Origin of the sequence: Mycobacterium sp. DL592 (assembly GCF_011694515.1) — a bacterium.
GTDB lineage: Bacteria > Actinomycetota > Actinomycetes > Mycobacteriales > Mycobacteriaceae > Mycobacterium.
In genome coordinates this window covers 2,031,029-2,142,936 of the sequence record NZ_CP050192.1, presented here as the reverse complement: position 1 = coordinate 2,142,936, position 111,908 = coordinate 2,031,029, and the positions used below count along the sequence as shown (strand labels likewise).

113 protein-coding genes and 1 pseudogene (2 of these 114 running past the window's edge) are annotated in these 111,908 nt (G+C 68.3%); 56 read left to right on the top strand and 58 right to left on the bottom strand.

Going from position 1 to position 111,908, the window contains the following annotated elements:
• The 3 genes from HBE64_RS10395 to HBE64_RS10385 all read left to right on the top strand — a co-directional run.
• On the top strand, positions 1-474 hold the end of the coding sequence (locus tag HBE64_RS10395) for a CoA transferase (protein WP_167101248.1). The gene continues 1,893 nt to the left of window position 1, outside the view; only the last 474 of its 2,367 coding nucleotides appear in the window; the start codon falls outside the window, past its left edge; the stop codon is at positions 472-474.
• Positions 471-1,907: an aldehyde dehydrogenase gene (locus tag HBE64_RS10390; protein WP_167101245.1), complete on the top strand. Its 1,437-nt coding sequence runs from the start codon at positions 471-473 to the stop codon at positions 1,905-1,907. Before HBE64_RS10395 ends, HBE64_RS10390 begins: the two co-directional genes overlap by 4 nt.
• An 88-nt stretch (positions 1,908-1,995) precedes the next feature.
• On the top strand, positions 1,996-2,850 hold the full coding sequence (locus tag HBE64_RS10385) for a hypothetical protein (protein ID WP_167101242.1): 855 nt from the start codon (positions 1,996-1,998) through the stop codon (positions 2,848-2,850).
• A gap of 19 nt (positions 2,851-2,869) precedes the next feature.
• Here HBE64_RS10385 and HBE64_RS10380 read toward each other — a convergent pair whose 3' ends face one another.
• From HBE64_RS10380 to HBE64_RS10365, 4 genes are all read right to left on the bottom strand, one after another.
• The gene (locus HBE64_RS10380) at positions 2,870-3,310 is read right to left on the bottom strand and encodes a hypothetical protein (protein ID WP_167101239.1); all 441 of its coding nucleotides are present in this window, start codon (positions 3,308-3,310) and stop codon (positions 2,870-2,872) included.
• A 74-nt stretch (positions 3,311-3,384) separates the two neighbouring features.
• The gene (locus HBE64_RS10375; RefSeq protein WP_167101236.1) at positions 3,385-4,665 is read right to left on the bottom strand and encodes a DUF222 domain-containing protein; all 1,281 of its coding nucleotides are present in this window, start codon (positions 4,663-4,665) and stop codon (positions 3,385-3,387) included.
• A 31-nt stretch (positions 4,666-4,696) separates the two neighbouring features.
• Positions 4,697-7,066 carry an arylsulfatase gene (locus tag HBE64_RS10370; RefSeq protein WP_371744137.1) on the bottom strand — a complete coding sequence of 790 codons (2,370 nt, stop codon included), beginning with the start codon at positions 7,064-7,066 and terminating at the stop codon, positions 4,697-4,699.
• A 106-nt stretch (positions 7,067-7,172) separates the two neighbouring features.
• A complete protein-coding gene (locus tag HBE64_RS10365) occupies positions 7,173-7,919 on the bottom strand; it encodes an alpha/beta fold hydrolase (RefSeq protein WP_167101231.1) in 747 nt (248 codons plus the stop codon).
• Between the two features lie 119 nt (positions 7,920-8,038).
• On the opposite strand from HBE64_RS10365, the gene HBE64_RS10360 reads away from it, so the two are divergent.
• The 3 genes from HBE64_RS10360 to HBE64_RS10350 all read left to right on the top strand — a co-directional run bounded on the left by HBE64_RS10360 (position 8,039) and on the right by HBE64_RS10350 (position 12,595).
• The gene (locus tag HBE64_RS10360; RefSeq protein WP_167101228.1) at positions 8,039-9,508 is read left to right on the top strand and encodes an acetyl-CoA acetyltransferase; all 1,470 of its coding nucleotides are present in this window, start codon (positions 8,039-8,041) and stop codon (positions 9,506-9,508) included.
• Positions 9,509-9,581: 73 nt separating this feature from the next.
• On the top strand, positions 9,582-11,861 hold the full coding sequence (locus HBE64_RS10355) for a hypothetical protein (protein WP_167101225.1): 2,280 nt from the start codon (positions 9,582-9,584) through the stop codon (positions 11,859-11,861).
• Positions 11,858-12,595 carry an SHOCT domain-containing protein gene (locus tag HBE64_RS10350; protein ID WP_167101222.1) on the top strand — a complete coding sequence of 246 codons (738 nt, stop codon included), beginning with the start codon at positions 11,858-11,860 and terminating at the stop codon, positions 12,593-12,595. The genes HBE64_RS10355 and HBE64_RS10350 overlap by 4 nt, the downstream gene beginning before the upstream one ends.
• Positions 12,596-12,731: 136 nt before the next feature.
• On the opposite strand, the gene lon is transcribed toward HBE64_RS10350, so the two are convergent.
• Positions 12,732-15,053: an endopeptidase La gene (gene lon, locus HBE64_RS10345; protein WP_167101219.1), complete on the bottom strand. Its 2,322-nt coding sequence runs from the start codon at positions 15,051-15,053 to the stop codon at positions 12,732-12,734.
• A 154-nt stretch (positions 15,054-15,207) separates the two neighbouring features.
• A complete protein-coding gene (locus HBE64_RS10340) occupies positions 15,208-16,218 on the bottom strand; it encodes an esterase family protein (RefSeq protein ID WP_371744183.1) in 1,011 nt (336 codons plus the stop codon).
• Between the two features lie 291 nt (positions 16,219-16,509).
• On the opposite strand from HBE64_RS10340, the gene HBE64_RS10335 reads away from it, so the two are divergent.
• Positions 16,510-16,929 carry a DUF1810 domain-containing protein gene (locus HBE64_RS10335; protein ID WP_167101213.1) on the top strand — a complete coding sequence of 140 codons (420 nt, stop codon included), beginning with the start codon at positions 16,510-16,512 and terminating at the stop codon, positions 16,927-16,929.
• Between the two features lies 1 nt (position 16,930).
• On the opposite strand, the gene HBE64_RS10330 is transcribed toward HBE64_RS10335, so the two are convergent.
• The 4 genes from HBE64_RS10330 to HBE64_RS10315 are packed head-to-tail and all read right to left on the bottom strand — an operon-like array spanning position 16,931 to position 21,070.
• On the bottom strand, positions 16,931-18,241 hold the full coding sequence (locus HBE64_RS10330) for an alpha-amylase family glycosyl hydrolase (protein WP_167101210.1): 1,311 nt from the start codon (positions 18,239-18,241) through the stop codon (positions 16,931-16,933).
• Positions 18,238-18,717 (bottom strand): nucleoside deaminase, encoded by a 480-nt coding sequence (locus HBE64_RS10325; protein WP_167101207.1) that lies wholly within the window; start codon positions 18,715-18,717, stop codon positions 18,238-18,240. The genes HBE64_RS10330 and HBE64_RS10325 overlap by 4 nt, the downstream gene beginning before the upstream one ends.
• 11 nt (positions 18,718-18,728) lie before the next feature.
• Positions 18,729-19,361, bottom strand: a complete 633-nt coding sequence (locus HBE64_RS10320) for a rhomboid-like protein (RefSeq protein ID WP_243841572.1) — start codon at positions 19,359-19,361, stop codon at positions 18,729-18,731.
• 20 nt (positions 19,362-19,381) lie between these two features.
• Positions 19,382-21,070, bottom strand: a complete 1,689-nt coding sequence (locus tag HBE64_RS10315) for a tetratricopeptide repeat protein (RefSeq protein WP_167101204.1) — start codon at positions 21,068-21,070, stop codon at positions 19,382-19,384.
• 70 nt (positions 21,071-21,140) lie between these two features.
• On the opposite strand from HBE64_RS10315, the gene HBE64_RS10310 reads away from it, so the two are divergent.
• Entirely contained in the window at positions 21,141-21,524 is a 384-nt protein-coding gene (locus HBE64_RS10310) for a cupin domain-containing protein (RefSeq protein ID WP_167101201.1), read from the top strand.
• A gap of 6 nt (positions 21,525-21,530) precedes the next feature.
• On the opposite strand, the gene HBE64_RS10305 is transcribed toward HBE64_RS10310, so the two are convergent.
• Positions 21,531-23,117, bottom strand: coding sequence for a regulator (locus HBE64_RS10305; protein ID WP_167101198.1), 1,587 nt, complete (start codon positions 23,115-23,117; stop codon positions 21,531-21,533).
• Between the two features lie 146 nt (positions 23,118-23,263).
• Between HBE64_RS10305 and HBE64_RS10300 the strand changes: the two genes are divergently transcribed.
• Positions 23,264-23,887, top strand: a complete 624-nt coding sequence (locus HBE64_RS10300; RefSeq protein ID WP_167101195.1) for a PaaI family thioesterase — start codon at positions 23,264-23,266, stop codon at positions 23,885-23,887.
• 1 nt (position 23,888) lies between these two features.
• Here HBE64_RS10300 and HBE64_RS10295 read toward each other — a convergent pair whose 3' ends face one another.
• Positions 23,889-26,243 (bottom strand): arylsulfatase, encoded by a 2,355-nt coding sequence (locus HBE64_RS10295; protein WP_167101192.1) that lies wholly within the window; start codon positions 26,241-26,243, stop codon positions 23,889-23,891.
• A gap of 81 nt (positions 26,244-26,324) precedes the next feature.
• Positions 26,325-28,235, bottom strand: coding sequence for an FUSC family protein (locus tag HBE64_RS10290; RefSeq protein WP_167101189.1), 1,911 nt, complete (start codon positions 28,233-28,235; stop codon positions 26,325-26,327).
• Positions 28,236-28,438: 203 nt separating this feature from the next.
• Here HBE64_RS10290 and HBE64_RS10285 point away from each other — a divergent pair, with 203 nt between their 5' ends.
• From HBE64_RS10285 to HBE64_RS10275, 3 genes are read left to right on the top strand one after another with little or no spacing between them, the layout of a single operon-like run.
• Positions 28,439-29,140 (top strand): EthD domain-containing protein, encoded by a 702-nt coding sequence (locus HBE64_RS10285; RefSeq protein WP_167101186.1) that lies wholly within the window; start codon positions 28,439-28,441, stop codon positions 29,138-29,140.
• 5 nt (positions 29,141-29,145) lie between these two features.
• The gene (locus HBE64_RS10280; protein ID WP_167101183.1) at positions 29,146-29,589 is read left to right on the top strand and encodes a TIGR03618 family F420-dependent PPOX class oxidoreductase; all 444 of its coding nucleotides are present in this window, start codon (positions 29,146-29,148) and stop codon (positions 29,587-29,589) included.
• A gap of 10 nt (positions 29,590-29,599) precedes the next feature.
• Positions 29,600-30,358: an enoyl-CoA hydratase/isomerase family protein gene (locus HBE64_RS10275; RefSeq protein ID WP_167101180.1), complete on the top strand. Its 759-nt coding sequence runs from the start codon at positions 29,600-29,602 to the stop codon at positions 30,356-30,358.
• Between the two features lies 1 nt (position 30,359).
• Here HBE64_RS10275 and HBE64_RS10270 read toward each other — a convergent pair whose 3' ends face one another.
• Positions 30,360-30,581 carry a bacterioferritin-associated ferredoxin gene (locus HBE64_RS10270; RefSeq protein WP_167101177.1) on the bottom strand — a complete coding sequence of 74 codons (222 nt, stop codon included), beginning with the start codon at positions 30,579-30,581 and terminating at the stop codon, positions 30,360-30,362.
• A 185-nt stretch (positions 30,582-30,766) separates the two neighbouring features.
• Here HBE64_RS10270 and bfr point away from each other — a divergent pair, with 185 nt between their 5' ends.
• The 5 genes from bfr (at position 30,767) to HBE64_RS10245 (ending at position 36,457) form a co-directional block, all read left to right on the top strand.
• Positions 30,767-31,246, top strand: a complete 480-nt coding sequence (bfr, locus tag HBE64_RS10265) for a bacterioferritin (RefSeq protein WP_167101174.1) — start codon at positions 30,767-30,769, stop codon at positions 31,244-31,246.
• A 93-nt stretch (positions 31,247-31,339) separates the two neighbouring features.
• Complete coding sequence (locus HBE64_RS10260; protein ID WP_167101171.1) at positions 31,340-33,403, top strand: MDR family MFS transporter; 2,064 nt, start codon at positions 31,340-31,342, stop codon at positions 33,401-33,403.
• 41 nt (positions 33,404-33,444) lie between these two features.
• A complete protein-coding gene (locus tag HBE64_RS10255) occupies positions 33,445-33,942 on the top strand; it encodes a carboxymuconolactone decarboxylase family protein (RefSeq protein ID WP_167101168.1) in 498 nt (165 codons plus the stop codon).
• Between the two features lie 49 nt (positions 33,943-33,991).
• Positions 33,992-35,341: a glutamine synthetase family protein gene (locus HBE64_RS10250; RefSeq protein ID WP_167101165.1), complete on the top strand. Its 1,350-nt coding sequence runs from the start codon at positions 33,992-33,994 to the stop codon at positions 35,339-35,341.
• 6 nt (positions 35,342-35,347) lie between these two features.
• The gene (locus HBE64_RS10245) at positions 35,348-36,457 is read left to right on the top strand and encodes an amidohydrolase family protein (protein WP_167101162.1); all 1,110 of its coding nucleotides are present in this window, start codon (positions 35,348-35,350) and stop codon (positions 36,455-36,457) included.
• A gap of 4 nt (positions 36,458-36,461) precedes the next feature.
• Here the strand turns inward: HBE64_RS10245 and HBE64_RS10240 are convergent, their stop codons facing one another.
• Positions 36,462-36,980 carry a hypothetical protein gene (locus HBE64_RS10240; protein ID WP_243841571.1) on the bottom strand — a complete coding sequence of 173 codons (519 nt, stop codon included), beginning with the start codon at positions 36,978-36,980 and terminating at the stop codon, positions 36,462-36,464.
• Positions 36,981-37,084: 104 nt separating this feature from the next.
• On the opposite strand from HBE64_RS10240, the gene HBE64_RS10235 reads away from it, so the two are divergent.
• Both HBE64_RS10235 and HBE64_RS10230 read left to right on the top strand, forming a co-directional pair.
• On the top strand, positions 37,085-38,302 hold the full coding sequence (locus HBE64_RS10235; RefSeq protein WP_167109033.1) for a bifunctional glycosyltransferase family 2/GtrA family protein: 1,218 nt from the start codon (positions 37,085-37,087) through the stop codon (positions 38,300-38,302).
• A gap of 31 nt (positions 38,303-38,333) precedes the next feature.
• On the top strand, positions 38,334-40,313 hold the full coding sequence (locus HBE64_RS10230) for a glycosyltransferase family 39 protein (RefSeq protein ID WP_167101156.1): 1,980 nt from the start codon (positions 38,334-38,336) through the stop codon (positions 40,311-40,313).
• A gap of 16 nt (positions 40,314-40,329) precedes the next feature.
• On the opposite strand, the gene HBE64_RS10225 is transcribed toward HBE64_RS10230, so the two are convergent.
• Positions 40,330-40,794, bottom strand: coding sequence for a nuclear transport factor 2 family protein (locus HBE64_RS10225; RefSeq protein ID WP_167101153.1), 465 nt, complete (start codon positions 40,792-40,794; stop codon positions 40,330-40,332).
• The gene (locus HBE64_RS10220; protein WP_167101150.1) at positions 40,784-42,574 is read right to left on the bottom strand and encodes an amidohydrolase family protein; all 1,791 of its coding nucleotides are present in this window, start codon (positions 42,572-42,574) and stop codon (positions 40,784-40,786) included. Before HBE64_RS10220 ends, HBE64_RS10225 begins: the two co-directional genes overlap by 11 nt.
• 123 nt (positions 42,575-42,697) lie before the next feature.
• Here HBE64_RS10220 and HBE64_RS10215 point away from each other — a divergent pair, with 123 nt between their 5' ends.
• The 3 genes from HBE64_RS10215 to HBE64_RS10205 all read left to right on the top strand — a co-directional run bounded on the left by HBE64_RS10215 (position 42,698) and on the right by HBE64_RS10205 (position 45,244).
• Positions 42,698-43,600, top strand: a complete 903-nt coding sequence (locus HBE64_RS10215) for a dienelactone hydrolase family protein (RefSeq protein WP_167101147.1) — start codon at positions 42,698-42,700, stop codon at positions 43,598-43,600.
• Between the two features lie 79 nt (positions 43,601-43,679).
• The gene (locus HBE64_RS10210) at positions 43,680-44,816 is read left to right on the top strand and encodes a glycosyltransferase (protein ID WP_167109031.1); all 1,137 of its coding nucleotides are present in this window, start codon (positions 43,680-43,682) and stop codon (positions 44,814-44,816) included.
• A gap of 41 nt (positions 44,817-44,857) precedes the next feature.
• A complete protein-coding gene (locus tag HBE64_RS10205) occupies positions 44,858-45,244 on the top strand; it encodes a hypothetical protein (RefSeq protein WP_167101145.1) in 387 nt (128 codons plus the stop codon).
• A 12-nt stretch (positions 45,245-45,256) separates the two neighbouring features.
• Here HBE64_RS10205 and HBE64_RS10200 read toward each other — a convergent pair whose 3' ends face one another.
• Together HBE64_RS10200 and HBE64_RS10195 are read right to left on the bottom strand one after the other, a co-directional pair.
• Positions 45,257-46,564 (bottom strand): cytochrome P450, encoded by a 1,308-nt coding sequence (locus HBE64_RS10200; protein ID WP_167101143.1) that lies wholly within the window; start codon positions 46,562-46,564, stop codon positions 45,257-45,259.
• Positions 46,561-47,844: a cytochrome P450 gene (locus HBE64_RS10195; RefSeq protein WP_167101141.1), complete on the bottom strand. Its 1,284-nt coding sequence runs from the start codon at positions 47,842-47,844 to the stop codon at positions 46,561-46,563. The genes HBE64_RS10200 and HBE64_RS10195 overlap by 4 nt, the downstream gene beginning before the upstream one ends.
• Before the next feature lie 96 nt (positions 47,845-47,940).
• Between HBE64_RS10195 and HBE64_RS10190 the strand changes: the two genes are divergently transcribed.
• Complete coding sequence (locus HBE64_RS10190; protein WP_167101139.1) at positions 47,941-48,636, top strand: YoaK family protein; 696 nt, start codon at positions 47,941-47,943, stop codon at positions 48,634-48,636.
• Here HBE64_RS10190 and HBE64_RS10185 read toward each other — a convergent pair.
• Both HBE64_RS10185 and HBE64_RS10180 read right to left on the bottom strand, forming a co-directional pair.
• Entirely contained in the window at positions 48,605-49,162 is a 558-nt protein-coding gene (locus HBE64_RS10185; RefSeq protein ID WP_243841570.1) for a winged helix-turn-helix domain-containing protein, read from the bottom strand. The genes HBE64_RS10190 and HBE64_RS10185 overlap by 32 nt on opposite strands.
• 82 nt (positions 49,163-49,244) lie before the next feature.
• Entirely contained in the window at positions 49,245-49,946 is a 702-nt protein-coding gene (locus HBE64_RS10180; RefSeq protein ID WP_243841569.1) for a MetQ/NlpA family ABC transporter substrate-binding protein, read from the bottom strand.
• 204 nt (positions 49,947-50,150) lie between these two features.
• On the opposite strand from HBE64_RS10180, the gene HBE64_RS10175 reads away from it, so the two are divergent.
• The 3 genes from HBE64_RS10175 to HBE64_RS10165 are packed head-to-tail and all read left to right on the top strand — an operon-like array spanning position 50,151 to position 53,790.
• A complete protein-coding gene (locus tag HBE64_RS10175) occupies positions 50,151-51,515 on the top strand; it encodes a glutamine synthetase family protein (RefSeq protein ID WP_167101133.1) in 1,365 nt (454 codons plus the stop codon).
• Positions 51,512-52,528: an LLM class flavin-dependent oxidoreductase gene (locus HBE64_RS10170; RefSeq protein ID WP_167101130.1), complete on the top strand. Its 1,017-nt coding sequence runs from the start codon at positions 51,512-51,514 to the stop codon at positions 52,526-52,528. The genes HBE64_RS10175 and HBE64_RS10170 overlap by 4 nt, the downstream gene beginning before the upstream one ends.
• A gap of 17 nt (positions 52,529-52,545) precedes the next feature.
• Positions 52,546-53,790 (top strand): acyl-CoA dehydrogenase family protein, encoded by a 1,245-nt coding sequence (locus tag HBE64_RS10165; protein ID WP_208300615.1) that lies wholly within the window; start codon positions 52,546-52,548, stop codon positions 53,788-53,790.
• Positions 53,791-53,797: 7 nt separating this feature from the next.
• On the opposite strand, the gene HBE64_RS10160 is transcribed toward HBE64_RS10165, so the two are convergent.
• Both HBE64_RS10160 and HBE64_RS10155 read right to left on the bottom strand, forming a co-directional pair.
• Complete coding sequence (locus HBE64_RS10160) at positions 53,798-54,298, bottom strand: nuclear transport factor 2 family protein (RefSeq protein ID WP_167101126.1); 501 nt, start codon at positions 54,296-54,298, stop codon at positions 53,798-53,800.
• Positions 54,299-54,332: 34 nt separating this feature from the next.
• Positions 54,333-54,788 carry an SRPBCC family protein gene (locus tag HBE64_RS10155; RefSeq protein ID WP_167101123.1) on the bottom strand — a complete coding sequence of 152 codons (456 nt, stop codon included), beginning with the start codon at positions 54,786-54,788 and terminating at the stop codon, positions 54,333-54,335.
• Between the two features lie 47 nt (positions 54,789-54,835).
• On the opposite strand from HBE64_RS10155, the gene HBE64_RS10150 reads away from it, so the two are divergent.
• A complete protein-coding gene (locus HBE64_RS10150; protein ID WP_243841568.1) occupies positions 54,836-55,240 on the top strand; it encodes an SRPBCC family protein in 405 nt (134 codons plus the stop codon).
• Here the strand turns inward: HBE64_RS10150 and HBE64_RS10145 are convergent.
• Positions 55,227-56,054: a polysaccharide deacetylase family protein gene (locus tag HBE64_RS10145; RefSeq protein ID WP_371744134.1), complete on the bottom strand. Its 828-nt coding sequence runs from the start codon at positions 56,052-56,054 to the stop codon at positions 55,227-55,229. The genes HBE64_RS10150 and HBE64_RS10145 overlap by 14 nt on opposite strands.
• 107 nt (positions 56,055-56,161) lie before the next feature.
• Between HBE64_RS10145 and HBE64_RS10140 the strand changes: the two genes are divergently transcribed.
• Together HBE64_RS10140 and HBE64_RS10135 are read left to right on the top strand one after the other, a co-directional pair.
• Entirely contained in the window at positions 56,162-57,043 is an 882-nt protein-coding gene (locus tag HBE64_RS10140; protein ID WP_167101119.1) for a TIGR03854 family LLM class F420-dependent oxidoreductase, read from the top strand.
• Between the two features lie 54 nt (positions 57,044-57,097).
• The gene (locus HBE64_RS10135) at positions 57,098-58,108 is read left to right on the top strand and encodes a DUF4331 family protein (protein WP_167101116.1); all 1,011 of its coding nucleotides are present in this window, start codon (positions 57,098-57,100) and stop codon (positions 58,106-58,108) included.
• Here HBE64_RS10135 and HBE64_RS10130 read toward each other — a convergent pair.
• Positions 58,105-58,665: a chorismate mutase gene (locus HBE64_RS10130; RefSeq protein ID WP_167101113.1), complete on the bottom strand. Its 561-nt coding sequence runs from the start codon at positions 58,663-58,665 to the stop codon at positions 58,105-58,107. The genes HBE64_RS10135 and HBE64_RS10130 overlap by 4 nt on opposite strands.
• Before the next feature lie 56 nt (positions 58,666-58,721).
• On the opposite strand from HBE64_RS10130, the gene HBE64_RS10125 reads away from it, so the two are divergent.
• Positions 58,722-59,492, top strand: a complete 771-nt coding sequence (locus HBE64_RS10125) for a trans-aconitate 2-methyltransferase (protein ID WP_167101110.1) — start codon at positions 58,722-58,724, stop codon at positions 59,490-59,492.
• Between the two features lie 6 nt (positions 59,493-59,498).
• Here the strand turns inward: HBE64_RS10125 and HBE64_RS10120 are convergent, their stop codons facing one another.
• Positions 59,499-60,572, bottom strand: a complete 1,074-nt coding sequence (locus HBE64_RS10120; RefSeq protein WP_167101107.1) for a S1C family serine protease — start codon at positions 60,570-60,572, stop codon at positions 59,499-59,501.
• A gap of 152 nt (positions 60,573-60,724) precedes the next feature.
• On the opposite strand from HBE64_RS10120, the gene HBE64_RS10115 reads away from it, so the two are divergent.
• From HBE64_RS10115 to fdxA, 5 genes are all read left to right on the top strand, one after another.
• The gene (locus HBE64_RS10115; RefSeq protein ID WP_167096568.1) at positions 60,725-60,982 is read left to right on the top strand and encodes a hypothetical protein; all 258 of its coding nucleotides are present in this window, start codon (positions 60,725-60,727) and stop codon (positions 60,980-60,982) included.
• A gap of 166 nt (positions 60,983-61,148) precedes the next feature.
• Positions 61,149-62,003: a cyclopropane mycolic acid synthase family methyltransferase gene (locus HBE64_RS10110; protein WP_167101104.1), complete on the top strand. Its 855-nt coding sequence runs from the start codon at positions 61,149-61,151 to the stop codon at positions 62,001-62,003.
• Between the two features lie 210 nt (positions 62,004-62,213).
• Positions 62,214-62,729 (top strand): hypothetical protein, encoded by a 516-nt coding sequence (locus HBE64_RS10105; protein WP_243841567.1) that lies wholly within the window; start codon positions 62,214-62,216, stop codon positions 62,727-62,729.
• On the top strand, positions 62,729-63,307 hold the full coding sequence (locus tag HBE64_RS10100; protein WP_167101101.1) for a hypothetical protein: 579 nt from the start codon (positions 62,729-62,731) through the stop codon (positions 63,305-63,307). Before HBE64_RS10105 ends, HBE64_RS10100 begins: the two co-directional genes overlap by 1 nt.
• A gap of 105 nt (positions 63,308-63,412) precedes the next feature.
• Entirely contained in the window at positions 63,413-63,772 is a 360-nt protein-coding gene (gene fdxA / locus HBE64_RS10095) for a ferredoxin (protein ID WP_167101098.1), read from the top strand.
• 6 nt (positions 63,773-63,778) lie between these two features.
• Here the strand turns inward: fdxA and HBE64_RS24475 are convergent, their stop codons facing one another.
• Positions 63,779-63,991: a carboxymuconolactone decarboxylase family protein gene (locus HBE64_RS24475; protein ID WP_208300671.1), complete on the bottom strand. Its 213-nt coding sequence runs from the start codon at positions 63,989-63,991 to the stop codon at positions 63,779-63,781.
• Positions 63,992-64,259: 268 nt separating this feature from the next.
• Between HBE64_RS24475 and HBE64_RS10085 the strand changes: the two genes are divergently transcribed.
• Both HBE64_RS10085 and HBE64_RS10080 read left to right on the top strand, forming a co-directional pair.
• A complete protein-coding gene (locus HBE64_RS10085; protein ID WP_167101092.1) occupies positions 64,260-65,450 on the top strand; it encodes a hypothetical protein in 1,191 nt (396 codons plus the stop codon).
• A gap of 149 nt (positions 65,451-65,599) precedes the next feature.
• Positions 65,600-66,355, top strand: a complete 756-nt coding sequence (locus HBE64_RS10080) for a L,D-transpeptidase (RefSeq protein ID WP_167101089.1) — start codon at positions 65,600-65,602, stop codon at positions 66,353-66,355.
• On the opposite strand, the gene HBE64_RS10075 is transcribed toward HBE64_RS10080, so the two are convergent.
• The 4 genes and pseudogenes from HBE64_RS10075 to HBE64_RS10060 all read right to left on the bottom strand — a co-directional run bounded on the left by HBE64_RS10075 (position 66,352) and on the right by HBE64_RS10060 (position 69,756).
• Positions 66,352-66,999, bottom strand: coding sequence for a sterol desaturase family protein (locus HBE64_RS10075; protein WP_167101086.1), 648 nt, complete (start codon positions 66,997-66,999; stop codon positions 66,352-66,354). The two genes, HBE64_RS10080 and HBE64_RS10075, sit on opposite strands and share 4 nt — an antisense overlap.
• A 50-nt stretch (positions 67,000-67,049) precedes the next feature.
• Complete coding sequence (locus HBE64_RS10070) at positions 67,050-67,592, bottom strand: YceI family protein (protein ID WP_167101082.1); 543 nt, start codon at positions 67,590-67,592, stop codon at positions 67,050-67,052.
• Positions 67,589-68,863 carry a cytochrome P450 gene (locus HBE64_RS10065; protein WP_167101080.1) on the bottom strand — a complete coding sequence of 425 codons (1,275 nt, stop codon included), beginning with the start codon at positions 68,861-68,863 and terminating at the stop codon, positions 67,589-67,591. Before HBE64_RS10065 ends, HBE64_RS10070 begins: the two co-directional genes overlap by 4 nt.
• Positions 68,864-68,984: 121 nt before the next feature.
• Positions 68,985-69,756: pseudogene (locus HBE64_RS10060) on the bottom strand (helix-turn-helix domain-containing protein).
• Positions 69,757-69,841: 85 nt separating this feature from the next.
• On the opposite strand from HBE64_RS10060, the gene HBE64_RS10055 reads away from it, so the two are divergent.
• Positions 69,842-70,135: a hypothetical protein gene (locus HBE64_RS10055; protein ID WP_167101077.1), complete on the top strand. Its 294-nt coding sequence runs from the start codon at positions 69,842-69,844 to the stop codon at positions 70,133-70,135.
• Here the strand turns inward: HBE64_RS10055 and HBE64_RS10050 are convergent.
• Entirely contained in the window at positions 70,132-70,320 is a 189-nt protein-coding gene (locus HBE64_RS10050; protein WP_167101074.1) for a ferredoxin, read from the bottom strand. The two genes, HBE64_RS10055 and HBE64_RS10050, sit on opposite strands and share 4 nt — an antisense overlap.
• Complete coding sequence (locus tag HBE64_RS10045) at positions 70,317-71,600, bottom strand: cytochrome P450 (protein ID WP_371744131.1); 1,284 nt, start codon at positions 71,598-71,600, stop codon at positions 70,317-70,319. The genes HBE64_RS10050 and HBE64_RS10045 overlap by 4 nt, the downstream gene beginning before the upstream one ends.
• Positions 71,601-71,730: 130 nt before the next feature.
• Between HBE64_RS10045 and HBE64_RS10040 the strand changes: the two genes are divergently transcribed.
• Positions 71,731-72,312: a TetR/AcrR family transcriptional regulator gene (locus HBE64_RS10040; RefSeq protein ID WP_208300614.1), complete on the top strand. Its 582-nt coding sequence runs from the start codon at positions 71,731-71,733 to the stop codon at positions 72,310-72,312.
• Between the two features lie 54 nt (positions 72,313-72,366).
• A complete protein-coding gene (locus HBE64_RS10035; protein WP_167101068.1) occupies positions 72,367-73,071 on the top strand; it encodes an SDR family NAD(P)-dependent oxidoreductase in 705 nt (234 codons plus the stop codon).
• 3 nt (positions 73,072-73,074) lie between these two features.
• On the opposite strand, the gene HBE64_RS10030 is transcribed toward HBE64_RS10035, so the two are convergent.
• Positions 73,075-73,746, bottom strand: coding sequence for a hypothetical protein (locus HBE64_RS10030; protein WP_167101065.1), 672 nt, complete (start codon positions 73,744-73,746; stop codon positions 73,075-73,077).
• A 136-nt stretch (positions 73,747-73,882) separates the two neighbouring features.
• Between HBE64_RS10030 and HBE64_RS10025 the strand changes: the two genes are divergently transcribed.
• Positions 73,883-74,506, top strand: a complete 624-nt coding sequence (locus tag HBE64_RS10025) for a hypothetical protein (RefSeq protein ID WP_167101062.1) — start codon at positions 73,883-73,885, stop codon at positions 74,504-74,506.
• On the opposite strand, the gene HBE64_RS10020 is transcribed toward HBE64_RS10025, so the two are convergent.
• Positions 74,492-75,304, bottom strand: coding sequence for an ANTAR domain-containing protein (locus HBE64_RS10020; protein WP_167101059.1), 813 nt, complete (start codon positions 75,302-75,304; stop codon positions 74,492-74,494). The two genes, HBE64_RS10025 and HBE64_RS10020, sit on opposite strands and share 15 nt — an antisense overlap.
• Positions 75,305-75,313: 9 nt before the next feature.
• Positions 75,314-75,625 carry an STAS domain-containing protein gene (locus HBE64_RS10015; RefSeq protein ID WP_167101056.1) on the bottom strand — a complete coding sequence of 104 codons (312 nt, stop codon included), beginning with the start codon at positions 75,623-75,625 and terminating at the stop codon, positions 75,314-75,316.
• 334 nt (positions 75,626-75,959) lie between these two features.
• On the opposite strand from HBE64_RS10015, the gene HBE64_RS10010 reads away from it, so the two are divergent.
• Positions 75,960-76,403 carry a hypothetical protein gene (locus tag HBE64_RS10010; RefSeq protein WP_167109017.1) on the top strand — a complete coding sequence of 148 codons (444 nt, stop codon included), beginning with the start codon at positions 75,960-75,962 and terminating at the stop codon, positions 76,401-76,403.
• Positions 76,404-76,413: 10 nt separating this feature from the next.
• Here HBE64_RS10010 and HBE64_RS10005 read toward each other — a convergent pair whose 3' ends face one another.
• Entirely contained in the window at positions 76,414-77,547 is a 1,134-nt protein-coding gene (locus tag HBE64_RS10005; protein WP_167101053.1) for a nitronate monooxygenase, read from the bottom strand.
• 207 nt (positions 77,548-77,754) lie between these two features.
• Here HBE64_RS10005 and HBE64_RS10000 point away from each other — a divergent pair, with 207 nt between their 5' ends.
• Positions 77,755-78,075, top strand: a complete 321-nt coding sequence (locus HBE64_RS10000) for a hypothetical protein (protein ID WP_167101050.1) — start codon at positions 77,755-77,757, stop codon at positions 78,073-78,075.
• On the opposite strand, the gene HBE64_RS09995 is transcribed toward HBE64_RS10000, so the two are convergent.
• Both HBE64_RS09995 and HBE64_RS09990 read right to left on the bottom strand, forming a co-directional pair.
• Positions 78,072-78,416, bottom strand: a complete 345-nt coding sequence (locus HBE64_RS09995; protein ID WP_167101047.1) for an aminopeptidase — start codon at positions 78,414-78,416, stop codon at positions 78,072-78,074. The two genes, HBE64_RS10000 and HBE64_RS09995, sit on opposite strands and share 4 nt — an antisense overlap.
• A 98-nt stretch (positions 78,417-78,514) precedes the next feature.
• Positions 78,515-79,591 carry a diacylglycerol kinase gene (locus HBE64_RS09990; protein WP_167101044.1) on the bottom strand — a complete coding sequence of 359 codons (1,077 nt, stop codon included), beginning with the start codon at positions 79,589-79,591 and terminating at the stop codon, positions 78,515-78,517.
• A gap of 107 nt (positions 79,592-79,698) precedes the next feature.
• Here HBE64_RS09990 and HBE64_RS09985 point away from each other — a divergent pair, with 107 nt between their 5' ends.
• Positions 79,699-80,442 (top strand): glucose 1-dehydrogenase, encoded by a 744-nt coding sequence (locus tag HBE64_RS09985; RefSeq protein WP_167101041.1) that lies wholly within the window; start codon positions 79,699-79,701, stop codon positions 80,440-80,442.
• A gap of 1 nt (position 80,443) precedes the next feature.
• Here HBE64_RS09985 and HBE64_RS09980 read toward each other — a convergent pair whose 3' ends face one another.
• Genes HBE64_RS09980 through HBE64_RS09965 form a run of 4 tightly spaced genes read right to left on the bottom strand, consistent with a single transcriptional unit; the run spans position 80,444 to position 85,312 of the window.
• Positions 80,444-81,268, bottom strand: a complete 825-nt coding sequence (locus HBE64_RS09980) for an HAD family phosphatase (RefSeq protein WP_167101038.1) — start codon at positions 81,266-81,268, stop codon at positions 80,444-80,446.
• Between the two features lie 23 nt (positions 81,269-81,291).
• Complete coding sequence (locus tag HBE64_RS09975; protein WP_167101035.1) at positions 81,292-82,521, bottom strand: NAD(P)/FAD-dependent oxidoreductase; 1,230 nt, start codon at positions 82,519-82,521, stop codon at positions 81,292-81,294.
• Complete coding sequence (locus HBE64_RS09970) at positions 82,518-83,891, bottom strand: NAD(P)/FAD-dependent oxidoreductase (RefSeq protein ID WP_167101032.1); 1,374 nt, start codon at positions 83,889-83,891, stop codon at positions 82,518-82,520. The genes HBE64_RS09975 and HBE64_RS09970 overlap by 4 nt, the downstream gene beginning before the upstream one ends.
• The gene (locus HBE64_RS09965; protein WP_167101029.1) at positions 83,888-85,312 is read right to left on the bottom strand and encodes an FGGY family carbohydrate kinase; all 1,425 of its coding nucleotides are present in this window, start codon (positions 85,310-85,312) and stop codon (positions 83,888-83,890) included. Before HBE64_RS09965 ends, HBE64_RS09970 begins: the two co-directional genes overlap by 4 nt.
• Before the next feature lie 60 nt (positions 85,313-85,372).
• On the opposite strand from HBE64_RS09965, the gene HBE64_RS09960 reads away from it, so the two are divergent.
• Positions 85,373-85,795, top strand: a complete 423-nt coding sequence (locus HBE64_RS09960) for a PPOX class F420-dependent oxidoreductase (protein WP_167101026.1) — start codon at positions 85,373-85,375, stop codon at positions 85,793-85,795.
• On the opposite strand, the gene HBE64_RS09955 is transcribed toward HBE64_RS09960, so the two are convergent.
• Entirely contained in the window at positions 85,792-86,676 is an 885-nt protein-coding gene (locus HBE64_RS09955) for a DMT family transporter (RefSeq protein WP_208300612.1), read from the bottom strand. The genes HBE64_RS09960 and HBE64_RS09955 overlap by 4 nt on opposite strands.
• A gap of 70 nt (positions 86,677-86,746) precedes the next feature.
• Positions 86,747-89,500 (bottom strand): sugar-binding domain-containing protein, encoded by a 2,754-nt coding sequence (locus tag HBE64_RS09950; RefSeq protein ID WP_208300611.1) that lies wholly within the window; start codon positions 89,498-89,500, stop codon positions 86,747-86,749.
• 241 nt (positions 89,501-89,741) lie between these two features.
• Between HBE64_RS09950 and HBE64_RS09945 the strand changes: the two genes are divergently transcribed.
• The 3 genes from HBE64_RS09945 to HBE64_RS09935 all read left to right on the top strand — a co-directional run bounded on the left by HBE64_RS09945 (position 89,742) and on the right by HBE64_RS09935 (position 92,264).
• Positions 89,742-90,407: a GNAT family N-acetyltransferase gene (locus HBE64_RS09945; RefSeq protein ID WP_167101023.1), complete on the top strand. Its 666-nt coding sequence runs from the start codon at positions 89,742-89,744 to the stop codon at positions 90,405-90,407.
• 15 nt (positions 90,408-90,422) lie between these two features.
• Positions 90,423-90,884: a hypothetical protein gene (locus HBE64_RS09940; protein ID WP_167101020.1), complete on the top strand. Its 462-nt coding sequence runs from the start codon at positions 90,423-90,425 to the stop codon at positions 90,882-90,884.
• Positions 90,885-90,980: 96 nt separating this feature from the next.
• Positions 90,981-92,264: a competence/damage-inducible protein A gene (locus HBE64_RS09935; RefSeq protein ID WP_167101017.1), complete on the top strand. Its 1,284-nt coding sequence runs from the start codon at positions 90,981-90,983 to the stop codon at positions 92,262-92,264.
• Here the strand turns inward: HBE64_RS09935 and HBE64_RS09930 are convergent.
• The 6 genes from HBE64_RS09930 to HBE64_RS09905 form a co-directional block, all read right to left on the bottom strand.
• Entirely contained in the window at positions 92,257-92,529 is a 273-nt protein-coding gene (locus HBE64_RS09930; protein ID WP_167101014.1) for a hypothetical protein, read from the bottom strand. The two genes, HBE64_RS09935 and HBE64_RS09930, sit on opposite strands and share 8 nt — an antisense overlap.
• A 169-nt stretch (positions 92,530-92,698) precedes the next feature.
• A complete protein-coding gene (locus HBE64_RS09925; RefSeq protein ID WP_208300610.1) occupies positions 92,699-93,505 on the bottom strand; it encodes a M15 family metallopeptidase in 807 nt (268 codons plus the stop codon).
• Complete coding sequence (locus HBE64_RS09920) at positions 93,489-94,403, bottom strand: alpha/beta fold hydrolase (RefSeq protein ID WP_167101011.1); 915 nt, start codon at positions 94,401-94,403, stop codon at positions 93,489-93,491. Before HBE64_RS09920 ends, HBE64_RS09925 begins: the two co-directional genes overlap by 17 nt.
• Before the next feature lie 58 nt (positions 94,404-94,461).
• Positions 94,462-95,925: an amidase gene (locus HBE64_RS09915; protein WP_167101008.1), complete on the bottom strand. Its 1,464-nt coding sequence runs from the start codon at positions 95,923-95,925 to the stop codon at positions 94,462-94,464.
• Between the two features lie 46 nt (positions 95,926-95,971).
• Positions 95,972-96,352: a hypothetical protein gene (locus tag HBE64_RS09910; protein ID WP_371744130.1), complete on the bottom strand. Its 381-nt coding sequence runs from the start codon at positions 96,350-96,352 to the stop codon at positions 95,972-95,974.
• A gap of 420 nt (positions 96,353-96,772) precedes the next feature.
• Positions 96,773-97,645 (bottom strand): helix-turn-helix transcriptional regulator, encoded by an 873-nt coding sequence (locus tag HBE64_RS09905; RefSeq protein ID WP_208300609.1) that lies wholly within the window; start codon positions 97,643-97,645, stop codon positions 96,773-96,775.
• Positions 97,646-97,670: 25 nt separating this feature from the next.
• On the opposite strand from HBE64_RS09905, the gene HBE64_RS09900 reads away from it, so the two are divergent.
• From HBE64_RS09900 to HBE64_RS09885, 4 genes are all read left to right on the top strand, one after another.
• A complete protein-coding gene (locus HBE64_RS09900; protein WP_167100999.1) occupies positions 97,671-98,933 on the top strand; it encodes an amidohydrolase family protein in 1,263 nt (420 codons plus the stop codon).
• A 165-nt stretch (positions 98,934-99,098) separates the two neighbouring features.
• The gene (locus tag HBE64_RS09895) at positions 99,099-99,596 is read left to right on the top strand and encodes a lipoprotein LpqH (RefSeq protein ID WP_243841565.1); all 498 of its coding nucleotides are present in this window, start codon (positions 99,099-99,101) and stop codon (positions 99,594-99,596) included.
• Between the two features lie 97 nt (positions 99,597-99,693).
• Positions 99,694-101,382 (top strand): hypothetical protein, encoded by a 1,689-nt coding sequence (locus tag HBE64_RS09890; protein ID WP_167100996.1) that lies wholly within the window; start codon positions 99,694-99,696, stop codon positions 101,380-101,382.
• Complete coding sequence (locus tag HBE64_RS09885) at positions 101,373-102,722, top strand: CHAT domain-containing protein (RefSeq protein WP_167100994.1); 1,350 nt, start codon at positions 101,373-101,375, stop codon at positions 102,720-102,722. Before HBE64_RS09890 ends, HBE64_RS09885 begins: the two co-directional genes overlap by 10 nt.
• A 5-nt stretch (positions 102,723-102,727) precedes the next feature.
• Here the strand turns inward: HBE64_RS09885 and HBE64_RS09880 are convergent, their stop codons facing one another.
• Positions 102,728-103,384, bottom strand: coding sequence for a hypothetical protein (locus HBE64_RS09880; protein WP_167100991.1), 657 nt, complete (start codon positions 103,382-103,384; stop codon positions 102,728-102,730).
• Between the two features lie 90 nt (positions 103,385-103,474).
• Between HBE64_RS09880 and HBE64_RS09875 the strand changes: the two genes are divergently transcribed.
• Positions 103,475-104,770, top strand: a complete 1,296-nt coding sequence (locus HBE64_RS09875) for a hypothetical protein (protein ID WP_167109007.1) — start codon at positions 103,475-103,477, stop codon at positions 104,768-104,770.
• The gene (locus HBE64_RS09870; protein WP_167100988.1) at positions 104,767-105,894 is read left to right on the top strand and encodes a hypothetical protein; all 1,128 of its coding nucleotides are present in this window, start codon (positions 104,767-104,769) and stop codon (positions 105,892-105,894) included. The genes HBE64_RS09875 and HBE64_RS09870 overlap by 4 nt, the downstream gene beginning before the upstream one ends.
• Here HBE64_RS09870 and speB read toward each other — a convergent pair.
• On the bottom strand, positions 105,891-106,889 hold the full coding sequence (gene speB, locus HBE64_RS09865) for an agmatinase (protein ID WP_167109005.1): 999 nt from the start codon (positions 106,887-106,889) through the stop codon (positions 105,891-105,893). The two genes, HBE64_RS09870 and speB, sit on opposite strands and share 4 nt — an antisense overlap.
• A gap of 230 nt (positions 106,890-107,119) precedes the next feature.
• Between speB and HBE64_RS09860 the strand changes: the two genes are divergently transcribed.
• Both HBE64_RS09860 and HBE64_RS09855 read left to right on the top strand, forming a co-directional pair.
• Positions 107,120-107,404 carry a hypothetical protein gene (locus tag HBE64_RS09860; RefSeq protein WP_243841563.1) on the top strand — a complete coding sequence of 95 codons (285 nt, stop codon included), beginning with the start codon at positions 107,120-107,122 and terminating at the stop codon, positions 107,402-107,404.
• 65 nt (positions 107,405-107,469) lie between these two features.
• Complete coding sequence (locus HBE64_RS09855; RefSeq protein WP_167100985.1) at positions 107,470-107,862, top strand: nuclear transport factor 2 family protein; 393 nt, start codon at positions 107,470-107,472, stop codon at positions 107,860-107,862.
• A 7-nt stretch (positions 107,863-107,869) separates the two neighbouring features.
• Here the strand turns inward: HBE64_RS09855 and HBE64_RS09850 are convergent, their stop codons facing one another.
• The 5 genes from HBE64_RS09850 to modA all read right to left on the bottom strand — a co-directional run.
• Entirely contained in the window at positions 107,870-108,991 is a 1,122-nt protein-coding gene (locus tag HBE64_RS09850) for a GGDEF domain-containing protein (RefSeq protein WP_167100982.1), read from the bottom strand.
• A gap of 152 nt (positions 108,992-109,143) precedes the next feature.
• A complete protein-coding gene (locus HBE64_RS09845; RefSeq protein WP_167100980.1) occupies positions 109,144-109,746 on the bottom strand; it encodes a class I SAM-dependent methyltransferase in 603 nt (200 codons plus the stop codon).
• Between the two features lie 26 nt (positions 109,747-109,772).
• The gene (yaaA, locus tag HBE64_RS09840; RefSeq protein WP_167100977.1) at positions 109,773-110,519 is read right to left on the bottom strand and encodes a peroxide stress protein YaaA; all 747 of its coding nucleotides are present in this window, start codon (positions 110,517-110,519) and stop codon (positions 109,773-109,775) included.
• Between the two features lie 32 nt (positions 110,520-110,551).
• Positions 110,552-111,688, bottom strand: coding sequence for an alkaline phosphatase family protein (locus HBE64_RS09835; RefSeq protein WP_167100974.1), 1,137 nt, complete (start codon positions 111,686-111,688; stop codon positions 110,552-110,554).
• Between the two features lie 40 nt (positions 111,689-111,728).
• Positions 111,729-111,908, bottom strand: the final stretch of a protein-coding gene (gene modA, locus HBE64_RS09830) for a molybdate ABC transporter substrate-binding protein (protein WP_167100971.1). The gene runs 585 nt beyond the window's last position; 180 of the gene's 765 nt are visible here — the last part of the coding sequence; its start codon lies off the right edge, out of view; the stop codon is at positions 111,729-111,731.

Here is a 111,908-nt window from a genome sequence, read left to right as displayed (position 1 = left end):
GACTCGGCGCAGCACCGGGTGCTTGCCTGTGCGGGAGACGACGAGTGGTGTGTGGTGTCGCTACGCTCCGATGACGACCGTCGATCGGTGGCGTCGGTGACCGGCTGCGACCTCGCGGCCTGGGCCGCGCAGCGCTCACCGGCCGAGGCCGCTGCGGCGCTGCAGGCCGCCGGGGTGCCTGCGGGGCCGATGAACCGGGCTTCCGATATCGCTGACGATCCGCAGTTGCAGCTGCGAAAGGTGTTCAGCGACATGGTGCATCCGCTGTTCGAGCATCCGTTGCCCACCGAGGCCGGACCCGCGCCGTACCGGTACATTCCGCCTGCCCTGCAGAACCCGGCGCCGCTGCCGGGGGCCGACACCCGGCGGGTGTGTCGCGACGTGCTCGGAATGGGGGAGGACCAGATCGACGCGTTGATCGCCGACGGTGTGCTGTTCACCGCATCGGATGACAGGACAGGAGCCCGGACATGACTGGCACCGCGCAGTTGTTCATCGACGGCCGGTTACGCCGCGCCGATCACACCGAGCCGGTGCTCGAGGCCGCCACCGGCGAACCGCTGGGCGACGGCGCCAGCGCCACCGAAGCCGATGTCGACGCCGCCGTCGCGGCCGCTCGGGCAGCCCTGCCTGCCTGGCGCTCGGCCTCGCCGGATCATCGCGCCGAGCTCCTCGGGGCCTTCGCCGCCGCGCTGGACAGCCGGGCCCGGACCACCGATGAACTGGTCACCCGGGAGAACGGCATGCCAATGTCGTTGTCCCGTGGCGCAAATGGCCGCTTCCCGGCCGCATTGCTGCGCTACTACGCCCAGTTGATCACCGAGACACCGATCGAGGAGATCCGGCCGAGCATGATCGGGCACACCATTGTGCGCCGGGAGGCGGTCGGCGTGGTGGCCGCGATCGTGCCGTGGAACTATCCGCAGGCGCTGGCCGCGTTCAAGCTGGCGCCCGCGCTCGCTGCGGGCTGCACGGTGGTGCTGAAGGCCGCTCCGGAAACGGCACTGGACGCGCTGGTCTTCGCCGAGGCCGCCCAGGAGGCGGGCCTGCCGCCGGGTGTGCTGAACATCGTGCCCGGCGGTGTGACCGCGGGTTCCCACCTGGTCTCACACCCGGGCGTCGACAAGGTGACGTTCACCGGGTCCACCGCCGCGGGCCGCATCATCGGCGAAGTCTGCGGCCGGCTGCTGCGGCCGGTCACCCTCGAACTCGGCGGCAAGTCCGCGGCGATCATCCTCGACGACGCCGACCTGGATGCCACGATCAAGGGCCTGCGGGTGGCCTCGCTGGTCAACAACGGGCAGACCTGTCATCTCAGTTCACGAATCCTGGCCCCGCGCTCACGCTACGACGAGATCGTCGATGCGCTGGCCGCGATGGTCCACGGACTGACCGTGGGCGATCCGCTGGACACCGCCACCGACATCGGGCCCGTGGTCAGCGCCAGGCAGCGCGACCGCGTGCTGGACTATATCGAGTCCGGCAAGAGCAGCGGCGCGAAACTGATTGCCGGCGGCGGGATTCCGGGCGATCAGCCCCGGGGTTGGTTCGTGTCTCCGACGGTGTTCGCCGATGTCGACAACTCTGACCGCATCGCCCAGGAAGAAATCTTCGGGCCGGTGCTGGCGGTCATTGCCTACGACAGCGACGAGGAGGCCATCGCGCTGGCCAACGACAGCGAGTTCGGTTTGGCCGGCACGGTGTGGTCCACCGACGAGGAGCGGGCCACCGAGGTGGCGCGGGCCGTACACACCGGCACCATCGGCGTCAACGACTACCAGTTGGACTTCCGCGCGCCCTTCGGCGGCGTGAAGGCCAGCGGAATCGGCCGCGAACTCGGACCCGAGGGGCTCGATGCGTTCTTCGCGCTGAAGTCGATCTACCGGGTGGGTCCGGCAGACCGCTGAGGGTCTGCAAAACGTCATACTTTCCCCGCGACGACGGCGCTGAGCCGGGCATACCATGCGTCGGGGGATCGTGCTGGAGGTGAATCGAATGCCCGCAGTTCCCCGTCGGCTGTCGGCTGCGGCCGTCGCCGCGGCGGCGGTCGTGACGCTGAGCCCCGTTCAACCGGCCGGCACCCTCGCCGTTTCTCCGCCGCGGTCGGTGTCGGTAGCCGTGCAGCTCGCGGCAGACCCGATCACCGCGCTGGTTCAGGTGGCCACCGAGACCGCTGACAACATCGCGATCCTGGCCACGCGGTTTGCTGCCAACCCCACGCCCGTGTTGAGCGAGGTCATCGCGAACCAGATTGCTTATACGAGTTACCTTTCCGCTAACCCCACGCCCTCGGCGCTGCTCGCGGTAGCGACCTCGCAGGTCACGAATCTGGTCAATGCACTCGGCGCAATCGTGAGCTTGGAGGTGTTGTCGCGAGTCATCGCCGTGCCGACGGCGCCGTTGCTGAGCCTCGTCGGCGGGGCGGTGGTGGCGTTCCAGGATCCGCTCAATGTCGTAGCGATCCTGGCAGGCGCATTTCTCAACGGGGTGAAGGTGCCGAACGGCCCGAGCAGCAGCGTGCAATTATTCGGGGTCTTCACCCCCGGGGGCGCGACGGTGTCCGACACCGGCGGCTCGGTTCAGGATGTGCTCGACATCCCCATCATCGTGGCGAACGCGATCAAGCCTTTCGTCCCGCCGGTGCCTGGTGCCACCGCGTCTGCGAAGGCTGCCGAAAACTCCGAGCCCGTCGTTACCGCGGGAGTGCCCACGCGGACGACGGGAGCCAGCGGACGGTCTCGGACCACGACGGCAAGCGCCGACAAGGCCGTCGCAGCCCGCTCGACAGCGACGAAAGCCCCTGCGCACAGCGGCGGTTCGAGCGGACACTCCGCCCGAACCGCCGACTGACGCCCAATCCGGGGCGGGGTTAGCCGCCGGTGCCGATGCAGCCGACGCCGTTGATGCAACCGCCGCCGCCACCGGGACCGCCGCCGCCACTGCCCACGCCGGGAATCGATCCGCTGCCGCCGCCGGGCCCACCGCTACCGGTGGGGCCGCCGGGGATCTCGCCACCGCCACCACCGGGGCCGCCGCTGCCGGTCGGCCCACCTGGGATCGCACCGCCGCCACCGCCGGGACCGCCACTCCCGGTCGGGCCACCCGGCACTGCACTCGTGGTGTCGCCGGCGGCAGGACTGGTAGTCATGGTGACGGACGGGACCGTCACCTCACTCGACGTCGGCGCGACCGTGCTGCTGGTCTCCGAACTGCCGCTGTCGCTGCTCCCACAGCCGACGGCCAGGGCGAGCACTGCCGCTCCGCTGGCGAGGGTCAGCGCGGCTCTCGATGTCGGTCTTCCGAAAGGCATGCAGTCTCACTTTCTTTGTCGGGACCCACGTTCCGTACCCGAAATGCCGTACCGCAAACCCTCTGACCCGGGTGTCAGGCCGCGATCACCTTGATGAGCTCTCCGTTCAGGTACATCTCCGCGGTGCTGGATGTCGAGGTGGGCGTGCCCGGAGCCGGTGGCGCGACCGAGTGATAGTGGGCGCCGGTCGGTGTGGTGAATTCAGCTGTGTGCCTTGTGTTTTCCGTGTTGGTGACCACCGTCCAGCCGTGGCTCTCCTTGGTATAGTTGCACGCCTCGCACAACCCGGCGCCGTTGCGGGCGCTGGTGGCCCCACCGCGGCGGTGCGGGGTCGCATGGTCGCCGTGTCGGATGGGCGCATCGCAGTACGGCGTGCGGCAACGTTGGTCCCGCAACGCGATGAACTGCGCCAGACCCTTCGGAAAGATCCTGGATCTGGACTCCATGGCCACCAGCGCACCGTTGGCCGGGGTGGCATATAGCCGCCGCAGCGTGGCTCGCGACCGCTGATCACCGACAGCGTCGAGCACCATGGCCTGTGCGACCGCGGAGGGCACCGACCCGTATCCCACGATCGCGGCTGCGGCATGCTCGGCGCCCAGCAGCGCCTGATCCGAGATCACCAGGTTCACTGCGACAGACACGGGTTCACCGGCAGGGCGGCCGGTGATCCGCTCGATGAGAGCGTCGGCCATCGCCTGGCCCCGCGTGCGACCGTCGCAGCAGGTATCAGCCTGCCGCTTGAGCGCCGCGTACACCGAGACCCCCTGAGCCACCGGCAGCAAGGCGGTCAGATAGGTCATGGTGTCTGGGGCCGGGCGGATCGTCACCGTGCGATCATCGGCGGCTTTGGCAGCCCGCTCCACCACCGCGTGTGGGTCCAGCCGATACGCAATGGCTTTGGCCGCCGCCACCAGGGCCGCATCACCCACCCCGTCGAACTGGGACTGATCGGCGCACAGTTCGGCATCCAAGCGTCGGCGATCCTCAAGCGTCAGGCACGCCGACTCGCGCACCACCAACGTCGCCCGCCACTCCGACAGCACCCCGGCTTCCAACGCCGCCAACGTGTGCGGCATCTCGTGCACCAACGCCTTGGCGAACCCCAGATGCCGACTGCCGCGCGCCGGGGAATCGCGGCGCGCCAACGCCACCTCCGCACCCACACCGCGACCCCGCTTGGCCGCCGGAACCCCCGCCGCCGCCTCCGCAGACCGCCGCGCCCCATCCAACGCCGCGGCCAACCGAGCCTGCCCCGCCGAGGCCGTGGCCTTGAGCCGCTCGAGGGTGGCAATCCGCTCTACCAGCACTGATTCGTCAGCACTGATGTCGATCTCCAGTATTGATTCGAACATGCGTTCGATATTACCGGAGGAGTCGGACAGGTCAGTCGCGGGCGAACGCCGCCGCGGCCAGCTTCTCCAGATCGAGGTACTGGTCCTCGCCGACATCGACCCCGACACCGAGGATCCGGCCACCGGTGAACGGGAACCCGGCCGGGTAGGAGCGGCTCACGGGGTCGGCGCTGTCGTAGCCGACGCACAGCCCGTCACCGCACAGGGTGAACGGGCCGATCTGGGCCCGCATCGGGCCCTCGGCGACGACCTGTTCTCCGACATACAGCTTCGCGGTTCCGACCGACTCCATGTGTTCGCCGGCACCTTCCCGGATGAACTCGACGCCGAGCGTCAGCTGGCCGGGTTCCAGTTCGGGGGAGACGAAGGTCTGCTCCGGCTTGATGCCGAGGAAGTTGTACACGTAGTGCAGCTTGCGGTCCTTGATGAACAGGGTGTGTCCGCCGAACCGCGAACCGTGCGCGAAGATGACACCCTCGGACTCCGGGGTCACCTCTACATCGGCGAGGATCTTGTAGGAGCGGCCGCGGATGTTCACCGCCGTCGACTCGGGTACCGGCGCGGTCTCGGGGTAGTAGATGTAGCGGGAGCGGGGCGGCTCACCCTGGGGGCGCACGTCGTTGATCTGCTCGATAGCGGGCCGATCATCAAGCGGCAGAACAAAATTCGCTTCCGCCTCCTCGAACCACGCGTCGATGAGCTCCTGCAACTTCTCCGGATATTGGGCCGCGAGGTTGCGGGACTCGGCGCGGTCCTCGTCGACGTGGTAGAGCTCCCAGACGTCCTGGTCGAAATGGCCCTTGCCGCTGATCGGCGCATGCAGCGCCGCGGCCTTCCAGCCGTCCTGCCAGATGCCACGGGTGCCCAGCATCGAGAAGTATTGGCGCTTCTTGGTTGTCGGCGCATGAGCGTCGTCGAAGCTGTAGCGCATCGACACCCCGTTGAGCGGGTACTGCTCGACCCCGCGGTACACCGTGGGCATCTCCAGCCCGACCGCCTCCAGAATCGTCGGCACGATGTCGGTGGAGTGGTGGTACTGGTGGCGCATCTCACCGCGGGCCTTGATTCCCTTGGGCCAGTGGATAACCAGCGGGTCGCAGGTGCCGCCGGCGAACTGCGAGTAGCGCTTGAACATCTGGAACGGGGTGGAGAACGCCACCGCCCAGCCGGTGGGGTAGTGGTTGTAGGTCTCCGGCCCGCCGAGCTCGTCGAAGTAGGACAGGTTCTCCTCCAGGCTGTCGGGGTAGCCGTTGAAGAACTTGTTCTCGTTCACCGAGCCGTTGGGCGTGCCTTCGCCGGAGGCGCCGTTATCGGCGCAGTAGAAGATGAGCGTGTTGTCCAGCTGGCCGGTCTGCTCGAGGAAGTCGACGATGCGGCCCACCTGAGCGTCGGTGTACTCGGAGAAGCCGGCGAACACCTCGGCCATCCGGCAGAACAGCTTCTTCTCCTCGTCGTTGAGTTCGGCCCAGGGGCGCACGTAGTCGGCCTCATTGGCGACGTCGTCGGGCATCGGGTTCAGCGGCGTCAGTTCGGTGCCTTCGGGTACCACGCCGCGCTCGATCATCCGCGCCAGGACCCACTCGCGGTAGGCCTCGTAACCGTCGTCGAAAACGCCCTTGTACTTGTCGATGTACTCCTGCGGGCTGTGGTGCGGCGCGTGGTTGGCGCCGGGACAGAACCACATGAACCACGGCTTGGACGGCGCGGAGGACCGCAGGTCGCGCAGCTGCCGAATCGCTTGGTCGGCAAGATCTTTGGAGAGGTGGTAGCCCTCTTCTGGGGTATAGGGCGGTTCGATGGCGTGGTTGTCCTCGATGAGGTCGGGATACCACTGGTTGGTCTCCCCGCCCAGGAAGCCGTAGAACCGGTCGAAGCCCTTCGACAAGGGCCACTCGGACTTGCTGCCGCCCGGCGAGAGGTCTTCCACCGGAACGTTGTGGTTCTTGCCGAGCCACATGGTGGCAAAGCCGTTGTCCTGCAACACCTGGGCGATCGTCGCGCACTCGGCCGGCAGTCGGCCTGCCGCACCCGGGAAGCCCATCGAGCCCTCGGTGATCGACGCGCACCGGTTCACATGGTGGTTGCGACCGGTAAGGAAGGTCGAGCGGGTCGGTGAGCACAGCGCGGTGGTGTGCCACTGGGTATAGGTGACGCCGTTGTCGGCCAGACGGTCCATGGTCGGCATGTTGATGCGACCGCCGTACGGCGACCACGCGGCCAGGCCGGTGTCGTCGTACAGCACGATCAGGATGTTGGGCGCGCCGTCGGGCGCCTTCTTCAGCTCGTACGGTTTCCAGTCCGGGACCGAGTCGCGAATGTCGAGTTTGATGACTCCGTTGAATGGCTCGGCCATGTTTCCTCCGCGGATCGGCGGCACGCTTCTTGGCCGCGACGCTCCCATGTTTACACCACGTTTCTGGGTGCGGAGACGAACGCGCGATCGGAAATCTGACGGCTTTCGGCCGTGGCGGAACTGCAGACGCGGACCGAGGTCTCCGCGACCCGGTTCAGTCCAGCGACTCCCAGAACTCGGAGAGCGCCTGGGCGCCCTGTACCGGGTTCTCCAGCATCCACCAGTGCCCGACTCCGTCGAGTTCCACCGTGACGGCACCGGCACGCTCGGCCGCGCGGCGACGGTTGTCGTGCGCACCGATGAACGGATCTGCCGTGGCCAACAGGGACAGGCCCGGCCGGGCAGCGGCATTGGGCAGGGCGCGGCCGGCTTCGGCCATCGCCGGCTGGGTGGCTGACCGGTAGAGCGCCAGGATCGCCCGGCCCATCTGCTCGTCTTGGGCCGCGGCCAGCGCGGTCGCCACATCGTGGGGGATTCCGAATCCCGTCAGCTGCGCCACCCGATCGTCGAACGGGCCGCTGACCATCGCCTCGATCACCTCCTCACCGACACCCGGGGTCTGCCATACCTGAGCCAGGTCGTGCCAGACATAGTCCGGATCGAACAGCCCGACGACGTCACTGGCCCAGCTGCGGACCAGTTCCGGGCGGTGCATGACCACGTTCACGACATGACCGCCGCCCCAGTCATGCCCGACCAGATCCACCGGCTCATCGAAGCGCTCGAGCTCGCCCTCCAGCCAGTCCCGGTAGGCCAGGAACGTCGCCGGGAAGCCATCGGGCAGAGGGGCGCCGAATCCGGGCGGAGACAACCGCACCACGTCGTCGCGACCGAGCGCCTCAACCAGCGGACCCCAGATCACGTCGGTCTCCGGATTGCCATGCACGAGAACCACCGTCATGGGGACATCATGGCACCCGTGGGGCGTCCGCCGGCAGTGGCCGCCGGCCGGAGCAACCCGGCTACGATGCTAGGTTTTGACAGGCGTCAAACGCCGTGACGACTACGGAAAGGCTCTCGATGGACCCTCGGACACCGGTCATCGTCGGCGTGGGGCAGGTCAACCAGCGCGAAGACGCGCCAGAGGTCGAACCTGTCGACCTCATGGCGGATGCCGCGCGGGAAGCCGCCGACCCGCGCGTGCTGCAGGCCGTCGACGCGATCCGGGTGGTCAACCTGTTGTCCTGGCGCTACCGCGATCCGGGCCTGCTTCTGGCCGCGCGCATCGGTGCCCCAAACGCCGCGACCTACTACACCGGCGTCGGCGGCAACACGCCCCAGTCGCTGGTCAACCAGGCCTGCCTAGATATCCTGGCAGGTCGCAACGATGTCGTGCTGCTGGCCGGTGGCGAGACCTGGCGTACCCGGATGCGGTTGAAAGCCAAGGGGATCCGCCCCGATTGGACGCGCCAGGACGAGACGGTCGCGGTGCCGCCGGGCGCGGAGCACGAGGTGCCGATGTCGGGCCCGGCCGAGGATCGCATCGGACTGCAATTGCCTTCGCACGTCTACCCGATGTTCGAGCAAGCATTGCGGATCGCCAACAACGAGGGCAGCGACGAGCACCGGCAGCGGATCGGGCAGCTGTGGGCGCGCTTCAGCGCGGTGGCCGCCGAGAACCCGCATGCGTGGAGCCGCGAAGCCGTTCCGGCAGAACAGATCTGGCAGCCGAGCGCGGATAACCGGATGATCAGCTGGCCCTACCCGAAGCTGATGAACTCCAACAACATGGTCAACCAGGCCGCCGTCGTGGTGCTGTGCTCGGCGGAGAAGGCCCGCTACCTTCAGATCCCGCAGGACCAGTGGGTGTTCCCGTATGCCGGCACCGACTCCCACGACACCTACTCCATCGCCGAGCGTGACGAGCTGTATCGCTCGCCGGCCATCCGCATCGGTGGTCGCCGGGTCTTGGAGCTGGCCGGGGTCGGGGTCGACGACCTGGACTACATCGACGTGTACTCGTGCTTCCCGTCGGCGGTACAGGTCGCCGCGGCGGAGATCGGTCTGCCCCTCGACGACCCGCAACGCCCGCTCACCGTCACCGGCGGGCTGACCTTCGCCGGCGGCCCGTGGAACAACTACGTGATGCATTCGATCGCGACCATGACCGAGCTGCTGCGCGCCAACCCCGGCGCACGGGGGTTGATCACGGCCAACGGCGGCTTCCTCTCCAAGCACAGTTTCGGTGTCTATAGCGCGACGCCGCCGCCCGCGGAGTTCCGCTGGCAGGACGTGCAAGCCGAGGTGGACCAGCTACCGACTCGGGTCGCCCACGCCGATTGGGTGGGTGAGGGTGTCGTCGAGGCCTGGACGGCGCCGTTCGACCGGGACGGAGCGCCGCAGAAGGCGTTCCTCGCCGTCCGCACGCCTGACGACGGCCGCGCACTGGCGGTGATTGACGACGCCGAGGCCGCGGCGGTCACCGTTCGCGACGACATCGCCGGGGCCAAGGTGAGCGTGCGCGCCGACGGCAGGGCCAGCCTGAGCTGACCGGCGAAAGCCCGAAAATTTTGCCCGCACCTGCCTAAGCTCGTCGCAGTGGACGGGGGAAGTTGGGCCTGGAATGCGGATCTTGGTCACGGAAGTCACCGGTGGGCTTGGTCGCGCCCTGACCCAGAGCTTGCTGGCAGCGGGCCATGACGTCCTGCAGACCCTGACCGCTGACGCCGATGCGGTGTTGATGTTGCCGCGCGAGGACGGCAGTGTGGAGCACGCCGATGTGGTTCGGGTCTGTGACGCGGCGGCACGGGTCGGGGCGCGGATCGTGTTCGTGTCGTTGGCGTTGCTCGAGCCTGGCCGCTGGACCCAGGCCGAGGATCTGGTGAGCACCGGCTGGGCGCCGAACCTGGTGGTGCGGGTGGCGGCCCCGCTGGGACGACAGGTCGACGGGATGGTCTGCCGCACGGTGGCTGCGCTGCTGACCAATCCGGCCGCCGGCCCGGTCCCCGTGGTGCACATCGATGACCTCATGCGGTTCCTGGTCGCGGCCGCGGAGTCCGAGCGAACCGGTGTCGTCGACCTCGCGACGCCGGACACCACCACCGTCGCGTCCGCCCGGGACATCCTCGCCCACGTCGACCCCCGACCGAAGGCGCGTGCCACCGAGGGCTGGACGGTGTTGGACCCGCCGGTCAGCCTGACCGCGCTCCGCGAAGACTGGGACTTCGAATGCGCCTGGGGTGCAACTGAATCCGTCGCAGACACGGTACGCGGACTGCAGGGTCGCAGGCTCTCGGCGAATGGCGCGGTGGACGTCACCGGCCGGATACCGATGCCACTGCCCGGCGTGGGCCCGGACAATCGGGCGGATCTGCTCAGCGCGGCGCCCGACGGTGCCGAAGCGGAGTTCGACGACCGGATCGACCCGCGTTTCCCGGTGTTCGTGGCCCCTGCGCTCGCGCTGACCCACAGCGGACCGCTGACACCGATGTCGCTGGATCTGCATGTGACCGGCCTGCGCGCCGCCGCCCGCGCGGTGAGCCGGCTGCTCGATGTTCCGCCGAGCCTGGCAGCCGAATGGGAACGCCGGCTCGTCGCGGTATTCGGCCACCGGGTGTACCTGGGCACCTCGGTGATTGCCGCCGCGGTGCCGCGGCTGCCCGGGCGCGCCGCCGACCTGGCCGCGCGACTGTGCGCCGAGGCAGATGCCGACCAGCTCGCCATGCGACTTCCGACGCGGACCCTGCTTCGCCGGCGCCCGCTGTCGATGGCCCGGATCGTCGCCGCGGGCCGGATGCTGGGCCGTCATGTCGCGGCATACGCCTCTGCCGCCGATGGCGAGTACCGGGCTGCCGACTCCCTGCCGAGCCTCAGTGACGCCCAGCTGGACGGACGAATCCGGTTGCTGCGCAGCAGAGTCCACGAGGGTTGGGTGCTGACCGCTCAGGCCTGGCTGCTCACCGAGCTGGCCGCGGCGCCCGCGACGGGCGCCCAGAACGTGCGGATCGACGCGGAGATCGCCTCGCTCGCCAACGTGCTGCGGGCTCATCCCTACGTCCGGGAGTCGCTGGATTCCGGCGACCTGGATGCGGTCCGCACCGCGGCGCCCATGGTGGGCACCGCCGTCGATACCGTCCTCGCCCACATCGGGCATCGCGGCCCCGGCAGCGCCGAGCTCGCCGTGTCGGTGATCGGGGACCGCCCCGATGCCGTGATCGCCGCGGGTGAGCGGGCGATGCAGCGCTATCCGGAGTACACCGACGGCCAGCCAGCGCCCGACCATGCTGTCGCGCTCGACTGCACTCTGCGTTTCACACACCAACTCCGGTTAGCGGTAAGGGAATTGGCCGGCCGACGGGTTGGCGAGGACAAACTCGCCGAGACCGACGACCTGTTCTTCCTCACCGTCGAGGAAGCACTCGTCATGCCGGTGGACGCGCAGCTGCGCATCAAACGGCGCGCCGCCGAGCGGCAGCGGCTGCAGGCCATGACGATGCCGACCGTGATCGACGGTGGCTGGTCGCCGCAGAGCGCGCCCGACCCTGTAGTCGCCGACGAGCGCCTGCAGGGCACCGGCGTCGTCGGCGGGGTGTTCGAGGGGACGGTGCGCGTGGTGCGCTCGGCCGCCGATGCGGGTCTGGGCCCCGGCGACGTCGCCGTGATCACCACAGCTGACGTCGAATCGATTCTCCTGTTCGGTGCACCGGGTGGGATCGTCGTCGACGGTGCCCCGCCGCTCAGTCTGCTGTCCCGCCTGGGTGTTCCGGTCCTCACCGGCGTCGCCGGGGCGGCCACGCGACTGGTGACCGGCACCCGGGTACGGGTGGACGGCAGCACCGGAATGGTCACGCTGCTCGCCGATACCGACGTCGTCACCGAACTGGTGGATACCCTGGCCCGATGATGTGGCGCGGGATTGCGGTGCTCTCGGCACTGTGGTGTGTGCTTGTGGTCGCGCCGGCCCTGATCGGGGCACACCTGCTGGCCGAGGCCACCGAGCTGTCGCAGAAGGGCTGGGCACTCGGGGTGTGGGTGGCCGGCTACGTCGTCCAGTTCGTGGTGTTCCTGCAGATATCGCGCCGCACCCCGCGTTCGGTGACGCTGGGCTGGCTGATCGCATCGACGGTGCCCTGGGCGGCCGACTGGACCGCGCCGCTGTTCAGCTGGGGGGTCGCGGTGTGTGGGGCGATCGTCGCCGCCTACGGGGTGTGGTTGACGGTCGCGGTCAAACGGGTCGACCGGCTGCGTGGCGCCGGTGTGCAGGCGTCGGCTGTGGTGCTCGACGTGGTGCGGCCCGCACTCAATGTCATCGTCACCAAGGACTCCGCGCGACGTGCGATGCGGGTGCGCGTCGAACCAGCCTCTGGCGCTTCGTCATACGAGGCGGCGATGACGGGCACCTTCACCCTCGGTGAGGTTCCCGAACCGGGGGACAGGCTGGCAGTGCTCGTCGATCCCGCCGATCCGCAGCACATCGAACCGGTGCCCGACGAGCCGATCGTGCGCGGCACCCCGATACCCGATGACCTCGATGCGGAGGCGGCGGAGACATTGCGGCGGTTACTGACGATGCGCGACCGCGGTGACATCACCGACGCCGAGTTCAGCGCCGCCAAGAAGCAATTGCTGGAGTCCTGACAACCGCCTTATTTGGGCGGCTGGGAACCTGAGTAGCCGCCGCGGACTCCGCTGAGCGCCTTACGAATCCGGTCGGCCAGTGCGGGGTCGTAGGCCATAGCCAGGGCTATCGCCACCGACCCCGCACCACCGCGTGTCAGGCCGCTGTGGTGACCGCCTCGGCCGTCGGCTCCAGGGCCAACGCCACGATGTCGGCGACATCGGTCATCGGCTGCACACTGAGCGCAGCCAACACCTCGGCCGGGACGTCGTCCAGGTCGGCCTCATTGCGTGCCGGAATGAAAACCGTTGACAGCCCGGCACGTTGGGCGGCCAGCAGCTTCTGCTTGACCCCGCCGATCGGCAGGACCCGGCCGTTGAGCGTGACCTCGCCGGTCATGCCCACATCCGAGCGCACCTGCCGTCCGGTGGCCATCGACACCAGGGCCGTGACCATCGTGACACCGGCGGACGGGCCGTCCTTGGGCACCGCACCGGCGGGCACGTGCACGTGGATCTTGCGGTTCAGGGCCGCCGGGTCCACGCCCAGTTGCGCGGCGTGTGAGCGGACGTAGGACAGTGCGATCTGCGCCGACTCCTTCATCACGTCACCGAGTTGACCGGTCAGCTGCAGGCTGGGCTCCCCGTCGGTCGCGCCGGCCTCGATGTAGAGGACGTCGCCGCCCAGTCCGGTGACCGCCAGCCCGGTGGCCACGCCGGGCACCGCGGTGCGTTCGGCCGACTCCGGGGTGAACCGCGGCCGGCCCAGGTACTCGACCAGGTCGGGCTCGTCGATCGTGACGGGAGCATCGGTGGAGTCCAGTTTGGTGGTCACCTTGCGCATGGCCTTGGCCAGCAGCCGCTCGAACTGCCGCACGCCGGGCTCGCGGGTGTAGTCGGCGGCGATCTTGCGCAGCGCGTCGTCGGTGACGGTCACCTCGTCGGCGGTCAGGGCCGCGCGGTCCCGCTGCCGGGGCAGCAGGTAGTCGCGGGCGATGGCCACCTTGTCGTCCTCGGTGTAGCCGTCGATCTGCACGAGCTCCATCCGGTCGAGCAGGGCCGAGGGGATGTTCTCGATCACGTTGGCAGTGGCCAGGAACACCACGTCGGACAGGTCGAGGTCCAGATCGAGGTAATGGTCGCGGAAGGTGTGGTTCTGCGCGGGGTCCAGCACCTCAAGCAGCGCCGCACTCGGGTCGCCCCGGTAGTCCGAGCCGACCTTGTCGATCTCGTCGAGCAGCACGACGGGGTTCATCGAGCCGGCCTCGCCGATCGCCCGCACGATGCGGCCGGGCAGCGCGCCGACGTAGGTGCGCCGGTGACCGCGGATCTCGGCCTCGTCGCGCACACCGCCGAGGGCGACGCGCACGAACTTGCGGCCCAGTGCGCGGGCCACACTCTCGCCCAGCGAGGTCTTGCCCACCCCGGGCGGACCGGCCAGCACCATCACCGCACCGGAGCCGCGCCCGCCGACCACCTGCAGGCCGCGCTGGGTGCGACGCGCCCGCACCGCCAGGTATTCGACGATGCGGTCTTTGACGTCCTCGAGGCCGTGGTGGTCGGCGTCGAGGATGTCGCGGGCCGACTTCAGGTCGGTCGAGTCCTCGGTGGTGACGTTCCACGGCAGGTCCAGGACGGTGTCCAGCCAGGTGCGGATCCAGCCGCCCTCGGGACTCTGGTCACTGGAGCGTTCCAGCTTGCCGACTTCGCGCAACGCGGCTTCGCGCACCTTCTCGGGCAGGTCGGCGGCCTCGATGCGGGACCTGTAGTCGTCGCTCCCGTCGGGTTCACCCTCGCCGAGTTCCTTGCGGATGGCGTTGAGCTGTTGGCGCAGCAGGAAGTCCTTCTGCTGCTTGTCCATGCCCTCCCGAACATCCTGCGAGATCTTGTCGCTGACCTCGACCTCGGCGAGGTGTTCGGCGGTCCAGTCGATGAGGACCTGCAACCGCTCGTCGGCGCTCTCGGTCTCCAGCAGCTGACGCTTCTGCACGTCGCTCAGATACGACGCGTAGCCGGCCGTGTCGGCCAGCGCAGACGGCTCGGTGAGCTGGTTGACGGCGTCGACCAGCTGCCAGGCCTCGCGACGCTGCAGCAGGGCCAGCAGCAGCTTCTTGTACTCAGCGGCCAGCGCCCTGGTGTCGTCGGTGGGGTCGGACTCGGTCACTTCCTCGACCTCGACCCACAGCGCGGCGCCGGGGCCGGTGGTGCCGGATCCGATGTGGGCGCGGCGCTCACCGCGCACCACGGCGGCGGCATTACCGCCGGCGATACGGCCCACCTGCACGATCGTCGCCAGCACCCCGTAGGAGGGGTAGCGGTCGTCGAGGCGCGGCGCGATCAGCAGCTTGCCGGAATCGCTGGCGCGGGCTGCGTCGACCGCGGCGCGGGCGGTGTCGTCGAGCGTGATCGGAACCACCATGCCGGGCAGCACGATCGGGTCGCTCAGAAACAGGACGGGCACTGATGTGGCTTCAGCCATCAATCCTCCAAAGTTCAGTCTGAAAGGCTCAACCTTGGTGATGGTGGGGTTGTTCCCGAACGGGTGTTCGCCCGCGGCGGACGGGTGCAGCGCAAAAAAAGCAGCGAGCCTGCCGCCGAAAGGCGACAGGCTCGCTGGCTAGATGTGACCGGGATCAGCCCGCGGTCGGGGTGGCTCCCAGAACCCGCTGCATGTCCGGGATCATCGACTGCAGCTGCTGTCCCCAGTAGCCCCAGCTGTGGGTGCCGTTCGGCGGGAAGTTGAACACGCCGTTGCGTCCACCAGCCGCCAGGTAGTTGTCCATGAAGGTCTTGTTGGTCCGCAGGGTGAAGCCCTCCAGGAACTGTGCGGCCATCAGGTTGCCACCGCCACCGGAGGTGTCCAGCTCCGACGGCGTACCGGTGCCGCAGTAGATCCAGATCCGGGTGTTGTTGGCGACCAGCTGGTTGATGTTGACCATCGGGTCGTTGCGCCGCCATGCCGGGTCGGACGACGGACCCCACATGCTCTGTGCGTTGTAGCCGCCGGCGTCGTTCATCGCCAGCCCGATCAGCATCGGCCACCAGCCCTCGGACGGGTTCAGGAAGCCCGACAGCGATGCGGCGTAGGTGTACTTCTGCGGGTAGTAGATCGAGTAGGTCAGCGCTGCGCTGCCGGCCATCGACAGACCGACGACCGCGTTGCCGTTGGGGTCGACGCCGTAGTTGGCGGCCAGGTAGGTCGGCAGCTCCTGGGTCATGAACGTTTCCCACTTGTAGGTGTAGTTCTGACCGTTGCCCTGCGACGGCTGGTACCAGTCGGTGTAGAAGCTGGACTGGCCGCCGACCGGCATGACTGCCGACAGGCCCGAGCCGTAGAACCACTCGAACGCCGGGGTGTTGATGTCCCAGCCGCTGTAGTCGTCCTGCGCGCGCAGGCCGTCGAGCAGATAGACGGCGTGCGTGCCGCCGCCCTGGAACTGGATGCGGATGTTGCGGCCCATCGAGGCCGACGGAACATCAAGGTAGAGAACGGGAAGCCCGGGCTTGGAGAAGGCGGCCGCTGTCGCCGAACCGCCGACAACGCCGATCAAGCCGGGCAAGAAGAGTGCGGCCACGAAGGCTGCGGCCAGGCGGCGCAACCAGGTGCCTCGCATCATCTCGACGATTTTCATGACGACAACCATCACCTTTCATATGTATTCGGTCAGTAGTCAAAGTGCTGTGCGCGGGTAGCTAAACACGTGCGGCACCACGGATTCGGTACGCGAAGCGGTGCGCCAAGTCGCGGTTAGCTAACGATAGGGAGACGCCAAGGACTCGCCCCAATTGTCACAGGAGTCACTTTGGATACAGAGCGCCAACGTTGTATCGGCGCTGAACTGGGCAGACACCACCGATGCCGGGAGGTGGCGGAGGCCCGGAGATAACAGGACGATCACGGCCCAGCAACACCGGGGGTATGGCACGGTGGAGGGATGGACGATCCGTTCGAGCTGCAGCGCTTCGTCGATGCCCAGCACGGGGTCTATGACCGCGTGCTGACCGAGCTGCGTGCCGGCGCCAAACGCAGCCATTGGATCTGGTTCGTCTTTCCGCAGCTGCAGGGCCTCGGAAACAGTTCGACGGCAAGGCTTTACGGAATCGCTTCGCTGGCCGAGGCGCGGGCGTACCTGGCTCACCCGGTTCTCGGTCCCCGACTGCGCGAATGCGCCCGCATCGTCGCGGGTATCGACGGACGATCGGCCGACGACATCTTCGGCTGGCCCGACACTCTAAAGGTGCGGTCATCGATGACGTTGTTCGCCAACGCTACTGGTGACAATGCCGATTTCCGCGCGGTGCTCGACCGGTTCTATGCCGGTGAACAGGACCAACGGACGCTGGACCTGTGGTAGCTCACTCGGGGCGCAGCACCAGCCAGCCCTGCGGCGGAACCACCACCTCGCTGACGAGGTCCTCCGGCGGAGCGCCGGTGCCGCCGGCCAGCCGGGCCTGCCTGCCGGCCAGTTCGGCGACGGGCAGATGCATTGGTGTGTCGTCGACGTTGAGGGCGACGATCAACGCGTCGTCACCGCATCGGGTTTCGTATGCGTAGCAACGGTTTTCCAGGTGCAGCGCCCGGGTGGTCGCCTCGTGCAACCAGGGGTTGCGGCGGCGCAGCCCGATCAGGAACTGGTGCAGGTTGAGCGCCGCACGGCCGTCGTCGTCGAGATCTGCAGGCGAAGAGCCGAATTCGGGGCGCACCGCGTCGTCACCGCCAGCGCGCTCCTCCTTGACGCCGCGGTACCCGAACTCGTCACCGGCATAGATCGTCGGCACCCCGCCGGTGGTGAACAACAGGACCAGCGCGTGCGCGACATGCTCGGCGCGGTCGAGCTGGCTGGCGATCCGGGTCACGTCGTGATTGCCGACGAACGTCTGCGGCGCGAAGCGGGCCAGAAAGTCGTTGTGGCGCTGCAGCGCCCAGTCGAGTTCGTGAAAGTTGCCGTCGTTGAGGCTGCTCCACACGGCCTTCCACAACTCGTACTGGGTCACCGAGTCCACCCCGGAGCCCTCGACGAACCCGACGTAGTCGCCGTGGATGACCTCGGCGACGAACCATGCGTCGGGATGGCGCTGCCGAACGCGCGGCAGCACCGCGGCCCAGAACGATTCGGGCACCGCGTACGCCGCGTCCAGGCGCCAGCCGTCGGCGCCGCGGTCGAGCCAGTGGTTCATCACGTCCACCACGTAGTCGACCACGTCGGGGCTGCGGTGGTTGAGGGTGATGAGCTCGCCGTGGCCTTCGAAGGTGTGGAAGTGCCCGGGACGGCCGCGGAACCAGCCCGCCGCGTCGGCGTCGCCGTCCAACGCACTGCGGTAGCGCTCGAAATCGGTTCCGACATGGTTGAACACGCCGTCGAGCAGCACCCGCAACCCACGCTGGTGGGCTTCGGCGATCACCACGTCGAAGTCGCCGTCGTCCCCGAGGCGCGGATCGATGCGGTAGTGGTCGGTGGTGTCGTAGCCGTGGGTGCGGGAGGCGAAGACCGGCCCGAGTGCGAGGCCCGAAGTGCCGAGTTCCACCGCGTGGTCGAGCCAGCCGACCAGGCGCCGCAACCGGTGCTCATCGGGTCCGGGCGGGCTGTTGGTCGGGAAGGCGCCGACGAATCCCAGCGGATAGACGTGCCACCAGATCGCGTGGCGAACCCAGGACGGCGCGCTCACGGCCGAAACCGCGCGGCGTAGAGGCCCATCATCTCGTTGCGGTACTGCGGCGCAGGGCCATCCGCGACGAGGTGGGGGGCCACTGCAGTGACGGGCAGCGATGCGACCGGGGGCAGCGGCGCATTCCATTCGATGAGCCACTGGGCCAGTTGAGCTCCGGAGACGGCAAAGACGATGCGGCCCAGGCCCACCCAGGCATGGGCAGCCGCGCACATCGGGCAGTGCTCGCCGGAGGTGTAGACGGTTGCGGCGGCGCGCTGCTGCGGTGTGAGGTGCTGCGCCGACCAACGGGCGATCGCGAACTCGGGGTGTGCGGTGGCGTCCCCGCCGGCGACGTGGTTGTGATCCTCGAACAGCGCCAGGCCATCGGCACCGACCAGGACCGAGCCGAACGGTTCGTCACCGGCGTCGAGCGCCGCGCGGGCCAGTTCGACGCATCTGCCGAGCCACCTGGTGTCGGAGTCGCTGAGCGCCACGCTGTCTCACTCTACGCAGCGGGTTGCGGGGCGGGATGGCTGCGGCCATGGCTCAGTGGGTAGCAGGCGAGGCCCACCACCAGCGCGGTGAGGTGCCCGACCGGGGTGAACGTGGGTTTGATCAGCACCGCCCCGGCGAACCACACGAAGGCGGCGGCGAGGTACAGCCAGCGCCACGGCCGCGGGACGCGATAGGTCAGCAGACCGACGATGCCGACGACGAAATAGCTGACACCGATGTCCCGGGCGTTGAGGTATCGCGGCGAGACGATCGCCTCCTGGATCTGCCAGTACAGGAATCCCTCGCTGACGTAGGTGGCGACGATGTGGGCGATCAGCCCGGCGACAACGAAACGCAGATGGCCCAGCCAGCGTTCGGCAGGCGCCAGGAACAGGCAGAACATCACCAGGTAGGGCCACCAGGCGGCACCGTCGAGCCACAGCAGGCTGGTGATCAGCACCCGGATCGGGTCGGACGCCAGGTGGTGCAGGTTGGTGGAGTCCTTGCGCAGCACCGCAATCAGATGCCAGCGCGGCAGCAGATGCTGGGCGATGGTCGTGATCGCCAGCAGCGCCAGCCAGCCGAACGTGACCGGCGCACTGCCCACGAACCGCGCCACGCGGTGGGAAAGCTTGTCACGCACCTGTTGACGATACGTCGGCGTCAGCTGCAGCAGCTCGTCTCGAACACTTCCAGCCGGCACGCGCACGAGGCCAGGATCGGCACATCAGCGCGGGCCTTGGCCAGGTCGAGCTGGCGGCCGATGATGACGGCCTCCTCGGTGCGGCCCAGCCGCTGCAGGCATTCGTGGTAGCCGTGCAGGCTCCACACGTTCTTCGGGTGCTGACACGACCGGCTCAAGGTGGGGTCCAGTCCAAGATCGGCGGCATAAACTTGCGCGGCCTCCTCGACGTGGCCCTGCTCGAGCAGCAGCGCGCCGTAGGCGTGCCGGGTGGGCTGCATCCAGCCCCACGGTTCGTCGTAGGGCAGCGCGTCATCGAGTGCGATGGCCCGCCGCAGGTGAGCGTAGGCCTCGTCGTAGTCGCCCTGGCGGTAACTGATTTCGCCGTCGAGCATGGCTGCGCCGACCGCCAAGATGTCGCGGCTGGTGTTGTTGAACAGGTACCGGGACTCCGGGATGCGCGCGTAGGCCGCGGTGAAGGCGTCGCGCTCGGCCTGCGCGGCGGCCAGCTGACCCTTGGCTGCGTGTGCCACACCACGGCCGTAGTGAATGGTTGCCGTTGTGCTGCAATACAAGTCGGGGTCATCCGGCAGCGGCAGCGCGATCAGGTCGTCCCAGCGGCCGAACCGGATCAGCACGTGCACCCGCAGCGGCACGAATGCCTCCAGCCAGTCCGCCATCGGGGGCGAGGAGATCGACAGCAGCTCGGCGGTCAGCTGCCCGGCCAGTTCATCGGCGGCCTGCAGGGCGATCTGAAACTGTCCGGAGAACATCGCCGAGTACACGACGAAGTGCAGGTCGTGCGCTCGGTAGAGGGAGTAGAAGTTCAGCGGACCCGCATGCTCGACGAACCGGCGGTCGGCCCGCACCGCGGATTGGTTTGCCAGCACCGAGGACCGGTACTCGCCGCACAGCACGTCGATGTGCGACGGCATGTGCTCGAGGTGACCCGCGTCGGGCACCAGGCCGCGCAGCAGGTCCGCGGCAGGCAGCGCATCCTCGGGGTGAGCCGACATCTCCATCGCATGGATGTAGAGGTGCAACACCCCGGGATGGGCCCGCCCGGCCTCGGTGGTCAGCGCCCGGTCCAGCAGTTCCTTGGCCGCCACGACACGCGATCCGGGCGCCGGTTCACCGGTTCGGCTGTCCCACAACGCCCACGCGGTCACGTTGACCAGTGCGTCGGCCGCCAGCGCCAACACGTCGACGTCGTCGGGGTGGGCAGCGGCCAGGGCGGCCATGGTGTCGGCGTAGGCGACGTGCCCGGCCGCCAATGCCTCGGCATCGTCGGGGTCGTCGGTGGGGAAGCGTGTCGCCAGGGCCGCGATCAGACCCTGCTCGACCGCGCTGGCCCGGCCCTCGGCGGCCAGCCGCAACTCGGTGCGCGCCCGGGCCAGTGAAGCCGCCAGGTCGACGGGGTCGAACGCGTCCCACGCCTTGTTGTAGTTGGGTCCGATCGCGTACGCGATGCCCCAGCGGGCCAGCGCCAGTTCAGGATCCAGTTCCAGTGCCCGCTCGAAGCAGTGGATGGCTTCCTCGTGGTTGAACGCATAGGCCCATACCAGCCCGCGGTCGAACCACACCTGCGCCTGCGGGGAGGGGGTGTCGACCGGCCGGTGAAAGGCGCCGAGGTCGTAGTAGGGCTCGGTATCGACGAGTGGGACCGGCATGGCGCTGAGGATAGGTCAGCCGGGTCGATCCCGATACCGTTGCAACCCGGCAGAACGAAAGGATTCGAGCATGATCCGCTGCGTGCGTCTGTTCACCGGCGCTGACGATCAGTCACATGTCCAGATCGGCCGGCTTGATCTGGCCCCGGGCCGCAACGACGATCTGGTCTCGGCGGCGATGGCCGCCGCCCGCGTGACGGCCGAGGAGACGGTCAGCGGCGGCACGCTGGCTTGGCACACCGCCCCGGTGCGCCAACTCGTGGTCACCCTGGCCGGGACGTTGGTGTTCACCACCCGCGACAACGAGGAGTTCACCCTGCATCCCGGTGACGTCCTGCTCGCCGAGGACACCGTCGGGTCCGGGCATCAGTGGCGCCTCGTCGGCACCGACCCGTGGCGCCGGCTTTACGTCGTGCTGGCCGACGGCGCGCAGGTGCCGTTCGTCAGCGACTAGCCGGAACTAGTGCCCGGCGACGATATCGGCTTCGTCGACGGTCACCGGCTCGTTGGCCCCCGGCAGGAACGAGTACACCAGGCACACCACCGCGAAGAAAAGATACCCCAGGGCCACTTGCGGATTGGCGGCCCAGGAGATCTCCGGGGCGTGGATCAGCCCGACGAACGACAGCGCCGCCGCGACGACCGCGGCCAGTGCGGCGAAGCGGAACTTCTTCTCCAGGATGAACGTCACCATGGTGCCCAGCAAGAGGCCGACGAGAATGGCGCCCTCGCCCAGGGTTTGCAATCCGTCGTAGACGATGCCCGCACCGCCGAGCGCGTCCATCCCCACCTTGCTCGCCGAGGTTCCGGCCGCATTGAGGGCGTTGTCGATCAGTCCGCTGGCCCACTGTGCCAGGTTGGGCAGCAACGCCGCGACGACGGCCACCGCGTGCAGCCGCGGTACCGCCTGGAAAGCCTGCGCCCCGATCAGCAGACCGATGTAGAGCAGGATCGGCACGATCGCGGGCACCGGTAGCAGCGCGGCCAGCACACCGAAGAGGCCCAGGAAACACAGCAACCCGATCACCACACCGCTGGCCAGCGAGTAGCCGGCCCGACCGCCGGCGTCCTTCCAGCCCGGGTGACCGATGTAGACCGCAGGCGGGAACGGCGAGCCGAACGCCGAGCCGATCACCGCGCCGGCTCCGTCGGCGAGCAGCACGCTGCGCAGGTTGTAGTTGTCACCGGCGGCCGCGGCGCTCTCGACATTGCTCATGGCTTCGGTGAAGTTGTAGACGCCCAACGGAATTGCGGTGCCGAGAAGCGGCGCCAGGTGTGACAGCCCGGAGAACAACAGGTCGATCCGGAGATCAGGGATACCGATGGCGATGTCGGAGGCGGCCTGACTGACATCCGGCGCTGACATGAAGCCGCCGATCCAGCCGATCGCGGTACCGACAAGCAGCGCGACGAGTCCCACCGGGATGTTGCCCGGCAGCTTCACGTCGGTGAAGAAGCCGATCAGGATGATGGCCAGCACCGGCAGGCCGATCCAGGCGGCCTCCCACATCTGCGCAGCCGGCCGCATCGAGATGAACGTGATCGAGATACCGGCCAGCGTGCCCAGCATGGCCGCCCGTGGCGTGAGCTTGCGGATGTAGGGCCCGACGAAGCCCCCGATGATGACGATGACGCCGATCATGAATGCCCAAGCCAGGCCCGACTTCCACGCCTCGATGGGGTTTTTCGTAGCCAGGTACACCGGCAGCATGACAACGAAGACGACGATGAACATGTGCGGGACGCTCGGCCCGTAGGGCAGTGCGGTGACGTCGCTGCGGTTCTCGCGTTGCGCGAGCCGGCGGGCCAGGAACGTGTAGTAGAGGTTGCCCAGCACCAGCGCCACACCGAGTGCCGGCAGGACGGTGCCGAGCACGTCGTCGGCGGGCAGCTTGATCACGCCGATCATCAGCGTGGTGAGCGTCAAGACGTTGACCAGGATGTTGAAGCCCAGACCGAAGAAGGCGTTGAGATCGCCGCGGGTCCACCATGCGATCTTCACGTCGTCCGGCGACGCCGCGGGTTGATCGGTCACGTCAGTGCTCATCCATGGCCTCCTGGGGCGCGTGTAGGGCTACCTGCAGATTCTCGACGGACAGATTCCGAATGCGGTACGGCTGTGTGTCAATCGTGTTATCCGCTGACGGGAGTGCCAGTTAGACACCCGCGGTAGAACCGTGTTCTAGTGCAGGGGTGCTGGAATTCACCGTCGACGACATTTCCGCCGAGGAGGTCGCCCGGCTGCGCGCGATCTACGAGCCGCTGGCCGAATCCGTGCGTGAGCTGGTCGATGCGACCATCCGCACCGAAGCCGACGCCGAGACCGTCGCCGCGGTCAAGGCCGACCTCGACGCGGCGGTCGCGCGACTGCGCAGGCGGCAGATCGACGGGGCGTTCGGCGCGCGGCGCAGCGCCGACGGCGACGCCATGAACTGGGGTAACGCCGTCATCGGCATCCGCAACGCCCTGGCTCCGCCCCTGGAGGTACACCGCGAACCGGACGGCCGGCGGTGGGCGGACTTTCACCTGGGAGCGGCCTACGAAGGGCCGCCCGGACACGTCCACGGCGGGGTGTCGGCACTGATCCTCGACCACGTCCTCGGTGAGGCGGCCAGCCCGGACCGCAAGCCGCGCTTCACCGGGAGCATCACGATGCGCTACGTGCGGGCCACCCCGCTGGGGCCGCTGCACGCCGAGGCGGCCATCACCCGCACCGACGGGGTGAAGACGTTCTGCGCCGGCTTCATCTCCGACGCCGAGGGAATCACTGTCGAGGCCGAAGGTGTCTTCATCATCCCGCGCTGGCTCAGGGATTGAGTTACTGCTTGCCCATCGCGAGCTTGAGCCGGTCCTTCGGGGTGATCAGGTGGTCGTGGCTGTCGTCGCCCAGGTCGATCTGGACCCAGTCGATCGTGCCGGTGAACTCGTTGTGGCTGGGCCCGTAGTCCGGTGAGGCCGGCGAGCCGGTGTCACGCCCGACGTCGCAGGCTTCGTCGGCGGAGAACCCCATCGGGATGGTGATCTCAACCCGGCCCGAACCCACCGGCTTACCGTCGTGAAAGAGGGTGACCGTGCCGCCCTTGGCCAATCCGCCGCCGTCGTAGGCGAATTCCATCCGCACCTGGTGCTTTCCGGCAGGCAGCGCCGTGTCGGCGGCGACGATGAAGTGCTGGATGCCGAAGAAGTTGTAGCAGTACTTCAGCTTTGCGTCGTGGACATAGAGCGACCATCCGCCCACCTGTCCGCCCTGCGTGACGATCACACCGGCGGCACCGCCGTCGGGGACGACGATGTCGGCGGTCACCGAATGCGACTTGTTCTTGATGTTGACCACACAGCTTTCGCTGACCCGCATACCGGAGAACAGCAACTGGCTGTTGCCGCGGATCAGCTGCGGACGGCCCGCGATATCGGGGTTGATCCGTTCGAAGGACCGGTCATCGAGCGGAACCACGTTGTACTTCACCGCCTCGATGAGCCAAAGTCGTTGCAGCTCAGCCAGTTTCTCCGGGTTCTCGGCCACCAGGTTGCGGGATTGGGTCCAGTCGTCGGGGCCGTAGAGTTCCCAGACGTCGGCGTCGAAGGCCGGCGGCTGGTCGACCTTCCATGGGGTGCGGTGTTTGGTGCAGGCAGTCCAGCCGTTGTGGTAGATGCCGCGGTTGCCCATGATCTCGAAGTACTGCACGACGTGTGACTCGGGGGCGGCGGCATCGCGCAACGTCGCCAACATGCTGACGCCCTCCAGCGGGGCCTGCTGAATTCCGTTGACCGCCAACGGCGCCGGGATACCGGCCGCCTCCAGGATGGTCGGGGCCACGTCGATGACGGAATGGAACTGGTTTCGGGTGGTGCCCTTGTCGGCCAGCCCGGCGGGCCAGTGCACGATGGTGCCGTTGCGGGTGCCGCCCCAGTGCGAGGCCACCTGCTTGGTCCACTGGTAGGGCGTGCACAGCGCGTGCGCCCAGCCGACCGCGTAGTGGTTGTAGGCGTCGGGGGTGCCGAAGGCGTCGATCTTGGACAGCAGGAACTCGGTCGTCTCGACACCGCCCATCCCGTTGAGCACCGTCATCTCGTTGAAGCAGCCCTGGGGCGTGCCCTCGGCCGAGGCGCCGTTGTCGCCGATGATGTAGTAGATCAGGGTGTCTTCGAGTACCCCGAGATCGTCGATGGCGTCGATCACCCGGCCGATCTCGTGGTCGGTCTGCTCCAGGAACCCGGCGTAGATCTCCATCTGGCGTGCCAGCACAGGCTTGAGTTCGTCGGACATGTCGTCCCAGGCCGGGATCTCGTCGTGCCGCTTGGTCAGCTCGGCATCGGCGGGAATGACTCCGAGCTTCTTCTGCTGCTCGAAGATCTTCTCCCGCAGCACATCCCAGCCCGCATCAAACTTGCCGCGGTACTTGTCCGACCATTCGGCGGGCACATGATGCGGCGCATGGGTGGCACCCGGGGCGAAGTACATGAAGAAGGGTTTGTCGGCCATCAGCGCCTTCTGCTGCCGCACCCAGGTGATGGCGTGGTCGGCGAGGTCCTCGGTGAGGGTGTAGCCCTCCTCCGGGGTGCGCGGCGGCTCGACCGGGGTGGTGCCCTCGTACAGGCCGGGGTAGTACTGGTTGGCCTCGCCGCCGATGAAGCCGTAGAAGTATTCGAATCCCGAACCGGTGGGCCACTGGTGGAACGGGCCGACGGGGGAGACCTCCCACACCGGAACCTCGTGGCACTTGCCGAACTGGGCCGTCGAATAGCCGTTGAGCTTGAGTGTCTCGGCGATCGGCGCCTTGTCCTTGGGCCGGATACTGCTGTTGCCCGGGGCGGAGGTAGCCATCTCGGTGATGGCACCCATCCCGACCGAGTGGTGGTTGCGCCCGGTCAGCAACGCCTGCCGGGTCGGGGAGCACAGCGCGGTGGTGTGGAAGCGGTTGAGCTTCAGCCCTTCTCCGGCCAGCCGCTCGGCCACCGGGGTGTTGCACGGGCCGCCGAAGGCCGAGGAGGCGGCGAAGCCGACATCGTCGATCAGCACGATCAGCACGTTGGGGGCGCCCTTCGGCGGTCGAAGTGTGGTGATCGGCGGGTAGCTGGTGTCGGGGTCCTTGGCGTCGTACGTCGTCAGCCCGACGTGCTGGGTGTCGTGGATGGGCAGGACGTCACGGCGAACCGTGTCATGACCCGACATTGCTTCTCCTTGACCTGTGCGGGTGGCGAAAGTGCCGCCAGAGTACGCGGCGAAACCATGCAGCGGGTGAATTACAGCGGGTCAGTGGACGTCGTCGCCGACGGCATACGCGTAGCTCAGATGGCCGGTGACCCGCTGCGCCATCTCCCCGAGAGTAAGGGCGTGCCGGGTGATCGCCTCGACCTGAGTGAGCAGGCCCGCCACCTGTTCGTCACCGGCGAGGGCCGCGCCCTCGAGCCGCAACCCCGCGCCGGCACACCCGAGCCAGGCGGCATCCAGCCGCCACGGCACACCGGCGCCGACCAGGGCTGTCACGTACTCGTCGGAGGCATCACCGAGCACCCCCGCCAGCCGGTCGCGAGCGGCCGGGACTTCGGCGTCCAGCACCGCGATCGCGATGGCCAGCCCGGTCGCCTCACGGCGCGCGGTGTGGAGCATCTCGGCGGTCTCGGCGTTAGTCACGCGGGTGGACCCTGCGGCGGTATCGAAAACCCGCCGCGCTGCGGTCGCCCGGCGGCGAAGCGTCTCGCGGTCGGCGGTATCGGCCGGCTCTGCGCACACGAACGCGGTGATCGCGGCGGCCGCGTAATCAAGGTGCGCGCGCAGCATCTCGGTGATACCGCGGTACAGCTTCGCCTTCGCCGGGTCCGGCAGCAGTGCGTACATCCACACCGCGATCGCTGCTCCGAGGGCGGCGGCGAACAGCCGCTGCCCCAGGAGATCTGCCGTCGGGGCGGGCGCCTGCAGCAGGATCGCCAGCGCACCGACGACCACCGTCGACATACCCCACGGGCCGCGTGCCTGTACGGCCCAGCCTGCGGCCAGGAACGCGACCGCGAGGGCGGCGACCAGCGGCGGGATCGGGTGCCAGAGCATCGTGATGGCGGTGGCTGCCGTCAATCCCACAGCAGCGCCCGCGATGCGTTCCAGCGATCGCAGATAGGTCCGCGGACATCCCGGGCGCAGAACCACCAGCGCGATCAGCGGTATCCACACGCCTTCGGGCACAGTGCGAACCGAGGTCAGCGCCAGCGCCGCGCCGACACCGATGGCCAGCCGCACGGCGTGGCGGAACACCGGCGAACTCCACCGGATCTCCCGCCGCAGAACCTCGACGACCCTCGGCTGCCGTCGCGCGAGCGGGTCGTCGACGCCGAACCGGGCGACCACCGCCTCGTGCAGCTGACCGCGCAGTCGCCACGACGCCGCCGTCGGGTTCACGACCCGAATGCTGTCGAGCGTTCTCAGCGCCTCGGCCGCCCTGGCAGCGCCCTGTCGGCGTTCGTCGCCCAGTGCGGTGAGCACGTCGACTGCGGCCCGCAGGGTTGTCTGACACTCGGAACAGCCACCGCAGCCGCTGACAGCGATCGCGTGCAGTGTCGCCACGATGCGGTCGGCAGGCCCGCCGCAGGCGGCCGGGAGGGCAGGTGAATGCCCCGGCGCGGCGATCACCGCCCGGGCCACATCCGCCACGGCGCGATAGTGAGTGGCGGCGGCGCGTTCGGCGGCCCGCTCATGGGGCCGGCGCCAGCGCGGGACGAGCAGCAGGTGCGCCGCTCCGCAGCCCAGCACCATCGCCGCGGTGACGACCGTCGCCGAGACGGAGGACTCGACGGTGCCCGCGGTCAGAACAACCACCACCAGACCTACGCCGATCAAACCGGCACCGCCGCCGAGCGTCCACATCAGTCCCGTCGCCAGGCAAATTAACACTGCGAGAACAATCAGCAGCGGCGGATAAGTACTCGCGGGGACTGCGAGTAACACGATGCCGACCAATACGGCCAAGAGAACTGCCCCCGACCGTCGGCGATCCGGCACCCAGGGGTCGCTGAGCGCCGAGCCCAGGATCGCCATAGCGGCCCCGATCGGAACCACTGCGTGCGCGGGTCCCCACGTCAAGGCCACCCAGATGGACGCGAACAGCATGACCAGGCCGCGCAATGCCGGACCGGTGCCGTCCGGCAGCCGGAGACCCCCGCGCCCGCTCATCGGGCAATTGTGTACTGCGGAATTGAAAAACGAAAGTGGTGTGAATTCGTTGCGGCAAATTCGCTGACCGGCCACCGGTATACCCGTCAGCGAATGCGCAGCACAATTCTGCCCCGGCGCCTGACTTTGATCACGCCATTTCGAATACCGCCGGAGTGAGACTGCACCCCGACAACGCCGCGACGCACGCTAAATTCGGGCCAATGGAAAAGGTGATCGTCACGCTGCGGGCCGGTACTGCCGACGACGACTGGGCCCAGCGCCTCAGGGGGCCGATCGCCGATGAACTGCTCGGCCTGGGCGTGCCCGGCCTGACGGTCAATGTGCGCGACGCCGACGTGCGCGATGCGTTGATGACGCTGACGACGCTGGACCCTCCTGTGCAGGGCTTCGTCACCCTGTGGACCCAGCAGTACTACGGCACCCAGGTCAGCGCCGCCCTCGAACTGCTGGCCCAGCACGCCGACGTGGTGGCGGCCTACCTGGTCACGGAGTCGGCGCCGATGCCGCCACCCCGCACGCCGCCGGGCGAGCGCACCGCCGCGCTGGCCAACATCGCCCTGCTTCGCCGCCCTGCCGACATGGACGAGCCGACGTGGCTGACCCGATGGCACGGCAACCACACCCAGGTGGCCATCGACACCCAGTCGACATTCGGTTACGTCCAGAACTACGTGGTGCGCGCACTGACCCCGGATGCACCCGTCGTCAATGCGATCGTCGAAGAGCTGTTCCCGAATGACGCGGTGAGCAGCCTGCACGCGTTCTTCGGCGCCGCCGATGACGACGACCTACGCCACCGGATGGAGCAAATGGTCGCCAGCACAGCCGCTTTCGGGGCCAACGTCAACATCGACGCCGTACCGACCAGTCGCTACGTGTTCCGCGACCCGTTCGGATCCTGAGCGCCATGCCCACCCTCGACGAGGCCGTCGCATTGGCCCGCGCCGACAACGGCTTGGCGGTCGTGTCGACACTGCGCGCCGATCACACCATCCAGGCCTCCCTGATCAATGCCGGGATCCTCGACCACCCGGCCACCGGGGAACCGGTGCTGGGCTTCGTGACCTACGGCCCGGTGAAGCTGGCGAATCTGCGGTCGCGGCCCGCGGTGACGCTGACCTTCCGCGACGGATGGAAGTGGGCGACGGTGGAGGGGCGCGCCGAGTTGGCCGGTCCCGATGACACACCGGGCTGGCTCGGCGGATCCGACCAGCTGCGGCTGTTGCTGCGCGAGATCTTCACCGCTTGCGGTGGCACACATGACAATTGGGCCGAGTACGACCGGACGATGGTCGAACAGGGCCGCACCGCAGTCCTGGTCTCACCGACCCGTACCTACTCCAACCGTTAGGCTCCTGCCCGTGACGCTGCTCATCGACGACCAGAACCGGGTCCGCACCCTCACCCTCAACCGCCCCGACGCGCTCAACGCCTTCAACGAGGCGCTCTACGACGCGACCACCGAGGCGCTGCTGGCGGCCGCGGATGATCCCGAGGTCGCGGTCGTCCTCATCACCGGGGCCGGGCGTGCGTTCAGCGCCGGCCAGGATCTCGGCGACATGCAGGCCCGGATCACCGATCCCGACTTCCCGGCAGGCAAGCACGGATTCCCCGGATTGATCAACGCGCTCACCGACTTTCCCAAGCCGCTGATCTGTGCGGTCAACGGTGTCGGCCTCGGTATCGGTGCCACCATCCTCGGTTTCGCCGACCTGGCTTTCATGTCCAGCACGGCGCGGATCAAGTGCCCGTTCACCAGCTTGGGCGTGGCGCCCGAGGCGGCGTCGTCATATCTGTTGCCGCAGTTGATGGGACGACAGAATGCGGCTTGGCTGCTGATGTCCTCGGAGTGGGTACAGGCCGACGAAGCACTGCGCATGGGGCTGGTCTGGCGGGTCTGCGAACCCGACGAACTGCTGGCCGATGCGCGCAAGCACGCCGATATCCTTGCCTCCCGGCCGATTCCGAGCCTCATCGCGGTCAAGAAGACGATCACCGAACCCATCCGGGCCGAGATCACCGCGGCCACCGCCCGCGAGTATGCCTACTTCGAGGAACTCATGGGCGCGGCGGCCAACACCGAGGCGCTGGCCGACTTCCACCGCGGCCGCTCGACGTAGGTCAGCGCCGGCCGGCACCCACCAGTGCCGCACACGAACCACACTCGGAGACCTCGGCCCGGTCCCGGTGGGCGGCAATGATCGCCTGCACGGACTTCCGGCAGCGCCCGCAGTCGCGCCCGGCACCGCACGCGGCGGCAACCTGTTTGGTGGTGCAGGCTCCGGCGGCGACCGCGTCGTTGACGGCCTGACTGGTCGCACCCGTGCACAGGCAGACGTACATCAGCGCCCGCCTCCTCGTGTCGATGTGGGTCGCACGCCGCTATGTTAGCTCAGCCTTACCTAGGTTAGGTAGGCCTACAACACTCCGGTTCCAAACGCAGCGGCCGCGAAGGCGGCTGCACTAGATTGAAATGGCACAGCCAGCCCGGCGAAAAAGACGCTCAGAACCAGCCCAGGAGACATGCCATGCAGGGTGACCCCGACGTACTGCGACTGCTCAACGAGCAGCTCACCAGCGAGCTGACCGCTATCAACCAGTACTTCCTGCACTCCAAGATGCAGGACAACTGGGGCTTCACCGAACTGGCCAAGCACACCCGCGAAGAGTCGTTCGACGAGATGCGCCACGCCGAGGCCATCACCGACCGCATCCTGCTGCTCGACGGGCTGCCGAACTATCAGCGCCTCGGCTCGCTGCGCGTCGGGCAGACGCTGCGCGAACAGTTCGAGAGCGACCTGGCCATCGAGTACGAAGTCGTCGCCCGGCTCAAGCCCGCGATCATCCTGTGCCGCGAGAAGCAGGACTCCACCACTGCCGTCCTGTTCGAAGGCATCGTGGCTGACGAGGAACACCACATCGACTACCTCGAGACGCAGCTGGAACTGATGGACAAGCTCGGCGTGGAGCTCTACTCCGCGCAGTGTGTGTCACGCCCGCCGAGCTGACCGTCACATCGGGGCCCTCCGCCGCGCCGAATCACGGTATGAGTCCGCAAGCCGAGGGGAATACTTCGCGTCGGTCGGCGACGAAAGGGACCCATGACCACGACGGCCGCGGCGACGACCGCCGAACCGGAATCAAGTAGCGCGGGGATCAGCCCGCAGCGGCGCAACCTCATCTTCGTTGCGATCCTGCTGGGCATGCTGCTGGCCGCACTCGACCAGACGATCGTGGCGACCGCGCTGCCCACCGTGGTGGCCGACCTCGGCGGAGCCGGACACCAGTCCTGGGTGGTGACCAGCTACCTGCTGGCCTCGACGATCACCACCGCCGTCATCGGCAAGCTCGGTGACCTCTTCGGGCGCAAGGCGGTCTTCCAGACCGCGACCGTGTTCTTCTTCGCCGGCTCGGTGTTGTGCGGTCTGTCGACGTCGATGTCGATGTTGGTGGCCTCGCGGGCTCTGCAGGGCATTGGCGGCGGCGCGGTCATGGTGACCGCGATGGCCGTCATCGGCGAGGTCATCCCGCTGCGGGAACGCGGCCGCTACCAGGGCGCACTCGGGGCCGTGTTCGGTGTCACCACGGTGATCGGCCCACTGCTCGGCGGGTTCTTCACCGACCACCTGTCCTGGCGGTGGGCGTTCTGGATCAACGTCCCGGTCTCGGTGGTCGTGTTCATCGTGGCCGCCGCGGCCATCCCACGGCTGGCCCGCAGCAGCGGCAAACCAGTGATCGACTACGCCGGAATCGTTCTCGTGGGTCTCGGCGCCTCGGGCCTGACCCTGGCGACCAGCTGGGGCGGCAGCACCTATCCGTGGGGTTCGCCGACGATCATCGGCCTGTTCGCCGCCTCGGTGCTGGCGCTGGCGGTCTTCGTCTGGGTCGAGCTGCGCGCCCGCGAACCCGTCCTGCCGATCCGGCTGTTCGCCAGCCCGGTGTTCACGGTGTGTTGCGGGCTGAGCTTCGTCGTGGGTTTCGCCATGCTGGGCGCACTGACATTCCTGCCGACCTTCATGCAGTTCGTCGACGGAGTCTCGGCGACCACCTCCGGGCTGCGCACGCTGCCGATGGTGGTCGGCCTGCTCATCACCTCGATGGGCAGCGGCGTGCTGGTGGGACGCACCGGCCGCTACAAGATCTTCCCGGTCGTGGGCACCGCCACCATGGCCGTCGCGTTCGTGTTGCTGTCCCAGATGACCGCGGCCACCCCGATCTGGCAGCAGTCGCTGTACCTGTTCATCCTGGGCACCGGCATCGGGTTGTGTATGCAGGTGCTGGTGCTGACCGTGCAGAACACCGTCAACTTCACCGATCTCGGGGTGGCGACCTCGGGGGTGACGTTCTTCCGCACCATCGGCAGCTCGTTCGGTGCGGCGATCTTCGGCTCGCTGTTCACCAACTTCCTGCAGGACCGGATCGGGCCGGCACTGCTGCTCAGCGGCGCCCCGCCCGAAGCGGCGCAGTCACCGCAGGCGCTGCACCGGCTGCCGGCGCAGATGGCCGCCCCCATCGTCGAGGCCTACGCCGACTCACTCGGCAAGGTCTTCCTCTGTGCGGCCCCGGTGGCCGCAGTGGGCTTCGTACTGGCGCTGTTCCTCAAGGAGGTGCCGCTGCGCGAGATGGAGGACGTGCTGGCCCTCGATCTCGGCGAGGGCTTCGGCATGCCGTCGACCGAGACGCCCGAGGAGATCCTTGAAGTCGCCGTCGGCAGGATGATGCGCGACTCACCGGATCTGCGGCTGCGGTCGCTGGCCCAGCGGCCCGGTTGTGACCTCGACGTGGCCGCGCTGTGGGCGCTGCTGCAGATCTACCGCAACAAACAGGTTTTCGGCTCGGCCCGGCTGACCAATATCGGCGAACGCCTGCGGGTCCCGTGTGAGGTGCTCGAGCCGACCTTCACCCGCCTGGTCGAGCGCGGCTACGCACTGCAGACCGGCGACGAGCTGTGGCTGACCCAGGCCGGCGCCCGTGAGGTCGACGCGGTCTCAGCCGCGCTGGTGCGCAAAATCGTTCACCGGCTTGCCAAGTCGACCAACTTCGAGGGCAGGCCGGACCGCATCCAGGTCGAGGCGGCACTGGAGCGGATCGCCCAGCGGATGCTGGTCCAGCGGGAGTGGGACCGCGACGAGATGCACGCACCGGCGGCCGCGACACCTAACTAGAACGTGTTCTCATTTTGCCAGCCGCGGCGTACCATCGCGCCATGAGCCGAATCGGGAACTTCGCCGACGACGACGTGTCCGGCTGGGCCGTCAAATCTCCGCAGCTGGGCGCCGCCATGGCGGCCTTCAGCAGTGCCGTGTACAGCGACAAGAACCGGCTGCCGTTGCGGGTTCGGGAAGTCGCCCGTGCCGTGATCGCCGTCGACAACGAGTGCGTGTTGTGTCAGAACACCCGCGACGCCGACGGTCCGGCGGCCGGGGTTGACGAGGACCTCTACGAGCACGCCGCGCAGTGGCGGACCTGGCCCGGCTACAGCGAGCAGGAGCGCATCGCCGCCGAGTTCGCACACCGATTCGGCACCGAGCACGCCAAACTGCGCGACGACGAAGATTTCTGGGAGCGTGCCCACGAGCACTTCTCCGACGAGCTGCTGACCGACCTGACCATCTCGTGCGCCATGTGGATCGGCATGGGCCGGATGCTGAGCACCCTCGACATCGGCCAGTCCTGCATGATCACGCTGCCCAGCCGCGCCTGACCGCACCGAATCTGCGCACACCGGCCGGGCGGTCGGCAGAATAACTGCCATGACCACACCGCTCGCCGGCACGGGGATCGCCCAGCTCGAGGCTGACGGCGTCGACACCGTCATCGGGACCGTCGTCAACCCCGCCGGGCTGACCCACGCCAAGACCGTGTCGATCCGGCGCACCGCCGCGTTCGCCGACCCGGGTCTGGGTGCTAGCCCGGTCTGGCACGGGTTCGCGATCGACCGGGCAGGCATCGCATTCTCTGAGGGCATCAGCGTCGTCGGCGACGAACGGGTGCGTATCGACCTCGACGGGCTGCGGGTTCTCGGTGACGGACTCGCCTGGGCGCCAGGGGCGTTCTATGACCAGGACGGCCAGCCCATCGCGGCGTGTGCGCGGGGAACGCTGGCGCGCATCGAGTCTCGGCTTGCCGGTGTCGGGCTGAGCGCATTGGTCGGCCACGAGATCGAGTTCCTGCTCGTCGATCCGGACGGCAACCGGTTGCCGGGCAACCTGTGGGCCCAGTACGGGCTGGCCGGCGTGCTCGAACACGAAGGATTCGTGCGGGACGTGACGGCGGCCGCCACCGCGGCCGGGGTCGGGATCGAACAATTCCATCCGGAGTACGGCCTCAACCAGTTCGAGATCTCGCTGACGCCGCGCTCGCCGGTGGCCGCCGCCGACCAGTTGATCCTGGCCAGGATCATCATCAGCCGGGTGGCCCGCAACTACGGGATGCGGGTCAGCCTCTCGCCGGTGCCCTTCGCCGGGAGCGTTGGTTCCGGTGCACACCAGCACTTTTCGCTTCTGCGGGGAGACACCCCGGTGTTCTCCGGCGGTCCGGGCCCGCACGGCCTCACCGAGGAGGGCCAGGCCGCGATCGGCGGTGTCGTCGCCGGCCTGCCCGAGGCGCTGCTCATCTTCTGCGGATCGATCGTGTCGGGGCTGCGCATGCAACCCGGCAACTGGGCAGGCGCCTACACGTGCTGGGGTACCGAGAACCGCGAGGCGGCGGTGCGCTTCGTGCAGGGTGGCCCCGCGAATCCCTACGGCGCCAACGTAGAGGTCAAGGTCGTCGACCCGTCGGCCAACCCGTATTTCGCCACGGCGGCCATCCTCGGGCTTGCCCTCGACGGCATCGAGCGCAATGCCAGTCTGCTACCGGAGATCACGGTCGACCCGGCGACGCTGTCCGACGCGCAGCGCAACGCTGCCGGTGTCGTCGCGCTCTCGGCCGACCAGGGCACCCAGATCGCGGCGCTGGACGGTTCGGCGCGGCTGCGCGGCATTCTCGGTGACCCCGCGGTCAATGCGCTCGTCGCGGTGCGTCGCTACGAGCTCGAGACCTACTCGCATCTCGACGCCGAGGCGCGCACCGACAAGTTCCGGATGGCCTGGAGCCTGTGAGTGCCTGTGAACTCCGCACTCGCTGAGCACATCTCCGGTCTGCATCTGGTCGACAACCACGTCCACGGCTACTGGCTGGCCGACGGCGACCGGCGCCGGTTCGAGAACGGGCTCAACGAGGCCAACACCGAACCGCTGGCCGACTTCGACAGCGGCTTCGACACCCAGCTCGGGATGGCGGTGCGGGCACACTGCGCACCGCTGCTCGGGATCGCCAAGCATGCTGAGCCACAAGAGTATTGGCACCGCCGATCGCAGTACGGGGAGTCCGAACTGGCGCGGCTGTTCCTGCCGGCCGCGGGAGTCAGCGACTGGCTGGTGGACACCGGGCTGCCGGGGGTGGCCGATCTGGCCGAGATCTCCGATTGCTCCGGCGGCTGGGTCGGCGAGATCGTGCGCATCGAGCAGGTGGCCGAGCAGGCCGCGGCCGCACCGGGGGAGTATGCCGGGGAATTCCGCCGGATCCTGCACGAGCGGGGCGGCTCGGCGGCGGCGACGAAGTCGATCCTGGCCTACCGCGGCGGCTTCGGCGGCGACCTATCCCGTCCGGCCCCGGCCGCCGTGGCCGAGGCGGCAGCGCGCTGGCGCGACGAAGGCGGCCGGCGGCTGACAGACCGGGTGCTGCTGCGGTTCGGGTTGCACGAGGCGCTGCGGCTGGGCAAGCCGCTGCAGTTACACGTCGGCCTCGGCGACCGGGACTGCGACCTGCACCGCACCAATCCGATGCTGCTGCTGGACTTCCTGCGCACCTGCGGCGACACCCCGGTGGTGCTGCTGCACTGCTATCCCTACGAACGTGAGGCTGGCTACCTCACGCAGGCGTTCAACAACGTTTACCTCGACACCGGGTTGAGCATCAACCATCTCGGCGCCCGCGCCCAGGCCTTCCTGGCGCGGACCCTCGAGCTCGCCCCGTTCCGCAAGATCCTGTACTCCTCGGATGCCTTCGGACCCGCCGAACTGCACTACCTGGGAGCCCGGTTGTGGCGCAATGCAATCGGCGCCGTACTGGGTGAATTCGTGGACCGCGACGAGTGGAGCCTGGCCGACGCGATGCGGGTGGCGGCCCTGATCGGGCGCGAGAACGCGCGGCGCCTCTACGCCCTGGACGGCTGATCGGCTACCAAGCGGGCACGTCGAAGTGCACCCACTTCGACGCCCCGGGTGGGCCGACGCATTGCAGCGGGATGCCGGGGACCTGGACCTGCAGGGTGTTACCGCTGAGGCGGGTCTGCGCGGTGGCGCCGGGTATCGAACAACGAAGCGCCGGAGCAGCCTCGCCTTGCAGCGCCCCGGTGGGCACCCACCTGCCTGCGGTTGAGCAGATCAGGGTGTTGCTCGCGGAGTCCAGCCCGAACACGAAGTTGATGCTGGGTGTGCACGGGGCGCCTGCGATCACGTTGCGCGCCACGTTGGGCAGGCAGCCCGCCGAATCGCAGGCGGCCGACGCCGGCCCGGCCAGCGGCAGGGGCGTCATGAGCAATCCGGTGACCGCCGCCGCGACCATGATCGTGCGCATGCCTGCCCCTTCGACGATGGAACGTTCCGGCCAGTCGAGGGGTAACGCCGGGGTGGTGCCGTCGGGTTCAGTTTGCGCGCGACCGGGCGGCCATTCACCTGGCTTCGAGTAGTCGTCCATCACATAGCTTGCGCACACCCAGGTCCCAAACGCTTCTCACACCCGGGGCCCACGATCGTCCTCATGATCACGATGCCCCTGATTCCACGGCCTTCGAATCCAGCCTGCCCGCCCCTTCGCGGTCTGGCGTGCTGGCTGATGCTGCCCGCCGTGGTGTACCCGTTCTGGATATCGTCGTGCCCGTCTACAACGAACAGGCGGCCCTGTCCGACTCGGTACATCGACTTCACCGATACCTCGCCCACACACTGCCGTACCAGGTGCGCATCACGATCGCCGACAACGCCAGCACCGACGCCACGCCCCGTATCGCCGCTGAGCTCGCCGAGGAACTCGACGGTGTCCGGGTGGTCCGGCTCGAGCAGAAGGGCCGTGGCCGTGCGCTGAACGCGGTGTGGTCGAACTCGGACGCTCCGGTGCTTGCCTACATGGATGTCGATCTGTCCACCGACCTGGCTGCACTGGCTCCGCTGGTGGCGCCGTTGATCTCCGGTCATTCCGATCTCGCGATCGGAACGCGGCTGGCGCGGAGCTCGCGGGTCGTGCGGGGACCGAAACGCGAGGTGATCTCGCGCTGCTACAACATGATCCTCAAGACGACCATGGCCGCGAAGTTCTCTGATGCCCAGTGCGGCTTCAAGGCGATCCGAGCCGACGTGGCGCGGCGGCTGCTGCCCCTGGTCGCCGATACGGGGTGGTTCTTCGACACCGAATTGCTGGTGCTGGCCGAGCGAGCCGGGCTGCGTATCCATGAGGTGCCTGTCGACTGGGTCGACGACCCCGACAGCCGGGTCGACATCGTCGCGACTGCGACCGCCGATCTCAAGGGGATTGCCCGGATGCGGAAGGGATTCGCGCTGGGCCGCATCCCGGTCGAGCAGGTGGCCGCGGACTTTCGTGCCGCCCGAAAGCCGCTCACCGCGCCGCGGGGGCCGGTGCACCAGCTGGCGATCTTCGGCGCGATCGGCGTCGTCAGCACCCTGGCCTATCTGGCCATCTTCAGCTGGCTGCACCTCATGGTGGGTTCGCAGATCGCCAACTTCGGGGCGCTGCTGATCACAGCGATCGGCAATACCGCCGCGAACCGGCGGTTCACCTTCGGCATCCGCGGACAGCAGGGCCGCGCCCGCCATCACGGCGAGGGCCTGCTGGTCTTCGGCATGGCCTTGCTCATCACCAGCGGATCGCTGGCCAGTGTCCACGGGCTCGTGCACCCCACCCCGCACTGGCTCGAGTTGGGTGTGCTGGTCACTGCCAACCTGGTCGCCACCGTGCTGCGCTTCATCCTGCTGCGCTCGTGGGTCTTTCACCCGAGCCGCTGACTCCAGCCCCATATTCACCTATACCCGAGAGATGACCATGACCGCCGCAGCAGATGCGACCGAATGCGCCCACGACACTGCAGCACCCGCTATCGCACCGGACCCGCCATGGGCCCGTCGGAGCCTCATCGCGCTGCTGGTTGCCACTGCGATCTGCTGGACCATCGGGCTCAGTCGCAATGGGTGGGGTAACTCCTTCTACGCGGCCGCTGTGCAGGCGGGCACCCAGAGTTGGAAGGCGTTCCTCTTCGGCTCGTCGGATGCGGGTAACTCCATCACGGTGGACAAGCCGCCGGCGTCGCTGTGGGTGATGGAGATCAGCACCCGCCTGTTCGGAATGAACTCCTGGGCCCTCCAGATTCCGCAGGTGCTGCTGGGCGTGGCCTCCGTGGCACTCGTATATGTCACGGTGCGAAGAGCTTTCGGCCCCGGGGCAGGCCTGATCTCCGGTGCATTGCTGGCGTTGACCCCGGTGGCCGCGTTGATGTTCCGCTACGACAACCCCGACGCGCTGTTGGTGTTCCTGATGGTCGCGGCATTGTGGGCGCTGCTACGCGGCGTCGACAGCGGCCGCACACGATGGATCGTGTTGTGCGGCGCGCTGATCGGCTTCGGGTTCCTGACCAAGCAGCTGCAGGTCGCGCTCGTGATGCCCGGGTTGGCGATCGCGTACCTCGTCGCCGGTCCGCCCCGTTTGCGGACCCGACTCCTGCAACTACTCGCCGGACTCGCGGCGGCGATTGTGGCCGCCGGTTGGTGGGTCGCGTTGGTCGAATTCTGGCCGAAGTCTGATCGGCCGTACATCGGCGGATCCTCGAACAACAGCTTCCTGCAACTCACGTTGGGCTACAACGGTCTCGGCCGAATCCTCGGCGGCAGCGCCGGTGGTGGCGGTGGGATGCCCCAGGGCATGGGGATGGAGCACGGCGGCCCGGGTGGCCCGATGTTCGGGCAGGCAGGCATCACCCGATTGTTCACCACGCAATCGGGCACCCAGATCTCCTGGCTACTGCCCGCCGCGTTGGTGCTTCTCGTCGCGGGCCTCGTCCTCTGCGGACGCCGACGCAGAACGGATCCGAAGCGAGCCTTCTATCTCGCCTGGGGCGGGTGGCTGGTCGTCACCGCCGTGACGTTCAGCTACATGTCCGGAATCTTCCACGACTACTACACCGTGGCCCTTGCACCCGCGGTGGCCGCATCGGTGGGTGCCGGGGCGACGCACGTGTGGCAGAACCGTGAGAAGCGTTGGGCAACTGTGGTATTGGCATTGACTGTCGCGCTGACTGCAGTTGGGGCGTGGGTATTGCTTGGCAGAACACCCGATTTCCTGCCGTGGTTGCGATGGGTCGTTGTGGTCGCCGCGGTGCTGGCGGTGGCCGGCTTCCTGGGCTCGTTGATCCGGCCGGGCCTGACCCTGGCCGCCCGCGATCTGAGGGTGTGGGCGGCGACCCTGGCTGTGGTTGCGGCCATGGCGGGTCCGGTGGCGTATTGCATCCAGACCGTGGGCACCGCCCACAGCGGCCCCGTCATCACCGCAGGACCCCAGTCCAAGACCGGTGACATGCCCGGCATGCCGCCGGCCGGTGCCGGGGGGCCGGGAGCGCCCGGCGACGCCTCAGGTCACGACCAGTGGGGTCCCGGCGGCGGCACCGTGTCCAAGAAAGTTGTGGCGCTGTTGGCCACCAATGCCGACGACTACACGTGGGTGGCGGCGACCAGCGGATCTCTGGGCGCCTCCGATTACCAACTCGAGACCGGCCATCCGGTGATGCCGATCGGTGGTTTCGGTGGCGGCGACCCTGCGCCGACCCTGGAGCAGTTTCAGGGCTACGTCCGCGATGGGCAGGTCCACTACTACTACGACTCCTCACGCCCGGGTATGCAGCCGATGGCCCAGGAGTCCGCATCGAAGTCGGAGTCCGACAAGATCCTCGACTGGGTCAAGCAGCACTACACCGCGACGACGGTGGACGGCGTCACGCTCTACGACCTGACGGCGCCCGCACACTGAGCTCCGGGGCGACGCGTCAGACCAGACCCGTCGCGTCGAAGATCCACGACATGTCGGCGGTCGCGAAGTCCTCCAGCCACGTCGGCGGCGCGAAGCTCGTCAGCCCGTTCATGTCCCAGTAGTCCTTCCACAGGGTGATCTTGCCGTCGACCACCTTGTGGACGGTGACGAAGCGCAGCATACCCTGCTCGCCGGTGGCGAATGTCCACGTCTCGGAATGCTCATACATGGCGTCCTCGCCGTTGCTCACCAGTACTCCGTCGTGATTTTCGTAGCCGGCCAACGACTCCAGGCCGACCTTGAGGCGCTTGACGATGTCCTCCGGGCCACGCGCCGCGGCGGCCGCGCCGACCGGCATGTCGACGTAGATGCAGTCCTCGGACACGAAGCTCTTGACCGCTTCCCAGTCGCGGGCCGACAGCGCTTTCCACAGTCCCAGTACGGTTTCGGCGACGGCGGGGGACACGGTCTCAGTTGGCATGTGCGAGCTCCGGATTCGTGGTTGCGGTGGGTGCGGGAGTGGGCGTGCCGACGCGCAGGAAACTGCCGGTGCGCTCGGTGCCGAGGATCTCGGTGGGTTCGCCGTCGCGCACCACGGCCCGCCCGCCGATCAGGACGAGTTCCACGGTGTCGTTGTTGCGGTTGACCATTCGGGGCAGGCCGGCGTACTGCTCGACGGGTTCCTCGGCGTACTCGTCGAGTTGGCTGTCCAGGTGGTCGGGGTCGATGACCACCAGGTCGGCGCGGTCGCCGAGACGCAGATGCCCCGCGTCGATCTGATACCAGTCAGCTAGCTCCCCGGTCATCCGGTGCACGGCACGCTCGAGGCTCATGAACGGGGTACCGGTGCGTTCGGCGTCGCGCACGTGCCGCAGCAGCCGCAGCCCGTAGTTGTAGAACGCCATGTTGCGCAGGTGTGCGCCGGCGTCGGAGAAGCCCATCTGAACACCCGGGTCGCGCGCCAGCTTCTTGAGCACCTCGGGCCGATGGTTGGAGATCGTGGTCCGCCAGCGCAGCTTGGTGCCGTGCTCGAGCACCAGGTCCAGGAACGCGTCGACCGGGTGCAGCCCGCCGCGGTCCACCCCGACCTGACCGAAGGACTTGCCCACCACGGATTCGTCTGGGCAGGCGACGATCTGGGCGTCGAAGAAGTCGCGGTGCCAGACCCGCACCCCGAACTTGCTGTCGTAGTCCTTGCGGAACTGGCGGCGGTAGTTCTCGTCGGCGAGCAGCGCGTTGCGCTCGACCTCGTCACGCAGGTGCAGCGCAGCCGCCCCGGAGCCGAACTCCTCGAAGACCACCAGATCGATGCCGTCGGCGTAGACCTCGAACGGCACCGGCAGGTGCTGCCAGCGGAAGTCGGCGCCCAACGCATTCACCAGGCGGGCCAGCGGGCCCAGCATCAGGATCGCCAGCGGATTGCTCTTGACGTCAGCCGCCGAGAGCAGGCTGGTCTTGAGCTTCTTGCGTAGCGCCGGAAGTGACTGTGCCACTTGGGAAGCCAGGTTCAGTGGGTTCTGGATGTCGGGCCCGGACTGCAGCACCCGGCCGCGCTTGCGCACCAGCGATTTGAGCCGGCGCAGCTCACGCGGCCTGGCATAGGTCGACGGCAGGGTCCGTGAGCGACAGGTCTCGCCGTCGATCTTGTCGAACAGCAGCTGCATCGAGGACATCCCGACGAAACCCGCGTCGAGGGCGTCAGCGAGCATCTTCTCCATCTGCGCTTGCTCACTTGCGTTGGGCCGCTGGTCTTTTCGGGTCGCCCGGTCCAGCCCCATGGTCGCGGTCCGCATGTCGGAATGGCCGATGAACGCGCCGATGTTGGGACCCAGTGGGCGCGACTCGAGCGCCTGTACGTACTGCTCGGCGTTGCTCCACGTCTTGGCTCCATCGACGGCGCGGATGACATGCTCACGCGGAATGGCCTCGACCCTGCCGAACAGATCACCGGCTTGGCTGCCGTCGACGTAGAGCGTCGACAGCGAGCACGATCCCAGCAGCACGGTGGTGACGCCGTGGCGCACCGACTCCGTCAACCCCGGCCCGCCGAGCACCTCGACGTCGTAGTGGGTATGGATGTCGACCATCCCGGGCAGCACCCACTTGCCGGTGGCGTCGACGACCTCGGCGCCGGTCTCGTCGAGTGGGTGGGGCGTGACGGCGACGACACGGCCGTCCCGGATGCCGATGTTGCGGATAGCCGAGGGCGCACCTGTCCCGTCGAACCACCGGCCGTTGCGGATGATCGTGTCGTAGGTCACTGCTCAATAGAACAGTGTGGCCGAACGGGTGTCAACGATTTAGTAGACAATTTCTTCGATGTGTTCACAGCGCCTGATCAGGCTTCATGCGCAGGTTTCCCCACCGCGCGCATACTCGGCGAGGTGACCGAGTTTCAGCGCTACATCGCCGAAGAGATCGCCACCGACCATGTCGACGGCCTGCTGAGCCGTCGTGAAGCGGTGCGGCGCCTGGCACTGCTGGGGATGGGCACCGCCGCAGCCAGCGCGTTGATCGCCGCCTGCGGCCAGACCAGGCCCGCTACCCCGGCGGCGTCGACGTCGGCGTCGGCACCCACGACACCCGCACCCGGGATGGACACCGCCGTCCCCACCACGGCGGCACGCTGGGCCGGCCCCCGCGGGCAGCTGCTGGGCCGGTGGGCACCGGCGGCCACCCCGCGCGGTGCCGTTCTGGTCATCCACGAGAACAAGGGACTCAACGACTGGGTCGGTTCGGTGGCCGGCCGGCTGGCGGGCGTGGGCTACTCGGCGCTGGCGATCGATCTGCTCTCCGAGGAGGGCGGCACCGCGACATTCAGCGACCCGGCCGGGGCGACGGCCGCGCTGGGCAGCATCGCACCGGAGCGGTTCGTCGCCGACCTCAGATCCGGCCTCGACGAACTGCAGCGCCGGGTGCCCGGCCAGAAGCTGGCCGCTGTCGGGTTCTGCTTCGGCGGCGGCCTGGTGTGGCGCCTGCTGGCCGCGGGGGAGCCGAGGCTGTCGGCGGCGGTGCCGTTCTACGGGCCGCTGCCCGACAAGCCGGACTTCGCCGGGTCCAAGAATGCGGCGGTGCTGGGCTTCTACGGTGCACTCGACCAGCGGGTGACCTCCTCGGAGCCCGCCGCCGCAGCGGCCCTGCAGCAGGCCGGCCTGGTGCACGACCTCGTGGTCGAACCCGATGCCGACCACGCGTTCTTCAACGACACCGGGCAGCGCTACAACGCCGCGGCCGCCGCCGACGCGTGGCGGCGGGTGCAGGACTGGTTCGGCCGTTACCTGACCTGAGGGAGTTCACCCCTCGTTCAGCGCCACGCAGCCCCCGGGTTGGCACCTCAACATCGGCGCGCGATCGGATAACACCATGATGCGCGTCGCGCAGGTCGCCAACTTCTACGGCCCGCGCTCGGGAGGCCTGCGCACCGCGGTGGACCGGTTGGGCGCTGAATACGTCGCCGCGGGCCACGAGGTGTTCCTCGTGGTGCCCGGCGCCGAGTCGACCACAGCGCGACTGCCGACGGGCGTTGTGCGAATCACAGTGCCCGCCAAGCAGATTCCATTCACCGGTGGCTACCGTGCCGTCATGCCCGCACCGGTCGTCGGCGTCCTGGACCGCCTGGGCCCCGATGCGATCGAGGTGTCGGACCGTTTCACGCTGCGATCACTGGGCCGGTGGGGCAGCAGGCACGGTGTCACCACGGTGATGATCTCGCACGAGCGACTCGACCGGCTGACCAGCCAGATCATGCCCGCACCGCTGGCCCGCCGACTCGCCGACGCCGCCAACCGCCGAACCGCCGCCGACTACGACACGGTGTTGTGTACCACCGCCTTCGCCCGCGAAGAGTTCGACCGGATCGGGGCGCGCAACGTCATGACGGTGCCCCTCGGCGTCGACCTGGACACCTTTCACCCGCGACGATTCTGTGCCAGTACCCGACGGAGGTGGGCGGCCCCCGAGCAGGTGCTGCTGGTGCACTGTGGGCGCCTGTCGGTGGAGAAGCGCACCGACCGTAGCATCGATGCGCTTGCTGCACTTCGTGATTCGGGTGTCGACGCCCGCCTGGTGATCGTCGGCGACGGCCCGTTGCGTGCGCGCCTGCAACGCCAGGCGGCAGGGCTGCCGGTCGACTTCACCGGCTACGTTTCCTCCCGTAATGCCGTGGCGACCCTGCTGGCCTCGGCCGACGTGGCGCTGGCGCCCGGGCCGCACGAAACCTTCGGGTTGGCCGCACTGGAAGCCCTGGCCTGCGGAACCCCGGCCGTGGTGTCCCGGACCTCAGCACTCGCCGAAATCCTGTCCACCGACAGCGGCGCCAGCGCGGACAACGACCCGCACGCGATCGCCGGCGCGGTGGCCACCGTGATCGACCGGCCGGAGCCGCACCGGCGCTCCTGCGCACGGCGGCGCGCCGAGAACTTCACCTGGCACCGCTCGGCGGCGGGCATGCTCGTGGCGCTGAGCGGTTTGGCGCATGGCCGCGACGGGAACGCCGGTCTGTGACGGTGCCGCGCCGGCGACACCGCGCGACGAAGGAGCCCAAGATGGCCACCAACACAATCGTCTGGATCGTCATCGGCGTGATCGCTGCGGTGGTCCTCATCGGCGCCATCGCGTGGCTGGCCCGCAACAAGCAGGCCACCCGCCGCCACGCTCAGGCCGAGGAGATCCGCGAGCAGGTTCGCGAGGAACACCTCACGGTGCAGCGGCGTGAGACGATCGCCGAGGAAACCGCCGCCAAGGCGCGCGCCGCGCAGGCCGAGGCCGAAGCCAAGGCGGCCGAGGCGCGCCGACTGCAGGACACCGCCGAGAAGCACCGCACCGAGGTCGCCTCACGCCGCGACGCTCTTGATGAACGCCTCTCACACGCCGACGCGATCGACCCCCAGGCGGTCACCGACGGCGTCGAGACACCGAATAGCCCACGCTGACAAGGCAATCCGTCAGTCGCGCGAGCCGATCAGCTCCGGGGTACCGAGGCTGACGGGCAGCTCGGCCCAGCCGCGCAGCACCCGGGTGTCGCGGCGGGTGCCGAGACCGGCCAGCTGCACCTCCGGGAAATGCGTGAAGAACCGGCGCAGCCCGACCTCGCCTTCGGCGCGGGCGAGTGCGGCCCCCAGGCAGAAATGGCGTCCGCCGGAAAATGCCAGGTGCTTTCCCGCGTTCTCCCGCCGGACGTCGAATCGGTTCGGGTCGGTGAACACCGCGGGGTCCCGGTTGGCGGCGGCCAGATAGGTCACCACCAGCTCGCCTGCCCCCACCCTCGTTCCTGCGACCTCGGTGTCGTGGCGCGCCACCCGCGCCGAGAGCTGCACTGGTGACTCCAGCCGCAGGATCTCTTCGACGGCGTTCGGCCACAGTGCGGGATCCGCGGCCAGCACGGCCAGTTGGTCAGGGTGGTTGAGCAACAGCCGAATTCCGTTGCCCAGCAGGTTGACCGTGGTCTCGAACCCGGCGGCGAGCACGAGTCCGGCGGTGGCCTGAAGTTCGGTCTCGTCGAGCAGGGCGCCGTCGTCGGCGACCTGGATGAGCTGGCTCATCAGATCCTCACCGGGATGGTCGCGCAGCGTGCGCAGATGAGCGGCCAGCCACGAGTTGAACCCGGCGATACCGCGCTGCACCCGCTGGTACTGCTGCCACGACAGGCCCACGTCGAGGCTGGGAGCGGCCAGCTCGCCGAACTCCAGGATCAGGGGCCGGTCACGTTCGGGCACACCCAGGATGTCGCTGATCACCGCTACGGGCAGCTGGGCACAGTACCGGGCCACGATGTCGACGACGCCGAGGCCGTCGAGCCCGTCGAGCAGCTGCCCTGCGGCGTCCTCGACCCCGTCACGCAACGCGGCCACCGCCCGGCTGGTGAACACCGAGGACACCGTCTTGCGGTAGCGGGTGTGGGCCGGCGGCTCGACGGCCAGCAGCGACGGCGGCCGCAGCGGGTGCAACAGGTCGTCGCGGGTACGCCGTTCCAGCCAGCGCAGGGGCGCAGGCAGATTGCTGCCCAGCGAGATCACCCGGAAGTCGTCCGACCGCAGCACCTCGTTGGCGATCGCATGGTCGACGGTCAGATAACTGACCCGGGACCGCACCAGCGGACCCAGCGCGCGCAGCTCCTCGTAGAACGGGACCGGGTCGGCGCGGACCGCGGGGTCGGCGACGAGCCGGGCCTGCGGGTCACCGCGGCGCGCCGACCGCCCCGCCACGGCCCGCACCACACCGTGCATGGCGAACCAGTGCAGCCGCTGTTTCATCGCGGTGGCGTCCAGCTGACCGGCAGCCGCTTGATCCCGTGGATGAACGCCGAGAGCAGCATGGCCGGTTCCTCGGTGACCTCGATGTCGGGGATGTTGTTGTGCAGCTCCTCGAACAGCACCGCGATCTCGCGGCGGGCCAGGTTGGCGCCCAGACAGAAATGTGCTCCGCCGCCGCCGAATCCGACATGGTGGTTCGGGGTGCGGGTGACGTCGAAGAGCCAGGGGTTGTCGAACTTGTCCTCGTCGCGGTTGGCCGAGGCGTACCACATGGTGACCTTGTCGCCCTCGGCCATCTTGACGCCGCTCAACTCGACGTCGCGGGTCACGGTGCGCCGCATGTAGATCACCGGGGAGGCCCAGCGCACGATCTCCTCGACCGCGCTGGGCGTGGTGGCTTCGAAGTCGGCCCACCAGGTCCGGCGCTGATCGGGGTAGCGGGTAAGCGCCAGCACACCGTGGCTGATCGCGTTGCGGGTGGTCTCGTTGCCGGCGACCGCCAACAGGATGAAGAACGACGCGATCTCCGCGGAGGTCAGCCGCTCCCCGTCGACCTCGGCGGCCACCAGCGCGGTGGTCAGGTCCTCGCGCGGATTGCTGCGGCGGTCGTCGGCCAGTGCGGTGGCATAGGCCCCGATGTCGATGGCGACCTTCATGAACTCGTCGAAATCGGTGGTCAGGTCGGGGTCGCCGAAGCCGAGAATGATGTTGGTCCAACCGAAGATCTGCTGATGGTCGGACTCCGGGATTCCCATCATGTCGCAGATCACCTGCAGCGGCAGCGGCCCGGACAGCTCAGCCACCAGTTCGCCGGAGCCGTCGGGGTGGTTCTCGATCATCGACGCCACCAGGCTGCGGGCACGGTCGCGCACCGAGGCCTCGGTGCGGGCGACCACCTTGGGGGTGAAGGCGCTGCGCACGATATTGCGCAGCCGGGCATGCCGCGGGTCGTCCAGGGCGATCATCGACCCGAAGTATTCGGCGACCTCGGGTATCTGGTCGCCGATGGTGATGTTGGGGTAGGAGCTGAAGATGTCCGGGTGGCGGCTGGCGTAGAAGACGTCGTCGAGTTTGGTCAACGCCCAATGGCCGGGGCCCGCCGGTACGCCCTCGTATTCGACCTCGTGGAAGAACGTGATGGGGGCCTCGCGGCGCAATGTCGCGAACGCGCCGTCACGCACGCTGTCGTCGAGTTGCCAGAACTCGAAGGTGCCCAGATCGATGTCGCCCAGAGCGACCTCCGGTGGCGCCTGACCGTTGACTCGCGTGGCGATGCCCATGTGGATTCGTGCCCTCCTTGGTGGCTGTGGGCTCGACATTAGAGTCCGGCGCTGTGAGTCGTGATCGTTTCGGAACTAGGGCAAGCTTGCGAATCGATGACGCGCACTTCGACCACCCTTCGCTTCGCGTTGCTGCTCACCGTTGCCAACTCGTTCCTCGACGCGCACACCTATATCGCGCGCGGACACGTGTTCGCCAACGTCCAGACCGGCAATGTCATCTTCTTCGCGATCGATGCCAGTGAGCGCCACGGCACCGCCGCGCTGGCTCACGTCTGGCCGATCGTGGCCTTCGTCGCCGGGGTCGCGCTGTCGGCGTACCTGAAGTCGGGGCGCGTCGAGCGGCATCTCAAGCACCCGCTGCGCTGGACAATGCTGGTTCAGGTCATCGTGCTGGCCGTGATCGGCTTCGTGCCCGCGTCGGTGCCGAACATCTACATCACGGTGCCGATCTCGTTCGTCGCCGGAATCCAGATCGGGTTGTTCCGCAGCATCGGCGATCTCACCTACATCCCCCTGGCGACGACCGGCAACATCATGCGCTTCGTCGAGTTCGGCTATGCCGGCCTGGTCGATCGCGACGCCGAGGCTCGCGCCGCGTGCCGCACGTACGCGCTGCTGATCGTGTTCTTCGCCGCCGGCGCGGTGGTGGGCGCGTACGCGACCCGTGGGCTGGGGATCCAGGCCATCTGGCTGCCCGCCGGGCTGCTCGCGGTCACGCTGATCCTGTTCGTCGTCGACGAACGGCGTGAGATCGGGCTCAGGCGGGACGGCGGACCGGCCCGACGTTGACGACGTCGCGGCCCGGATCGAATCGGTAGCCGTGTCCGCGCACCGTGGTCAGGGCGCGGGCGTAGGGCCCGAGCTTGGCGCGGACGCGGCGCACGTGGGTGTCGACCGTGCGGTGTGAGATAGCCGCCGCGATCTGCTCGTGGTCGCCGCCCCAGACCTCACGCATCAGTTCCGAGCGGGTGACGGCCCGGCGGGGGAAGCTCGACAGGTAGGCCAGCAACTCGAATTCGCGGAAGGTCAGGTCTACCCGGCGGCCGTCTACGAGGACCTCGCGGCCGGGACGGTCGATCACCAATCCGGGCCGCTGCTGGCCGGGGCCCTCCGCGGTGCGGCGCACCGGGGTGTTGCCCACTGTGATCACCGCTTTGCGGGCCCGGACGCCGGGGATGGAGTGCGAGACGAGATTGCCGAATTCGTCGGCCAGTTGCGCTGCGCGGGTGGGAATCTCACCGTTGGCGGCGGGTACCTCCAGGACCAGCACCACCCGGACCGACGCGTCGGACGGCGGCGCGGAAGGCAGGGGCACACGAGCTTGGTACACGCGACCACTGTGCGCCGCCGGGGCGGCTGGAAACAGGGTTAGCGTCGACGTGAGCACAACTGTGCGCTCAGAACGCCGCCACCAACTGCCCGGCATAGGTGGTGGTGATGAAATCCCGGGTGCCCGGCGAGTTCAGGGCGGCCCCCAGGGCCACGATCGCGGCACTGTCGTGGTTGTCGTGGCGGGCCACCAGGTACTCGGCGTAGCGCGGATTGTCGCGGTCGCAGCACAACGCGGCGCGGGTGTCCACGCCCAGCGCCACGGCCTGGTAGCCGAACAGGAACACCAGGTCGAAGTCTTCGACGACGTCACCGAGCAGCCAGCCGCTGATCTCCTTGAGGATCAGCCGCAGTGGATTGGCGCGCACGTCGCGCACGGCCAGCGGCCGGCCCGTCACGGGCGTGCACTCGAGCAGGCCGAGGTGTTGCAGCATCGCCAGCGACCGGCCGACGTTGACCGGATCCGAAGGCAGGGCGACCTCGGCGTACTCCGGCAGTGTGTCGGGGTCGCTGACATGGCAGGAGTAGACGCCGAACGGTTCGATGTGGATCGGCACGACCGGAACCAGGCTGCCGGCGCTGCGCCGGTTGAACTCCTCGAGGAAAGGCCGGTACTGGAAGAAGTTCGCGTCCAGCCGGCCCGCGGCCAACGCGGTGTTGAGTTCGTCGAAATCCTCGAGCACCTCGATCTGCAGATCGATGTCATCCTCGAGCAGATCAGCCCGGACGTGGTCGAGAATCTCGGCGTGCGGCACCGGTGTGGCGCCCACCCGCAGCCGCTGTTTGCCTCTGGGACAGAGATTTCGGATCGAATGTGTCATCGTGGTAAGCCCGAACATCGCATGTCCCGACAGTACCCACCACCGCGGCGGCTGCAACGGGTGAATTCCGCTATGTGACGCCACGTTACGCGCCGTGCCGCACCGTGACGCCAAACCTGGTGTGACGCTGGCGCGGTCCCTAGCGTGCCTGGCATGTCCGAAACCATTGTGTCCGCGCGCGATCATGTCGACGCCGCCGGTGAGCGCCCGGAGTCCGAAGCCGAGGCCGAGCTGCTGCGCCGGTTGAACGATGGCACGCTGCGTGAGATCGAGGTGGCCTGGAGTGATCCGTTCGGCCACGCCGCCGGAAAACGCATTCCCGCCAAGCAGTTCCTGGATCGGGCCCGGCACGGATTCGCCTTCTGCGAGGCGGCATTGGGCTGGAACACCGACGGCACGGTCATCGACGGCCTGCAGCTGACGAACTGGGACGACGGCTACTCCGACGTCCACGCCATCCCGGACTTCTCGACCTACCACCCGTTGCCGTGGCGGCCCGGCGTCGGCCACGTCATCTCCGATATCAAGCGGCCCGACGGCACCCCGTCGCTGCTCGATCCGCGCGGGGTCCTGCGCCGCGTGCTGGCCCGGCTGGCCTCGCTGGGCTACACCGCAAAGGTCGGCGTCGAGTTCGAGTTCTACCTGCTCGAACGCGACGGCTCACCGGTGCAGAACGATATTCACGCCTACTCGCTGGAGAACGCCAACACCCTCGACCCGCTGCTGACCGATCTCTACGAGACCCTCGACGCCTTCACCCGGCTGGAGGGTGTGCAGACCGAGTACGGTCCCGGTCAGGTGGAGACCAACCTGGTCTACACCGACGCCCTCGACGCCGCCGACGACAGCGCCCGGCTGAAGTACGCCGCCAAGGAGGTGGCGCGCAAGCATGGCAAGATCGCCAGTTTCATGCCCAAGCCGTTCTCGGATCAGTCGGGAAGTTCTGCGCACCTGCACATCTCGCTGTGGCGTGACGGCAAGCCGGCGTTCGCCCCGGTCGACGGTGCCGAGAACGAGCTGGAGCTGTTCGCGATCGCCGGCCTGCTGGAGCACCTACCCTCCATCACGCTGTTCGGCGCACACTCGGTCAACGCCTACCGCCGCTACACCCCGGACTCCTTCGCCCCGGACACCGTGAACTGGAGCCGGGACAACCGCAGTGCGGCGATCCGTTCGCTGGTCGAATCCCCCGAGGGTACTCGCGTCGAATTGCGCACGGGCGCATCGGATTCCAACCCATACTGGTTGGTGGCCTCGGCCCTGGCCGCGGTGGTCGCCGGTATCGAGGCGCGTCGGCTGCCCCCGCCCGGCGGGGAAGGCAACCTCTATGGCAAGGGCTCTCCGCTGCCGGACTCGCTGGGCACTGCGCTGGCGCTGGCCGCCCAGGACGACACGATCCAGGAGATCCTCGGTGCCGAGTCGGTGACCGACTTCATCGCGATCGCCCGCAGCGAATGGCAGTCCTACACTAGCCACGTCAGCGACTGGGAACGCCAGCGCTACCTGACCTCCTCATGAGCGGACCACGGTTCGGGGTGTGGGCACCGGTCTACGGAAACCACGGCGCCCGCGAGCATCCGGACGACCGGCCGGATCCCAGCTACCGGCGCAACCGCGACCTGTTGTTGCGTGCCGAACGCGCCGGGTTCGATGCGACCCTGCTGGCCCAGCACGTCATCCACCCCAGCAACACCGAGAACGACGTCCTGGAAACCTGGTCCACACTGGCCGCGGTGGCCGAGGCCACCTCCCGGATCGAGCTGATCGGCGCCATCAAGCCGCTGTTGTTCAACCCGTTGGTGTTCGCCAAGATCGCGGCCAACGTCGCCGACATCGCCGGCGGCCGCCTGTCGATCAACGTGGTCACCGGATGGTTCCTGCCCGAACTGGAGGCACTGGGCATCGACCCGTTGCAGCACGACGACCGTTACGCCTACACCCGGCAGTGGCTGGACACCGTGGTGGATCTGTGGCGCGGCAAGCAGGTCTCGATCGGTGAGGGCCCCGGCCAGCAGGCACTGGTTCGCCCTGTCCCGCAGGAGCTTCCACCGATCTACGTCGGCGGCGAGTCCGAGCCCGGCCGTGCGCTCGGGGCGTCGCGCGGCGACGTGTACTTCATCAACGGCAGGCCGTTGGCCGACACCGCGGACCTCATCGAGGACCTGCGCCGCCGCCCACGCGACCGCGGGCCGCTGCGATTCGGCCTGTCGGCATTCGTGATCGCCCGCGAGACCGAGGCGGAGGCCAAAGCCGAGGAGGCGTACCTGCAGTCGCTCATCGACGCCGAGGAGCGCCCGGAGATCTCCAGCGGCACCGACCCCAACACCGCCATGTACCAGGTGCTGGCCGGTACCCGCCGCATCGGCTCCAACGGCGGGACCCTCGCCGGCCTGGTCGGCAGTTACGAGCAGGTGATCGAGCGGATCGACGCATTTCACGACGCCGGCATCGAGCTGTTCATGCTGCAGTTCCAGCCGATCGAATCCGAACTGGACCGCTTCGCCGACAACATCATCGCCCACTACCGCTGAGAAGGATTCCGAACCCTATGACCGCGATTTTCGAGGCAACGCGCCCGGTGGCACCGCGCCCGCGCTTCACCACCGAACCACTCGGCGGCTCACCGGCGCAGCGACTCGACCGGCTCACAGCCGTCGTCGACGCCCTGCGGGAGACCGACGCGGCCGCCGAGCGCGACCGGGTGCTGCAGTACGACGCCGTCGAGGCGATCCGCGGCACCGGTGTGCTCACCCTTCGGGTTCCGGCCCGCTACGGCGGCCCGGGCGGCTCGGTGCGTGACGTCCTCACCGCCGTCATCCGGATCGCGCGGGGGAGTTCCAATGTGGCCCAGGCACTTCGGCCGCATTTCGGGTTCGCCGAGCGGCTGCTGAGCAACCGGGCCACCGAAGCCGAACGTGCAGAATGGTTTCCGCGGATCAACAGCGGGATCATCGTCGGCAACGCGATCACCGACGCCAAGGGTAAGACACCGTCGGGTGCGGACACCACCCTGCTCGCCGACAGCGACGGTGTGCTGCGGCTCAACGGCTACAAGTTCTACTCCACCGGCACGCTGTTCGCCGACCTGATCGCGGTCTCGGCCAGCGACGATCAGGGCCGCGACCTGCAGGCCATCGTGCCGGTGGAGCGTGATGGCGTCGAACTGTTCGACGACTGGGAGGGTTTCGGACAGCGCACCACCGCCAGCGGGGGCACCCGCTTCACCGACGTCGAGGTCCGTCCGCATGAGGTGACCACGGTCTCCGACGGCAATCACCTCGGCCACAGCACCGCGTTCCTGCAGTTGTATCTCGCGGCCGTGGCGGCCGGGATCGCCGCGGCGGTGCGGGATGACGCCATCTGGTACGTGCAGAACAAGGCCCGGCCGGCGGCGCACTCGCTGGCAGATTCCGCCGCGGCCGACCCGTTCACCCTGCACGCCGTCGGCGAGATCTCGGCGCACGCCTCGGCCTCCCAGACCTTGGTGCTGGGCGCCGCTGACGCGATCGACACTCTGGTGGACTCCGGGCGGGTCGACGACGCCGACGAATTGGCCCGGGTGGCGATCGCGGTCGCCGAGGCTCAGCTGATCGCCGAGCGGCTCACCCTGGCTGCCGCCGAGCGGCTCTTCGACACCGGGGGAGCCTCGGCCACGGCGCGGTCACTGAACCTCGACCGGCACTGGCGCAACGTGCGGACCGTCTCGACGCATAATCCGTTGGCCTACAAGGCACATGCGGCCGGCAACTACGCCGTCAACGGCACCTGGCCGCCGGCCAACGGGTACTTCTGAGCGCCCGCTAGGAGTCCCAGCCCATCTTGCGGGCGAACGCGATCGCGTCGTCGGATGCGGTTCCCAGCTCTTTGCAGCGCTGGATGTAGCCGCGCACCATCGGCACGAAGTTCATCGGGTTGTAGGCGTCTTCCTCGTAGCTCCACAGCCCGTCGCCGGCGTACTTGAGCACCGAGATGTTGGGCTCCTCGTGGATGCTGCCGTCACCGGGATCGCGCATCCGGTTCTGGAATTCGCAGATCACCCAGCCCTTCTCCTCGTCGATCGAATGCCACGTCGACGGATAGAACGGCATCTCGCTGCCCGGGAAGGTGCTCATGGTCTTGACGATCCAGTCGCGGATCTGTTCGCGGCCCGAGAACCTCCCGTAGGAGTGTTCGACGTAGGTGGCGTCCTCGGTGAACTGGTCGGCGAAGCGCGCCCAATTCCACGTCTCGCCGATTCCCACGACAACCTGCTTGTGTGCGGCGAAAGCCGATTCCAACTCGTTACGCGACCACTGACCCATGAAGGGGTTCTACCAAACCCGCGGCGGGCGCGACCTAGCTTTCCTCGACAACCTTCTTGATCCGCTCCAGCGTCTTGCGCATATCACGCACGTTGCGCCGCCCGCGCAGGTATCCGGCGAACACCCAGAACACCCGCATCACCGGTGAGCTGTTGAGCCGGAACGATTCGGTGACGTCGGTGCCGTCGCCGCTGGGTTCCAGGAGGTAGTGCCAGTTGTTGAGGGCGCGGTCGCCGGCCAGCACGGCGAAGCCAAACTCGCGGCCGGGTTCGCACGCGGTGACCCGGCAGGTGGTCCAGTACACCGGGCCGATCTCGTTGCGGCGGACGTGGCCACGGAACTTCGCGCCCAGGGCCGGGCCGGTGGCACCGTCGAGCCACTCGGCCTCGAACACCTCCGGTGAGAATCGTCCGGTGTTGCGGACGTCGGCGATCAGATTCCAGATCCTGTCGGCCGGTGCGGCCATGTGCACTGTGACGGAGCCATCCATTGGCTGATCGTAGGCGCACCCCCGCAGTCGGCGTAGCGTCGGAGGGCGTGGGCATCGGATTTCCGCACCGGGTCGGCGTCGACCGGTACGTCGCCGCCCCCGCACCCGTGGTGTGGCAGATCCTTGTCGACACCGACTATTGGCCGCGATGGGGACCGTCGGTCAGCGGCGCCACCCTCGATGACGGGCAGCGGCAGTTGCACGCCGGATCCACCGGTCGGGTCCGGACCGCGGTCGGCGTCGAATTGCCGTTCCGGGTAACGGAATTCGAGTCCGGAAGGCACTGGTCCTGGGCGGTATCCGGCGTCGAAGCCACCACCCACGATCTCACCCCTGAAGGCGACGGGTGCCGGGTGCGGTTCGAGGCACCGTGGTGGGCCGCACCCTATCTGGCGGTGTGCGCAGTGGCCCTGGCGCGAATCGACCGGCTGGCCCGGGCTAAGGCGATGTGACGTAAGGGATTTCGGGCTTCAGGAACACATCGTTGAGGGTGACGGTGCGCAGGTTGCGCGACCGGATGATGTCCACCAGTGCCGGATAGACATGGGTGACGGGCGGATGGTTGAGGTGCCCGATGACGATGTTCTGCTGGATGAAGTACTGGTCTGCCATCTTCACGATGTAGTCCTCGGTCACCGGGGCCGAGTCGGCCAGCGAACCCGACCACAGGGTGGGTACCCGGTAGCCGAGGTCGGCGGCGATACCGTCGACGATGTCGTTGTGGTTTCCGTACGGCGGCCGGAAGTACGGGGTGGCATCGGCGCCGTAGGTGTTGCGCAGGAACTGGTCGTTGCGCCGCAGCTGATCCTTGATGTCGTCGGCGTTGAGCGTCGTCAGGTCGGGGTGTGACCAGGTGTGGTTGCCCAGCTGAATCTGCCCGGAGTCGACCAGTGGGCGCAGCAGGTCGGCGTTGTCTCGCCACGAGTCGTACACGCCGTTGACGAAGAAGGTCAGCCGGATACCGGTGTCCTTGGCGAGCTGGGTGTAGGCACGGACCACTTCGCTATCGACCCCGTCGTCGACGGTGAGCGCGAGCAGATCGCCGTCCCCGGGCAGCTTGGCTAGTTCACCGCCACCGGGCAGCGCCACCCGGTTGGCGAACGGCGGCGGCGGCAGCACCCGGCTCGATCCGATGGGTGGCGGCGGCGGGGCCTGGGCGGCCGCCTGCGAGGCGGTGCCCGATATGCCGATCGTGCGTGAGGCCCCGACCAGGGCCGCCGATGCCAGCAGGCCGACGACGAACTGGCGCCGGGTCACCTCAGGCACGAGTCCCACCCGTCACACCAGTCACAGGTCTAGGGTAAGCACGCGCACCGCCCAAACCGGGTAACCGGGCAGCTGTGTCGCCACCGTGCATTGGCTAACGTGGGCTGATGAAGATCCGGTTCGGCGTCAGCCTGGGCACCGGCACCGCCGTCCACGAACTGCCCGCCGTGGCCGACCGGCTGGAAGCCGCCGGCGTCGACTCGCTGTGGTTCTCCGAGCTGGTGTACACCTCCGCCGTCGATCCCTTCGCCGGGATGGGCTTCACCCTCGGGCGTACCACCCGGCTCAAAGTCGGCACGTCGGTGGCGGTGCTGCCTGGCCGAAACCCCGTTCTGGTCGCCAAACAGCTGGCCTCGCTGGCCGCACTGGGACCCAAACGCGTACTGCCGGTGTTCGGTCTGCGTCCCGCCTCGGCGGCCGAACGCGGCCTGTTCCCGGTACCCGACGGGCAGCGCGCCGCGGTGTTCGACGAGGCACTCGAACTCATCCGTGAACTGCTGACCGGCGAGGAGGTCAGCTTCAGCGGCCGGTACTTCGACGTCGCAGGCGCAACCCTCGGTATCCGCCCACAAACACCGGTCGACATCTGGCTGGGCGGCTCCGCGCCTGCGGCGTTTCGCCGGATCGGCCGCTTCGCCGACGGCTGGCTCGGCAGCTTCCTGACGCCGGCTGAAGCCCGCGACGCCCGGATCAGCATCGAGCGCGAAGCCGCCGCAGCGGGACGCGAGATCGAACCCGACCACTTCGGTTTGAGCCTGGCCGTCGGCGACGGCGAGTTGCCCGCAGCGGTGATCGACGCCGTCCGCGCACGTCGGCCCGACGCCGACCCCGCCGATCTGCTGGCCGCCGACTGGCCGGCACTGCATCGCCAACTCGACGGGCTGATCGCCGCCGGGCTGACGAAGTTCGTGATCCGCCCCTTCGGGGCCACCCCCACCGAAGAGTTCATCGACCGTTTCGTCGTGGAGCTGTTGCCCCGCCAGAACTGACACCGATAACGCGGTAGGTTTGATTGACACCGATAACAGCGTCAAGGAGTTCCGATGTCCAATCACTTCACCGGTCTAAGCCTGGGTCCGCCACTGGGAGACCAGCGCCTGGATCTGTGCGATCTGTACGCCTTTGTCTCCCCGGCCGATTCGAGCCGTACGGTGCTGATCCTCAACGCCAACCCGAACGCCGACGCCCTGCACCCCGAGGCGATCTACCGCCTCGCCATCGACAACGACGGGGACCTGCGCAACGACATCGCGTTCAGCTTCGTCTTCTCGGTACCTGAGGACGGCAAGCAGACCGTCGACGTGTTCCTGGCCGTCGGCGACGAGGCGGAGTCACCAGAGGCCGTGGGGGAGAAGATCTTCGAGGCCGTCGAGGTGTCACTCGGGCACGAGCCCAACGTGGTGCAGTCCGGCAGCTTCACCTTCTTCGCCGGCGCGCGAAGCGATGCCTTCTTCTTCGACTTCGACGGCATCAAGAACCTGTTCGACATCACCGGCGGCCGCAACTTCACCGCGCCGCACCTGGGCGGAACCTCACCGTGGACCGGCGTGGACTCCAACACCGAGGCCAACGTGTTCTCCATCGCGATCGAATTGCCCACCGCCGAGCTGGGCGCCGACCCCGACATCCGCATCTGGGGCCGGTGCAGCCTGCGCCGTGACGGCGAACTGATCCACGTCGACCGGGCCGGTCATCCGTCGGTCAGCAGCTTCTTCAACACCGATGACACCAAAGAGGAGTACAACGCCAGCGAGCCGGTCCACGACCGGGAACGCTGGATCGAGCAGTTCATTCACCTGATGGGGCACACCGGCGACTACAGCCGCGACGAGGCCATCGCCGCCATCGACGCCGAAGGCACGCTGCCCGACATGCTGACGTTCAACCCGTCGAAGCCGGCCAAGTACCCCAACGGCCGGGTGTTCACCGATGACGTCATCGACTACCGCCTGGCGTTCCTCACCAAGGGGGACTGCCCGCCCACCGGGTTGTCACCACATACCGACACCATCGAAGTGTTCCCCTATCTGGGGCATCCGCACCCCGCCGGTTAGCCCGCGGGGCAGTACGAGCGGCTCGCCACGTCGAGTGCGGCTCGGTAGAGGTCGTCGAAACCTCGCTGCGCGGTGACGACGGCTTTGGCGTCGGCCAGATCGGTGGCGCATTCCGGTGAGTGCAGGACCGGCCACTGGACACCGATCTGGTCGACCATGCGGTGGTTGAGGGTGTCGATCACCGACCGCGACGCGGAAAGGTCCGGCGCGACCACCGGGGCCGTCGCAGAGTCGAACTTCCATCCGGCGAAGCGGCTGTACTGGATGCCTTCGGTGGCGTTGATCTGGTCGGTGAACACGGTGGTGACGTAATCCCTTGGAACTCCACCGGTTTCAGCCTCCGACGACACCTGGGCAAGAACCTGAGCGACCCTGGCCGGGTCGGTGATCGGCCCGCCGCTCAGCCATTTCGAGGCTGCCACGGGATCCGCGGTCTGCAGCCGCTGGGCCGCCGCGTCGACCAGGTCGTACAGCGGTTCGCCGGGGTCGGCAGCAGCAGGAGCGGCACCGGCCAGCGCGGCCAGCACCATCGCCGCCGCGATCAGTCGAAAAGTCATGGCATACATATTGCACGCCATTGCTCCCGGTGCTGACCTTGACGTTAACTGTGTCGGTGACGGACTGGAGCGGCGAGGACTACGAGCGGGTCAGCGCACTGCAACGCTCGGTGGCCACCGAAACGCTGGCCGAACTCGTGCTCGACGGCAGCGAATGGGTACTCGATATCGGCTGCGGCGACGGATTTCTCACCCGCGAGATCGCCGCTGCCGCACCGACCGGCTTCGTCGTCGGTATCGACGCCTCGCCCCGGATGGTCGCCACCGCGCACCGCGCCCACCCGAGTGGAGCCGCCTGGCCCCGATTCGTCCGCGCCGACGCCCGCCGGCTACCGTTCGCGCGCTGCTTCGACATGGCCGTTTCGTTCAATGCCCTGCACTGGGTTCCCGAACTCGACAAGGCGCTGAGCGGCATCGCCGCCGTGCTGCGCCCCGGCGGTCGCGGCGTCATCCAGATGGTGTGCGCGGGCGAGCGGCCGAGCATCGAATCCACCGCGATGCAAATCGCCGGGCACCCACGCTGGTCGAGGTATTTCACCGATTTCAGCGCACCGTTTCGCCACCTCGACCCGGCGGTGTTCGCCGACCTGGCCAACGGATGCGGGCTGCACGTCACCTCGCTGACCGTCCGGGACCGGGAGTGGGACTTCGGATCCCGCCAGCAGTTCACCGCGTGGTGCGCCGTGGGAACCACGGCCTGGACCGACCGGCTGCCTGACGGGCAGCGCAGCGCCTTCGTCGAGGACCTGGTGAGCGCCTACGAACCGGTGACCGGACGTCCCGGCCTGATCAGATTCATGCAGATGCGCGCCGAGCTGCACACCTGAGCCTGCTCAGCCGACCGGCCCGCTTGCCAGCACGATCGGCGCACTGCGCGGTGCGCCGGCGCGATCCACCCAACTCAGCGTCACGGTGTCGCCGGGGTGACGGGAGTCCATGACGTCGGAAAGGTTCGACGCCGAGTTGATCGGGACGCCGTCCACCGCCGTGATCACGTCCCCGCTTATCAGTCCGGCGCGCCGGGCCGGGGTGTCGGGAAGCACCTGACGGACCACCGCACCCGGACCGCCGTTGGCGTCGGCGATCCCAACCCCGATGAAGGCGGTGTCGCCGAGGTGGATCCCCGGTGCCGGTGTGCCGCTGCGGATCTGGTTGGCCACACCCAGTGCCCGGTCGATCGGAATCGCGAAGCCCTCGCCGCCGCGCACTCCGCCCATCCGGTAGGTCAGCGTCGCCGCGACGTTGACCCCGACCACCTGACCGGCGCTGTTGACCAACGGCCCGCCGGAGTCACCGGGGCGAACATCGGCCGCAACCCGGATCAGGTCATTGAGTTGCCTTGAGCCACCGCCTGATTCATCGGAGGCACGCACCGACGCGCCGATTTCGGTGACGGATCCCGGCGCAAAACTCGGTGCGCCGCCCGCGCCGCCGGCATTCCCGATCGCCGCGATGGGGTCACCGACCGCCACCGAGGAGGAGGTACCCAGGGCGGCGACCGGTAGATCGGCGGCACCGCGCAGCCGCACCAGGGCGATGTCGTTGGTCCGGTCGTAGCCGATCACGTCGACGGGGTAGGTCCGTCCGTTGGCCAGGCTGGTGGCGGTGATCTCGGTGGCGCCTTCGATGACGTGGTTGTTGGTGAGCACTTCGCCGTAGGGGTCGAGCACGATGCCGGTACCCGCGCCGACCGCCCCCTGGTAGTCCAGTGTGGTGTTGATGTCGACCAGGCCGGGGCTGACCTGGCCCATGACGGCCGACTGATCCAGCGGCGCCTGCGGCGCGACCGGGGGCAGCGGGAAGGGTGTGGCGTGGGCCGGGGCCGCGAGCAACCCTGGCGCCAGAACAAGCGCGGCCAGAATTGCCGGGATCCGGCGACCGCGACGTAGTGGCTGCTGTGCGTCCATCTCTCAACTCTGCCTGAAAAATCACGCGCGTGGCAGCAAGCGGCCCGGATCGTTGCTGAGCGTTTTGCCGTTGTTTTGTCGGTCACACTTTCGGGCAATCCACTACAGCGTCACCCCGTGGCGCACCCAGCACGGCAGAACGGATGAGGAATGTGAGCACCCCGGAAGGATCCGGACCGGCGCCCGACGCGACCTCCGAACTCGACGCCCCGGCCGGCAGACCCGAACCGAACGACGAGGCCAAGGCTAAAGCCAGGGAGATGGCGAAGGCCTACGAGGAACGTCCGACCGCGGTCCTGCCGGGCTCGAACGGTACCGTCACCGGCACCGCGGTCAACGATTGGCTCGATGACGACGGAAATCCAATTTACGGCCGCGACAACAATATCGATGATCGCCAACAAAGCTGACAAGACACTGACAAGCGCTTTGCTCGGGTGGGGAGAGGCGACGTCTTCACGTAGCATTCCTGCGGTACGACACGAGGGGAGTGCGGCCGGTCTCGCGGGGGTGGGTCGGTACGAGTCGCAAGAACAGGACAGACCATTGTCGAAAACGCCCGCAAACATCACCCATATGGAGCCGCACTTCGACGACGTGCAGCACCATTACGACCTGTCTGATGACTTCTATCGGCTGTTCTTGGACAGGACCCAGACCTACAGCTGCGCCTATTTCGAGCGCGAGGACATGAGCTTGGAAGAGGCTCAGATCGCCAAAATCGACCTCGCATTGGGCAAGTTGGGCCTGCAGCCCGGGATGACGCTGCTCGACGTCGGCTGCGGCTGGGGCGCGACGATGATGCGCGCGCTGGAGAAATACGACGTCAACGTCGTGGGCCTGACGCTGAGCAAGAACCAGGCCCTGCACGTCCAGCAGCTCTTCGACGACTCCGACTCGGGCCGGTCCAAGCAGGTCCTGCTCGAGGGCTGGGAGCAGTTCCACGAGCCCGTGGACCGCATCGTGTCGATCGGCGCGTTCGAGCACTTCGGTTACGACCGCTACGACGCCTTCTTCAACCGCGCCCACAACCTGCTGCCCGATGACGGAATCATGTTGTTGCACACCATCGTTCAGCCCAGTTCAGAGGAATTCAAGGAACGCGGCCTGCCCATCACCATGCGCCACCTGAAGTTCTTCAAGTTCATCGTGGACGAGATCTTCCCGGGCGGCCGGCTGCCCAGCGTCTCGGTGGTCGAGGAACACGCGACCCGGGCTGGATTCGCGGTCAACAGGGTTCACCCGCTGCGCCTGCACTACGCCAAGACGCTGGGTATCTGGGCCGGCGCTCTGCAGGCCAACGAGGAAGAGGCCGTGGCCCTGCAGTCCCGCGAGGTCTACGACCGATACATGAAGTATCTGACCGGCTGCGCCGAGCTGTTCCGCGACGGCTACACCGACATCTGCCAGTTCACCCTGGCCAAGGGCTGATGTGGTCGCAGCAGGCCCTTGGCCCCCCACCGCGGGCGACCCAACCGGACACGTCTCCAGCGCATCCCCCAGGTGCGCCGTGACACTGTGTCCGTCTTGACGCTATGCCCGTGACGCGCCCCCGGTCCCGGGCCGAAAGGCGCAAGCCCTAGGGCCGTAGGTCCCCGGTGTTAGCATGCGCGCGTTGCCATGGTGGCCGAGGAGGGCGGGATGGTCCGAATGATCCGCGCAGTGGCAGTGCTGGCGGCGGTGCCGGTGATGGCGTTCACCGCGTCGGCTCCCGCGACCGCCGAGGGCACCCACTACATGCTGCCCAGCTGCTATGACCCCAGCCAGCCGACTCAGGAGAAGCCCCAGCGGGTGGTCTACGGCTGTGATTCGACCAATGTCATGGAGAACATGAGGTGGACGTCGTGGGGCGCCGACGGCGCGCGGGGGACAGGTACCGACAACGCCGTGCTGTGCCAGCCGAACTGCGCACAGGGACCGCATCTGGTGAATCCGATCGTCGTGCACGCCTGGAATCCCGTGCCGGCCGACAAGCCGGGCTGCCCTGACAACGTGCTGTTCTACGGCGACATCACCGTCGCCTACCCCGCGGGAGTCCCACCGTGGGTGGTGCCGGGGACGACGTGGGGTCCCGATGTCGAGTACACCTACGTCGACGGCATGCCCGCGGTGCACTTCTTCGACCAGCATCCGTACAGCTGCACGCCCTTGACCTGATGCCAGCAGCGAGCTCCCTTCGCTCTCGCCCCGTCATCCTGCTGATCGCGGCGGCGCTGACACTGTCGCTGGTGCTGGGCGCGAGTTACCTTGCGCTGCACACATTTCGGGAGACACGCGGCGCCGCCGTCGAACCCGTCGCGCATCCGATGACCGACGAACAGTCGAAGGTGCAGGTGCTCGAGCCGGCCAGGGACATCGTGGCCGCCGGCGGCCTGAAGGGCGTATCGGGGACCTACATCCTGATGTCCTGCCAGAGCGAAGCCGACCCGCCCTACCAGGGGGCGATCTACCTGAACTTTGATGTCCCCGGGGTGATGGCGACGCCGTCGTTCTTCCGCTCCATCGCCTCGGCGATGCGCGCCAGGGGCTGGGCCGAGGCCGTGGCACCCAATCGCCATCCCGGCGGCCACGCCCTGAGCAAGGACGGCGTCGCCGTCCTCTACTACCGCAATGACGACAACTCCACCCGCGGCACCATGCAGATCTACGGGGAGTGCCGCAATGTCACCGACCATCGGCGGGACGCCACCGGCTGGGTGGACATCACCACCGCCCTGCAGCGCCGACCCGGCTGAGCTGGCAGAACAACTTCCGTCCCCGGGAATTGGGGACTTTAGTCCCCGGCGTGCCGGGCCTTCTATCCGTGTCTGCTACGCAGAGTTACAGATACGCTGCCAGGCATGACCTACGTGATCACCAGTGCGTGCGTGGACGTCAAGCACAAGGCATGCATGCAGGAATGCCCCGTCGACTGCATCTACGAGGGCGACCGGACCATGTACATCAACCCCGAGGAATGCGTCGAGTGCGGCGCCTGCAAGATCCTCTGCGAGGTCGATGCCATCTACTTCGAGTCCGACCTGCCGGAAGAGGAGAAGAAGTTCCTCGCCGACAACGCGGCGTTCTTCAACGAGGTCCTGCCCGGGCGCCAGGCCCCGATCGGCAACCCCGGAAGCGCGAGCGATGTGGGCCCGATCGGCGTCGACACCCCGATGGTTGCGGCGCTGCCGCACAACGAGCACGCCGCCGCTCAGGTCTGATCCGGCTCAGGTCGACGTCGGCGATGCCGCGTCGACGAATTCGCTTAACGCCTCGAAGGCCCGCGCTCCGTACACCGTGGCTGGGCCGCCGTGCATCAGTATCGCCACGCCGATGGCTTCGGCGGCCTCCTCCTTGCTCGCCCCGGCGCGGACTGCGGCCTTGGCATGCGAGGCGATGCAGCCGTCGCAGCCATGCACCACGCCGATGACCATGGCCATCAGATGCTGCGTACGAAGATCGTCGAGGACTTGGTGGTAATGGCCGTGTTCCAAACGGCGACCGTATACCCCTATAGGTATTCTAACTGCGCATTCCCGTGACCGGTTCGAGCCCCTTCCGTAGCCCAATCGCACTCGTTCGCCGGTATACGCCGCTGCGGGTAGGCTCCACGGAGGTCCAAACGCCCATCGAGACGCCCATCGTCACAGTTCGGCGTTCGCGACGCTCTGCGCGAAGTATCGCAATCGGCCCCGAGAGGAGTGCTTCTTGGACACCGTCCTGGGTCTGTCGATGACGCCGACCACCGTCGGGCTGGTCCTGGTCGAAGGCGACGGAGCCGATGGTGCGACCAAGAACCACGACGCGTTCGAGGTTCGCCGCGGCGGATACAGCCCCGTCACGACCTCGGAGTTCGTGGCCGAAGCGCTCTCGCGGACCCAGGCCATCGCCGGCGGGCAGCACCTGCAGTCGATCGGGGTGACCTGGAGCGATGACGCCGCGGTCGAAGCATCAATGTTCCTGGATTCACTGGCCGACTCCGGCTTCCACAATGTCGTGCCCATCCGGCTGCCGGAGGCCACCGAAGCCTTCGCCCGCGGCATCGGCGAGGTGATCGAATCCCGGGTCACCGCCGTCTGCGTCGTCGAGCCCGACGCCGTCGTCGCACTCGTCGTCGACACCGTCACGGACGCGACCGACAGCGTCGTCAGCTACGACCTGGAATCCGAGTCGGATCTGATCGGCTGGCTGGCCGACGTCCTGGCTCGCGACGGCTGGCAGCCCGACAGCCTGGTGGTGCTGGGCTCCGGGGAAGAACTCGACCAGATCGCCAGGGAGCTCGAACAGGTTCTGGGCATCCCGGTGTTCGCCCCCGCCGAAGCCGAACTCGCGTTGGCCCGCGGCGCCGCCCTGGCCTCGGTCAACAGCATCGGCCTGTTCGACGACCCACTGTTCGTCGCGCCGCCCCGGCCACCACGCCGCCGCCCCCTGTCACACAGTGCACCGGTGGCGATGGTCGTCGGCGGCGTGCTGACGTTCGTGGTGTCGGCGTCGGTCGCGGTCGGCCTCGCGGTCCTGCCCGACGGCGACTCGGCGAACGCCGCGCGCGCATTCGTCACCTCGGCCGAGACACCCGCGGTCCGTCCGGTCACCGCGCCGCTGGCCCCGGTGCCGCCGCCGCAGCTGGCGCCGCCCGCTCCCGAGCAGGCACCGATTCCCGCTCCACCACCGGACGTTGCGCCCGCCCCGGCGCCCGAAGCTGCGCTCACCGAGGAGTCGGTGTCCGACGCCCCGGCGCCGGCGCCGGTCGAGGCTCCGCCGTCCGCCGCGCCGGTCGAGGCGATGGCGCCGCCGCCGGAGGCTATCCAGCCCACGGTGCCGCCGGTACCCACGTCCAAGCCCTCGCTGCGCACCCGCATTCTGGAGCGCTTGTCCGGCCTGCGTGACGGTAACGGGTAACACCGACCGTTGTTTCGCTGATAGACCAGCGTGGTACATCTGCAGCGACTGCATCTCACCGTCGTGGCACGTGCCGCGCGTGTTCCCGGGCGGACTTCCTGCCAGGAATTAGACTGTGACTTTGCTGATCTCCACGAGGACGGGAGCTAATGGTCAGAGCAGTTCGACGGGCCCTTGCCGCCGCGGGTATCGCGGTCCTGGCCATGTCAGTCTCCGCACCCACCAGTAACGCCTCGATCGCACCGTCGTTCGGCGGCGCCACCGTGGCCTCGGTCCAGCCGACCAACGGCCAGACCGTCGGCGTGGCACACCCGATCATCGTCACGTTCACCAAGCCGGTGCTCGATCGATCGGCGGCCGAACGCTCGATCACTGTGACCGCGCCGGCCGGCCTGTCAGGCCGGTTCGACTGGGTGCAGGACAACGTCGTGCAGTGGGTTCCGGACCAGTACTGGCCCGCCCATTCGCAGATCACCATGATGGCGGGCGGCATCCCGCGTAGCTTCGGCACCGGTGCCACCGTGCTGGGCGTCGCCAACATCTCCGCGCACACGTTCACGGTCAGCATCGACGGTCAGGTGGTCCGCCAGATGCCGGCCTCGATGGGCAAGCCCAAGCACCCGACCCCCGTCGGCTCGTTCACCGTGCTCGAGAAGCAGTCCTCGGTGGTCATGGACTCCCGCACCATCGGCATCCCGCTGAGCGATCCGGAGGGCTACAAGCTCACCGTCGCCGACGCGGTCCGCATCACCTGGGGCGGGGTGTACGTGCACTCGGCTCCGTGGTCGGTGGGATCACAGGGCTATGCCAATGTCAGCCACGGCTGCATCAACCTCAGCCCGGACAATGCCGCGTGGTACTACGACCAGGTCAACATCGGCGACCCGGTCGTCATCAACGCCTAGCTGGCCTGCGCCGTGGCGTGCAGGTTCCTTGCGGTCGGTGACGTCGGCACGGCGGCGGGGTCCGGGTAGGTGCGCAATACCCGGTCGGCGGTGCCCGGTGTCGTCACGCCGAACCAGTAGTGCTCGTTCTTGAAGTGATGTAGCCGATGGTCATGCCAGATAGCCCGGTAGACAACGCTTTTCGGCTTGTAATCGGTGTGGATCAGGTAGTGGCACCACTCGTAGAGCAGTCCGAACGTCAGGACCGTCACCAGGAACGTCAGGCCCATGGCCGTTCTCGGGAACGCCAGCAGTGCGATGAGCGCGGCGGAGACCAGCGCGCCGATCAGTGACTGCAGCGGAATGAACACGAGTGGGATGTCGCGGGGAGCGACGTGATGCTCGCGGTGTTTGCGGGCCAGAATCGGGTCGATGACGAGCCGTCCGAGCCGGCGTGGCCGCCAGTGCAGGACGACGACGTGGATCATCCACTCGACGAACGGGAACACCGCCGCGAGCGCCAGTGGGACGAGCGCATCGGTGAGCTGCCAGTCGCCGACGGCGACCCGGGCGATCGCCGCCGCGACCAACGCGCCCCCGAGTAGCCAGGGCGTGAGATGGCGCACGAATTCGCGCGCCGCATCGGCCAGTGTCATACCGCGCATGGCATCAGCATGGCCCGCCGAGCGGCATTGGTCAAGTGGTCAGACCAGTACTACTTCGGGTGTCGGGCGGTGAAGCGCACGGTCACCTCATCGGCAACCTTCATCGTGCCCATCAACAGCGAGTATGGCTTCACCCCGAACGCGGACTGAACCACCGGCACCTGCGCCGACATCACCCAGACACCGCCGTCGTCACGCACCTCGAGCTCGACTACCTGGGCTTGCGTGGTGCCGTGGATCTCCACCTCGCCGGTCATCCGATAGCCGGCTTTGGTCTTGGCGACGCCGTCGGCGTGGAACCGGATCTGCGGGTGCTTCTTGACGTCCAGGGACTTCAATGCGTTACCGCGCACCACGACCTTCTCCGGACCAGACAGCGGCGTCACCCCACCCTCACCCTTGAGCACCTGCAACGAGTCGACGTCGACGACCAGCTCCGCCGACACCGGCTTGCCGGCCCGCCAGTCCACCGACGCCTGCCACGAGGCCATGGCGATGGTGAGGCGGTGGCCCATCTTGGCCGCCGGCCCGCCGACATCGGTGTGTATCTGCAGCTCGCCGTCAGCAGCGGTCAGCGTCCACGAGTCGGTCACACCCCGACAGTATCGCCTTGTGCGCCAGCGGCCTTGCCCGTGTAGTCGACCTGCCAGTGCTTGATGCCGTTGAGCCAGCCCGACCGCAGCCGCTCCGGCTTGGCCAGCGGGGTCAGGTCGGGCATGTGGTCGGCGATCGCGTTGAACATCAAGTCGATCGTCATCCTGGCCAGATTGGCACCGAGACAGTAGTGCGCGCCCGTGCCGCCGAAGCCGACGTGCGGGTTGGGGTCGCGGAAGATGTTGAATGCGAAGGGATCTTCGAACACTTCCTCGTCGAAGTTGGCCGAGCGGTAGGACATCACCACCCGCTGGCCCTTCTTGATCTGCACCCCACTGAGCTCGGTGTCCACCAGTGCGGTGCGCTGAAATGACGTCACGGGGGTGGCCCACCGGACGATCTCGTCGACCGCGGTCACCGGGCGCTGCGCCTTGTACAGCTCCCACTGATCGGGGAAATCGGTGAAGCCCGTCATGCCGTGGGTGATCGAGTTGCGGGTGGTCTCGTTGCCGGCCACCGCCAGCAGAATCACGAAGAAACCGAACTCGTCGTCGGAGAGCTTGTGCCCGTCGACGTCGGCCTGCACCAGCTTGGTCACCAGATCGTCGCCGGGGTTGGCCGTCCGGTCGGCGGCCATCTGCATCCCGTACATGATCAGCTCGCCGGCCGCGCCCTGCGGATCGTTGCGGGCGAACTCGGGGTCGGCTTCGCCGACCATCTGATTTGACCAGTCGAACAGTTTCTTGCGCTCGTCCTGCGGGACCCCCATCAGGTCGGCGATGGCCTGCAGCGGCAGCTCACAGGAGACCTGTTCGACGAAGTCGCCGGAACCCTCGGTGGCAGCGGCCTTGGCGATCGCCTGCGCTCGCTCCCGCAAGTTTTCCCGCAACGTCTCGACGGCCCGCGGGGTAAACGCCCGGGAGACGATCTGGCGCAGATGGGTGTGCCGCGGGGCGTCCATGTTCAGCAGGATGAACTGGCCGGTGTCCTTATGTGACACCGCCGCATTGTCGGGGTAGCGCGGCAGTGCGGTGTTCTCCAGGCTGGAGAAGACGTCGCTGCGCCGCGAGATCTCCTTGACGTCCTTGTGCTTGGTGACCACCCAGTAGCCCTCGTCGTCGAAACCGCCGACGTTCCTGGGCTGCTCGTTCCACCAGATCGGGGCGACCCGGCGCAGTTCGGCGAGCTCCTCGACGGGCAGCCGCTCGTTGTTCAGATCGGGGTCGGTGAAGTCGAAACCCGGGGGGAGATTGGGACCGGTTTGGGGCATTGAAATGCGCACCTCCATACGACGTCTTCTAGTGCCCGACATCCATGCCTACACCACAGACGGGAGGCACCGTGGCGGGTTGCCCGAAACTGCCAACTGAAACCTGTTCTATGTCCGGCGATCAGGACGACCGCAGCGCATCCGCGGTCTGCTCGTCGGCGGGCAGGAACGCCTCGAATCCGAGTTCGGCTGCCGTCAGATCCAGGGCTGTACCGAACGTGGTGACCAGGCTCAGGAAGCTCAGCAGCACGCCGTCGCGCCGATAGAGCTCGAACGGGACGGCCACCGCGCCCAGATCGGCCGAGTCGTCGGTGCCACCGGGGTAGGACTCGATATCGGCCAGCAGGGCCACCGTCGCCGGATCAGCCGCCGCGGCGGCTTCCCGGCGCACCCGGCTCACCACGTGGTGGCGCCACTGGGCCAGATTGCGGATGCGCGGCGCCAGGCCGTCCGGGTGCAGTGCGATCCGCAGGGCGTTGGGCGTGTCCAACAGGTGTGGTGCGACACCGTCGAGCAGCACGGCGGTGCCCGAATTCACCTGTACGACATTCCAATTGCGGTCGACGACCAGGCAGGGGTAGGGCTCATAGGCGGTCAGTACCCGTTCGATGCCGGCGCGGACCGCCGCCATGCCCGGGTGGTCGAGTGGGCGTTCGGGGTAGATCGGGGCCAGCCCGGCGGCCATCAGCAGGTGGTTGCGTTCGCGCGGGGGCACGGCCAGCACCTCGGCCAGGCGCAGCACCATGGTCCGGCTGGGTGCAGAGCGACCGGTTTCGACGAAGCTGACGTGGCGGGCTGAGACGCCTGGCCTCCAGGGCCAGGTCGAGCTGACTGAACCGCCGGCGCTGCCGCCAGTCCCGCAACAGCTCGCCGAATACCGGAGTGCGACCCATCACCCCAGCATGGCCCGCTGCCGCCGGTGCGGCCATTACCTGTCAGGTAATTGCGCTCATTACCTTTCGGGCAGACCGTGAAGGTATGACGCCGACACCACGGACCCGACCGGTTCCGCGCTGGCTGCACCTGGTGATGAAGGCCGACCGCGCCGGCTCGGCGTGGTACGTGGGTACCGGCTTCTTCTTCGCGCCGTTACTCGCCGTGGCCGCGCCCTGGCCCGCGGTGCGCGGCGCGCTCTGGCTTGCCGTCGGACTGGCCGGACTCTGGCTGGGCCTGCTCGGCATCGCGATGGCGGCCGGCCTGGCGATGGCGCTTCGGTCGAATACCGAGATCCCCGAGGACTATTGGCGCTCGATCGTCGACTACCGCACCTAGTCGAAGGTGATGGCGTTCTCCGGGCAGGCCGCGGCGGCCTCGCGTGCGCTGTCGGCGAGGTCGTCGGGTACCGCATCGACGATCACCTCGGCGTAGCCGTCGTCGGTGAGGGCGAAGACCTGCGGGCAGACCGTGGTGCACACGCCGTGACCACGGCAGCGGCTGTCATCGACATGGGCTTTCATGGCAGGTCGAACTCCAGATGCAACTCGGTGAGGCCACGCAGGATGTAGGTGGGCACGTATTTGTAGGTGCGGGCGCCCGCGGGTCCGTGGTGTGCCTCGCTGATCCGGATGTCGGTGGTGCGGTCCAGCAGCCGCTCGATGGCGACGCGGGTCTCGGCGCGGGCCAGCGGTGCGCCCGGGCAGGTGTGGATGCCGCGGCCGAACGCGATGTGCTGGCGGGCATTTGATCGCGTGGGGTCGAAGGTGTCCGGATCGGTGAAGCGGCGCGGGTCGCGGTTGGCCGCACCGTTGACGACCATGAGTGTGGACCCGGCAGGTATCTCCACACCGCCGAGGGTAACCGCCTGCTTGGACATCCGGAAGTCGCCTTTGACCGGGCTTTCGTAACGCAGCGCCTCCTCGATGAAGTTGCCCACCTTGGACCGGTCGGCCCGCAGCAGCTGTTGCACGTCGGGCCGGTCACCCAGGATCTGCAGGGCGGCGCTGAGCAGCCGCACCGTGGTCTCCTGGCCTGCGGTGTAGAGATTCGCCGCCACTTTGGCGACGTCGCCGGGATCGGGAATCGAACCGTCCGGGAACGTCGCGGCGGCCATCTCGGACAGCACGTCGCCACTGGGATTGGCGCGCCGGTCGACGATGTAGGCGCTGAACTTGTCGTAGAGATACTCCAGTGGCGACTGGGCCAGGCTTTCGCCCTTGACGCTGCCGATGCCGCCGCCGTGATGGCCACCGCGCTGCATCTCGGCGAGGAACTCGTCACGATCGGCGTCCGGCACACCGAGCAGGTCGGCGATCACCATCAGGGTGAACGGCTGCCCGAAACCCGCGATGAACTCCGCACCCGAGCCGGTCAGGTAGTCGTCGAGCGCCCGGTCGACCATGGTCCACATGGCGTCTTCGTTCTCTTTGAGGCGCTTGGGTGTGATCAGCCGCATCAGGAGCGCGCGATGGTCGGTGTGCACCGGCGGGTCCAGCGTGGGTAACTGGTCGTTGAACGGCAGCTCGTCGCGGTGTGCCGCAATGAGTTCGGTGACATCGTCGCGTCCTTCCACCGGAACCGGGAAACCGGGGAATGGTCCGGTGACCGAGATGCACGACGAGAACCGGTCGGCGTCGCCGGCCACCTCGCTGGCCTCTTCCCAGCCCGTCACCATCCACACACCGTGGTGTGGTTCGCGAACCACCGGGCAACGCGCCTGCAGGGCTTCGAGATAGGGGTAGGGATCAGCGACCACGTCGCGGTCCATGAAGAAGTCCAGCTTGTCGACGTCAGTCATCAACTGTCCCTTACTGCCGGGCGACCGCCCATACGATCGGCTAGGGCGATGCTAGCCGATCGTATGGTAGATTACTAGTCGATCGTAAAGGGACTACCTCGTCGATCGGCAAGCCGAACAGGGAGGTGTCGACATGATCGCCACAGCTGTCGCCAGTAGTCCCCAGACCGACACCAGGCAGCGGCTCATCGACGCCGCGATCGCGTTGTTCATCCGCCACAGCTTCGCGGGGACCTCGCTGCAGATGATCGCCGACGAGCTCGGCATCACCAAAGCCGCTATCTACCATCACTTTCGGACTCGTGAGCAGCTACTGACCGCGGTGCTCGAGCCGATCTTTGCCAGCATCACCGCCGTCGTCGAGGACGCGGAGAAGCTCCGCGGCACCCACGCCAGAGCCGAGCGGATGCTGACCGGATACGCACGCGTCGCCGTCGACAACCCGATGCTCGTCGCGGTGCTGGCCAACGACCCCGGCGTCCACAGCGTGGTCAAGTCCAACCGGACGTGGACGGACGTGATCGCGCGCCAACTCGCGTTGTTCGCCGATCTCGACCCCGGCCCGGAAGGGCTGATGCGGGCCCGCTTCACCTACGCCGGCCTGGCCGGATCGGCCGACCCCCGACGCCGCGGCGACCGCCAATGGCTGCAGCAGCAGCTGGTGGAAGCCGGCAGACGCACACTCGGCCTGCGCACTCCGCGCCGAACTCAATAGCCCGACAAGATAATTCGCGTACACGGCGGCCATGTCGCCGGAAGGGAGACAATCGTGTCCAAGACAGCAGTGGTGACCGGGGGAGGCTCCGGCATCGGCGCGGCGGTCGTCGACCGGTTACGCGCCGACGGATACAACGTGGCCGTCCTCGACCTCACCCCGTCGGAGAGCGAATTCTCCTACGTTGCCGACGTGACCGACCGCGCCCAGCTCGACGCGGCCCTGACCGAGATCCGCGGCGCACTGGGGCCGGTGACGATCCTGGTCAACGCCGCGGGCAAGGACAGCTTCCGCCGGTTCACCGACATCAGCTTCGACGAGTGGCAGCGGATCATCGACATCAACCTGCACGGAGTGTTCCACAGCATCCAGGCCGTGCTGCCCGACATGATCGAGGCCGGCTGGGGCCGCATCGTCAACATCTCGTCATCGAGCACCCACTCCGGTGTCCCGTACATGTCCGCGTATGTGGCCGCCAAGTCCGGCGTCAACGGACTGACGAAAAGCCTTGCGCTGGAATACGGCCCGGCCGGGATCACCGTCAACGCCGTGCCACCCGGCTTCATCGATACCCCGATGCTGCGCAACGCCGAGGCGCGCGGCAATCTCGGCGACATCCAGGCCAACATCAACGCCACCCCGGTTCGCCGGATGGGCAGGCCCGAAGACATCGCCGCCGCCTGCGCGTTCTTCATCTCCGAGGAAGCCGGCTATATCACCGGGCAGATCCTCGGCGTCAACGGCGGGCGCAACACCTAGTTCTCAGGACTTCGGCCCCGCCGTGACCGAGGTGGTGATGGTGACAGTCGTGGTGCTCACGGTCGGCGCCGCACTGCCCGATGTCGTCGCCGACGTGGTGCTCCCCCCAGAGAAGCCCGGCTGCTGGAACTCCAGCCACGAGTCGCGGTAAAGCACGTTGTCACCCTCGGAGACGAGGAACACCGTGGGGGAGATGGAGTAGGTGACGCCGTCGTTGTTGGCCACCACGGTGCCGTCGGCCCCACGGCTGGCCGACACCTGGATGGCGGCGTTGTCGCGCAGCCGTACCCCGCGGTACTCCAATGTCCCGTCGGGGCTTACGCAGATCACCGCGAGTGACCGCTCGGTGCGCCCGTAGGCCATCACGGTCTGGCGTTCGTCGCAGCGCGCCTTGGTGTCGACGTAGCCCTTGCTGTCGGCCTTGTACGTCGCCGGACCGGAGGTGGTGGTGGTCGTGGCCGTTCCGCTGCTGCTGGGCGCGGTGGTGGCGGTGGTCGTCGTCGTGGTCGAGGGCGCTGCCTGGGCGGCCGGCAGGGTGTCGGGGGAACCGGCCGTCACCGTCACGCCGATCACCAGACCGGCGGCAGCCAGCACCGCACCAGCACCGGTCAGCGCCCACACCGTTGCGGCGCGCGCAGTTCGCGCGTCCTGATCGAGCGGGTCATGGACCGACATGGACGTTCCTCCGGCGGCAGTGGTGTGTGCACTAAGCGAACCACCTCCGTCGCAGATTTCGACGCTGGCCTGACGGCGTTTCGCATGTCAGTTGGCCCGGCTCCCGCACCACCCGGTGATCGCTACGCTCGATGGGGTGAATGGGCAACGTTTCATCTTCACCGGACACATCGCCGGGCTGGGCACCGCCGCCGGAGTGCGCCTGGTCGTCGGCCGGTGGCCGGTCTCGCCCTTCGGATCGTTCGCCGATGTGATGGTCCAGACCGCCGTCGACGAGCGGATTCTGCTGGCCCCCAGCGCCGAGGTCGCCGACTTTGTCGCCTCGACCTACGAGTTCGACCGCATCGAGCTCGGCGAGGTGACCGCGGACCTCACCGAAGACCAGTTGACGGTCGGGGCGCCCGACTTGCAGGTCACCCTCACCCTTGGCGGTGCCGCGCCGGTCGACCGGCTGCTGCGGCTGGTGCCGGCCCGGCTGGCGACCGAGCCGCGTTGGCTTGCCGCGATCAACCCGGTCGCCGGCCTGATCGTGCCCGGCGTACGCACCGCGGGCAGCGCGGGCAACGGCCGCCGCGAGTACTACGGGGTGCGACGCTCCCGACGCGTCGTGGCTGCCACCGGCAGCTTCTGCGGCCGTGACCTCGGCGGACTGGCGCCGCTGCTCCCCGCGGTGAGCTTCGGGTTCTCCTCGGCACCGCCGGATCCCCAAATCGTCTCGGTGACCACGACAATCGACGTGCCGGCCTCAGCGGCCGGCTGACCCCGGCTTGGGTGCGTGCGTCAGCACCGCCCACAGCAGGCGGGCGGCCTGGCGGGCCGAGGCGTCGGGGACGATCGGCGCGCCGACCGCGGGTTGTTCGGCGGGTGAGCCGCTGATCTGTTCCATCAAGGCCACCGCGAGCACCCGCAGCTTGACGTTGGATTCATGGCTGGCCCGGCGCAGAGTCGTCCACGCTGTTTCGGCGTCGCAGCCCAGCGCGCCCATGATGGCCCCTTTGGCCTGTTCGATGGCGCCCCGGGACTGCAGCACAGCCATCATGTCCGCGACCGCCGTCCCGTCCTGGGCGCCGACAGTGAGCATGGCCGCCGAGACCAGCTGCTCGTAGCCGACCAGGGTGTTGACCGTCGCTGCTGTCGAGGGCCGGTCCGAGGTGCACGACAAGACGACGGTTCCGTCGCCCTCCCACACGCCGGGGACAGCCACCGAGCCGGCGGCCCGCCGCCAGACCTCGCTGCGGTCAGGCGCGCGATCGAGCATGGCCTGAAGAGTCAGCTCCGGCCAGCGGTCATCGGCCAGCAGATCCAGACTGAGCACCGGCACCTGGTGGGTGAACGCGTCCACCACCGGCCCGCCGAGGCCGGCCAATTGCGCCTGCACAATCTCCTGCCCGACACCCCATGCCGCGACGACGGCGAGCTCGTCGTCCAGACGGCGGTCGTGAACGGTGATCGCCATGCCCACAGCCTCGGGCAGGTCGCGGTGGATGCGTTCCAGGATCCGCTCGAAAAGCGCTGCGGGACGGGCGTCGTCGCGCGGCTGGAAGCTCGGTACAGGCATTGCTGAGTATCACTCCCTGACGACGACGGTGGCGACTCGGTCCAGTCCGGAAATTCCCAGGAGCGTCGTGATGGGTCCGGCGGCGGACACGATCATGGTCAGGTCGGTGGCGGCGGCGACGGCGAACAAGGCGCGGACTGCCGCGCTGTCGCAATAGTTGACCTCGGTCAGGTCCACGGTCAGCACCGTCGAACCGGCAGCGGCCCGGCTCATCTCGTCCTGAAACTGCGCGACGTTGGCCAGGTCGATGTCACCGAGGGCGGCCACGACAGGCGTCGTACCATCGGCGTCCACCCCCACCCGGAACTGGGCCTCTGTCATCGGGTCAGCTCCTCGGTCGTCTCGACGATGGTGCGGAAGGCCCGGCGGGCGGTCGTCGGCAGGCATCGTCGGACACCGTACGGCTGGGCTGCGGCGTTCCCATCCACCCCGTTCTCCCGTCGAGACATTCCCCCGCCGACGCAATCGCCGCAGCTTATCAACGCCGCAGACGGCCGGCCTCGGCTGCGCCGGAAATAGACGTCACCGTCATCCTCCCGTATCCCCGAGCGCCTTTGCGGTTTCGCCAGAAGTCAGCGCGCCCCAGCCACTAGGCTCACCTGCGAAGGGCCTCGGGGCACTGGGCCCGGTAGCGCACGATCGATGAGGGTGAATGATGTTCCGCGAGCTCGTTACCGCAGCAGCTGTCGCCGGCACCGCACTGTGTGTCGCCCCGTCCGCGGGAGCCGACGAGCCCCACGGCCCGTTCCCCGGTGACCCGCCCGGCACCAACTACGAGGCCTACCTGTACGCCCCGTGCTACAACTTCGACCGCTTCATCTTCGGCCGGGGTCCCGGCGGGGAGCCGTTGGCCTGCCACTGGATTCCCAACCAGTCGACGATCGGGATGGATCGCTCGCCCGCTGACGCCGGCGCGTGGGTCATCTCCTACAAGCTGTACGGCGTGCAGACCGTCGGCTCGCCGTGCCCGGGCCCGCAGGCCGCCGCCCAGTCGCCCGACGGCCTGCCCATGTTGTGCCTGGGGGCACAGGGCTGGCAGCCGGGCTACCTGACATCGGGCGAATGGGGCAACGGAAGCTCGTTCAACCCGGCGGGCTGAACGGCTGGCGTCAGACGGCGGCTGCCGCCTCGTTGAGCTCCTCGAGCCGACCGGTGGATTCCAGGTATTCCTGAACCCAGCGTTCGATCACCGTCGCGGTCTTGTCGACCTTGGTGAACTGGCCGACGACCTGGCCCACCGGGTTGAACGCGACGTCGACGGTCTCGTTGGGGTACTTGTTGGTCGCGGCGACCGCCATTCCGGACACCATGTACTGCAACGGCATTCCGAGCGGCTCGGGATTGCCCGGGGTCTGCCATGCCTCGGTCCAGTCATTCTTGAGCATCCGGCAGGGCTTGCCGGTGAACGAACGGCTGCGGACGGTGTCGCGGCTGGTGGCCTTGACGTAGGCAGCCTGCTGCACCGGGGTGTTGTGGGCCTCCTCGACCATCAGCCACTGCGAGCCGGACCAGGCGCCCTGGCAGCCCAGCGCCAGCGCCGCGGCGATCTGCTGACCGCTGCCGATGCCGCCGGCGGCGAGCACCGGGCGGGGTGCCACCTCCTTGACCACCTGCGGCCACAACACGATCGAGCCGACCTCGCCGCAGTGCCCGCCACCCTCGCCGCCCTGGGCGATGATGATGTCGACGTCGGCCTCGGCGTGCTTACGCGCCTGCGCTGGGGAGCCGCACAACGCGGCGACCTTGCGGCCGGATTCGTGGATGTGCTTGATCATGTCGACCGGCGGGGTGCCAAGGGCATTGGCGATCAGGGTCACCTTGGGGTGCTGCAGCGCGACCTCGACCTGCGGGGTGGCGGTGGCTTCGGTCCAGCCGAGCAGCTGCAGGGCGTTCGAGTCGGCGTCCGACGTCGGGACCCCGTGGTCGGCCAGGAGCTTCTTGGCGAAGTCGAGATGCTGCTGAGGCACCATCTTCTTGAGCATCTCGGCGAGCTCGTCGCCGGACATGTCGGCGTTCATGCCCTCGTACTTGTTGGGGATGACGATGTCGACGCCGTACGGGTGGTCGCCGATGTGCTCGTCGATCCAATTGAGTTCGATCTCAAGCTCTTCGGGGGTGAAGCCGACCGCACCGAGGACACCGAAGCCGCCGGCCTTGCTGACGGCCACGACGACATCGCGACAGTGGGTGAAGGCGAAAATCGGGAACTCGATACCGAGCTCATCGCAAAGGGGAGTGTGCATGACCGGCTCCTTAAAGCGGGCGGTTATCGACTGGAACGTGTTCTAGTTTAGTACGTCGCCACCCCGCCAAGTCCAGGTGTTCCCCGCATCGACCGCACGAATGCCTATCGGGCCAGGTGGATCCCCGGGTCAGTCAACAACGGCGCCCGCAGGAGTACCGTTAGTTGTGTGCTCGACGTAGAGCACGGATCAACGAATGGGGCCATCATGGTTCTTCGACAGAGAACCCGCCGGATCCTGACAGCCGCCGCAGCCGCCGCCGCGCTGAGCGTGCCTCTGGTGCCCGCTGCCACCGCAACGCTCACCCCGCCGGAGGCGGTCGCCAGCGCCGGGCCGCAGGGCTGCGTCAACGGAATCGTCCCGCTCAACCCGTACGTCGTGAACTGCAACCTGCCACCTCGCGGCAATCAGGTGATCGGCGCCGCGCCCGACGCCGGGGCGATCATCGCCTGCCGGCACGTCCCGATCTGCATCTCGTACTACGTGAACTACCCGGGCACCGTGTTGATCCCCGGTTATCGGCCCTAAGTCGCCGAGCCGACGCCGGTTCGGCCGCCGACCAGCAATGCACCGGCGCCGACCAAAAGACCGATCACGGTGACCGGGATCGACCAGGCGCGCCGCGACGACACCTCCGACTGGCACTGCGCCACGTAGTCGGCGTGCGGGACGACCTGGTTGAGGATCGGCACGTTCGCCACCGTCTTGCTGTTAGCTTCCCGGGCGGCGGACAAATCCGCCGAAATGGCGTTGCCGCAGCCGATGCTGCCGCCGTTGCCGTCCGAGGTCGAGACCGGCACCAGCAGCGCTATGACGCCGACGACGAAAAGCACCGCACCAACCAGCAGGATCAACCGCTTCACCGTCACGTCTTCTCTCCTCGGGGCATGTTCGACGAATCGCAGCGGTGTCTACCCAACCGCTCGAAGCGCCAAACGCCGCCCACCGGGGAGCGCGCCGTTCCCGCCTACGGCGCGGTGAACAACTCGACGTCAGACACCAGCGGCAGGTTCAGCGTGGTGCGCAGGCCGGGCGGCGCGGCGACCACGGCCGGGATCGCGTTGACGACGCGAGCCGCGCCCGCGGCGATGGCCGCGTGATTGTGGTCGCCCTTGGTGCTCGTCGGGCAGATGTCCACGACGTAGGACGGCTCGCCGGTGATCTCGACCCGGTAGGAGCCGCCCTCCTGCGCGGGCTGCGCCCAGTCCGGCCGGAGGTCACCGCGCACCCTGGTGACGTGCTCGACGACGATCGCGGGATGGTCATCGACCATGCCCTTGATCTCGAAGCGGACCGCAGCGACCCCGCCCTTGGGGATGTGGCCGGCCGCGATGTCGAACGCCTCGGGAGCGGGCTCGCGTTCGTAACTCTCGGTGATCGAGTCCAATTCGATGTTGAGGCCGGCGGCCAGCTGACGAATCGCGCAACCCCACGCGACGCTGAGCACGCCCGGCTGGAACAGCATGGGCACCTCGTCGAGCGGCTGACCGAAACCCATCACGTCGAACATCACCGTCGCACCGTCGTAGGTTGCGTAGTCGGCGATCTCCATACAGCGCACCTGCTGGATGCTTGCGCAGGTGCTGGCGAAGGCCAGCGGGATCAGGTCGGTGATGAAACCCGGATCCACTCCGTTGATGTAGATGCTCGAATTGCCCTGCCGCGCAGCCTCTTCCAGCGGCGCGATGTATTTGTCGGGCATCACCCCCCAGGGGTACTGCAGGACGCCGGGGGAGGTGCCGACCACGTTGATGCCCGCGGCGGCGATCTTGTACACGTCGGCCATCGCCTGCGGCATGCGGTTGTCGCCCATGGCGCAGTACACCGCGCAGTCGGGCTTGGCGGCCAGCACGGCGTCGAGGTCCTTGGTCGCCAGAATCCCGGTCGTCACATCGAGCCCGGCGAGTTCGCCTGCGTCCTTGCCGACTTTCTCGTCGGCCGATACACACAGTCCGGTCAACTCGAACCCCGGATTGCTGATCAGTTCGGACAGGGCCAGACGCCCGACGTTTCCGGTGCCGATGTGGGCGACGCGGATAGCCATTCGTTCTCCTCGCGACGGTGAAGGTGTCGACCCAGTATGCGCACTCGGCCGCGAAACTGGAACAGGTTCTATTTCGGGAGCTGGCGCCTGAGGTAGCCTGTCGCGTCATGGGACGCGTAGCGGACAAAGTGGCAATCATCACCGGTGGAGCGCAGGGGATGGGCGCGGCCGACGCGCGGATGCTCGTCGCCGAAGGCGCCAAGGTCGTCATCGGCGACATCCTCGACGAGAAGGGCCAGGAGCTGGCCGATGAGCTCGGCGACGCCGCGCGCTACGTACACCTCGACGTGACGGAAGTCGACGAGTGGCAGGCCGCCGTCGAAACCGCACTGAGCGCCTTCGGCAAGATCAACGTCCTGGTGAACAACGCGGGCATCGTGCAGGTTTCACCGCTGAAGTCGATCGATGTCGACAAGTGGAACCGCGTGCTGGCCGTCAACCTCACCGGCGCGATGCTCGGCATCAAAGCCGTACTGGAGCCCATGAAGGCCGCCGGCGGCGGGTCCATCATCAACGTCTCCTCGATCGAAGGGATGCGCGGCGCGTCCTGGGTGCACAGCTACGTCGCCTCCAAGTGGGCCCTGCGCGGCCTGACCAAGTCTGCCGCGCTGGAACTGGCCTCCGACAACATCCGGGTCAACTCGGTCCACCCGGGCTTCATCCGCACCCCGATGACCAAGCACTTCCCTGACGACATGGTCGGTGCCCCGCTCGGCCGTCCCGGCAGGCCCGAAGAGGTCGCCACCTTCATCGTCTTCCTGGCCAGCGACGAGTCGTCCTTCTCGACCGGTTCGGAGTACGTGGTGGACGGTGGTTTGATCACCGACGTGCCGCACCGCGCGCTGCCCTGAGTCAGCCCCTGGGGTTGCGGCGGGTCCGCAGCGCCAGCGAGCTGAACGCCGCCCCGATAGCGGCCCGGCCCAGCGCGGGAAGGTGTCCCAGCGCATTGGCCGTCGCACCAGGCCGGCCGGGAATCGACAGTCGCAGCACCGGCCAGTCGTTCGCGGCGGCCTTGGCCGCCAGGCCCGGGCGCGGGTTGACCGGCCGGGGATACCCGACCAGCGCCATCAGGTGGGCGTCCTCGTCGCCGTCTGCGTAGAAATAGCTGGCCGCCAGGTCCACCTGGTTGGTTTCGCAAAACCGTTGCACGGCAGCCGCTTTCTGCCGGCCCCACACGATCGGTTTGCTCACCTGCCCGGTGAGTAGCCCGGCCTCGTCGAGCTCGAAGGTGTTGCACACGACGTTGGCGATGCCCAGCGCGCGGGCCACCGGCTCGGCGTGGATGGTCAGCGCCGAGGAACTGAGTGCCACGGTGTGGCCGCGGGCCTTATGGGCAGCGACGATCTCGCGCATCAGCGGATAGACCCGGTGGGCCACCTGCTCGACATAGAGGCGCTCGCCGATCTCGTCAAGGTCGCTCAGCGACTCGCCGCGCAGATAACCCGCCGCCCGCACCAGGAGCCGCTCGAACTGCATGCGGCCCAGCTTGTAGCGCAGCGAGGCTTCCAGGACGCCGAGCACCTCGCCGGCGCGGGCCTGCCCACGGCGGATGCGGTCGCTGGCATGTGCCGTCGCGGTGAAGCCGGCCACCAGGGTGCCGTCCAGGTCGAAAAAGGCCCCGACTGACGGCCCCTGCGGACCGCCGGCGATCTGCGTGACGGGGTCTGCTGACGTCATCACCCCACCATCATGGCCGAGCTTCAGGCCAGCGACAGGATCACCGGGTCGCCGCCCGGCCTCGCCCCGGCCACCACGCCGGCCGGGATACGGACGATCCGTCCCGGCGAAGCCGGCCATCCCAGGCGCCGCCTGCCTACTTCGATAACGCCCTGACGTGCGATGACGGTGGGAAAACGCACCAGCGTGTCGGTCCAGGCCAGCAACCGGTCGCGCGCCGGTGCGATGTCGTCGGGGCGCATCAGTCCCGGGCTGATCCAGCGCAGCGGTGCCTCGGCGAGCAAACGCGTGGCGACGCTCGACGGCGCACGGCCGTCGAGGAAGGCGTGCACCTGGGCGGCCACATGCCTGCCGTCGAGCGCGGCGCCGTCGGCGGTGTCGACCGGGTGCACGAGGTTCCCGATGGCGAACACGCCCGCCCGGCTGGTGCGCAGCGCAGTGTCGACCAGCGGGCCGCGGCTTGCCTCGTCGAGGGCCAGGCCGGCTGCCCGGGCCAGCTCGTGGTCGGGAACCCAGTCACCGGTCAGGATCACGGTGTCGCAGTCGACGAGTTGCCGGGCCCCGGTGTCGATGTTCTCGATCTCGACCGCCCGCACGGTGGCCGAGCCGACGATCCGGGTGACGCGGGTGCGGGTGGCGACCTTGAGCCCCAGCCCGATCCGGGCCGCCACGGTGAACGCGCCATAGGACTCGGGACGGGGATGCAGCGTGGTCATCAGCGCGGTGCGGCAGCCGGCGTGACGCAGGGTGAGCACCGCCGAATAGCTGACCAGTTCAGCGCCCACGACGACGGCGCGCCGTCCGACGGAGCCGCCCTGGATGGTGACGAGATTCTGCAGATGCCCCGTTGTGTAGACCCCGGCGGGGCGGTCACCGGCGATCAGCCGGGCGGGCCGTGGCCGTTCGCGGGCGCCGGTGGCCAGCACCACCGCCCGGGCCTCGAGCGTCTCGCGCCCGCGCGGTGCGGTGGTGTGGACCGCGTGATCACCGGCCCAGTCGGTGACCGTAGTCTCGGTCCGGATCTCAGCGCCGGCCTCGATTGCCTGCGCGACCAGTCGCCGCGCATACTGCGGACCGGTGATGACCTTACGCAGATCGCGGATGCCGTAACCCAGATGGTCACTGTGCCGGGGAATGCCGCCAGCCACCGATTCTCGTTCCAGGACAACCACTTTCAGTCCGCTACCGGCCATCTCGGCGGCAGCGGTCAGCCCGGACGGGCCGGCGCCGATGACGGCGACGTCGACGCTCACAGCGACTCCTCGAACCACCGGGCGACCTGGGCGCCGCAGAAGAATCCTTGACAGCGGCCGTTGAGCACCCGGGTGCGCCGGCGCAGGCCGTCGAGGTCCACCGGCGGGATGACCGAGCACCGGGCATCGCGAAGCTCACCTTCGGTGACCCGCTCGCAGAAGCAGACGATCCTGCCGTAGGCGGGGTCGGCGCTGATCGCCGCCGCGTCCTGATAGGGCCGCGGGAACGCTTCGCCGAGATTCGGCATCCGGGGTGCGGGCGGCAGGTCGGCCCGTGGTTGCAGGGCCAACCCGGCCTGCTCGAGCAGGCCCGCCGAATACTCGGCGATGGCCATGCCCGCGGTGAGCCCGGTCGAGCGGATACCGCCGACGAGCAGGTAGCGCTGGACCGGGTCCGCCTCGATGAGATAGTCGCCGGCGTCGATGGCCGCCCGCAATCCCGCATAGGTTGCGGTGATCTCCTCTTCGAGCAGGCTGGGCATCAGCCGGCTTCCCTTGTCCAGCAGGGATTCCAGGCCGGTCTCACTGGTCGCGGTGGCGCTGCGGTCGGTGAGGTCTTCCGACGTCGGGCCGAGCATCACGTTGCCGTAGATGGTCGGGCTGATCAGGACGCCCTTGCCCCGCGAGGTCGGCACCGGCAGCACGATCACATCGACGAGGCGGCGGGCGAGCTTGTCGTAGACGATGAGCTCACCGCGCCGCGGCGTGACGGTGAAGCGCGCATAGCCGAACTGGGCGTCGAGCAGGTCGGCGCCGAGTCCGGCCGCGTTGACCACCCATCGGGTGCTGACCGGGCCTGCGGTGGTGTGCAGGGTGGTGTGCTCGGATCCGGCGGTGACCGATTCGACGCGGTGGCCCCGGTGCAGTATCGCACCACGGTTCACCGCGTCGGTGGCCAGCGCGAGGTTGACCGTCCAGGTGCAGATGATCGACTCGCCGGGCACGCTCAGACCACCCAGCGCCCCGGGGCCGAGGTCCGGGACGCGACGGTAGACCGTTGCGGCGTCGACGAGTTCGCACTCGGTGTACTCGTTGGCCTCGGCCTGCTCCTTGAGTGAGGGCAGGGTGGCGAGCTGTTCGTCGTCCCAGGCGACCAGCAAGGCGCCGGTGCGTTCGATCGGGATTCCGGTCGGCTCGGCATACTGCGAGAGCAGGTGATAGCCGCGCCGCACCAGCCGCGACTCCAGGGTGCCCGGTTTGGCGTCGAAGCCGGTGTGCAGGATCGCCGTGTTGGCCTTGCTGGTGCCGTCACCGACGTCGTCGCGGGCATCGAGCAGTGCGACCGAGAGACGGTGGCCGGCCAGTTCGCGGGCGATCGCCGAGCCGACGATGCCGGCGCCGATGACGGCGACGTCGTAGACCCGGGTCATGCCGGCTCCCCGAAGGTGGTGTCGGCGAGTTCACGCCAGCGGCAACGGAATTCGTCGGCGCGGTCCTGCGGCCATCGCGGTTCAAAGGCGGCCGGCGGGGTCCAGGGGGCGACGACGGTGTCCAGCCCCCGTGTCGGGTCCAGGCTCAATCGGGCCAGCGCCGCCGCTCCCAGCGCGGTCGCGTGCGGCGACGGGTAGACGTCCACGGGCACCTGCAGGATGTCGGCGGTCGCCTGCATGAGCACCGTCGACTGGGTAAGACCGCCGTCGACCCGCAGCCGGGTCAGCGCCGCGCCGGTATCGGTTCCGATGGCCGACACCAGCTCCGCGATCTGGGCGGCAATGCCCTGCAGCACCGCGAGCACGAGTTGTCCGCGGCCGCTGGCAAGGGTGAGCCCGGAAATCGTTGCGGTGGCTCCTGATTGCCACCACGGAGCGGCGAGCCCGGCCAGCGCCGGCACGCAGAGCACGCCCTGGTTATCGGTCGCGGCGACGGCGTCGAGCTCCTCGGCTCCGGCGATCACTCCCAGCGAGGCCAGCCAGCGGACCGCCGAGGCGGCGGTATAGACCTGCCCGTCGATGCAGAAGGTGTCGATACCGCCGACCCGCCACGCCACCGAGGTGGTCAGCCCCGAGGTCGAACGCACCGGATCTGATCCCGTATTGGCCAGCAGAAACGCTCCGGTGCCGAAGGTGCACTTGGCCATCCCGGGTTGCAGGCAGGCCTGTGCGAGCAGGGCGGCCTGCTGATCAACGACGATTCCGCCGACCGGCACCTCACTACCGAAAGATGTTGTGGTGCCGACTATTTCGTCGTTGCCGACGATGCGGGGCAGGGCCTCCCCGGCAAGGCCGAACAGATTCAGCAGATCCGCATCGAAGTGCTGGGCGCCCAGTTCGACAAGCAGTGAGCGGCTGGCGGTGGTGGCGTCGGTGACGAACTCGCCGGTGAGCTGGTGCAGCAGCCAGGAATCCGACGTCGTCACCACCCCGGCGGTCTCCCGGTGGCGGCGCAGCCACGCCATCTTGGGTGCCGAGAAGTACGGGTCCAGCACCAGTCCGGTGCGTGCCGCGATCTCGTCGGCATGCCCGGCCAGTTCGGCGCACACCCCCTCCGACCGGCGGTCCTGCCAGACCACCGCCGGAGTCAGCGCCCGTCCGGTGCCGGGGTCCCAGGCCAGCACCGTCTCACCCTGATTGGCAAGGGAGACAACCTCGATGGGCCGGCCGGCCTCGGCGATCGCGGCCCGCCCGGCCGCCAGGACCGACTCCAGCAGCTCATCGGGATCCTGCTCGACACCGCCGCCGTCGAGGTAACGCGGGTGGACGGCGACCTCCGCCAGACCCACCACCCCGGCCTCGGAGTCGACGACGATCGCCTTGGTGCCCGACGTCCCCTGGTCGATCGCAAGGACGGTCACGTCAGACATACAACCACGCCCGCCGGGAATTACTCGCGGCGGCAAGCGTTGGACCCAGACATGTTGCTCAATGAGGCCGCCCGTGCGCTGATCGGGTCGGGCGCCGACGCCACCCTGGTGACCCTGAACCCGGACGGAAGCCCCCAGGTCTCACTGGTGTGGGTGGCGCTGCAGTCCGGCGAGGACGGCGACGAACTCGTCGTCGCGCACCTGTCGGAGCACAAGAAGGTTCGCAACGTGCGCCACGACGGCCGCGTCGCGCTGACGATCGTCTCCCGTGAGCCCGGTGCCGTCATGACGCCGTATCTGTGGGTCGCCGGTACCGCCCGCATCGTCGAAGGCGGGGCACCGGAACTGCTCACGGAACTGGCCGCGGCGCTGGTCACCGCGAAAGACGTCGAATTCCCGCCCAAGGATGCCCCGCCCGGATACCTGACCCGAATCCGCATCGACGCCATCGGCGGCGTCGGCCCCTGGGTCTAGCCGGCCTTCGCTGCTTCGAGCTCGTCTTCCCAAGCGCCCTCGTCGCGGCCCAGTGCGATGGTGGCCGCGGCCATGGTGCCCGCCGCGAACAGCAGCGCGACGGCGACCGGCTTGCTCACGGCGAGGTGCTCGCCGAGCACCACCTCACCGAGCAGGACCGCCACCACGGGTTCGAGCACCAGCATGGCCGGCACTGAGGCGCGCAACGAACCGGCGTGGAAGGCCGATTGCTGCAGCAGCGTCGCGATCACGCCGACGACGATCAACAGGTAGAGCACCGGGGACGCCAGTACCCGCGACAGGTTGCCTTCGGTGACGAGGTGCATCACCAGCTTGGTGAGCACAGCCACCACACCGAAGAGCACGCCGACCCCGACGGCCAGCATCAGCGCCCGGCGCCAGTCCGACAGCCGCAGCGCCACCAGCAGGCAGCCGGCCACGAAGAGCAGACAGATCCCGGCGGCGATCACCGCGGTCAGCGCCGAGCGCTCGTAGTCACCGGGCTTGGTGCGGGCCAGTGCGACGAACACACCGAGCGACACGGTCAGCAGTACCGCCCAGCCCCACTCGGCGCGGGTGACGCGGCGGTGCGCCAGCCGTGCGCTGAGCGGCAGCGCGAACAACAACGCCGACACCAGCAGCGGAGCGACCAGCAGGATCGAGCCGTACGCCAGCGCCACGGCCTGGAACCCATAGCCGGTGACCGCTGCGGCCGTTCCGGCCCACCACAACCGGCGGCGCAGCAGCGTGGTCACCATGACGGTGCTGACACCCTGGTCGGCCGGGACGTCCATGGTGGCGCGCTGCCGCACGACGATGCCGATGGCGGCGAACACCGCGCCGGCGAGGGCAGCTGCCACAACCAGGGCGTGCTGCAGCAATGTCCTCAATCCCTTCCACGACACTGGCGGTGGAACCCCGACCCTAGGGCACACTGCCGCATTGCGAGCCTCAGCGCACTTGCACGACGACCGGAGCGCTGTTGTATCCGGTCACTCTGACCCATTGTGCCGGGGGACCGGAGTCGGGCACGGTCCCGGTGATGTCGACGGTCTCGCCGGGGAAGACGGTGACGTAGTTGTCGTCGTACTGAATCGGCAGGATCTCCTCGGACAGCGGACCGGTCAGCAGTTCGGCCCGTTCGAAGAACGCGATCTTGGGCGTCGGGTTGTGCAGCGACACGGTGACCTCGCGGGCCCCGTCGCCGGCCCTGGCACTGATGTCCAGCGGCACCTTGGGCAGGTAGTTCAGCGCGGTCATGTCGGCCCAGCTGACCTGCTTGGAGTCGAAGGCGGCGTCGTTGGCCGGCGGCCCGACGTCGTCGACCCGCTGGGACTGCCAGTAGACGTTCTGCGCGACGACCGCCCCGGATGAGTCGAGCAGTTCACATCGGACGAAGAACACCGGCGAGTCGGCGGGCCCGGGCGGCAGCGTCATCGCCGCGACGGCCCCGCCGGAGTCGACGGTGACATCGTCGGCGGCGCGGTCGTCGCGAAGTTTGCCCGTCAGGTCGTAGGTGCGCACCCGCACCCGCAGGTGGTCGCGCTTCTGGGGTGTCTGGTTGACGACGGTCACCCGGGCCTGGCGGTGATTGCCGGTGGCGTAGGAGTCGAACACCACCGAGAGCGGTTGCAAGCCCTTCTTCGCGCCGTAGTAGGCCCCGCCGGGGCGCAGGTAGTAGTCGAAGATGTTGCCGAAGAACGACGGCCAGTGGCTGTTGAGCATCCAGTAGATCGTCATCTTGTGGCCGTCCCAGCCGTTGGCGGCGAAGGACTCGAACTGCGCCCGGGTGGCCTCGTAGTGGGCCAGTTGCGCTTTGTCGGCGAACATCTCGGCGTTGACCGACGGACCGTAGCGGCGGTCGATGACGCGACGGACGTTGACCAGTTGCGAGTTCTGCGGCCCGGACCCGGCGTGAAAGAACCAGGTGTCGTTGATCGGCCACATCTTGTCCGGCGGGATGAACTTGCGCAGGCTGGCGTACGGCGGGATGTGCTCGTTGTCACCCTGCTCGGCCGAGGATCCGCGAGCCGCGCCGTAGCGGCCGCTGAACCAGTAGGACGGCGGGCGCCAGCTGTAGGGGCCGGCCATCTGGATGCCGTCCCACTGTGGCCGGCCGCCGGCGTCGCGGGCGAACGACGACACGGTGTCGACGGTCGCGTTCTGCCAGTGCAGGTCGTCGAGGATGCGGTGGTAGTCGGCCAGCACACCGGCGGGCGGCCGCCCGTCGCTGCCGTTGGCCCAGATGAACACCGACGGGTGCGAGCGCAGCCAGTCGATCTGGGAGTGCATGCTCTCCTGGGCGACGCGGCGGTCCTCGTCGTCCCACTGCTGCCATTTCTCCCACTGGTTGCAGCACATCCAGCCGTACATCAACGGGATGCCCATCTCGTCGGCCAACTCGACGAACCGGGTCGAGGAGATCTTGGACTCCAGCCGCAGCATGTTCAGGCCGAGATCCTTGACGTAGCGCAGGATCGCCGCATCGCGGTCTGGGTCGTACTTGAACAGCAGATCGGGGGTGTAGGTGGCCCCGCGCACCAGGAAGTCCCTGCCGTTGACCTTGAGGTAGAAGTTGCCGCCGGTGCCCAGGTCGGCGAAGGAGTCGTCGCTGTCGCGGCTCTGGGTGATGCTGCGGATGCCGAACTTCGAGGTGGTGACGTCGGTGGTGACGCTGTTCTGGACGAACTCCAGCCGCAGGTCGTACAGGTTGGGCGGGCCCATCGTGTAGGGCCACCACAGATCGGGGTTGGCGACGTTGAGTGCGGCGAATCGATCAGGGGTGAAGGAGATTTCACGGTCTTCGCCGGGTTGCAGCGACACCGGTTGGTCGACGTGGATGGGCGCCTTGCCGTCGCGGGTGATGGTGGCGCGCAACACCCCGCGCACCCGGTCGGCGGAGTAGTTGTGCACGCCCGCGTACACGGTCAGCCGGGCGCGGTCGGTGTCGGGCAGGGGCAACTCGGTGTTGACCGTGGCCGCGTCGATCTGCACGGGGCCGGATGTCTTGAGGTGCACGGGTTTCCAGATGCCCGCATTCCGGTCGGGTACGAACGAGTTGCCGTTGGCCGGGTTCTTGTCGGGGCCCTGGTAACCCAGATAGCGCCAGTTGATCCAGTCGTACCAACTGTCGGCGAGTTCGACACCGTCGACGTCCTGGATGGCTCGCTCCGGGGTGACCTTAACGGCCAGCGTGTTCGGCGCACCACGCCGGATCGCGGTGGTGACGTCGAGTTCGTGGTCGTTGTACATGCCGACGATCTGACGGTTGTCGGCCACCCGGCGGCCGTTGAGCCAGATCTCGGCGCGGTAGTTGATGCCGGGGAAGTCCAGCACGTAGGTCTGCTGATCGGCGGGTGCGTCGAAGGTGGTGCGATACCACCAGTCCTGTTTGTAGAGGTCCTGCGGAACCTCGGTGAGCAGGTTCTTGCCGTAGTACAGGTTGGGGTAGACGCCGTCGTCCTCGAGGATCTGCAGCACCGTGGCCGGCATGCGCTTGATGGGATGCCAACCGGAATCGTCGTAACCCGCCTGCGACACCGCGGCACCATCAGTATCGAGATTGCTCGCCGAGCTCAGTTTCCAGCCGGTGGCCAGCTCGATGTCCTGGGCGGCCGACGGCGGCGATCCGGCGACGACACCGTAGTCGCCGGCGCACACCAGCAGGAGTACGACGACGAGGATCGCTCCCAGCGTCTTCGCCACCGTCGTCTAACTCCTCGTATCAAGATCCGGGACCGGACACCCCAGCGCTACCGGTCATCTGCCGGCTGTTCATCTTTGCAGAGGGCACCCACGCGCACCGCATCCGCCGAAGCACCGGCGCCAACCCCACCATGATGCGCACAACAAGCCCGGCACGGCACCTTGGCGGCGTCCGCGCACGTCGGTGGCAGAGTTGGCACGGACCCCACCGAACTCAGCCCGCCGAACTACGCTTACTGCCATGACTCACCATGACCGCGCCGCCGCTCGCCGCGAGATTGCCGATGCTCTGTTGAAGGCTCTCGAACGCCGCCATGAAGTGCTCGACGTCATCGTCGACTCGGATGACCGGGCCTCGGCGGTGGAGGCCGTCTCCGCTCTGCTCGGCACCTCCCGCCTGGGCAGTGAAGCCGTCCTGGGGTTGTCCTTCGATCAGGTGACCAAGGCGTCCCGCGACCTCATCACCGACGAGATCAACGACCTCAACAGCCAGTTGTCGTTCACTCTGGGGGAGCGCCCGGCGAGTACGGACGAGAGCCTGCAGCTGCGGCCCTTCTCCGACGAGTCCGACCGAGACATCTTCGCCACCCGTACCCAGGAGATCGGCGCCGCCGGCGACGGTTCCGGTTCGCCCGCAGGAGACCTCGACGACGAAATCCGTTCGGCGCGTGATCGTTTGAATGCCGAGGAGGCGGCGTGGTTCGTGGCCATCGACGGTGACGAGAAGGTCGGCCTGGTGTTCGGCGAGCTGGTCGGCGGCGAGGTCAACGTCCGCATCTGGATTCATCCCGACCACCGGAAGAAGGGCTACGGCACCTCGGCGTTGCGTAAGTCGCGCGCGGAACTCGCCGCCGCTTTCCCCGCCGTACCGCTGGTGGTGCGCGCTCCCGGCGCTGCGCTGCGCTGACCGGGGACGGCCGAGATGAGCATCGCGGTACATGTGCTCCTGCTGGTCATCGGCATCGCCGCCGTACTGGCGCTGATCGCCTTGCCGATCGTGCTCATCTTCCGCGGCAAATACCGTGCAGCCGCCGGTGAACTCGACACCGAATTGGCGGCCGAGACCATCATCCGGCCGCTGGAGAAGGGCAATTACCAAGGTGCGACCGCGCCGGGCTTTCCTGCGGTCAAGAACAGTGGGCGCATCGCGCTGACCCGCCGTCGGCTGGTATTCGTGACGCTAACCGGGACGAGGATCGAGATCCCTGTGGACGCGATCACCGGGCTGCGGCTGGCCAAGGTGTTCAAGGGCAACGTCGTCGGCAGCTGGACGCATCTCGTGATCCGCACCGCAGCCGGCGAAATCGGCTTCTTCGTCAAGGACACCAACGCCTGGCTGCAGGCGCTCGGGCAAGTGACCGGGCTGACGCCCGACCCGGTGTGACCGCGAGCGTGCGAGTCGGCACGGCGACACGCGGTGTTCGCGTGCATTCACCGCGCGCTCGTTGTCGGTGCGGCGGCGCTGCGTAATCTCGCACCTATGAGCGCACGCGCGGGAATCGTGGTGACCGGAACCGAGGTGCTGACCGGGCGGGTGGCCGACCGCAACGGTCCCTGGGTCGCCGACCGCCTGCTGGAGCTGGGTGTCGAGCTGGCCCACATCACGATCTGCGGTGACCGGGCCGCCGATATCGAAGCCCAATTGCGGTTCCTGGCCGCTGAAGGCGTCGACCTGATCGTCACCACCGGCGGGCTGGGCCCGACCGCCGACGACATGACGGTGGAGACGGTGGCGCGATTCTGCGGACGGGAACTGATCCTCGACGCCGCACTCGAAGCCAAGATCGCGGCGATCCTGAAGTCGCTGATGGCCCGCTACACCGGGGTCGACTTCGACGCCGTCATGGCCGCCAACCGCAAGCAGGCGATGGTGCCTGCGGGGGCTGAGGTCATCGACCCGGTGGGCACCGCACCTGGGGTGGTGGTGCCCGGCACGCCTGTGGTGCTCGTGCTTCCCGGGCCGCCGCGTGAACTGCAGGCGATGTGGCCGAATGCGGTGGCGAGCGGGATCGTGCAGACGGCCATCGCGGGACGGACGGTGTACCACCAGGACACCGTCCGCATGTTCGGGCTGGCCGAATCCGGCCTCGCCGAAACACTGCGGGAGGCCGAGCGCACCATCGCAGACTTCACCGAGCTGGAGATCACCACCTGCCTGCGCCGCGGCGAGGTCGAGATGGTCACCCGCTACGAACCGCACAGCGCGGCGGTCTACGACCGGCTGATGACGCTGCTCCGCGAGCGGCACGGCGCGATGGTCTTCTCCGAGGACGGGTCGCTGGTCGACGACCAGGTGGCGGCGCTGCTGGCCCGCCGGCGCATCGCCACGGCCGAGTCGTGCACCGCCGGGATGCTGGCCGCCCGCCTCACCGACCGCCCGGGCTCCTCGGACTACGTCGCAGGCGGAGTCGTCGCTTATGCCAACGAAGCCAAGACCGCCCTGCTGGGCGTCGACGCCGGCCTCATCGAAGCCCACGGGGCGGTGTCGCAGGAAGTCGCCGAGGCGATGGCCGCAGGTGCTTTGGACCGCTTCGGCGCCGACACCGCAGTCTCGATCACCGGCATCGCGGGCCCAGGGGGCGGAACACCAGACAAACCGGTGGGCACGGTGTGGTTCTGCGTGCGGCTCTCCGACGGCACGACGGTGAGCCGGTCGGTGCGTCTGCCCGGGGAACGCTCGGATATCCGGGAGCGCTCGACGACCGTGGCGATGCACATGCTGCGCCGGACGCTTCTGGGCGAGACCGGCCCGACGTTCAGTTGAGGCAGATCGCGGCGTCGTCGACGTCGCCGTCGCGGTTCACGGTGGAATCCAGATCGCACAGTGCGAAGAACCGGCCGCCGAGATGGGCCAGCTCTACGACGATCTCGGCCCGATCCAGGCCCGCGTCCAGTGCGGCGTCGAGCAGTTCCACGATCTGGTCGCGGCAGACGTGGGCGCCGTCGGTCCGGATGTCGGCGGCCTGCGCACGGCGAGCCGCGCGGATCATCCGCCAGGCGTAGTCCCTCTCGTCAGCGAACTCGGTCATCCGGGGAGCCTTTCGACGGCGGTGCGACGTGAACGCCGTCAATGCACCGGTTGCTTCAGTACGGGCCTCACACTGCCGCGGTGCGACGGCCCACGACCAGAGACTTGTGGCCCACTTTAGGCGGGACGTTCGCCATGACAAACCGACGAAAGGTCGGATTCGTAGGCGCTCAACGGATTCCGGCTAACGCGGACGGATCCACCGGAAAGTCGAAATAGGTGTCGGGGTAGGGCTCCGGCTGGTAGGTGAAGTGCCACCACTCCTGGTCGTAGTTGACGAAGCCCTGGTGTTCGAGCCCTTCTTTGAGCAGCAGTCGGTTCTTGAGCTCGTCACCGCCCACCCGCTGGCCGAGGGTGTGGGCGAGAGTGTCGAAGCAGTCGAATCCGGTCCCCATGTCGATGGAGTTGTCGGGAAACCGGACATCTTGTGGCGCAGCGCAATCCACCAATGGCTGGCCAGCGGCATAGGGCGCCTCGACAGCCGCGGGCAGCGCTACCAGCGTGAGGTCCACTGTGCTTCCTCTGCTGTGCCCGGACTTCTCCGCGATGTAGCCGTCCGCGAAGAGCGCAGACTTGTCCACCCGCGGATAGAACTCCGGTTTCATCCGCTGATCGGCGAGATCCCGCGCCCACGCGACGAAGTCGTTGACAGCGCGTTGCGGCCGATAGCAGTCGTAGACCTTGAGGCTGTAGCCGCGCTCGAGGAAGTCCTGCTGGGCGCGGTGCAGCGCGTCGGCGGCCTGGCGGGTCAGGATGCACGTCGGGCTGCGGTAACCATCGACCGGATCGCCGGTGAAATTGTGCGCGGTGACGTAGCGCATCTCCTGCAGGATCGACGGGTCGACGTCCAGTAGTGCCACGAAGTCGGCGGGCGCGGCCGGATCAGGTTGGGCCACTGCAGGCGCCGAGCCTGCGACGGCCACCGCCGTTGCGGCCGCGATCAGCCAAAGACGCCTGTGCTCAGCGCTTTTCGTCACGATCCCAGAAGTCGAGCATGGTACCCAGAATGTCCTCGGCGCGCCCGAGGCCGGCGAGGTGGCTTTCCCCGGGAAGCCGGTGGAGTTCGGCGTCGGGCAGCGCACTGACGACGTGGCGGCCGTGGTCGAACGGCACTATGTGGTCGCGGTCGCCGTGCCACCACCGGACCGGCACCTTGACCTCGTCGAGACGGAAGCCCCAGTCGCGGGCGAAGACCACGATGTCGGCGAACGGCGCCGCCAGCTGCTTTCGGCTCCCGTTGAGAAGATCGTCGAGGAACATCGCCTTGAACTCGGGGCGAACCAGCATCTTGCGGTCGGCCTCGGGGGAGATGGCGGCGTAGATGTAGAGGGCCGGTCCGGCCACCGGACGGACCAGCCGGATGAAGGTACTGGCGGCCAGCCGGATGGGTCCGCCGGCCACCTCGATGAGCGGAGCCACGACCGAGCCGAGCGCCATCAGCCCCCCGCCGATCGCATCGGGCCCCACCGTCGGGGCCACCCCGCCCAGGACGCCGACAGCGACGATCCGCTCGGGCAGGGCGGCCGCGCAGCCCAGGGTGTAGGGGCCGCCACCGGACAGCCCGACGACGGCCATCGTGTCGACGCCGAGGGTGTCGGCGATGGTGGTGAAGTCGCTGGAGAAGGACAGCACGTTGTCGTACTGGAACGGTGTCGAGGACCCGATCCCGGGCCGGTCGATACCGATGAGCCGGATGCCGCGTTGCTCGGCGAAGACCCGGGCCTCCATCGGGATCTGGCGGCGCGCACCGGGAGTGCCGTGCAACCAGAACACGGCGCGGCCCTGCGGATCACCAAACTCCGCGAAGCCGATCTGGCGTCCCTCGCCGACGGCGATATTGCCTTCCAGCTTCGGGCGGGCGATAGAGACAGCCATGGCCTCAGTCTCGCACGGGCATCACACGGCTCCGTACGAGTTCACCGGATGGCAGAACTCAGTCCCGGCCCAGCCAGCCCGGAGGCCGCCGGGCCGCCCATGGCAGCACGGTCTCGAGCTGGGCGGCCAGCTGGAGCAGCACCGTTTCCTCGGGTGCGGTCAGCAGAACCCCGATCGGCAGGCCGTCGGGGGTGGCGGCCAGCGGCAGCGAGATCGACGCCCACCCGGTGACGTTGGCCATCGTCGTCCATCCGGTGTGAGCGAACTCGACGTCGAAGAACGCCCGGGTGGTGCCGCGCGGTTGGTCGAGCACCCGATAGGGCGGCGGCGGCGCGAGCAGCGTCGGCGTCAGAAGCACGTCATGCCCGGCCATCCCGGCCGCGAAGAATCGGGTCTGGCCGTGCAGCGTGTCGATGGCATCGGCGTAGGCCACACCGGTGGTGTCAACGCCCTCGCGCATCATCACCCAGCTGCTCGGCTCGAACTCGTCCTCGCGCGGCTCGCGGCCGAGATGGTCCGTGGCGAAGTTGTACAGCTGCACGTTGCTCACGTTGTGCAGGACAGCGATAGCGTCGGCCACCGCGTCGGCGTCGAAGACCGGGGCGCCGGGGGCGATCCGGTGGCCCAGGCTCTCCAGCGCCCGTGCGGCCGACTCCACGGCGGCGACCACCAGCGGGTCGGTGCCAGGGCCCGGGAACGGCGACTGCGTGGTAACCAAAATCCGCTGGGTGGCCGGCGTGTCGTGTATTGCGCGGGCGAATGGCTGGGCGGGCGGGGCCGCGTTGTACGGGTCGCCCGGCGCGGATCCGGTGACCGCGTCCAGCAGGGCCGCGCTGTCGCGTACAGTCCGGGTGAGCGCGTGTTCGACGGCCAGCCCTTCCAGAAGGTGCCCGCCCGGGGCGAATGAGGTGCGCGCGCGTCGTGGCTTGAGCCCGACCAGCCCGCAACACGACGCGGGCACCCGGATCGAGCCGGTACCGTCGCCGCCGGACGCGGCCGGTACCACCCCGGCGGCCACGGCCGACGCCGATCCGCCGGACGAGCCGCCCGGTGTGATCGCCGGTGACCACGGATTGACGGTCGGACCGAACAGTGACGGCTCGGTGGTGCAGTGGTTTCCCCACTCCGGGGTGTTGGTCTTGCCGAACACCACCAGACCTGCGTCCAGATAGCGCTCGACGATCCAGGCGGTCTGGCCGGCGACGTGGGTGCGCAGTGCCCGGCTGCCCATCGCTTCGGGCGCGCCTGCCAGAGAGGCGCCAAGATCCTTGAGCAGGAAGGGAACTCCGGCCAGCGGACCGGCCGCGCCGCTTCGCAACGACCCGGACGCGTCGAGGGCGGCGGCCTGCTCCCGGCCCCGGTCGAAGAGATCGGTGATGACGGCGTTGAGACGGCGCGCTGCTTCCAGCCGCCAGATCGCGGCATCGAGAAGTTCTACCGCCGATACCCCACCGGCCGCAGCCAGCGCGGCCTGTCCGAGGGCGTCGAGGTCCGCCAGTTCGGCGGCGAATGTGGCATCCATTGCCCGCGATCCTTGCCGCAGCAGAGCGCGGCGGCAAGCCGAGCGGTCAGTTGCCGCCGGGGGAGAGCAGTTGGGTCGCCTCGTTCTGCTGGGCGGCGGCCTGCTGGGCGGCTTCCTGGTCCTTGGCGGCCTGGGCGTCCTCGCTGGCCTTCTCGGCCTGACCCTCCGGGCTGGCCAGGGAGTTGCCCGGCTTACCGGCCGATGCCAGCTTGGCGTTGCAGTTCAAGAACAGCAGCACGGTGTCGGTGACCGCGCTGAAGTTGTCGCCCTTGAGCCAGGGCGCCTTCTGCGAGCGCGTCACCACGCAGTCGGCCTGCGAGACGGCGTCACCGACCGATGAGGCGATCACCGCCTTCTGCCCAGCTCCGCTGATGGCCGAGGACGCATCCGAGTAGGACTTGCCCGCGTAGTCGTCGGCGTTCGCCACACCGGTTCCGACGAATGTGACAGATACCGCAGTGAGGGCAAAGGCCCTGAGTCCAAGCCCGATGACCTTGTTCACGTTTGCCTCCCGCGCCCATCTCCATACAGCTGCGTCACAGTCATCTGGACGAGAAGTCACAGGATAGAGTGATTTTCTGCGAATTAGCTGCATGGAGACTGCGAGCCGGCTGCGAGCCGGCTGGGTCCGGCGGTACCGACGGGTCGTCGCACACAGGCACGACACCGGACACCTGCACGACAACACCGGTTCGCCCGAATGCGGTTCACTGGGGTTATGACATCAACACGGCGGCACCGGGTATCCCGGATGCGCGACCCGCTGTCGGTGGGATTCGAGGCACATCGCGGGCTGTTGATTCTGCGGTTGCGCTGGCATGAACGGGCGGCCCGCCGGGCGGGATCCTCACATGCCGGTGGTGTTGACCCGGGATCGGTATGACGACGGCGTCTCGCCGCAGAACTGGGTGAATGCCCGGGTGAACGACCCGACGCTGTCGAAGCCCACGGCCGAGGCGGTTTGCGCCACCCGCTGGCCGGGGGCAGCGAGCAGAGCCATGGCACGCAGCATCCTCGCATGCAGAAGATAAGTGCGCCAAGACAATCCGACCTCACCTTGAAACTGGCGCCGCAACGTGCGCTCGGAGACGGCGACGGCACGGCACACCTGTTCGAGGCTGACCGACTGCAGGTTCTCCTTGGTGTAGGCCATGGCCGCGGCGACGACCGGATCCTCGGAAGTCGGAAGGCTCAGTGGCGCTTCATGATCCAGCGCCTCGGCCACCAGGTTGGCCAGGGTGGTGAAGAACGAGTCGGAGACCCTGTCCTCTTCGGCGGCACCTCCGCCCCGGGCGATGGGCCAGCGCATCGCATAGAGCAGCATCTCGCGCAGCAACGGGGACACCGCCAGGATGCGCGCGCGGTCCCCGGGGTTGGGCAGCACCGACGGGTCGAACATCACCGCGAGCGTCTTGACCGACGGGTTCATCGTCGCCTGGTGCTGCAGACCGGCCGGAATCCAGGCCGCCTGTTGCGGCGGCAGAAGATAGTGGGCGGCGGCCGTCTCCACTTCAACGACGCCGCCGATGGCGTACTCGATCTGGTGAACGTCGTGCACGTGCCAGCCGGTGACCAGCAGGTCACCCTCGTACAGATAACTGCCGGCCAGGACCCGGCCACCGCGCCGCAGTTCGATCTGGGCAACGTTGGCCGGTTCGGCGTGCGGCCTGGTTTTGGCCGTTTGGGCCAAGTCTCTGGCCGAATGCGCGGAGACGGTCACGAATATCGAGGGTACAACTGACCGCATGAACGTTGACGACCTGATCCTGGTGAGCATCGACGACCACGTGGTCGAACCGCCCGACATGTTCCTGCGCCATGTCCCGGCCAGGTACCGCGACGACGCTCCCATCGTGGTGACCGACGACAAAGGCGTCGACCAGTGGATGTATCAGGGTCGTCCGCAGGGCGTCAGCGGACTCAACGCCGTGGTGTCCTGGCCCGCCGAGGAGTGGGGCCGTGACCCGGCCGGCTTCGCCGAGATGCGCCCCGGGGTCTACGACGTCCACGAGCGCGTCCGAGACATGAACCGCAACGGCATCCTGGCCTCGATGTGCTTCCCGACATTCACCGGTTTCTCCGCGCGTCACCTCAACATGACACGCGAAGACGTCACCCTGGTCATGGTGTCGGCATACAACGACTGGCACATCGACGAGTGGGCTGGTTCCTACCCGGACCGCTTCATCCCGATCGCGATCCTGCCGACGTGGACGCCCGAGGGGATGTGTAACGAGATCCGCCGGGTGGCCGCCAAGGGCTGCCGGGCGGTGACGATGCCGGAACTGCCGCACCTGGAAGGACTTCCGAGTTACCACGACGAGGACTACTGGGGCCCGGTGTTCCGGACGCTCTCTGAGGAGAACGTGGTGATGTGCCTGCACATCGGCACCGGCTTCGGGGCGATCAGCATGGCGCCCAACGCGCCGATCGACAACATGATCATCCTGGCCACCCAGGTGTCGGCGATGTGCGCCCAGGACCTGCTGTGGGGCCCGGCGATGCGCAACTATCCGGACCTGAAGTTCGCGTTCTCCGAGGGCGGCATCGGATGGATTCCGTTCTACCTCGACCGCAGCGACCGGCACTACACCAACCAGAAGTGGCTGCGCCGCGACTTCGGCGACAAACTGCCCAGCGATGTCTTCCGCGAGCACTCGCTGGCCTGCTACGTCACCGACAAGACGTCACTGAAACTGCGTCACGAGATCGGCATCGACATCATCGCCTGGGAGTGCGACTACCCGCACTCGGACTGCTTCTGGCCGGACGCCCCGGAGAAGGTGCTCGCCGAGCTGAACGCCGCGGGCGCATCGGACTCCGACATCGACAAGATCACCTGGGCGAACTCCTGCCGGTTCTTCAGCTGGGATCCCTTCGCCCGCACGCCGAAAGAGCAGGCCGCCGTCGGCGCACTGCGCGCCAAGGCCACCGACGTCGACACCTCGATCCGCTCGCGGGCCGAGTGGGCGCGACTGTTCGACGCCAAGCAGTTCGCCAAGGCCTGAGCAGGTCTTCCGCCGAAACCGACGGATGGCCGCGGAAGTGCGAGTAATCCGCGCCATTACGTCGATCTCGGCGGCGAAGAAGTTGGTATCGGTAGCCGGGGACCGCACCTGTACTTGCTCATGACGGCGCCACCTGGGCGACGCACATGAGCGAAGGGAAAACCCGTGAAACGAGTTCTCGCGGTCGGTATCGGCGTGATCGGCTGCAGCATGCTGCTGATGGCGTGCTCCGACAACAACAGCAGCGGCAAGAGCACCGCATCGGCAACCGGTTCAGCGCCGACCAGCGCCACCGTTGCAAGCGGGGGAACCACCTCGGTCAAGGTCGACGGGAACGACCTGCCGGGTTTGGACCTCAGCACGGTGACGTGCGTGAAGCAGGGCGGCAACATCAACATCGCCAGTGGCGCAGTCGGCGGTCAGCAGGGTCTCGGTGTGGTCATGACCGACGAACCCACACCGAAGGTGACCTCCCTTGGCATGGTCGTGGATGGCAACGCACTCGCGGTCAGCGACAACATGGGAGTCAAGACCGGTTCTGCCGACGTGAAGGTGGACGGCAGCACCTACACCATCAGCGGTGAGGCCGCCGGCGCGGACATGAAGAACCCGATGGCCGGGATGATCACCAAGAAGTTCGAGATCACCGTCAGCTGCAAGTGAGTTGAGCCAGCATGGGGAGGGATGGCGGACGTGTCATGCACGTCCGCCATCCCGGCGTTTGTCCGGACTGACGACGCGGCCGATTTATGATGCAGCCGTGTCGATCCCCGGCGAGCTGGAGCGCGCTCGCCAGCTCATCCTGGCCGCCAAGGAAGAAGCGGCCAAAGATCTTCTGTTGTCGGTGCTGCCCGAGATCGAGCGCGAGGACCGCGACGATCTGGCTCTGGAGGTGTTCGCCTTACTCGGCGAGCTGTACCTGAACCGGACCGCCTACGACGGCACCGAAGAGTGCATACAGCGCATCGACGATTGCCTGGCGGCCTATGCCGACGCCGCACCGGGATCCGAGGAAGACCACATGCGCTCGCGCTACCGGCTACGGGCCCAGTTCCTGAGGGTGGGTCTGGCCGCGGCGTACGGGGAGCACGAAGCGGCCGCCACCGAACTGGTGGCCCTGCAGGACGACGACTGTGTGCAGCGATTCCCCGACCTGGCCGCCGACCGCCAACACCTCGGCGCCCTGGCCGGGGTGCTGTGCGCGACGGCGCTTTCCGACGACGACCTGCACCCCCGCGCGGCAGCGTTGTGGCGCAAGATCATTCCGGTCATCGACGACCTCACCGAGCCCTCGGACGCCGTCGACCAGTTGCTCGTCACCGGCGGTCTGGCCTATGGCCGGTTCTGTGTGGAGACCGGCCGGCTGGCCGAGGGCGAGCAGTGGCTGCACCGGGCAGGCGCGCGAGCGCAGCGCCGGGACTGGAAATTGTATTGCGCGCGAGCAGAACTCGAGACCGCGGCCGCCAGCTGGATGCGAGGTGACCACCAGACCACCGAGCGCCTCGTCGGCGGGGCCTACCCGGTGATCGCCGAGGGCAACCGCGCCCATGACGTCTCGCGGTCGTGGCTGTACTTCGGGCTCACCCGGCTGGGCGTGGGAATGGTGGAAGCCGCCGACGAATCGTGGTCGCATGCCGAGCGGCACTGGCGCGAGCTCGGCAAGCCGTTGCATATCCATCGGATCCTGGTGCAGCGCAGCTGGATATCGGTGTTCCGTGGTCGGTTCGCCGAGGCCCTCGAACTGGTGGCACAGGCTCGCGAACTGCTGGATCAGTGGCCCCGCTCGAGCTGGCTGCAGTACGCCCGGCTCGACGATCACCTCGGCAACATCTGGCGAGCGGATGCGCTGGCGGACATGGGCTTCGACGGGATCAGTGAGCCGACCGACGACTTCAAGGCGACGGAGGCCCGACAGGCGGCATCGCTGGGTGTCACCCGGGTCGAGCTGGGAAGCGACGCGCACCGCAGCGCGATGGCGAAACTGGAACGCGCCGCCGAGTTCAAGATCCCGGCCGCCCTCGCCGTCGACTCGGTGCGGTACTCGATGATGGACGCGGAGTCCCGCTGGCGCTGGGGAGCCCACGTGTCGGGGCGGATGCTGGCCGGCGCTTTCTCGGTGGCCTGGGAGTGGGAGAACACCGAGCTGCTTAGCGAACTCATCGAATACCACAGCGCCCGAGGGACGTTCGCCCACGAGCCGCTCGGCGAGGCATCGGTGTGGGATAGCGGTGTCAGCACGGCGGTGGTCGCCGACACCGCGGCAGAAGAGGCACTGGCCGCGGGCGGGGGATCGGTCGACGGCCTCACCCTGACCACGCTGGGCCCACTGCCGCGACTGCAGATGGATCCTGCCCGCGCACCGATTCTCGAGCACTACCGCCAGCTGGCGGCCAGCCGCTATGGGCAGACCGTGACCGCTGACGGCCCGGCGTGGTCGACATGGCCATGACCGCCACCACACTCGTGCTGCGGTTCGCCGACCTCGGCGTCGCGACCTACGGCAGCCTGCGGGTGGTCGGCCGGCCCGAGCGCACGGTGACCTGGGTGGTGGAGGAACCGATCCTGCTTGCCGCCATCGAGGAACTGCAGGGCGCACTGCCCGACCCCGAAGGTGCCGAGACACTGGCCGAAGCGCTGGAGCGGGCGCTGACCACCGGCCCGTTCGCCACCGCCGAACGCGAGCTGACGCTGGCCTACATCCTCGGGGTGCTGCTGATCTCCGCGCCGGCCTGGCAGCTGCTGGCCGAATGCGCCTCCGATCCGCTTCCGCTGCTGTACATCTCGCCGAGTGCCCGGCTGGCCCGCATCCCATGGGGTCTGCTGGCCCTGCCGCTGGCGGGCCCCAGCCGCGAAGAGCTGGTCGCAGCCCGGGCAGCCGCGATCACCACCAGGGGCACCACGGCCGCCCGCATCCTCTGGCAGCTAGCCGATATCTCCGCCCTGACCGAGGGCCGTCGGCTGATTGAACTGGCCGATGTGCTGATGGCCGTGCCACCCAATATCGCGCACGCCCCGCGCACCCCGGCCAGCTGGCCCGAAAGGCACAGTGCAGCAGCACTTCTGGTGCTCGACCCGCGGGTGCCCGGTCAACGCCCCGACTCGCCGCTGGGATCGGTGCTGGGCCGGCCGTCGCCCGACACCCGGCTGTCCCGGCATTTCGCCGAGGTCATGGCAGCCCACCCGGTTCTGCCAAGTGCGGCATCGGCGGTCGAGCTGTTTCGCCGTACCGACGCCGACCGGGCGTGGCTGGCCACCCAGTTGCAACACCAACCGAGCCGGCTGCTCTACGTCGGGCACGCCAGCGCCGCCGAGCGCGCCCACGGCTACGCCGACCGCGCCGCGATTCACCTGGCGTGCACCTCCGCTCAGCCCGGCGCCGCCGAGCCGGTCGGCGATCACCGGCCGCTGCTGGCCGCCGACCTGATGTCCGCGCAACTGCCGATGCCGCCGCGGGTGGCGCTGCTGGCCTGCGGTTCGGGTGGGGACTACCAGTTCGACGAGGCGACCGGACTGGTGGCCGCGATGGTGCTGTGCGGCAGCCAGCTGGTCACCGCGACGTTGTGGTCGCTGCCCACCACCGCCGGCTACCGCCGGTTCACCTCGTCGATCGGCGATCCGATGGCTGAGGTCGTTATCGCCGTCGACGACGCCCACCGGTCCGACGACGCCGCACTGGCCCTCAACGCCTGGCAGCGCACGCAGATGCGGCACTGGCGCAACGGCGACACCAGCGCCTGCCCGCTGTACTGGGCCGCGCTGGTGACGTTCTCGGTGGACGGTGCGCGGTGAGCCCGTCACGCCTGGGGCACGCACACCGCGATCGCCGACTCATTGTCGGGCCGGTAGTAGGCGTCGACGATGCTGCCGGGCTCGACCTTGGGCAGCTCCGAGGCCGGGACGACGGTGGTCTCGCGGGCCGGGAACTGGCCGCCGCCGCGCCTGCGCACCATCACGTCGAGTTCCACCTCGCGCAGGTCGTCACCGGCGTAGCCGGTGGCCCGCATCCCGGTCACCACACCCGAGGACCGGGTGCCGTGCCGGATGAGGTCCACCTGGCTGTCGGTGAACGGCCCGCGGCTCCCCAGCGCGTGACCCGCCGCGGCGCGCACCGCGGTCACTTCGTCAGCCAGCGACAGCCGGTGGCGGGCCTGCGGGTCGAACGAGACCAGCAGGATCATTCCGGGTCGCAACGCCGAGGTGTCCGGGTCGCCCTGGCGATGGCAGAGCCGTCCGGCGAAACGCTGGCCGTCGACACTCTCGACCTCGATGACCACGAGCGGATCGGCGGAGTCGGCGACGGCCCACACCGTTCCGAGTGCGACAGAGCGGGAGACCGTGGGCTTGCGCCGCGGTGGCCGGGGCGGCTGGCCACACAGGCCGGCCGCGACGATGATGGTGGCGAGTGCGATGGCGGAGACGACGGCGATGGCGCCCAGCAGTGTGTCAGACATGCCGGCAAGGCTGTCGCGGCAGCCGGGCTACCGAACCCAACTTTGCCCGGCCCTTATCCTGACGGAGTGGACGCCGGGCCAGGCACGGTGATGACCGCCGGCGCGACGCATCCGCGCCGGGCGGTGATCGACCGTGCGTGGCGGGCGATCGGACCCGGCGTGGAGGTGCTCAGCGGCGACGACGGCGGGCCACTGCGGCGGACCGTCAAGCGCATTCTCGACCCACTGGTGCTGCGACTGCGGGCCAACGCCGCCTACTCCGCCCCGTTCGTCAGCACCGAGGTGGCCGGGGAGATGACGCGCCTGATCGCCGAGCACGCCGAGACATTGCGTTGCACCGCAGCGTGGTTCGCCCTGATGAAGGCCCAACGCCGCCGGCTGCGGGTGACCACGGGCAACGCCCAGGATCTGTACTTCCCGGTGTGCTTCGAACTGGCGGTGACCAAGGGCGGTCCGGCGCGCGACGGCGCGGACGTGGCTGCAGCGACACTTCGGGCCGTCCACGACGACCGCGACCGCACCGACGTCGAGGTACTCAACCGCCACCTGTCCAACCCGCAGGTCCTGACCAGGCTGTCCCGCCAGTTGCAGGGGAGCTGGGCAGACGTCCGGCCGGGCGACACCATCTCCGGCCCGTTCTTCGCCGGCCTCACCACGGTGCTCGGCCCGGCTGATTCGCACCGTGAAACGGTTGCCCGACAACGTGTTTGGTCTGCTCTGATCGCCGATGCCACACCGTACAACCTGGGCGCGTCGGCACGTATCGCCGGCGCGCGGCTGCCGTGGTCGATCGTCGCGCTGGGACTCACCTCGCAGCTTCCGTTACGGCCGCCGCCGGTAGTTGCCGACACCGACGGCGACCGCCCCCTGGACCGCGGGGTCGTCGACCGGGTGCGAGCCACCTTGCGCCGCGCGCTGGACCGCGACGAGTTGCCCGACGTTCCGCTGCTGTGCGCCGAAGAGGTGGACCGGGCCTGCGCGCCGTGGGGATTCCTCGGCGAGGACAAGCAGGCCACCCTGGTCGCCGGCATCAAGGTCGCCGGCGAACTGGCACCGCTCGACGAACACGCCGTGGCCCGCTATCAGCTGGCCGCCACCATCCAGGCCCGCCTCCGCAAGGAGGCCTACGTGCTGCATGCGCGGCGCGCGCTGGCGGCGGGGGAAGCCATCCATCCGCGCCAGCGCCACGTCGTCGACGACCTTGCCGTGTTCGCGCGCCCCTACCTGAGCCGGCTGTGGGCCCGGCTGCACGGCCGGGACGTGTGGCAGGAGCCCTGCGACGACGTCGAGGACATCAGGGCGCTGCTCGACGGTGTGGCGCGCTCAGTGAGCCTCGATCACCGGCAGCGCATCAAAGCGATGCTGGAAGTGCAGGTCGCCCAATGAGATTGGTCGTCGACGAGGGACTGTGGAGCACCGGTCCGGCACCGGCGCCGGTGCCGCTGGCCGCAGTGGTCGAACTCGACGGTGCGGTGCTGTCGTGGACGGTGGACGAGTCTCGCGACAGCCCGCCGCAGATCACCCTCACCGATCCGGCGCGCGCGGACTGGTTGTGGCGCATCGTCGGCGAAGCCGGGCACCGTGTTCTCGCCGCAGCAACCCAGAGCCCCCCGCCGGGGCATACAACCGAAGTCGAGCTGGCCGGCCTGGAGTTGGTGCCAGGGTCGGTGGACCAGCTGCGCCGTCTGGCGCTGGGGCACTGGCTGCGCAGGTTCTGGCCGGCCAGTGTGCCGGACGCGATCGCCGGTCTGGACGCCGCCGTCCTCGACGCCGAGATCGCGGTGGCCACCGCCGAGGCCGACGACTTCTTCGGTGACGCGACGCTGGATTCCGATGTCGCAGCCCTTCTGGCCCCGCACGCCGAGGCGCTGCGACGTCACGTGACCGCCGGGGACCCGCGGGTTGTGGAATTGGTCCGCCGCTGTGTGGATCTCGTCGACGACCTGGGACTGGAGGCGCCGGGCTGGCTGGAGGTCGCCGACGCTCTCGACGAACTCGCCGGGACGCCGGCGGGCACCCGGGACGACTACGCGCTGGCCGCCGGCCGTGGTGCCGGATCCGAACCGGCCACGGTGATCGCCAGAGGAGTGACGTCGATGGCCTGGACCGCGGTTCCCGGCTCGGTCTTCGACGCCGCCGACGACACCGTCGAATGGATCGTCGCCGCCGAAGGCGGGCAGGCCGTCGCGACGATCACCACCACGACCCTCGGGTCCGGGTCGCCGGCCGGGATCCCGGTTGACTTGCACTGCAACATGTTCCGCGCCAACGGGGTGCTCGATGCCGACGGCCGGGCGAGCCTGGACCTACTCGGGGATCGCGACGAGCCCGTCACGGCTGCCCAAGCCTGGGACACCGACTGGTCGGCGACGTCGGTGACGATCGGCGTCGCTGTCGACGAACCGGCCCAGGTGCGCGACCGCGTCCGGCGGTTCGCCAGGCAGCGGTTGGCCCAGTCCCAGCCGGACGCGTTCCTGGCCGAAATCCTGGCCGCGGAGTCCGACTACTAGGTGGCCAGTGGGGACGGCGGGCCAGGCTTGGCGTTGGCGGCGTCGCGGCGGCGGGCCGCCATCCCGGCGAGCGCCTCGAACACCACCCGGTGGGCGGCGTTGACCGTCAGTTCGGCGTGATCGTAGGCCGGCGCCACCTCGACGACGTCCACCCCGACCACGTCGTGCTCGTAGCACAACTGGCGCACCATTCGCAGCAGGTCGGCGCTGGTGATGCCACCCGGCTCCGGAGTCCCGGTACCGGGAGCGTGAGCCGGGTCCAGGACATCGATATCGACTGAGACGTAAAGCTTTTCGGCCTTCGCGAGAGCTTCGCTCACCGCTTTGGCCATCACCGACTTGAAACCGTGATCCCAGATCTCCTGCATGGTGTGCCAAACCATGCCCTGTTCCTGCATCCACTCGAAGGTGTCCTGCGGCGGCCAGTACCCCCGCAGACCGACCTGCACGAAATGGGTTCCCGGCACCGCACCCGATTCGATGAGCCGGCGCATGGGTGTGCCGTGGCTGGCCAGGTTCCCGTCGATGATGTCGGCGGTGTCGGCGTGGGCGTCGAAGTGCACGATCCCGACGTTGCCGTAGCCGTGCACGTCGGCGACGGCGGTAGCTGCCGGCCAAGTGATGGAGTGGTCACCGCCGAGAATCACCGGGACGATGCCGCGCGAGGCCACGGTGTGCACCCGCTCGCGGATGTTGGCATGCGACTGCTCGGTCAATCCGTGCGGACACCAGGCATCGCCGAAGTCGACGACCTCGAGCCAGTCGAAGATCTCCAGCCCGAGATCCATGTGGTAGGTGCCGGGCTCATAGGCGGTGGAGCGGATGGCGCGCGGCCCGAAGCGGGCTCCGGGCCGGTTGGTGGTGGCCACGTCGAACGGCGCGCCGACGATCGCGACATCCGGCTGCCACGAGTCGAGTTGCTCGGGTTCGGTGAGGAACGGACGGTTGCCGAATGAGGCCACGCCGGCGTACGGCAGATCCAGCTGCTCTGCCATGCCGGGGGGCAGCTCACGGTTGGGCTTGTGGTCATGGCCGGAACTCATTGGGCAGACAATACCGCTGGGCGCTGCGATCAGCGGTGCCGTTTGCCCCATCGGGTACAGGACCTAGTGCCCTTGGCCTGCGGCGCAGGGAGCGGGACAGTGGAAGAGGGCGGGCGCAAGGGGGAGGAAACGATATGTTCTTCATACGCAGGCGTGCCCGCACTCGGCTACCGACACAGCGAATGAAGCTGCTGCACAGCACCTTTCGATTGTCTCCGCGGCCCCCACGGGGCCACCACCACCACGACCCAGCGCCGGCCTTTCGGCTCACCGATCGGCTCCATGAGGGGCGCACAGTCACTGTGACGGTCAACGAGATCTCCGCGACACTGTCGGGCTGGCTGTCCGAACTCGGGGTGCACAGCCCGCTGGCTGATGATCTCGCCTCGGCGCTACGCGGTGGCGACTGGGCCGCCGCGCACGCCATTGCCGAGAACCTGTCGGTGGAAGTCACGGCCGCGCCATGAGGCCGGGTACCGGCGCGCTACGGTCGTAGCGGCGCGCCGTGGCGCCCCCTGGCGAGAGGCAGCAGATGAGCGGATCTTTCGATCGTGTCGAGATCGCGCGCGCCTTCTCCCAGCACCGTTTCCAGGACGCCCTGCCCCATCTGGCCGCCGACGTGCGCTGGACGATCGTGGGTTACTCCGTGCTCGAAGGCGCCGACGCGGTGGCCCGAACGTGCCGGGATACCGCGGGAAGCCTCGGTGAGACCGTCGCCGACTGGGACCACTGCCTGGTCGTCGAGCAGGGCGACACCGTGGTGGTCGAGGTACACGGCCGCTACACCGGGCAGCAGACGGTGACGTCAGTGGCCACCTGCTATCTGTATACGTTCACCGATGACCGCATCGCCGCCATCACGTCGTACGCGGTTGAGGTCGACCCCGAGTCGGTGGGCTCACCACCCAACGCGATCCAGCGCTGAAATCCGGTCAGAACAGGGGAGTTTCGGGCTCGTCGTCGTCGTCGAGGACGCTGAGCGTCGGGCGTACCACGTAGCGGGCCTGGTTGCCGCCGGCGCGGCGCGCCTCGTACATCGCCGTCGTCGCCAGCGCGACGATCTCGTCGAGGACCTCGTGCGGCGGATGCTCGGCCAGCGGCCGAAGGGGCGTGCTGACCACGCCGATGCTCGCCGTCATTCCGGTCGGGGTGGCGGCGATGGCGCCACGCACCCGCTCGACCAGTGGTGACGGGTCGGTAGTGGTGAATGTGTCGGCGATGAGGTATTCGGCGTCGCCGATGTGGGCGACGATCGCGTTGCGGCGCACCGTCTCGCGCAGGGCCTGGCCCGCCGCGATCCGGGCCCGGTTACCGCCGCGGTTGCCGAGCACACTGACCATCGCCGCGAAACTGTCGATGGTGACGACGGCGACCACCAGGTAGCGGTCGTCGTCGCGGTTGCGGGAGGCCATCAGCGTGGCGGTCTGCTCGTCGAACGCCTCCCGGTTCAGCAGGCCCGTCAGCGGCTCGAAACCGTCAGGGCCGACGGCGGTCCCGGTCAGCCTGACCACGAGGCGGCACGAGAACGCGGCGAAGGCGAACAGCAGCAGCAGCATCGTGGCGGACACCACGGCCAGTAGCGGCGCGCGGCCGGCGAGTGACACCGCCAGGAAGATCACCGTCGCGACGGCCACCGTGATGATGGCGCTCAGCAGCCGCATCCCGTGCAGGAGAGCGACGTATCCGATCATCAGGGCAAACGACGTGGCGCCGACAAGGCCGTACGCGGGGTCGACCGGGACGAGGCAGGCAATGGGCACTGCGACCATCGACCCGATGGCCAGCAAGGCCGATTCGGTGCGGGTCGGCCAGCGGTGCCGCAACCAAATCGCGGCGGTGGCGAAGCAGGAGACCACGACGGCAGCCAACAGGCCGGCGCCGCCCGGGTGCCGCAACGGCAGCGGGCTGATCAGCAGCAACAGCAGCAAGAGACCCAATGTGAACAGAAAGGATGCGATGACGCGCGAGGTGAACGTCTGCGCTCCGCGAGCGGCGAGCATCGCGGTGAGCGTGTAGTACTGGTTGAGGCTGCGACCCGCCCACGGCAACCTCATGCACCATTCCCCTCGATGATCACGTCGGCTCGTCGGTGTGCCCAGCAATCCCGAACACCCTGTCAGCCTTGGCCGGAAACCGAGCCTAGCAAACACTCGCGATGCTGGCCACCCTCCAATGGCGAAATCCCGGTGCCGGGACGAAGTCCTGCTCAGGCGTGAGGTGAGCCGGGGCCGCGGTGTACCGACACCGCGTAGTCACCACCGCTGAATGGCTGGCCGTCCCAGGTGGCCCACCGCGACACCGGCGTCAGCCCCGCCTGCTCGGTGAGCCGGTCGTACTGTTCGATCGGCAGCCGGTCGGGTCGCAGGCTGAACCCTGCCACCAGTAAACCGCCCGGCGCCAGCCGCGCGACCAGCCCGGCCAGCACCTGTTCCTCGGTGCCCGGCTCGAGGAAGATCATCACGTTGCCGGCGAGCAGGACCAGGTCGAACGGGCCGCCGACAGCGGACCCCAGGTCAGCGAGATCGCCCTGGACCCACGGCAGGTCGGGAGCTTTCCGGCGCGCCGCCGACAGCATTGGCGCATCGGCGTCGACGCCGGTGACCGACAGGCCGCGGTGGGCGAGCTCGATCGCTACCCGACCCGTTCCGCAGCCGGCGTCCAGTATCGACCGGCCGCCCGATTCGCGCAGCAGCCCCTCGACGAAATCGGCCTCACCGTGGATGTTGTGCCCGGCAGCGGCCAGCGATTGCCATCGTGCGTCATAGTCCGCTCCACGCGGCGCCGTGGATTTCTGCCACCGGTTGCTCATCACACCATCGTCGCAGAACCGCGGGATCAGGCCGGCACCACGATGGTGAGCTCATTGCCGTCGCGCTCGACCCTCATCTTGGCCCGCCTGGCCACCGCGGCCACCGCCGCGGCGTCGTCCGGCTCGGATCTGGTGGCGGCCAGGACACGGGCCAGTCGCCCTTTGTGGGCTTTGTTGAAGTGGGTGACGACAGTGCGCCGGCCGTCGGGGTGTTCGGCCAGAACGTCGACGCGAACCGCGCCCGGCACCTTGCCGAGCCCGGCGTAGGACCCCGATCGCAGGTCGACGACGAGCTCGGCCGCGGCCACCTCGGCGAGCACCGGTTCCAGGACCGGCCGCCACCTCGCGGCCAGCGTCGGGCGACCGGGAAGTTTCGACGAGGCCGACAGCCGGTAGGCCGGCACTAGGTCGTCGGCCCGCAGTAGACCGAACAGCGCTGAGCCCACGGCGAGCCGGGCCCGGGCCCGCGTGGACTCGGCGGCACGCAGCGAACCGACGTCGAGCGCGTCGTAGAGCACGCCGGTGTAGCGCGCGACGGCAGGCAGGGTGGGAGAGCTCAACAGTGCGGCGTTGCGTTCGACCTCGGCGTCCTGGGCAGCCGACAGTCCCAGGGCGCGCCGGCTGGCCTCGACGTCCGAGGCCAGCTCGACCAGTTCGTCGACGAGCGTTGTGCGCAGCGGCGTGAGGTCCGGCGAACTCAGGGCGTCCAGGCGCAGCGCAGGTCCGTTACCTCCGACTTGTTTGGTCTCCGAGGGCGGCAGCAGCACGATCACGACGCAGACCTTAACCGCCGGCGCGGGAGCACTCAGCGATAAGCCAACAGCAACGGCACCCGCTGCTCGGCAATGGTCAGCGATCCGTGATGGCCGACAAGGGCCGACTCACCGGGTTCGACCGTGCGGCGCAGCATCGCGGCGTCTCCTCGCGCCGCCGCGACAACATCGCCGATACGCGGTCGGACATGGTCGGCCACCGCCGCCCCGAACCAGCCCGCGTCGATCGCATCATCCCTGGTCGCCACCCACGCCCGGGAACCGAGCGTCTCACTCCAGGCGGTGCGAACGTCTGCCGTCGCACCGACTGCGGTGTAGACATGGCGGGCCCGCGGCTCACCGCCCAGTGCGGTGACCCCCTCGAGAAGTGTTGGGGTGCTGTCGATATCGATCGATTCCGAGCTGTCGACGCTCACCATCCCGTGGTCGGCCACCACGGCGAGCAGCCCGCCGGGGGCGAGACCTTCGACCACCGATTCCACCAGCCGGTCGACCTGTTGCAGCTGCATCCGCCAGGCCGCCGAGCCCGGCCCGTACAGGTGGCCCAGTAGGTCCAACTCGCTGTGGTAGCCGTAGCAGAAACCACCCGAGGCGACCGCGGAATTCACGTGGGCGGCCAAGTCACCCAGCGCATGTACGCCGATGTAGCGCCCACCCCGCAGCACCGCACGGGTCAGGCCGGAGCCGGTGAACTCCGCACCGGACACCACACTGACGGCGACGCCCGCAGAGTGCGCCCGCTCGAACGTCGTCGGCATCGGCTGCACTGTCTCGGGAACCGCGACCTCGCGCAGGTCATCACCCCAGGGGTGCGGACGCCAGCGCAACGCGTTGATCACCCCGACGTCGGGCAGAAGGAAGGAGTAGCCGACCATCCCGTGCGCACCGGACGTGCAACCTGTACCGATGGCCGCGAGCCCCGCAGCGGTGGTGGACGGGAATCCCACGTCCACCGTCAGCCCGCGCAGTTCAGCCATGACCGGGGCATCGGCGCGGTAGGTGTCGAGGAGCTCAGCGCCGAGTCCGTCGATGAGCAGTACGCAGGCGCCGCGGACCGGGCCCGGCAGTGCCAGTCGACCCTCGAAGCCCGCCACCCCCATCGCCGCCAGCACGGCGGGCACCACGTCGGCGAGGTGCGGCGCGGCCGGGTCGGGGCGGGGCAGGTCCACTCTCGAGAGCCTGCCACATCGCCTGCCGACCGGGACGGTGTCAGGGGGTCCCGAAACCCGCCTTGGCGAGGATCTGCTGACCAGCCGGGCCGGTGACCAGATCGACGAATTTCTTTGCCAGGTCCGGCTTTTGGGCCTGCTTGAGGGTCGCGATCGGATAGGTGTTGACCGCCCCGGAAGCTTCTGGGAACGGTACCGCGGTGACCTTGTCGCCGGCCGC

Excerpts from the sequence above, each read along its gene's own strand:
- HBE64_RS09945 (WP_167101023.1), top strand. The coding sequence starts at position 89,742 with ATGACTCACCATGACCGCGCCGCCGCTCGCCGCGAGATTGCCGATGCT.
- HBE64_RS10110 (WP_167101104.1), top strand. The coding sequence starts at position 61,149 with ATGGAGCCGCACTTCGACGACGTGCAGCACCATTACGACCTGTCTGAT.
- HBE64_RS10020 (WP_167101059.1), bottom strand. The coding sequence starts at position 75,304 with ATGCCTGTACCGAGCTTCCAGCCGCGCGACGACGCCCGTCCCGCAGCG.
- HBE64_RS09875 (WP_167109007.1), top strand. The coding sequence starts at position 103,475 with ATGACCGCCGGCGCGACGCATCCGCGCCGGGCGGTGATCGACCGTGCG.
- HBE64_RS10140 (WP_167101119.1), top strand. The coding sequence starts at position 56,162 with ATGAAGATCCGGTTCGGCGTCAGCCTGGGCACCGGCACCGCCGTCCAC.
- HBE64_RS09855 (WP_167100985.1), top strand. The coding sequence starts at position 107,470 with ATGAGCGGATCTTTCGATCGTGTCGAGATCGCGCGCGCCTTCTCCCAG.
- HBE64_RS10370 (WP_371744137.1), bottom strand. The coding sequence starts at position 7,066 with ATGGGAGCGTCGCGGCCAAGAAGCGTGCCGCCGATCCGCGGAGGAAAC.
- HBE64_RS10055 (WP_167101077.1), top strand. The coding sequence starts at position 69,842 with ATGACGCCGACACCACGGACCCGACCGGTTCCGCGCTGGCTGCACCTG.
- HBE64_RS10015 (WP_167101056.1), bottom strand. The coding sequence starts at position 75,625 with ATGACAGAGGCCCAGTTCCGGGTGGGGGTGGACGCCGATGGTACGACG.
- fdxA (WP_167101098.1), top strand. The coding sequence starts at position 63,413 with ATGACCTACGTGATCACCAGTGCGTGCGTGGACGTCAAGCACAAGGCA.
- HBE64_RS10295 (WP_167101192.1), bottom strand. The coding sequence starts at position 26,243 with ATGTCGGGTCATGACACGGTTCGCCGTGACGTCCTGCCCATCCACGAC.
- HBE64_RS09960 (WP_167101026.1), top strand. The coding sequence starts at position 85,373 with ATGTTGCTCAATGAGGCCGCCCGTGCGCTGATCGGGTCGGGCGCCGAC.
- HBE64_RS10380 (WP_167101239.1), bottom strand. The coding sequence starts at position 3,310 with ATGCCTTTCGGAAGACCGACATCGAGAGCCGCGCTGACCCTCGCCAGC.
- HBE64_RS10365 (WP_167101231.1), bottom strand. The coding sequence starts at position 7,919 with ATGACGGTGGTTCTCGTGCATGGCAATCCGGAGACCGACGTGATCTGG.
- HBE64_RS10390 (WP_167101245.1), top strand. The coding sequence starts at position 471 with ATGACTGGCACCGCGCAGTTGTTCATCGACGGCCGGTTACGCCGCGCC.
- HBE64_RS10260 (WP_167101171.1), top strand. The coding sequence starts at position 31,340 with ATGACCACGACGGCCGCGGCGACGACCGCCGAACCGGAATCAAGTAGC.
- HBE64_RS10255 (WP_167101168.1), top strand. The coding sequence starts at position 33,445 with ATGAGCCGAATCGGGAACTTCGCCGACGACGACGTGTCCGGCTGGGCC.
- HBE64_RS10350 (WP_167101222.1), top strand. The coding sequence starts at position 11,858 with ATGATGTGGCGCGGGATTGCGGTGCTCTCGGCACTGTGGTGTGTGCTT.
- HBE64_RS10000 (WP_167101050.1), top strand. The coding sequence starts at position 77,755 with ATGGTTCTTCGACAGAGAACCCGCCGGATCCTGACAGCCGCCGCAGCC.
- HBE64_RS10160 (WP_167101126.1), bottom strand. The coding sequence starts at position 54,298 with ATGGGTCAGTGGTCGCGTAACGAGTTGGAATCGGCTTTCGCCGCACAC.
- HBE64_RS09935 (WP_167101017.1), top strand. The coding sequence starts at position 90,981 with ATGAGCGCACGCGCGGGAATCGTGGTGACCGGAACCGAGGTGCTGACC.
- HBE64_RS10340 (WP_371744183.1), bottom strand. The coding sequence starts at position 16,218 with ATGGTTGTCGTCATGAAAATCGTCGAGATGATGCGAGGCACCTGGTTG.
- HBE64_RS10195 (WP_167101141.1), bottom strand. The coding sequence starts at position 47,844 with ATGGGCATCGCCACGCGAGTCAACGGTCAGGCGCCACCGGAGGTCGCT.
- HBE64_RS10355 (WP_167101225.1), top strand. The coding sequence starts at position 9,582 with ATGCGGATCTTGGTCACGGAAGTCACCGGTGGGCTTGGTCGCGCCCTG.
- HBE64_RS10270 (WP_167101177.1), bottom strand. The coding sequence starts at position 30,581 with ATGTACGTCTGCCTGTGCACGGGTGCGACCAGTCAGGCCGTCAACGAC.
- HBE64_RS09845 (WP_167100980.1), bottom strand. The coding sequence starts at position 109,746 with ATGAGCAACCGGTGGCAGAAATCCACGGCGCCGCGTGGAGCGGACTAT.
- HBE64_RS09920 (WP_167101011.1), bottom strand. The coding sequence starts at position 94,403 with ATGGCTGTCTCTATCGCCCGCCCGAAGCTGGAAGGCAATATCGCCGTC.
- HBE64_RS09970 (WP_167101032.1), bottom strand. The coding sequence starts at position 83,891 with ATGACCCGGGTCTACGACGTCGCCGTCATCGGCGCCGGCATCGTCGGC.
- HBE64_RS10310 (WP_167101201.1), top strand. The coding sequence starts at position 21,141 with ATGATCCGCTGCGTGCGTCTGTTCACCGGCGCTGACGATCAGTCACAT.
- HBE64_RS09915 (WP_167101008.1), bottom strand. The coding sequence starts at position 95,925 with ATGGATGCCACATTCGCCGCCGAACTGGCGGACCTCGACGCCCTCGGA.
- HBE64_RS24475 (WP_208300671.1), bottom strand. The coding sequence starts at position 63,991 with ATGGCCATGGTCATCGGCGTGGTGCATGGCTGCGACGGCTGCATCGCC.
- HBE64_RS10120 (WP_167101107.1), bottom strand. The coding sequence starts at position 60,572 with ATGGACGCACAGCAGCCACTACGTCGCGGTCGCCGGATCCCGGCAATT.
- HBE64_RS10305 (WP_167101198.1), bottom strand. The coding sequence starts at position 23,117 with ATGAGCACTGACGTGACCGATCAACCCGCGGCGTCGCCGGACGACGTG.
- HBE64_RS10080 (WP_167101089.1), top strand. The coding sequence starts at position 65,600 with ATGGTCAGAGCAGTTCGACGGGCCCTTGCCGCCGCGGGTATCGCGGTC.
- HBE64_RS10130 (WP_167101113.1), bottom strand. The coding sequence starts at position 58,665 with ATGACTTTTCGACTGATCGCGGCGGCGATGGTGCTGGCCGCGCTGGCC.
- HBE64_RS10210 (WP_167109031.1), top strand. The coding sequence starts at position 43,680 with ATGCGCGTCGCGCAGGTCGCCAACTTCTACGGCCCGCGCTCGGGAGGC.
- HBE64_RS09880 (WP_167100991.1), bottom strand. The coding sequence starts at position 103,384 with ATGTCTGACACACTGCTGGGCGCCATCGCCGTCGTCTCCGCCATCGCA.
- HBE64_RS09940 (WP_167101020.1), top strand. The coding sequence starts at position 90,423 with ATGAGCATCGCGGTACATGTGCTCCTGCTGGTCATCGGCATCGCCGCC.
- HBE64_RS09850 (WP_167100982.1), bottom strand. The coding sequence starts at position 108,991 with ATGAGGTTGCCGTGGGCGGGTCGCAGCCTCAACCAGTACTACACGCTC.
- HBE64_RS10065 (WP_167101080.1), bottom strand. The coding sequence starts at position 68,863 with ATGCCCCAAACCGGTCCCAATCTCCCCCCGGGTTTCGACTTCACCGAC.
- HBE64_RS09990 (WP_167101044.1), bottom strand. The coding sequence starts at position 79,591 with ATGGCTATCCGCGTCGCCCACATCGGCACCGGAAACGTCGGGCGTCTG.
- HBE64_RS10385 (WP_167101242.1), top strand. The coding sequence starts at position 1,996 with ATGCCCGCAGTTCCCCGTCGGCTGTCGGCTGCGGCCGTCGCCGCGGCG.
- HBE64_RS10280 (WP_167101183.1), top strand. The coding sequence starts at position 29,146 with ATGCCCACCCTCGACGAGGCCGTCGCATTGGCCCGCGCCGACAACGGC.
- HBE64_RS10040 (WP_208300614.1), top strand. The coding sequence starts at position 71,731 with ATGATCGCCACAGCTGTCGCCAGTAGTCCCCAGACCGACACCAGGCAG.
- HBE64_RS10165 (WP_208300615.1), top strand. The coding sequence starts at position 52,546 with ATGACCGCGATTTTCGAGGCAACGCGCCCGGTGGCACCGCGCCCGCGC.
- HBE64_RS10050 (WP_167101074.1), bottom strand. The coding sequence starts at position 70,320 with ATGAAAGCCCATGTCGATGACAGCCGCTGCCGTGGTCACGGCGTGTGC.
- HBE64_RS10315 (WP_167101204.1), bottom strand. The coding sequence starts at position 21,070 with ATGCCGGTCCCACTCGTCGATACCGAGCCCTACTACGACCTCGGCGCC.
- HBE64_RS10135 (WP_167101116.1), top strand. The coding sequence starts at position 57,098 with ATGTCCAATCACTTCACCGGTCTAAGCCTGGGTCCGCCACTGGGAGAC.
- HBE64_RS10230 (WP_167101156.1), top strand. The coding sequence starts at position 38,334 with ATGACCATGACCGCCGCAGCAGATGCGACCGAATGCGCCCACGACACT.
- HBE64_RS10335 (WP_167101213.1), top strand. The coding sequence starts at position 16,510 with ATGGACGATCCGTTCGAGCTGCAGCGCTTCGTCGATGCCCAGCACGGG.
- HBE64_RS09860 (WP_243841563.1), top strand. The coding sequence starts at position 107,120 with ATGAAGCTGCTGCACAGCACCTTTCGATTGTCTCCGCGGCCCCCACGG.
- HBE64_RS10250 (WP_167101165.1), top strand. The coding sequence starts at position 33,992 with ATGACCACACCGCTCGCCGGCACGGGGATCGCCCAGCTCGAGGCTGAC.
- HBE64_RS10170 (WP_167101130.1), top strand. The coding sequence starts at position 51,512 with ATGAGCGGACCACGGTTCGGGGTGTGGGCACCGGTCTACGGAAACCAC.
- HBE64_RS10105 (WP_243841567.1), top strand. The coding sequence starts at position 62,214 with ATGGTCCGAATGATCCGCGCAGTGGCAGTGCTGGCGGCGGTGCCGGTG.
- HBE64_RS10030 (WP_167101065.1), bottom strand. The coding sequence starts at position 73,746 with ATGTCGGTCCATGACCCGCTCGATCAGGACGCGCGAACTGCGCGCGCC.
- HBE64_RS10290 (WP_167101189.1), bottom strand. The coding sequence starts at position 28,235 with ATGAGCGGGCGCGGGGGTCTCCGGCTGCCGGACGGCACCGGTCCGGCA.
- HBE64_RS09900 (WP_167100999.1), top strand. The coding sequence starts at position 97,671 with ATGAACGTTGACGACCTGATCCTGGTGAGCATCGACGACCACGTGGTC.
- HBE64_RS10225 (WP_167101153.1), bottom strand. The coding sequence starts at position 40,794 with ATGCCAACTGAGACCGTGTCCCCCGCCGTCGCCGAAACCGTACTGGGA.
- HBE64_RS10175 (WP_167101133.1), top strand. The coding sequence starts at position 50,151 with ATGTCCGAAACCATTGTGTCCGCGCGCGATCATGTCGACGCCGCCGGT.
- HBE64_RS10375 (WP_167101236.1), bottom strand. The coding sequence starts at position 4,665 with ATGTTCGAATCAATACTGGAGATCGACATCAGTGCTGACGAATCAGTG.
- HBE64_RS10240 (WP_243841571.1), bottom strand. The coding sequence starts at position 36,980 with ATGGACGACTACTCGAAGCCAGGTGAATGGCCGCCCGGTCGCGCGCAA.
- HBE64_RS10075 (WP_167101086.1), bottom strand. The coding sequence starts at position 66,999 with ATGCGCGGTATGACACTGGCCGATGCGGCGCGCGAATTCGTGCGCCAT.
- HBE64_RS10190 (WP_167101139.1), top strand. The coding sequence starts at position 47,941 with ATGACGCGCACTTCGACCACCCTTCGCTTCGCGTTGCTGCTCACCGTT.
- HBE64_RS10155 (WP_167101123.1), bottom strand. The coding sequence starts at position 54,788 with ATGGATGGCTCCGTCACAGTGCACATGGCCGCACCGGCCGACAGGATC.
- HBE64_RS09985 (WP_167101041.1), top strand. The coding sequence starts at position 79,699 with ATGGGACGCGTAGCGGACAAAGTGGCAATCATCACCGGTGGAGCGCAG.
- HBE64_RS10200 (WP_167101143.1), bottom strand. The coding sequence starts at position 46,564 with ATGAAACAGCGGCTGCACTGGTTCGCCATGCACGGTGTGGTGCGGGCC.
- HBE64_RS09870 (WP_167100988.1), top strand. The coding sequence starts at position 104,767 with ATGAGATTGGTCGTCGACGAGGGACTGTGGAGCACCGGTCCGGCACCG.
- bfr (WP_167101174.1), top strand. The coding sequence starts at position 30,767 with ATGCAGGGTGACCCCGACGTACTGCGACTGCTCAACGAGCAGCTCACC.
- HBE64_RS09980 (WP_167101038.1), bottom strand. The coding sequence starts at position 81,268 with ATGACGTCAGCAGACCCCGTCACGCAGATCGCCGGCGGTCCGCAGGGG.
- speB (WP_167109005.1), bottom strand. The coding sequence starts at position 106,889 with ATGGCAGAGCAGCTGGATCTGCCGTACGCCGGCGTGGCCTCATTCGGC.
- HBE64_RS10205 (WP_167101145.1), top strand. The coding sequence starts at position 44,858 with ATGGCCACCAACACAATCGTCTGGATCGTCATCGGCGTGATCGCTGCG.
- HBE64_RS10005 (WP_167101053.1), bottom strand. The coding sequence starts at position 77,547 with ATGCACACTCCCCTTTGCGATGAGCTCGGTATCGAGTTCCCGATTTTC.
- HBE64_RS09930 (WP_167101014.1), bottom strand. The coding sequence starts at position 92,529 with ATGACCGAGTTCGCTGACGAGAGGGACTACGCCTGGCGGATGATCCGC.
- HBE64_RS09885 (WP_167100994.1), top strand. The coding sequence starts at position 101,373 with ATGGCCATGACCGCCACCACACTCGTGCTGCGGTTCGCCGACCTCGGC.
- HBE64_RS10010 (WP_167109017.1), top strand. The coding sequence starts at position 75,960 with ATGTTCCGCGAGCTCGTTACCGCAGCAGCTGTCGCCGGCACCGCACTG.
- lon (WP_167101219.1), bottom strand. The coding sequence starts at position 15,053 with ATGGCTGAAGCCACATCAGTGCCCGTCCTGTTTCTGAGCGACCCGATC.
- HBE64_RS10100 (WP_167101101.1), top strand. The coding sequence starts at position 62,729 with ATGCCAGCAGCGAGCTCCCTTCGCTCTCGCCCCGTCATCCTGCTGATC.
- HBE64_RS10360 (WP_167101228.1), top strand. The coding sequence starts at position 8,039 with ATGGACCCTCGGACACCGGTCATCGTCGGCGTGGGGCAGGTCAACCAG.
- HBE64_RS10285 (WP_167101186.1), top strand. The coding sequence starts at position 28,439 with ATGGAAAAGGTGATCGTCACGCTGCGGGCCGGTACTGCCGACGACGAC.